Here is a 113544-nt window from a genome sequence, read left to right as displayed (position 1 = left end):
GGCATGGCGCTGCTCCAGCGCGGCGAACTCCTCGAGCGCCAGCGGGTTGACGCGTCCGAGCTGTGCAAGCTTCCGCTCGGCATCGGCCAGACGGCGCTGCTGGATGCGGCGGTCGAAGGGGATCGCCGTGTCGTCGAGTAGCTCGTCTGCGGGGTGCTCGACTCCCGGGTCACGCGGTACGAGCTGATCAGGGCCATATTCCGCGACGAGAATATCTTCGTCGAGGGCCAGCTCAGACGAGACCCGCTCGAGCAGGCTGTTGAGATGGAGCTTCTTCTCGTGGATCTGCAGCTCGAGACCGTGCACGCTCTCGGTCAGACCCGCGAGGCGCTCCCGCAGCGACGTCTCCTGGGCGCGGAGCCCGACGAGCTCCTCGTTCTGCGCCGAACGCGCGGCCTCCGCCTCGGCCAGGGCCAGGCGCGCCTCGGTGACCGAGCGGTCGAGGGAGTCGAGGATCCGCGGCAGCTCCTCCGCGACGCCCGAAGCCGCTTCGCGCTGGGCACGACGGATCACCGCACGCCGCGCCGCTTCGGCCGCGGCATCGCGCTCCTGCTCGCGCTGCCGCTCGAGACTCGTGACCCGCGCCTGGGCCGCGCGCACGCGTTCCCGCAGCGTCTCGATCTCCAGCCGCGCTCGCACCTCGCCCTCACGGGCCATCTCGAGCGTCTCGAGCAGCCCGTCTCGCGCGGAAGCGTCGAGGACCGGACGCGGAGCCGCGATCGCCTCGTCCAGCGCAGCTTTGGCGGCTTCCGCTTTCGCCTCCGCATCGGACACGGCGGCCTGCGCTTGGGCCAGGCCGGTTTCGAGTCGCTCGCATTCGGCGACCGCGGATTCGTGGCGGACGGTGACCCGGTTCACCTGCTCGGCGTGGGTGGCGAGGGCTGCATCATGCTCGCGCAGTGCACGGAGCGCGTCCTTCGCCTGGCGTCTGGTCGTCTCGACTGCTTCGTTCGCGTCCTCGCGCGCTTCGCGGAGCGAGTCCACCACGATCTGAATCTCCGCCAGTCGCTCGGCGGCGGCATCCCGCTCCGCCGCGAGCTCGAGTCGCGATCGTTCGCCTCCGGACCCGGTGCGCAGCGTCTGGGCGGTGATCACGTCGCCCCCGACGGTCACGATGGTGGTCGAGGTGTCCCCGGCTCCGTCGAGCGCCGTGCGCGCGACACGGGCGGCGCCCAGATCGTCTGCGATCAGAACGTGCGACAGGATGCCCAGCACACCGTCGGGTGCCGTCACAGTCTCGACCGCGGGTGTGACGCCCTCGATCGGGGCGGCGACGGGCTCTGGACGAAGCGCGTCGGCGACGACGAAGTCGACGACTCCCCTGCGGTTCTCGGCAGCTTCTGCCGCCTGGGCGAAAGCGTCGGCCGCAGTGTCGATGAGAACGCCTTCTGTGAGCGGACCGAGGACCGCGGCGATCGCCGCTTCGTAGCCGGCACGGACCTGCACGGCGTCTCCGACGAGTCCGCGAATGCCCTTTCCGCCGGCTTTGACGATCTCGGCGGCGCCACCCGACAGGGCCAGAGCACTGCTCAGGGCCGCGGCCTTCGCGGTCAGGGAGTCGACCTCACGCTCGGCCGCATGCAGTCGCTCACGCAGAGTCTCCCGCTCGGCCTCCGCGGCTGTCGCCGCCCGCTGCGCGCTCTCGTACGCGGCCGCATGTTCGACGGCGGTACCCTCGGGCGCTTCGGCATCGTCGATCGCCTCGAGCGCCTCGGCAGCCTCCCGCCTGCGCGCGTTCGCCGCCTCGAGCGCGTTCTCCTGACGAAGCACCGCGCCTCGCACGGCGGCGAGTGCCGAGGCCGCGGCGTCAGCGGTGCCGCGCAGCGCCGAGAGGCGCATGTCGTATTCCGACACCAGCGCACTCTGCTCGGCGATGTCCACATCGAGCGTGTCGAGCTCAGCCCTGGCGTGCACGACGTCACGGCTCGCCGACGCCGCCGCATCCTGCGCGTCGCCGAGACCGGCCGAGATCACGTCGATCTCGTCCTTCGCCTCATCGATAGTGGCCTGGGTCACGGTGACGGCGGTGACGGCAGCGTCGTCGTCTTCGGATCCGAGCAGCGCCAGGCGTTGGTTCGCGAGCGTGTAGAGTCCGCGCATCCGCTCCTGCACCTGCTCCAGACCGAAGGCCACGCTCCGGGCCTGATCGACGGCGACAGAGTTCTGATCCTGTTCCAGCCGAGCGATACTCGCTCGCACCGCTTCGGCCTGGTCCGACAGGACCAGCCGCTCGGTGTGGCGTTCGTGCTCGGTACGGGTGTGGTCGGCGAGAGCCGTACGCAGCGCGACGACGTCGTCCGCGAAGATCCGGGCCTTCGCATCACGCACGACGGCAGCGATCGTCTGCGCCTCGCGCGCGATCTCCGCCTGGCGCCCGAGCGGCTTGAGCTGACGGCGGATCTCCCCCGCCAGGTCGCTGAGACGGGTGAGGTTCGCCTCCATCGCATCGAGCTTGCGGAGGGTCTTCTCCTTGCGGCGGCGATGCTTGAGGATTCCCGCCGCCTCTTCGATGAAGCCCCGCCGGTCCTCGGGAGAGGCCTGCAGTACCGTGTCGAGGCGCCCCTGCCCGACGATCACGTGCATTTCGCGGCCCAGTCCGGAGTCGCTGAGAAGCTCCTGCACATCGAGGAGCCGGCATCCTTCGCCGTTGATCGCGTACTCGCTCGACCCGTTGCGGAACAGCGTGCGGCTGATCGTGACCTCGGCGAACTCGATCGGGAGGGCACCGTCGGCGTTGTCGATCGTGAGCTGCACCTCAGCGCGCCCGAGCGGGCCCCGCGTCGAAGTGCCCGCGAAGATGACGTCCTCCATCTTTCCGCCACGGAGCGTCTTCGCGCCCTGCTCCCCCATCACCCAGGCAAGGGCGTCGACGACGTTCGACTTGCCCGACCCGTTGGGGCCGACGATGCAGGTCACGCCGGGCTCGAAGACGAAGCTCGTCGGCTGCGCGAACGACTTGAACCCTTTGAGCGTCAGGCTCTTCAGATGCATGCGGGCACCGCTCGTCCGGGGAGAATCACGCCGCTACGCTACCGGAATCACGGGCTTCAGCCGTCATCCCGCGCGGGCGTTCGTCGAACCGATGCCGCTCGACGACACGCCGTAGGAGACGGAAACGCTTGACGCTGCCCGCTCGAGTTCGCTACCGTTTCCTCCGGATCGCCACACGAAAGGAGGTTACCGATGATGATGATTCAGCTCAACGCACAGGCCACTGGCCTTGCCGCGCCCGCGCACTCTGCGCTGCGCCCTGCGTTCTCGGTGACCGCCGGCGTCCGCATCAGCGCGCTCTCGTAGCAGCGCACCCCGAGAATCACGGCCTGTAGTGGGCCTCCTCTCTCCGGTCGGTGCATCCGCGCCCCACCCTCTGTTCCGCAACCGGAACATGGATCTCGCCGCCTTCGGCTCCCACACTTCGTGGTCCGAGGAGCCGCCGTCGTCCGCGCCCCTGGCGGCCATGCTCGCCATCGAGGTGCGACGTCTCCTGCACCCGCACGCCCACTTCCCTTTCGAAGGACTCTCTCGTGAATACCACGTTGCGCCGCAACATCACCCACCCGCCCGATACCGAGGACCGCGAGGTCTTCCAGATCCCCCGTGACGATGAGCTCCGCCGTTTGGCGCTCACGGATCGCCTCTCTCTCCGGATCGGCCTCTGGCTGCTCCAACGGTCTCAGCGCCCGCGTCGGCAACGTCGCGCCGTCCACATCGAGTCGGCGGAGCTGCTGATCTCCGAGCAACGTCGCCGCGCCGAACATGAGCTGGGCGTCCTCACCGCCTTCGCCCTGCAGCGCGGTATCCGCTGATTCCCTCGCCCGTGGGACGCCGAGTCCCGCATCCCTCTTGAACCCACACCAGTAAGGACCTGACATGACCATCGCTGAACCGACGATCACGCCGTTGATCGTCCCGACCTCGATCGATGACGACACGGCGGCGGAGTTCCGGGCGTACGGCGAACTCAACCGCCAGATCTGCGACGAGCAGGTCGGACTTCCGGGCCTCGCCCTGGAGGCGGCGCAGGTTCTGCCCGGCTGGCAGGACGACACCGACTCGCTTGACCGCGGCTTCGTCGCCCGTGTCGACGGTGAGATCGTCGGCATGGTGACGATCTCCTTCGCGCAGGAGGAGGAGGCGAACGCCGGCGAGATCGACATGCTCGTGCCGGAGGCGCACTGGGGTCATGGCATCGAGAACGCGCTGCTCGCGCGCGCCGAGGAGGAGGCCAGGTCGCGCGGTCGCACCGTTCTGCAGCTGTGGAGCCTGCACCGGCCGGAAGAGACCGAGCGCATGCTCGTGCCGAGGACCGGGTGGGGCCGCGTGCCTGCCACGCCCCTGAGCGATCTGGCCGAATCCGCCGGCTACACGCTCGAGCAGGTCGAGCGGAACAGCGAGTTCGATCTGCACTCCGACCCGGCGCTCCTGCGCACGGCGCTGGCGGAGGCGAACGCTCATGCCGGTTCGGAGTACCGGATCGTGGAGTGGATGCTGCCGACGCCGCCGGAACTGCGCGCGGCATACGCCGGCATCCTCGCTCGCCTGTCGACAGACGCCCCGAGCGGGGAGATGGACTTCGTCGCCGAGGTGTGGGACGCCGATCGTGTCGCGCGGCGGGATGGGCGAATCGCCGACTCCGGACGTGTCGTCTCGGTCGCCGCCGTGCAGCACGTCCCCACCGGCGACATCGTCGCCTACAACGAGCTGCTGATCGGGACCGATCACACGGGCGTCACCCATCAGTACGGCACCCTGGTGTCGAAGGGCCACCGCGGTCATCGCCTCGGGACGATCGTGAAGTGCGCGAACCTGCTGCGCTGGCAGGCACTGATGCCGGAGTCGCCCGTCGTCTCCACGTTCAACGCGGAGGAGAACCGCCCCATGCTCAGCATCAACGAGAAGATCGGCTTCCGGCCGGTATCGTACGCCGGCGGGTGGCAGAAGAAGCTCTGAGGCACGTGCGGGTCCGATCTCATTCTTCGGGATGAGGTCGGGCCCGCTCCGTCATCCGCCGGATCGACGACATCGGGTGGTCTGCTGACGAGAGTGGAAACATGAACATCCCCGTGATCGAAGCCCATGCCCTGACCAAGACCTTCGGGATGACACGCGCCCTCGCCGGAGTCGATCTCGCGATCCATCGCGGTGAGTCCGTCGCGATCATGGGCGCCTCGGGTTCCGGCAAGACGACCCTGCTTCACGTCCTGGCGGGAATCACCGCACCCGATGCAGGCAGTGTCCTCTTCCGGCCCGCAGAGGGCTCCCCCATCGAGGTCACCGCACTCAACGAGTCCGCACGTTCACGACTGCGTCGCGAGCGGTTCGGCTTCGTCTTCCAGCAGGGGCTGCTCATCCCGGAGCTGACGGCAGTGGAGAACGTCGCGCTGGCGTCGATGATCAACGGCATCCGACGTCAGGATGCCATCCAGCACGCGGCGTCGTGGCTCGCCGCCCTCGGTCTCGCGGGTATGGAGGATCGCCGGATCGGCGAGCTCTCCGGCGGTCAGGCCCAGCGCGTCGCCATCGCGCGTGCGCAGGCCACGGGCGCGGAGCTCGTCTTCGCCGACGAGCCGACCGGTGCTCTCGACTCGCACACGTCGTCCGAGGTCATGGATGCCCTGCTGTGGTCGACCACCGCCCAGGGCCGGACCCTCGTCGTGGTCACCCATGACCCCGAGGTGGCCAGTCGCTGCACCCGCACGGTCGCCGTCCGCGACGGACGAATCGTCTCTTCGGCGGTGGCCGCGTGAACCGGCACGTCCTCGCTCTGCTGCTGCGCCCCGCGCCAGGGCAGAACAGCGTGCTCGCCCTTCCTGTCGTGGCGTTCGGCGTGGTGACCACACTGGTGTTGACCGTGATCGGAGGCGCCCAGTCATTCTGGGGCTGGACGGACCCTGAGGCTCCCATCTATCAGGCGCTCGCCGCCATCGCGCTCGTCCTCCTGGTCGTCCCGCTGATGTCGCTCGGCGGGGCAGCGGCGCGGCTTTCCGCCCGTCGCCGGGACGAGCGCCTCTCGACCCTTCGGCTGCTCGGGGTCTCCCCTGCCGGCGTCACGGTCGCCACCGTCACCGAGTCCGTTCTCGTCGCCGCTGCAGGAGCCCTCGCCGGCGTGGTCGGACACGTCGCATTGAGTCCGCTCATCGGCCTGATCCCGTTCCGCGGCGAAGCTCTCGGGTTCGGTGCGGTCGTGCTGCCTCCGGCGCAGATCGCCCTGGTGCTCGCCGGCGTGCTCTTCCTCGCTTCGGCCAGTGCGGTCGTCGGGCTCCGTCGCGTGGTGATCTCGCCCCTCGGGGTCCGCACCCGTGCCACGACAACCAACGTGCACTGGATCCGCGCATTGATCGCCGCGGGCACCATCGCGATCGCAGTCGTGCTCATCAAAGTCTTCCCGTCCATCGGCGGGCTGGTCACCACCATCCTCGTGCTGGCCGGACTGTTCGGTGCCGCGCTCGCGGTGCTGAACGTCGTGGGCCCGTGGGTCCTCAAGGTGTCGGCATCGCGACAGCTTCGCCGGGCCGAACAGCCGGAGCGGCTGCTCGCCGCGCGCGTGGTCCTGGATTCTCCCAAAGCCGCGTGGCGGCAGGTCGGTGGCATCGCGATGGCGAGCTTCATGGCCGTCTTCGCCGGAACGGGCGTGGCGCTGATGAACGTGATGACCGGATCGGAGGCGGCCGAGGCCGACATCGCCCTGGCCACCGATATCCGCACCGGTCTCGTCATCACCCTGATCGGGTCGTTCCTCATGGTGGCGGCGTCCGTCGGCGTGAACCAGGCGTCCGACGTGCTCGACCAGCGCGAGCTGCACCGCAGCCTCCATCACCTGGGCATGCCGCTGGAGACCGTGGACCGTGCCCGGAGACGCGCGATCATGTCCCCGCTGCTGATCACGGCGATCGGCTCGGCTCTCGTCGCGGCCGTCCTCGTGATCCCGCTGCTCGGCATCGCACTCATCACGGCGCCGCTCTCGCTCCTCACGATCGCGGCGGTGGTCGGTGTGGGGATCGGGATCGTCTGGGCGACCACGTGGGCCACGCGTCCGCTGCTGCGGGGAGCGTTCCAGACCGCATGACCGGCCGCGACGCCGCTAACCTGCTCGTTCCGGTGCAGGTCAGCGGCGTCGCTGGCAGGACGGGCAGAAGTGCGAGCCCCTGTTCATGAAGCTCTCCCGTACGATCGCCGTTCCGCAGCGCGGACACGGCTTGCCCTGCCGACCGTAGGCGTTGAGAGAGTGGGCGAAGTAGCCCGCCTGACCGTTGACGTTGACGTACTGCGCGTCGAAGCTCGTTCCGCCCTCCGCCAGGGCCTTCGCGAGCACGAGCCGCACTTCCACCAGCAGTCGGCGCACAGCCTGCGTGGACAGGTGGTCGGCAGGTGTCTCCGGATGGATGCGCGCAGCCCAGAGAGACTCGTCAGCGTAGATGTTGCCGATCCCGCTCACGACGCCCTGGTCGAGGAGAACACGCTTGATCGCGCTTCCCCGCCGTGCGAGCGCGACACGGAAGGCGCGATCATCGAAGGAGGGATCGAGAGGATCGCGCGCGATGTGCGCGACCTGCGTGGGGATCCGCGATCCGTCGTCATCGAGCAGCGCATCGACGGCGAGCGAGCCGAACGTCCGCTGATCCGCGAACACGATCGCGAGCTCGCCGTGCACGGGATGCTCGATGCCGATGCGGATCCGTTCATGACGCTCCGCGTCGGCATTCGGCGCCCGCAGCAGCATCTGCCCGCTCATACCGAGGTGCGCGATCAGCGCGGAATCCTCGTCGTCGAGAGGGAGCCAGAGGAACTTGCCCCTGCGGGATGCGGCAGTGAAGGTTCGGCCTTCGAGCCTGCCGACGAAATCCGCGGCCCCGGCGACATGCCGCGTGAGCGCACGCTCGTCGAACACGCTCACCGACGTGATGACCGATCCGACCGCAGCCGGTTCGAGACCGGCGCGGACGACCTCGACCTCAGGAAGCTCAGGCACGCTCGCTGAGCGTGCGCCAGGCGCTGAGGGCCGCCGCCATCTCTGCGGTCTTCTTGCTGCTGCCGTGGCCGATCATGCGGACGTCGCCGACCGAAACCGTGGCGGTGAAGCGGCGGTCGTGATCCGGGCCGCTCGCCTCGACCGAATACTGCGGCGGCGTCGCGCCGACACGGGCAGCGAGCTCCTGCAGACTGGTCTTCGGGTCCATGGCCGCGCCGTAACGCTCCGGATCCGCGAGCAGAGGCTCCGTCAGACGAAGCACGAGCGCTGTGGCGGCCTCAGGACCCGCCGACAGGTACGTGGCACCGATCACGGCTTCCATCGTGTCCGCCAGGATCGAGTCCTTGTCGCGACCACCGGTCTGCTCCTCACCGCGCCCCAGCAGCAGATGGCTGCCGAGGTCGATGCCGCGAGCCACTTCCGCAAGAGCGACAGTGGACACGACGCTCGCACGCCGCTTCGCCAGCTCGCCCTCGTCGAGGTCGGGGTGCGTGGTGAAGAGCATCACGGTCACGGCCTGACCCAAGACCGAATCGCCGAGGAACTCCAGGCGCTCGTTGTGCGGGATCCCGCCGTGCTCATACGCGTAAGAGCGGTGAGTGAGGGCCAACTCCAGAAGCTCCGCGTCGATATCGACGCGGAGCTTATCTGGGAGAGGCCTCGTCCCCCCGGGGACCTCCGTCACGGTACGCGACTCAGACGTCGGCGACCTTGCGGCCCTTGTACTCGAGGAAGAGCTCGGTGCCCTGGGAGTCGGTGACGACCTTGGCCTGGTGAGGACGGCTGTAGACGACCTGACCGTTCTCGATGGTCTTCACGAGGGCGACGGGAGCCGCCTTCCACTGCGCGCGACGCGAGCGGGTGTTCGAACGGGAAACCTTGCGCTTCGGGGGGTTACCAGCCATGACTAGCTCTCTTCTTTCTCGGCGGCACGAGATTCTTCCGTGCCGTCTTGGTCTGTGATGTTCTGGAGCGCACTCCACCGAGGATCGATGGGAGCCACCTGCTCCGTTCCGGTGCTCACGGCCAGTCGTTCACCCGTTTTCGGGTCGAGACCCGGGCAATCCGGCTGACACACCGGCTGAAAAGGAAGCGACAATACGGCCGCATCCCTGACGAGAGTTTCAAGATCCACGTGGTCGTCTTGAACCTCGAAGTCAGTTTCTTCCTCACTAGGATACGCGAAAAGCTCCTGGAACTCGACTTCGACGGGCCGAGCGATGTCGATCAGGCATCTGCCGCACACGCCGACGTACTCCGCGTCGGCCGTTCCGGAGACCAGAATGCCCTCGTGGACCGACTCCAGACGCACATCGAGGTCGATGTCCGAGCCCGCTTCGAAGGTGACGATACCCTCCCCCCAGGTCTCTTTGAGAGCCACGGTGAACTCGTGTTCCCGCATCTCTCCCGGACGTCGGACGATGTCACGGACGGGGAGCACGAAAGGGCCGTTCATTCGAGAGCGCACGGTTCCATGCTACTCGGCTGCACCTGCGGCCGGGCTGACCGTCGCCCCGAGGAGGACTCAGATCCCGCGTCCACCGGTGTCGAGGAAGTCTGCCACCGCAGGCGGAACGAACGGTGTCACGTCGCCGCCGAGCGAGGCGACCTGACGTACCAGCGAGCTCGAGACCATCGCGTGCGACGGATCCGGCAGGAGGAACACGGTCTCGATGTCGGCGAGGTGGCGGTTGACGATCGCCATCGGCGACTCGTAGGCGACGTCGATCTGCGAGCGGATGCCCTTCACGAGGACCCCGGCGCCGACATCGCGGGCATAGTCCACGAGCAGTCCCATGCTCCACGAGCCGATCACGATGTTGCCCGGCATGCCGTCTTCGGCGATCGAACGCTCGAGGAGGGAGAGCCGCTGTGCGATCGGGAGCATCGCCTCTTTACCGGGGTTGTGCACCACCAGCACGTGCAGCTCGTCATAGAGGGCTGCTGCCCGGCGGATCACGTCGAGATGACCCAGGGTCGGCGGATCGAAGGAACCCGGGACGACGGCGATCCGGCTGCTCATGCCACCAGCCTAGGGCAGGAACCGAACTCAGTTCTTCGCGAGCGCCGCTCGATCCTCATCGGTCACGCGCCGAGCGATGGCTTCGCGAAGACCGGGGTGCTGCTGGAGCATCGGGTCGTCCGTGAGGATCTTCTCGGCCACCTCGCGGGCACGCGTGATGAGGGCTGCATCCTTGACGACACGCAGCAGCTTGAGCGACGAGCGGACGCCGGCCTGTGCGGCACCGAGCACATCGCCCTCACCCCGCAGCTCGAGATCGACCTCGGCGAGGGCGAAACCGTCGAGCGTCGCTGCCACAGCGTCGACACGGTCCCGAGCGAGGGAGCCGGACTCCGCCTCGGTGACCAGGAGGCAGAGTCCGGGAACGCCACCCCGGCCCACGCGTCCGCGCAGTTGGTGCAGCTGGGAGACACCGAAGCGATCGGCGTCGAGCACGATCATCGTGGAGGCGTTGGGGACGTCCACGCCGACCTCGATCACGGTGGTGGCCAGCAGCAGATCGATCTCGCCGCGGGCAAAGGCCTGCATGACGGCATCCTTCTCATCCGACGGCATCCGACCATGCAGCACGGCGCGACGGATCCCACCGAGAGTGGGATGGGTCGCGAGAGCCTCGTCGAGCTGCACCACGCCCCACCGGGGACCGGACGCGCCCTCGGGGACCAACGCGGAGGGCTCAGCCGCTTCTGCGGTCTTCTTCGTCGTGTCGATCGCCGCGCAGACCGCGAACACCTGCCGCCCCTGGGCGATCTCCTCTGCGGCGCGCTCCCAGACGCGATTGAACCATCCGGGGTGCTCGGCCAGCGGCGCGACGAACGACTCGATGCCCGCGCGTCCAGCCGGCATCGTGCGGATGACGGAGGTATCGAGGTCGCCGAACACCGTCATCGCCACCGTTCGCGGGATGGGCGTCGCCGTGAGCACCAGCGCGTGCGGGCTCGATCCCTTCGCGCGGAGCGCCTCCCGCTGCTCGACCCCGAAGCGGTGCTGCTCGTCGACCACGACGAGACCGAGGTCGGCGAAGGTCGTCTTCTCGCCCAGCAGCGCATGCGTGCCGACGACGATGAGCGCCTGACCCGAGGCGACGCGGAGCGCAGCCTTGCGTCGCTCCGCGGCCGGAAGCTGGCCGGTGAGCAGCGTCGGCATCAGCAGCGGGGCGAGATCGGGACCGAGCATCTTCGCGATCGAGCGCAGATGCTGGCCGGCCAGCACCTCTGTCGGAGCGATCAGCGCCGCCTGCCCGCCGCTCTCGGCCACCTGCAGCATCGCTCGTAGCGCGACCAGCGTCTTGCCGGAACCGACCTCCCCCTGGACGAGCCGGTTCATCGGCCACGATCCGACGAGGTCTGCGGCGATCTGCGCCCCGACCGTCTCCTGATCCGGAGTGAGCGTGTACGGCATCGCCGCGTCGAACCGCTCGAGGAGGCCTCCCGGTCCAGCCGGCCGCGAGGTGGCGGAGAGAGCGCGCACCGCATCCCGCTGCTGCAGCAGCGCGGTCTGCAGCGTGAGCGCCTCATGCATCCGGAGGGTGCGAACGGCCGGATCGATGTCGTTGCGCGTGCGCGGTCGATGGATCCGCTCGAGCGCCTCCCCGGCCGTGAGCAGCTCCTCCTGCTCCCTGATGGCGGTCGTGAGGGGGTCGGGCACCTCGTCCAGATCGTCCAGCACCCGCCCGATGAGGCGAGCGATCTGCCATGTCTGGATCGCCGAGGTCGCCGGGTAGATCGGGATCGGAACCGCCGCACGCGCATCCGCGCTGCGCCGGGCGGAATCCTCATCGTCGAACAGCTCGTACTCGGGATGCGCGAACTGAGTGACGCCGTTGAACTCCCCCACCTTGCCGGAGAACACGCCACGGCGGCCGACCGCGAGGTCTTTGGAACGCCACTCCGCCGCACCGACGTTCTTCGCGAAGAACGTGAGGGACATCCGTCCGATTCCATCGCCGATGACGACGTCGACCATAGCGCCCGGCCGATTGCGCATCCGTCGGAAGCTCGAGGACAGGACCTCGGCGACGATGGTCACCGTCTCGCCGAGAGGAAGGTCGCGGATCGGCGTCAACTCCCCCGGGTCGGCGTAGCGACGCGGATAGTGCGAGAGCAGGTTGCCCACGTTCTGCATGCCGAAAGCTCGTCCGAGCGTCTTGGCAGACGCCGCACCGAGCGCATCCTCCAACGAGGAATCGAGCGTGAGCGACATGCTCCGAGTCTAGGGAACGCGACCGACACCGCCGGCACCCGGGCTGTCGTATCGTGAAGTGGTGACGAGGATCATCGCAGGCGCCGCCAGAGGCGCACGCCTGGAAGTGCCGGGTGTCGGCACGCGACCGACCAGCGACCGGGTGCGGGAATCGCTCTTCGGCGCACTGGAGGCGCTGAGCGCCATCGACGGCGCGCGCGTTCTCGACCTGTATGCCGGTTCCGGCGCCCTGGGCCTCGAGGCGCTGAGCAGGGGCGCCATCAGCGCGGATCTCGTCGAGCGAGGCCGGCAGGCGGCAGCCATCGTCCGCCGCAACGCCGCCGTCGTCGCCAAGGCCGCAGGCCGGTCGGCCGGTCGGGTGCACGAAGGCGCGGTCCATACTTACCTGCAGCGCGCGGCCGGGCCCTTCGACCTGGTCTTCACCGACCCGCCCTACGATCTCGAGGATGCGGCCATGACAGCCGACCTCGTCGCCCTCGCCCCACTGCTCTCTCCGGACGCGGTCGTCGTCGTCGAACGAGCGCGCCGCGCGACTCCTCCCGACTTCGGTGCCGCCGGTCTGGAGCTGTTCCGCGAGAAGTCCTACGGTGACACGACGCTCTGGTGGGCGGAGCCGGCGGCCGACGAGGGTTCGTCAGCGGACGATCAGCCCGAGACCGAGTCCCAGTCCCGATAGGGATCCCATCCGCTGATGTCGACGGGAAGGCCGTCGCACAGCAGGCCGTCGTCGCCGCCCGGGATGACCCGTCCGATCACGCGGAACCCCGGCGGGAGCATTCCTTCGGGGAAAGTGGCGAGCAGCGCGTGGTCTTCTCCCCCGGCGATCGCACGCTCCGGATCCGAGCCCAGCGCGGCGCGGTCGAGAGCGATGGTGACCCCCGACGCTGCGGCCATCCGACGGGCATCGAGAGCGAGCCCGTCGGAGATGTCCATCATCGCGGTCGCACCGGCCGTCGCCGCCACCGCGCCGAGACCGATCGGGGGCGACGGGCGCAGCTGGGCGGCCAGCGCAGCGGACTCGCCGGCCGCCAGCTTCGCGACGTCGACCGGCACGGGCGCATCGCCGTCACGGAAACGTCCGAACAGCACGGCGAGTCCGTGTGCAGCGTTGCCCAGCTCACCGGCGACCGCGACGACGTCCCCGGGACGAGCGCCGTCGCGGGTGACCGGAGCCCGACCCTCGAGATCCCCGAGCGCCGTCACCGCGATGGTCAGCACATCCGACACCGTGAGGTCTCCGCCGACCACGGCACAGCCCGGCGCCAGTGCGTCACACGCGGCACTGAAGCCGTCAGCGAGACGCTCGACGAAGGAGAGACGCAGATCCCGGGGAACAGCCAGTGCGACGAGAAGAGCCGTCGGACGCGCCCCCATCGCCGCGACGTCCGCGAGGTTCACGGCCGCGGCCTTCCAACCGAGGTCGTAACCGCTGGACCACGCGAGACGGAAGTCCGGCCCGTGCACGAGCGTGTCGGTCGTCGCCACCACGCTGCCCGATGGCGTCGCGATCACGGCGGCATCGTCCCCCGGCCCGACGAGGGTATGCGCGGCCGGCGCGGTGCGGGTGAGGATCGCCTGCAGGATGCGTCCTTCGGAGACATCGCCCAGGCGCGGATCATCGGCTTCGGGTCGGGAGGGCATGCTGTCAAAGGTAGCCTGGAAGCATGCTCCGTTCCCGTCGCCTCGCTGCCCTCGCAGGCGCGGCGATCCTCTCCGCCGTCCTCGCCGGATGCTCCACGACCGTGCACCTCGAACCGGCCGACGATGCGAACGATCCGGCGTGCGCCTCGGTCTCGGTGCTGCTGCCGGACAGCGTCGCCGGGTTCGACCGGGTGTGGACGGATGCCCAGGCCACCGGCGCGTGGGGAGAGCCCACCACGGTCGCGCTGCGCTGCGGTGTCGAGCCGCCGGCCCCCTCCGCACTCGTCTGCACCACGCTCGGCGGCGTCGACTGGCTGGTCCTCGAGCAGGAGGAGGAGCGGCAGCGCCTCGTCACCTACGGGCGCGACCCCGCGGTCGAGGTCAACATCCGTCGCGGCGAGCAGATCGACTTCCAATCCATCGTGGACTCGATCTCCACGAGCATCCAGTCAGGACTGGCGCCGGCGACGGCGAAGTGCACCGACCGCGTCGAGTTCCCCGCGAGCTGACCGCAGGAGGCGCGCCGGCGTCAGCGCCGCAGACCCGCCTCGACAAGCTCGGTGATCAGTTCGCCGTAGCTCAGGCCGGACGCCACCCAGCACTTCGGGAACATCGAGATCGGGGTGAAGCCCGGCATCGTGTTGAGTTCATTGACCACGAGGGTGCCCTCGGGGGTCAGGAACATGTCGACGCGGGCGAGCCCCCGGCCGTCGACGGCCTCGAACGCGCGGAGGCCCGCCTCCTGGATCGCCGCCGTCTCCGCTTCGGTCAACTCGGCCGGGCAGATGACGTCGACGCCGTCGCCCCCGAGGTACTTGCCCTCGAAGTCGTAGAATCCTCGCGAGGTGAGGACGACTTCTCCCGGGAGGGAGGCGCGCACCCCTTCCGCGGTCTCGAGCACGGCGACCTCGATCTCACGGCCGCTCACTCCGGTCTCGATGAGCACCTTGTCGTCTTCGGCGAACGCCACAGCCAGCGCAGCGTCGAGTTCGTCGGCGACCTCGACCTTGGACACGCCGACGCTCGAGCCCGCACGAGCAGGCTTCACGAACAGCGGCAGGCCGAGGGCGGCGGCGCGTACGCGGACGTCCGCCGCGTCCCGCTCCCAGTCCGCACGGCGCACGGTCACCCAGGGCGCCACCGAGATGCCGGCGGCCTGCAGAGCGATCTTCATGAAGTGCTTGTCCATGCACAGCGCGGAGTCGAGGACGCCGCCGCCGGCGTAGGGCACCTCGAGGGTGTCGAAGTACCCCTGGATGGTGCCGTCCTCGCCGTGCTGACCGTGCAGGATCGGGAGCACGACGTCGACAGCACCGAGGCCGACGACGGAGCCGTCGACCTGCACGACGCGCAGCGTGCGGTCGCCGCCCGGTTCGGGCCACAGCACGCGCGTGCCGTTGTCGACGACCTGAGGAAGGTGCGCGGCATCCAGCGGGAACTTCGCGGGATCATCGTCCTCCAGGACGAACGCCCCCTCGCGGGTGATCCCCACCGGGATCACCGAGTAGCGGTCGCGATCAATCGCGCCCAGCACGCCCCCCGCCGTTGCGGAACTGATCGAATGCTCGCTGGAGCGCCCGCCGAAGAGCACCACCACCGTCTGCTTGTCCATGATTGGTCCTCTCACCCTGCGGGGTGTCGTCGTCCGTCGTCAGGTGGGGTGCGATGTCTCTCGGATCCATCTTGCCGTCGAGCACCATCTTCACCTGCTCGACGATGGGCATGTCGACCTCGGCCTCGCGTGCAAGCTGCAGGATCGGCGCGACCGATGCCAGCCCCTCCGCCGTCTGCTGCATCTGCTTCACGACGTCCTGGAAGCTGTATCCCTGGCCGAGCAGGCGCCCGGCCGTGTTGTTGCGGCTCAGCGGCGACTGGCAGGTGGCGATCAGGTCTCCGAGGCCGGCGAGTCCCTGCAGCGTCTCCGGGTGTGCACCGTTCGCCACGGCGAAGTCCGTCATCTCGACGAGGCCGCGGGTGATGATCGAGGCCTTGGTATTCTCGCCGTAGCCGACGCCGTCGACGATGCCGATGGCGACCGCGATCAGATTCTTGAGCACGCCACCGAACTCGGTGCCGATCACGTCGGTGTTCACGAACGTGCGGAAGTAGCTGTTGCGCGCGGCGCGCGCGACGGTGTCCGCCGTCTCCTGGCTCCGCGAGGAGATCACGGCAGCGGTCGGCTGCTCACGAGCGATCTCCAACGCGAGGTTCGGACCGGACGCGACCGCGATACGGTCGGGGTCGCAGCGAAGCTCCTGGTGGATCACCTGGCTCATGCGCAAGCCGGTGCCGCGCTCGACGCCCTTCATCAGACTGATGATCTTCGCGTCGCTGTCGGCGAGCAGCGGGCGCAGCGCCTTCAGGTTCTCGCGGAGCGACTGGCTCGGCACCGAGAGGTAGACCTGTTCGACGCCCTCGAGCGACGTCGCGAGCTCGTGAGTGGCCGACATCGTGCGTGGGAGGTTGATGCCGGGCAGATACCGGGAGTTGCGCTTGGCCTCGTTGATCTCCTGCGCGAGCTCGGGTCGTCGGGCCCACATCGTCACCTGGGCGCCGCCGTCGGCGAGGATCTTTCCGAAGGTGGTTCCCCAGCTGCCCGAGCCGATGACCGTGGCCCGGGGGCCTACCGGAGCGGTTCTCTTAGGAGTCAAGGCGTCCGGTCTCCTTCTGGCCGTGGCTCGCGGGGTTCCATCGCTCCGCGGGTGCCTTCTCGTCACGCAGCTCCTCCAGGAGCGCCGTGATCGCGTTCATCAGTCGGTTCGATGCCTCGGTGAGGGCCGCCGGCTCCCCGGCGCGGTCCCGCAGATCGGAGACATCGACGGGATCGCCGATGATCACTCGCACGGGCTTGCGCAGCGGCCAGAGGCTGAGGCCCTTCTGATAGCGCCCCATGATCGCCTGCGTACCCCACTGCGCCATCGGGATCAGGGGGATGCCGTCGGCGAGGGCCAGACGCACCGCGCCGGACTTGCCGCGCATCGGCCACAGGTCGGGATCACGCGTGAGAGTGCCCTCGGGATACACGATCACTCCGCGCCCGTGCTCCACCAGCTCTTCCGACTGCTTCATCGTCTGGCGGGCCGAACTGGCGGACGAGGTGCGCGCGACCGGGATCATCCCGGTGCGATGCAGGAACCACCCGAGGACGGGAACCTTGAACAGGCTCTCCTTGGCCATGAACCGCGGCGCCCGACCCGCGCGCCACACGGCGACCGCGACGATGAGCGGATCGAATTCGGAGTAGTGGTTCGGCGCGAGGATGAACGACCCGTGCTGCGGGAGCTTCTCGGCGCCGCTGACCCGGATCTTCGCGATCAGCGAGACGGGCGGGATCACCAGCGCCGCGAGCGGCCAGAAGATGCTCGGCCGCGTCGTCTCGGATGACCGGGACGTCACCTCGGTCACCGGATGACGTCGAAGTCGGCGCCGAGCGCGTCGAGCTTGGCGAGGAACTTCTCGTAGCCGCGGCTGAGGATATCCACACCCGACACCTGCGACTCGCCCGTGGCGGTCAGCGCCGCGATGATGTGGCTGTATCCGCCGCGGAGGTCGGGAACCACGATGTCCGCGCCATGCAGCGGCGTCGGACCCGTGATGACGGCAGCCTGCTCCAGGTCGCGGCGGGGAACGCGGCGGGGCCCGTCCTGCAGACCGCGGGGGTGCACAACGATGTCGGCACCCATCTTGACCAGCGCGTCCGTGAAGCCCATCCGGTTCTCATACACGGTCTCGTGCACGACGCTACGGCCGTGCGCCTGGGTCAGTGCGACCACGAGGGGCTGCTGCCAGTCGGTCATGAAGCCGGGGTGCACGTCGGTCTCGATGACGACGGGCTTGATGTCACCGTCACGACGGAAGAGGATGCCGTCTTCCTTGATATCGAACCAGCCGCCCGCCTTGCGGAAGATGTTGAGGAACGTGAGCATCTCCTGCTGCTTGGCACCGCCGACGAAGATCTCGCCGTCCGTGGCCAGAGCCGCGGATGCCCAGGAGGCTGCCTCGTTGCGATCGAAGATCGACCGGTGGTCGTAGCCGCGGAGCTTCTCGACGCCCTCGATGACGATGACGCGGTTCGGCTCGTACGAGATGATCGCGCCCATCTTCTGCAGGACCGCGATCAGGTCCATGATCTCGGGCTCGATGGCGGCGTTGCGCAGCTCCGTCACGCCCTCGGCGCGGACGGCGGTGAGCAGCACCTGCTCCGTGGCGCCGACGCTGGGGTACGGGAGGTGGATGTTCGCGCCGTGCAGGCGGCTTCCGCCCGTCGAGAGGCGGATGCCACTGGGGAGCTTCTCGACGATGGCGCCGAACTTGCGGAGCGCATCCAGGTGGAAGTCGATAGGGCGGTCGCCGATACGGCATCCACCGAGGTCGGGGATGAACGCCTGACCGAGACGGTGCAAGAGCGGCCCGCAGAAGAGGATCGGAATGCGGGAGGCGCCGGCATGGGCGTCGATCTCCTCGAAGTGGGCCGACTCGACATCACTCGGGTCGAAGACGAGCGAGCCGGGCTCATCGCCCTCGCTGACGCGCACACCGTGTACCTCGAGCAGCGAGCGCACGACGGCGACATCGCTGATCGCCGGCACATCGCGCAGGGTGCTCACGGTCTCGCCGAGGAGCGAGGCGACCATGGCCTTGGTGGCCAGGTTCTTCGCCCCCTTGACGTCGACGCGACCGCGAAGCGGGCGTCCGCCTCGAATGGCGAGGACGTCTCCGGTGAGTGCAGGGACTCCGTCCGGGAGAGCGTCGCGCACAGGTGTCGTCATTCGGAGCCTCACTTCATTTACGGATTTCGGGGGCGGGTTGCCCCTGGGCTCCCCCGCCCCCACCGTCTACTGAACGGGAAGGGTTCGGGGCCGCCACGACTCGCGACGGGCCTCGAACTGCGCGATCTTGTCTTCGTTGCGCAGCGTGAGCCCGATGTCATCGAGCCCTTCGAGGAGCCGCCATCTAGTGTAATCGTCGATCCCGATCTCGGCCTGGACGTCACCGATCGACGCGCTGCGCGCCTCGAGGTCGACCGTCATCCGGGCCCCCGGATTCCGGTCGATCTCGGCCCAGATCCGCTCAAGATCCTCTTCCGAGATCGTCGCCGCGAGAAGACCCTGCTTGCCCGAGTTCCCCCGGAAGATGTCGGCGAAGCGCGGACTGAGGACCACTTTGAATCCGAAGTCGCGCAATGCCCACACGGCGTGCTCACGGCTGGATCCGGTACCGAAGTCCGAACCGGCGACGAGGACGGACGCTCCCTGGAAGTCCGGCTGGTTGAGCACGAACTCCGGGTCCTGTCGCCAGCCGTGGAACAGAGCATCTTCGAAACCCGTCTTCGTGACGCGCTTCAAGAAGACAGCCGGGATGATCTGGTCGGTGTCGACGTTCGAGCGCTTCAGCGGTGCGGCGATGCCCGTGTGCGTGATGAACTTCTCCATGGGTCAGATCCCTTCCGTCAGGTCGCTCGGGCTGGACAGCGTGCCGCGGATCGCGGTCGCGGCGGCGACGAGCGGCGACACGAGGTGCGTACGCCCTCCCTTGCCCTGCCGTCCTTCGAAGTTACGGTTCGATGTGGAAGCACAGCGCTCGCCCGGTGCGAGCTGGTCCGGGTTCATGCCCAGACACATCGAGCATCCGGCGAAGCGCCATTCCGCTCCGAAGTCCGTGATGACCTTGTCGAGGCCCTCCGCCTCGGCCTCCAGGCGTACTCGCGCCGACCCGGGGACGACCATGACGCGCACACCGTCGGCTTTCTTCTTGCCCTGGATGATCGATGCGAAGGCGCGCAGGTCCTCGATTCGGCTGTTGGTGCACGACCCCATGAACACGGCGTCGACGGGTACCTCCTTGAGAGGCGTCCCCGGCGTGAGGTCCATGTACTCCAGCGCACGCTCGGCGGCGGCCCGCTCGTTCGGATCGACGATCTCGGCGGGATTCGGCACCGAGGACGACAGCGAGCTGCCTTGGCCCGGATTGGTCCCCCACGTCACGAACGGCTCGAGCTCGTCGGCGTCGATGAAGACCTCGGCGTCGAAGGTCGCGCCCTCGTCGGTCGGCAAGGTGCGCCAATAGGCCACGGCCTCTTCCCAGTCCTGGCCCTTGGGCGCGTGCGGACGGCCCTCGAGGTAGGCGAAGGTGGTCTCGTCGGGCGCGACCATGCCGGCCCGGGCTCCGGCCTCGATCGACATGTTGCAGATCGTCATGCGCCCCTCCATGGAGAGGGCGCGGATGGCGCTGCCGCGATACTCGAGCACGTAGCCCTGACCGCCACCCGTGCCGATCTTCGCGATCACGGCGAGGATGATGTCCTTCGCGGTGACGCCGTCACGCAGAGTGCCCTCGACGTTGATCGCCATGGTCTTGAACGGCTTCAGCGGCAGAGTCTGCGTGGCCATGACGTGCTCGACCTCGCTGGTGCCGATGCCGAATGCCATCGCTCCGAACGCGCCGTGCGTCGAGGTGTGGGAATCCCCGCAGACCACCGTGATTCCGGGCATCGTGAGCCCGAGCTGGGGTCCGACGACATGCACGATGCCCTGTTCCGCGTCACCGAGCGAGTGCAGACGCACCCCGAACTCCGCCGCGTTGCGGCGCAGCGTCTCGATCTGCGTGCGGCTGGTCAGATCGGCGATCGGCTTGTGGATCTCCAGCGTCGGGGTGTTGTGGTCCTCGGTCGCGATCGTCAGGTCGAGGCGGCGGAGCGGCCGCCCTTCGCTCCGGAGGCCGTCGAACGCCTGCGGGCTGGTGACCTCGTGCACGAGGTGCAGGTCGATGTAGATGAGGTCGGGTTCGCCGTTCTCGCCCTTGACGACGAGGTGGTCGTCCCAGACCTTCTCGGCGAGGGTCCTGCGGCGTGCGGAATCTGCACCGTTTGCGGGGGTGGTCATTGCGTGTCTCCTGAGGCTGGCGGTACGGCCCACGATGGACTCCGCGACGAGGAGGGGCTCTAGATCGAGGTCTCGTCGCGGCGCGTAAGAAGAAGGAGCACGGTCCGCATGACGTCAGATTACCACCGCTCGGACGCGCTCCGACCCGTCATGACACTCTGTTGAGCACCGAACGACCGAGAGGCACCGCATGACCGTCGACACCGCCCGCTTCGCCACCCGTGCGGTCCACGCGGCGAGAAGCCGTGAGACGGCCGCCTCGCGCGCGACCCCCATCTATCTGACGGCAGGGTTCGAGTTCGACGACTTCGACCATGCGGCCGACCACTTCAGCACCGGGGCGGGCTTCGGATACACGCGCACGGGCAACCCGACGGTTCGAGCCGTGGAGCGTCAGCTCGCGGCTCTGGAGTCCGGCGCGGACGCGGTGCTGGTCGCGAGCGGGCAGGCGGCGGTCGTGACCGCCCTGCTGACCGTCGTGGGTGCCGGCGACCACATCGTCTCCTCCACGCACATCTATGAGGGCACCCGAGGGCTCTTCCTCGACAACCTGGCTCGCCTCGACATCGAGACGACCTTCGTCGACGACATCGCCGATCCGGACGCCTGGCGGGCGGCGATCCGCCCGAACACCCGCGCGGTGTTCGCCGAGTCCGTCGCGAACGCGCGCAACGACGTGCTCGATATCCGCGCCATCAGCGACATCGCCGACGAGTTCGCGATCCCGCTGATCGTAGACAACACCCTGGCCACCCCGGCCCTGCTGCGTCCGATCGAGCACGGCGCGGCGATCGTCGTCCATTCCGCGTCGAAGTTCCTGGCCGGACACGGGTCGGTGCTCGGCGGCGTGATCGTCGACGACGGACGCTTCGACGCCGAGCACGCGGGCCACAATGCGCCGCACCTCGTGCTGCCGGGTCGCGGCGACGCGCCCAGTGTCTTCGCTCGCCACGGCGGCCGCGCACGCATCGCCTACGCGCGGGAGTCGGTGGCACCTCGCTTCGGGGCGTCTCCGTCGCCGCTCAACGCCTTCCTGATCGGCCAGGGCGTGGAGACGCTCGGCCTCCGCGTCGAGAGGCAATCCCGCAACGCCCTCCAGATCGCGCAGTGGCTGGAACGGCACGACGCGGTCGAGAGCGTGGACTACGTCGGACTCCCCTCGCATCCTGACCACGAGATCGGCTCCCGCTACCTCGAAGGCGGATCGGGGTCGATCTTCACCTTCACCCTGCGTGGCGGGTTGCCCGCCGCACGACGGTTCGTCGAGGGCGTGCAGGTCTTCACGCACATGACGCACATCGGTGACGTCCGCTCTCTGGTGCTGCATCCGGCGACGACCAGTCACGCGCAGCGCACGGACGAAGAGCGCGAGGTTCTGGGGGTGCACCCCGGCACGCTGCGGGTGTCGATCGGCATCGAAGACGTCGATGATCTCGTCGCCGACCTCTCCCAGGTGCTGAACGCCGTGCGGGAGACGGTTGCATGAGCCGCCCCCAGCACTTCGGCTGGTTCCTGGCGCGCGGTTTCGGGCCGCAGGGCTGGGGCTATCCGGCTCTCGACTGGGATTACGACTGGACGCGCCCTGAGGTGTACCAGGACGCTGCCCGCACCCTCGAGCAGGCGGGCTTCGACCTGGTCATCATCGAGGACGCGCCGTCGTTGGGGTCGCCGTCGACGATCGATCTACGGGTCCGCCACGCCTTCGGGGGCCCCAAGCACGATCCACTCCTGCTCGCTCCGTATCTCTTCCAGGCGACGAGGCACCTGGGCGTGGTGCCGACGGTCAATCCGGCCGCGTACCTCCCCTACACCGCGGCGCGCCAGTTCGCGACGCTGCAGCATCTGAGCGGGCATAGGCTGGGTCTCAACGTCGTCACCGACACCGGCAGCGCACGACACTTCTCGGACACGCCGCAGCTCGGTCACGACGAGGCGTACGACCGCGCGGAGGAATGGCTCGCCGGAATCCGCGCGCTGTGGCACAGCTGGGACGAGGGCGCACTCGTCGCCGACCGGGAGACCGGCGTCTATGCCGACGGCGTGAAGCTGCAGCCTGTCCGACACCGGGGCGAGCACTTCTCGTTCGACGGCCCGCTCAACGCCCTCCCGTTCACGGACGGGGATCCGGCGATCGTCTCCCCCGGTGGCTCCGGGCGCGGACTCGGATTCGCCGGCGCGAACTCCGATGTGCAGCTCGCGCTGGCTCCGCTGAACGAGAAGTCCGTGCGCGACTACCGTGCCCGGGTGCACGAGGCGGCGATCGCGAAGGGGCGGCAGCCGGAGGACGTCAAGATCCTCTTCGCCATCCAGCCCGTGATCACCACATCGAGCGAGGAGGCGGACCGCATCGTCGCCGCCTCGGCCCATCCCGACGACGCCGCACTGGTGCAGATCGCCCGCAAGCAGTCCAGCGACCTCGAGACCGACCTCACGTCGCTCGACCTCGACAAGGCGCTGGACCTCTCGATCTTCGGCGCCCACGTCTCACGCGGGAGCATCCAGCGCCTGATCGGAGACCGCGGCGAGGACGCCCCGCTGCGCGCACATCTGACGGCGCTCGCCCGCACGGGCCGGATCACGGACCGCTCCGGCTTCGTCGGAACGGCAGAGGAGTTCGCCGACCTGGTCGAAGAGCTCGGCGAGTGGGGCAACGACGGCGTGCTGCTCTGGGGCGACTTCCATCCGGTCACCCTGCACCGCACACTCGATGAGCTCGTGCCCATCCTGCGCCGCCGCGGCATCCTCCGTCGCGAGTATGCGGACGGCGGTCTTCAGGAGAACCTGCGCGCGTTCTGATCGGCGATCCGGGCGACCGTCACCAGCCCAGGGAGCCGGGAACGCCTTTGAAGGGACCGACGACAGACGAGGTGACCCACCCGCCGTAGAACCCACCCGGCTGCGGAACGGCGATCTCTTCCCCGACGGTGCACTCGTCCATCTGCGCCGCATACACGGCGACCCGGTCCATCAGCGCCTCGAAGCCGGGCGCCGGGTGCGGGTAGTTCCAGGCGGCCCCCTGACGCAGGGTTTCTCCACTGCGCACGTCGAAGTAGCGGGCAGCACCCTTGAACTCGCAGAAAGATGCGCCGGGGGCATCGACGAGTGCACCGGGGACGAAGTCGACGATCGGAAGGTAGTACACAGGAGGGTGACTGGTCTCCAGCACGCGCACCGCGCCACGGGTATCGGCGATCAGATGCCCGCCGAGGCGGATCGTGATGCGCTCGGCGACCTGTTCGACGCGCGGCGGCCTCGGGTAGTCCCAGACGGATTCCTGCCCGGGGGCCGGGGTGATCGGGCGAGGTCTGCGCATCTGCGCATCTTACGTCTCTCCGTTCAGATCATCGACCTCACGCGGGACGCCGCACCTCTGCGGTCAGACGAGCGAGACCCCGCTCCCGATCCGTCCATTCCGGCGTGGGCTCACTCGACGGTCGTGGTGGGCCGAGACGCCCGCTTCTCACGCGAGGAGGCGATGAGGCTCGCCACCGTGGCGATGGTCATCGAAGCCAGGATCACGCCGAGCGAGACCATGTTGCTGATGTCGGGCACCCACTCGACGTGCTGACCGCCGTTGATGAACGGCAGCTCGTTGACGTGCAGCGCGTGCAGGATCAGCTTGATGCCGATGAAGCCGAGGATCACCGCGATGCCGTAGTGCAGGTAGCGGAGGCGATCGAGGAGGTCGCCCAGCAGGAAGTAGAGCTGGCGCAGACCCATGAGCGCGAAGATGTTGGCCGCGAAGACGAGGAAGCCGTTCGTGGTGATCTCGAAGATTGCCGGGATCGAGTCGATCGCGAAGATCAGATCGGTGACGCCGATCGTGATGAAGACGATCACCATGGGCGTCCACATGCGCTTGCCGTTCACCGTGGTGCGGATTTTCGATCCGTCGTACTCCTCGCTGATGTCGACGCGACGACGGAGCAGGCGCACGATGAAGTTCTCACGCTTGACCTCGCCCTCATGGTCGCCGTCGGGCATGGCCTGACGGATCGCCGTCCAGATGAGGAATGCGCCGAAGATGTAGAAGATCGGCGAGAAGTTCTCGACGATCGCCACACCGGCGAGGATGAAGAGGCCGCGCAGGATCAGCGCGATGATGATGCCCACCATGAGGACCTGCTGCTGCAGCCGCCGCGGCACGGCGAACTGGGCCATGATCAGGACGAACACGAACAGGTTGTCGATCGACAGGCTGTATTCGAGGGCCCAGCCGGTGATGAAGTCGCCGGCGTTCTGCCAGCCGCCGACGTTGCCCAGCAGAACCGCGAACAGCAGTGCCAGACCCACGTAGAAGACCACCCACAGGGTGGACTCCTTCGTCGAGGGGATGTGCGGCCGCAGCCGGATGAGGAGCAGGTCGGCGATCAGGATGATCGTGAGGACGACCATCGAGGTGATCTCGAACCAGACGGGGATTTCCAAGGGCGCACGGGCCTTTCGCGGAGGGGTCGGGAATCAGTCGAAAGTCTCTCCCCCGCACAGATGTGCGTCGCGCGCCCGGAGCAGCGATGACGGTGCTCGTGATGACGTTACGCGCGGATCCGGGATACTCCCTCTCGCCCGGGCAATGCTACCGGAGCCGCGGCATCGCGGGGAACAGCGATCGAGACGAATGCGGCGACCGGATCTGAGACGATGAGGCAGCGATCGACACTTCCCTGGTGAGAGACACCGAACGGAATCAGGATGCCCGTGCAGACGAGTGATCAGAAATGGGCGGCGCAGGCCGCGGCCGGCGACGAGAGCGCCTTCCGCGAGCTGTATCGCGCACACGTGCGGCCGGTCTACTGGATCGCCCAGGGCATCCTGGCGTCGCCCGCCGACGCGGAGGACGTCACCCAGGAGACGTTCGTCGTCGCCTGGCGCAAGCTCCCCGCCCTCGAGCTCCAGGGTGAGTCGATCCTGCCCTGGCTGGCCACGATCTGCCGCTTCCAGGCCGCGAACCGGCTGCGCCAGCGGCGCCGCGATCAAGCGCACACCGCCGAGGCCGTCGACGAGACCCTGCTGCCCGACACGATCAGCGTCGAGGAGCAGGTCATCACGGCCGAGCTCGCCGCCCGGATCGCCGTCGAGGTCGGGACCCTGAACGAGCTCGACCGTGAGATCTTCCGCCTGTGCGCGTCCGAGGGCTACGCCTATCAGGCCGCAGCCGAGGAATTGGGCATCACGCACGCGGTCGTCCGCAATCGTCTCTCCCGAGTGCGCACCCGGTTGCGCGGCGCCGTGAAAGAAGTGAGAGACGCATGAACGACCAGAACCCCCGTGGCGAACTGCCGGTGCTGTCGGACGACGCCATCGCCCGCATCGAGACCGCCGTGTTCACCGAGATCGCCGCGGAACGCTCCCCCGCGCATCCGAAGTCCGAGCGCGCCAGGAAGCGCCGCCGCCGCTGGCTCACCGGCGGCGGCATCGCCGCGGCCTTCGTCGTCGGCGTCCTCGTGACACCACCGATTCTCGGCGCGGTCGGTGGCGCCGCAACGTCGACGGCCGAAGGGCTGAGCATGCCGGGCGGCGTCTCGATGGATTCCTCGTCGTCATCACCGGATCAGATGTCCGACTCCGCGCCCGAATCGCTCCCCGGGAGCATCTCCGACTCCACCATCGCCGGTGCCGAGAGCAGCGAGGGCGATAGGGAGATCATCGCGACCGCGCAGGCGACGGTTCAGGTGAAGAGCATCGCGGACGCCGCTTCGGCGATCGCGAACCTCGCCGAGGAGCACGACGGCTACGTGGAGAGCACCGAGATCGGGAAGTCCGTCGCCATCGACGGCACGTCCGAACCGGCTCCCGCCGACTCGGCGTACGGCTGGATCAGCATCCGCGTGCCCTCCACGGATCTGCCGGAGGTGATCGCCGCGCTCGGGGAGACCGGTGACGTCCTCTCGTCGTCGACGTCGAAGCAGGACGTGACCTCGGTGTCGATCGATCTTCAGGCGCGCGTCGACTCGACGCGCGCGTCCGTCGAGCGTCTCACCGAGCTGATGGCGCAGTCGGGCAGCGTCTCCGAGCTGATCGAGGCCGAGGTCGCGCTGACCGACCGACAGGCGCAGCTCGAGTCGTATGAGCAGCAGCTCGAGTCCCTGCAGGATCAGGTCGCGATGTCATCGCTTCAGGTACAACTCACCAGAGCGACGACGGCCACCACCGCCGATCCCGCCGGGTTCGCCGACGGCCTGCTCGCCGGATGGAACGGCCTCGTCGTCTCGCTGAACGCCCTCGTGATCGCTCTGGGCTTCGTCCTCCCCTGGCTCGCGGTCGTCGGTGTCGTCGTACTGATCGTGTGGCTGATCCGTCGAGCGCGCCGGAACCGTCGAACCGCACCCTCGACGAGCGCGGAGCAGGCAGGGGCCGACGAGGCCTGAGTTCCGTCCGGCGAATCCAGAAGAGGCCGCTCCCGGGAAACCGGAAGCGGCCTCTTCTGTCCGAAAAGCAAGAAAGCCTCCGGCGAACCGGAGGCTTTCTCATGTTGTGTGACCCCAGCGGGATTCGAACCCGCGTTACCGCCGTGAGAGGGCAGCGTACTAGGCCGCTATACGATGGGGCCGTCTGGCGGACGTTTCCGTCGCGCGACAACCGTTCAAGTATGCCATGGCATTTCTCGGTCCGCCAAATCGACGCCGCCCCGACCTGACTCCCGGGCGTGGCGCGCAGAATCCGTTTGCCGTGCGCCGGATGAAGGAGTTGACTCGTCTCATGCGCGTCACCAAGTTCGAACATGCCGCCCTCCGCCTCGATGCCGGCGGGAAGACCCTGCTGATCGATCCGGGCTCCTTCACCGCACCGCTGGTGGATCTCGACGGTCTGATCGGGATCGTGATAACCCACGAGCACCCCGACCACTGGACCTCCGATCACTTCGACCGCCTCCTGCGCGGGGCACCCGGCACGCCGATCTTCGCGCCGTCCGGGGTGGCTCGTGCGGCGGAGGGATACGACATCACGGTCGTCTCCCCCGGGGACACCATCGAGGTGGGCGACTTCTCGCTCCGATTCTTCGGCGGCACGCACGAGGTCATCCACTCGTCGCTGCCCGTCGTCGAGAACGTCGGCGTACTGGTGAACGATGAGCTCTACTACCCCGGCGATTCCTATGCGGTTCCGGAGGGGATCGACGTCGGCACGCTCGCTGCGCCGCTCGGAGCGCCCTGGCTGAAGATCGGCGAGGCGATGGACTACGTGCTCGCTGTCGCGCCGCGTCGCGCCTTCGGCACCCACGACATGACGCTCTCCGTCATCGGGAAGAACATGCACCGCCAGCGGCTGCAGTGGGCGACCGAGCAGGGCGGCGGCGAGTTCTTCGTCCTGGAGCCCGGCGACGCCCTCGACCTCTGACCATGGCCGACTCCCCCGGCGCCGAGCTCACCCTCGATGAGCACGACGTCCGCGAACTCGTACGCACCGTGGCGCCGGACCTGGCCGCACTTCCGTTGACACGCGTCGCGGAGGGGTGGGACAACGTCACCTGGCGTCTCGGTTCGGACCTCGCGGTGCGCATCCCTCGTCGCGAGCGGGCCGCCCCTCTGATCCGCCATGAACAGCGTGCGCTCCCCCTGATCGCGATGCAGCTGGCAACGGCGAGCATCCGCACGCCGCTGCCGAAGTTCACCGGTTCGCCGACCCAGGACTTCCCGTGGCCCTGGTCGATCGTGCCGTGGCTGCCCGGCAGCCCGGTTCTCGACCGAGCTCGTCGCGACAACACCGCCTGGGCCGCACAGCTCGCGACCGCGCTCGTCACCCTCCACCGCGAAGCACCGGCGGATGCGCCCAGGAACCCGGTCCGCGGCGGCCCTCTGGCGACACGAGACGACAGCATCCGCTTTCGTCTCGCGGACCTTCCGACGGCTATCGCCGAACCGCTCGCACAGCATTGGCGGGACGGGCTCGAGGCCGCTCCCGCCACGGAGTCCGTCTGGATCCACGGCGACCTGCATCCGGGGAACATCCTCGTCGACGGAGATCGGCTGTCCGCACTGATCGACTTCGGTGATGTCACATCCGGCGACCCGTCCTATGACCTCGCCGTCGGCTGGCTCGCCTTCGACAGCGAAGGCCGACATGTCTTCCGTCGAGCCACGGGGCGCCGATATGACGAGGCGACCTGGGTGCGAGCCCGCGCCTGGGCCGCAGCAGTCGCCATCATCCTCTGCCATTCGAGCGACGACCGCACCGACCTGCGCGCGCTCGGCGAGGAGACGACCGTCGAACTGATGAGAGCGACCCGCTCGACCGCAGTCTGAGTCGAGCACTCGGACGGACGGACGGACGGACCGATTCGGTCCCGCCGGGGCCGGCGCGCCTCTTTGTCTGGGGTTCTCGGCGTGTTCTGATTCCTTCTCGGTAACGTGTTACGCATCACATAAGATCGGAGATCACCATGACGTCCAAATTGTCCAGGACGAAGAAGATGCTCAGCGCCGGAATGGTCGGTGCAGCCCTCCTCTGCGGCAGTGTGCTGACGGCTCCCGCTGCGGGAGCGACGACGAACGACAGCACGACGCCACCGGAGCAAGACACCCGAGCTCACGCCCGGATCGTCGGAGGGCAGGGCGTCCCCAACGATGCGTACCCGTTCATCGCTTCGCTCGAAGTGAGCGGGCAGTCGAAATGCGGGGGCTCCCTCCTGGGCCCGACGCTCGTGATCACGGCAGCGCACTGCGTCACCACGACGGACCCCCTCACCGGATTGCCGGTGCTCGATGTCGACGGACTCTCCGTGGTCGTGGGCCGGACGGTGCTCTCGGATGCGACCCAGGGCCAGGAGCGCGGGTTGTCGGACGAACCCGGGATCGCTCCGGTCGCGGTGCACCCGCGCTACCTCGCCGGCGACTCCGCATATGACGTCGCCTTCCTCGCGCTGGACGCGCCCGTGGAGGGCATCGTCCCGGTGAGGCTGCCGACCAAGGGGACGGATGCCCTCCTGCGCCCGGGCCAGAACGCCACGGTCATCGGCTGGGGCAACACCGACCCCACCCTCACCAACTTCCCCGACCGCCTGCGGGAGGTGCAGGTGCCCATGCTCGAGACCACGGAGTGCGAGCTCAGCTACGGCTCCTTCCGGCCCGGAGTCAACATGTGCGCCGGGGTCGTCGGCAAGGACTCCTGTCAGGGCGACAGCGGCGGCCCGCTCTTCCGCCAGCCGCCGGCACGGGAGACCGCCTATCAGATCGGTGTCGTCTCCTACGGCGACGGGTGCGGCGCACAGGGGGCTCCGGGAGTGTACGTCTCGCTGAGTTCCGCCGCCCTGTGGGACACGATGACCGAGAGCGCTTCGGGTAAGGCCGTCAAGACGGCTCTCGGACGCTGAGCCCGACGGGCCGCGCGGGCTCAGGACTGCGCGGCCCTGACCCGGAGATCACGTGCGAGGTGGTCACGCTGCTCGATCACGAGCCGCTGCAGCGCCGCCGGGACACCCGCGTTCGCCGCCAGCCATGCATCGACCGGCTCCAACGATTCGCCGGACGGGAACATCCCGATGACCAGGCGTCGTGCGATCTCGATGCTGCGTTCGCTCCAAACCCGTCCGATCCGCGCGAAGTACTCGTGATCGAGACCCGAGATGAGATCGCGGCGGCCACCGGCGCGGAATCCTTCGATTTCGGCGTCGAGGTGATCGTTGCTCAGCGTGAGGTCGGTCCAGGCGGTCTCCCAGGCCTCGCGCCGCACGGCGGCGTCGGGCCGCGACGCCCGTGCGCGTCGCGCTGCCGTGCGCCCGCTGCCCGTGTCGTCACGCTCCTGCTCGGCGCTGATGTCGGCGAGGTCGGCGTGCCCCGTCGTGACGAGCGCCGTCAGCAACTGCCAGCGCAGATCGGGGTCGACCACGAGCCCCGCGGGTACGTCGCCGTCGAGCAGGGCCCGCACCTGCTCGTGGTGCGCGTCGTCGAATGCGGATGCGGTCGCGAGCGCCCGTGCCCAGGACAGCTGCGCGTCGCTGCCGGCATCGGCGGCCTGCAGCGCACTCCACGCGGCATCCGTCCAACTGCGCTGGGCTGCAGCACGGTCGCCGTCCGCGACGAAGTGCCGGATGGCGTACGCGGCGTTCGCGAGGACACCCGCCAACAGGCCGATGTTGGACTCGACGGGGCCGTGCGTGCGCACGATCGCCACGTACCGCGCCGCATCGAGCTCACCGTCCCTCGTGGCGTTCCACAGCGACGACCACACCAGTGCCCGCGCCAGGGGCTCCTCGATCTCCGACAGCGACTCCTCGACCGTGCGCAGCGACCGCTCGTCGAGCCGCGCCTTGGCATACGTGAGGTCGTCATCGTTCAGGAGCACCAGATCGGCATCGGGCAGATCCAGCGGGGTCCGCTCGCCGATCACGTCGAGTTCCTGCTGCTCGCGCCGGACGACGCGCCCATCCCGACGCTCGTACAGGCCGATGCGCAGTCGGTGCGGACGCGGATCGGTCTGCACGAGGACGCTGCGGCCCTCGTCATCCGTCTCGGTCCACAGCGTCGACACACCGGAGGTCTGCAGCCATGCCGCCGACCAGTCGCTCATGTCGCGGCCGGAGACGGCACTGAGCTGCACCAGGAAGTCGTCGAGCGTCGTGCTCCCGAACGCATTCGCAGCGAAGTAGCGCCGAGCACCCTCGAAGAACGCGTCATCGCCGACGAAGGCGACCAGCTGCTTGAGGACCGCGGCGCCCTTGGCGTAGGTGATCCCGTCGAAGTTCAGCTTCGCCGCCTCGAGATCGGTGATGTCCGCCACGATCGGATGCGTCGTGGGCAGCTGGTCCTGCTGATACGCCCAGGCCTTTCGGCTCGCGGCGAACTTCACCCAGGCGTCCTGGAAACGGGTGGCGACGGCGGAGGCGTGCGCACCCATGTAATCGGCGAACGACTCCTTGAGCCACAGGTCGTCCCACCACGTCATCGTGACGAGGTCGCCGAACCACATGTGGGCCATCTCGTGCAGGATCGTGTTCGCCCGTGCGGCGCGCTGCGCATCCGTCGCCGCGCCGCGGGAGAGATACGACTCCGTGAACGTCACCAGGCCCGGGTTCTCCATCGCACCGAGGTTGTACTCGGGGACGAAGATCTGGTCGTACTTGCCCCACGGGTACGGGTAGGCGAAGGCGTCGGTGAAGAAGTCCAGTCCCTGCCGGGTGACCTCAAGGATCTCGTCGGCGTCCAGGTGGGGCGCCAGCGACCGGCGGACGAAGACGCCGAGGCGGATCTGCTGCTCGTCGCGCCGCCACTCGCCGTCGACACGCGTGTAGGGGCCGGCGGCGACCGCAGTGATGTAGCTCGAAATCGGCAGGGTCGGGGCGAACTCCACCCGCTGTACCCCGACGCCGAGGTCGGTGTGCACCGCGGCCTGGTTGGAGAGCACTTCCCACTCGGAGGGCGAGTCGACGATGAAGGTGTACTCGGCCTTCATGTCGGGTTGCTCGAAGCACGCCATGACACGACGCGAATCCGCGGGTTCGTACTGCGTGTACAGGTACGTCTCGTCGTCGGCCGGGTCGTGGAAGCGGTGCAGTCCCTCGCCGGAGCGGCTGTATGCCCCGACCGCCTCGACGCGGACCACGTTGGCGGCAGCAAGGCCGGCGAGCGTGATCCGTGCTCCGTCCCACACGACATCCTGGTCGACGCCGTTCACCTCGACACGGCGCACCTCTTCGCCGATGAAGTCGAGCCAGGTCGACTCCGCCGTGGCATCGAACTCGAGCGTCGTCACGGTCGAGAACCCGGTGCGCGCCCGCTCGGGCGCCCCCGTCAGATCCAGTTCGACACGGATGCGGTGCAGAGTGACCACTGCGGATCGCGCGGCGGTCTCCTCCCGGGTGAGGTTGGCGGTGTCCATCCCTCCATCCTGGCATCCGGACGGGACGCAGACTGCCCCGCCTTCACTCCTCACCCGCTGCGCAGGCGATGACCGATCTCCGCGTAGAGCTGCGCCGAAGCTGCCGCGAGTGCCTCAGCCGACCCATCATCGCCTCGCAGAGCCGCGATCGACGAGAGGACGGCGTCGCTGCGCGCGACCTCGGCACGATCGCCGGTCGCCTCCGCGATGCTGCGCGCTTCCTCGGCATGCCGCTCCGCATCGTCGACCAGCTGGTGGGCAGCGGTCGCATCGATCGTCGCCGCGCGCACCAGGATCTCCGCCAGCGAGTTCGCCGCCTCGGTCGCGATCAACGGTGAGCCGGCGCGTTCCGCCTCGCGCAGCGTTCGTTCGGCGGTGGTTCGCGCCCTCACGAGGTCGCCGGCGCGGCCATCGAGCCGTGCCTCCAGCAGGTCGAGGTCCGCCGATGTCGCGAACTCCCCCGCTGTCCGCAGGGTCTGTCTCGCGGTCGCGCACAGCTCGCGAGCGAGCACGTCGTCCCCCGTCGCTTCCGCCACCAGGGCCAGCGTCCTGCGCACGAACGGCAGCGAGTCGACGCTCGATTCGTCGAGCAGCCCCTGCAGCTCGGCGGCCGCGTCATCGAGCTGTCCGATCGCCAGGAGGAGCAGGGGCCGATTGCCGCGGACGACCGCGACGTTGAGATCGTCGCCCTCCTCCCCGGCCATCGTCAGGGCCACCGCATAGCGGTCGCGCGCCTCCGGCTACCGGGCGAGGATGCGCAGCGTGTCGGCATGATTGCCGGTCGCACGCCCCTCCACGATCCGAGCCCCCGCGGCCCGTGCATGACCGATCGCGAGCTCGTAGGATCGCAGCGCCTCTTCGAGGTGGCTCATCCATCGTTGGACGTTGCCGATCTGATTCCAGGTGCGCGCGAGTGACGCCCCGGTCGCGATACGTCGCACCCGATGCAGCGTGATCAGCGCCTCGTCCAGACGCCCCAGCTTCTCGGCGCAATGCGCGACGCCCAGGGCGATCTCCGGCACGAGGTCGAGTCCCGCTCCGCGCGCGGCGAGGTCATGCAGGCGCAGCGACTCGTTCCACATCGACCACCGGGAGAGCCCGGGGTGCGCCTCGATGGCGAGCTGTTCGACCGCGGAATCGGCAGCGTGCTCCCGAGCCGCCGCGGCGACGGCGAGCACGGTCACCACTTCCCGCGCCGCATAGTCGGGGTCAGAGCGGATCCGCGCCACCACTGCGGCCGCTGCCCTCAGCACGAAGGCCCGGCGCTCCGACGACGGGCGAAGCGAGCGCGATCGCTCCGCGGCGAATGCGAAGACCGTGGCGTGGATCAGCAGGTGCCCGTCGCGGAGCTCGACGAGATGGCGACCATGAAGGCGATGCAGATCGGCTTCCGCCGACGCACCGCCGACAGCGAGCAGCACCTCGGCGTCGATGTCCCTGTCCAACAGCGCAGCGTCCGCCAGCAGATCGGCCTCACTCTGCGACAACGAGCGGGTCGCGGCTTCGAGCACAGGACGGATCCGCGCATCACGCGGCTCGTGCTCGAACCGCGACGCAAGATCCTGGAACGACCAGCCCTCGTGCTCACGGACGATGCCCGCGAGCATCACGAGGTCGAGCGGAAGACCGCCACCGACGGCCACGATGCGCCGGAGCGCGTCTGCACCGACGTCGATCTCCGAGTGGGGCAGAGGCGCCGCCGTCCCCTCGACCGTGATGAGGTGCGCGAGGAGCCGTTGCGCGTCGGTGTCCGTCATCGGCGGAACGATGACACGAGCGATGGTGAGCGTCTGCGGTCGCACACGCTGCTCCAGATCGGCGAGGTCGACCCGGGAGGTCACGACGTACCGCACCCCGGGGACGATCAGTGCGGCGAGGCGCCGGGCATCACCCGCGTCTTCCACGATCACGGTCGTACCGCGCGCGGTGACCTGCAATGTCTCGCGCAGGCGGGGCAGCTCGTAGGGCAGCGAACGGACTCCGAGCGCGCCCAGCATGCGCCGCAGGACGTCGATGGGGTCGGCGCGTGGGCGGTCCGACTCGGATTCGCGCAGCTGCACCGTGAGCACGGAGTCCCTGCCGACCAGTGCGGAGGCGAAGGTGCTCTTCCCGGCGCCCGGCAGCCCGGCGAGAACCAGGACATCCGCCGCAGGCACCGAGGCCAACAGCGCTTCTCGACCGATCTCCGCGCCGGGAGCGTTCCGCGGAGCATGCGTCACCTCGATGTGCACTCCGGATCGCTCGCCGTTGAGCACGCGCGCCGTCTCGCTCCAGCGTTCCGATTCGGTCTCCTCGCCGCCGAGCGCCCGGACGATGTCTCCGACGAGCCGATCATCCACCCGTCGTCGACCGGGACGGAAGCAGTCGTAGACCGTGACCTTCGCCGGTTCCGCTCCCCCGCGCAACCGTCCGATGCGCCGTGCGATCTCCGCGTACGAGGGGGATCCGGCATCCGCGCGCATCCGCCCCAGCCCGCTGCAGAGCTCGTCGAGGGTGCGCGGGGCGGGCATGAGTCGAGGCTATGGCAGGCTGCGGCGGCGCTTGCCCGGCGGGTCGTTCGGGGTCGTTCGGGGTCCGACGGCGCCCGGTGGCGGGCATCTAGGCTCGCTCGACGGAGAGGCCGCCCGACCTCCCGGACAAGGAGACACTCCCCATGACGACACGCGCAGAGATCGCCGCGAAGCTCGACGACTTCTCGTTCCAGAAGGTGAACTTCGGCGGGTTCCTGATGAACAAGCGTGCGAAGAACTCGCACGCGCTGTGGACCCGCACCTCCGACAAGGGGGTCACGGAACTGACCATCCTCACGACGCGGGACTTCGGTGAGGGCAACGTATACGACGTCGCCGCGTTCACGCTGGAGGGCACGGTGCCCGCCGACGTCGTCGCCGAGCTCCGACAGCAGGCCGAGAGCCTGACCGACCGGATCAACCTCCGCGAGCACGGGTATGTGTACTCGTGCCTCGAGCCGTGGGACGGTGGGGGCGACATCTGGATCTCGAAGAAGCCGGAGTTCCGCGCGCTGAGCCGGATCGATCAGGGCATCTACGTCATCCCGATCCAGCGTCTCAACGGGCTGAACGAACCGCGCTGGCTCGCCTGGGCACGCGACAACGGCCAGCTGAACATCGCCATCGTCTACAAGCCCTGACAGTGCTCGCGCACTCGGAACCGACGCCCGCCCCGCACGCAGGAACCCCCGTGCGGGGCGGTTTCCGACTGATCGCCGCGTCGGCGGCCTATCTGGCGGTCGCCGCCGGCATCGCGTTCTATCTGCTGCCCGTGGGCTTCGGGCTCGAGGGCGCCGCCCTGCTCCTCGCGCAGCTGGTGACCATCCTCGCGGGCGCTGTGCTCGTCGCCACCTCGACCTTCGCAGTCGTGCAGCATCGACGGCGACGCGCGATCCTCGAAGCCATCGCACAGACGCTCGGATGGACGTACCGCGCAGACGTCGGCGACCGGGTCTGGGGCGGATCCATCGACGAGCAGATAGACCGTGGGAGCCGCACCGCACAGGACCACCTCGATGCACTCCACACCAGCCTCCCGTTCGACAGCGTCGAGCGCATCTTCGTCGTCGGCGACCGCGAGGGAGCGACCACGCATACCGTGCGCGCCGTGCGTATCCCCCTCCCGTCGGAAGCGCCGAGGATCACGCTCCGCTCGCGTCGGGGCGGTGGAGCGCTCAGTGTGCTTCCGCGACGACCGACCGGCCGCTCGCAGCTGCGGTTGGAGGGGAACTTCAGCGATGTGTTCGAGGTGTCCGTCCCGCACGGTTACGAGACCGACGCGCTGTATGTGCTCACACCCGATCTGATGGCGATCCTTCTCGATGAGAGCGCCGACCTCGATCTGGAGATCGTCGACAGCACGCTGCACCTGTACCTTCCTGCGGTCGACCTCACCGACGAGAGCGAGCTCCACAGATTCCTCACCGTGATCGCCGCGCTGCACGATCGGTTCGGACGACGGACGCTGCTGTACCGCGACGAGGCAGCGGAACCTCTCGACCCGCAGTCCTATCGCCGCGACGGCGACACGCTCACGGAGCGCGCCCGGAGCGTGGACACCCGCATCCGGTGGTGGCCGGTGATCGTCGCGGTGGCCACACCACTCATCCCGATGCTCATCGCTGTCGTCTGGCTGCAGCTCGCCGGGTGACCTTCTTCGAGATCTCCGGCCCGCCCAGGAGCCGCCGTATGGCCGTCTCCGGCGTCACCGAGAGGTCCAGCGTGCGTCCCCGTGCGTACTGACGGAAGACCCGCGGATCGATGTAGCTGCCGCGCGCGACGGCAGTCGTGTTCCCGAGCGCGGTCGCGGCCGCCTGCACGGCGAGTCGCTCGGCCTGGTCCCGATCCTTGCGCCGGTCGAGTTCGCCGATCCGGGCGAGTGCATCGGCCGCGATGACGGTCCCGTGCAGGGTACGGAAGTCCTTGGCCGTGAAAGACGCCCCCGTCACCTCGCGAAGGTAGGTGTTGACCTCGACCGGAGTGATGCGCACGCGGCGGCGACCGCGGCGATAGGCCAGAAGGAAAGCTCCTGACTTCCCTGCGGCGAAATCGGTCAGCGCGTCGGCGAGCGACTCGTCGGTGATCTCGATCGAGGCGGTGCGGCCGCTCTTCGCGGGGAAGGACAACGCCACGTCGCTGCCGGACACGCGCACGTCGCGCCGACGAAGGGTCGTGAGCCCACGGCTGCCGTGCCGTACGAGGTATCGCTCGGAGCCGATGCGGAGCGCCGCGTCATCGAGCAGGCGGAAGGCGATAGCCAGAGCGCGCTCCTTGGTCTGCCCTTCCTCTTTGAGCGCCCTGGTCACGTGAGCTCTGGCACCGGGGAGCGCGGCCGCAAGGTCGAGCGCCCGCACGAACTTGCGGCGATCACGGCTCACGCGCCACAGCGGGTGGTACAGATACTGCTTGCGTCCCGCACCGTCGATTCCCACGGCCTGGATGTGCGCGAGCGGGTCCGCCGCGATCCACACGTCGTGCCACGCGGGCGGGATGACCAGATCGCTGATGCGTTCGCGATCCGCCTCCGGTGCGGTCTCGCCTGCGGGATCGACGTAGCGGAAACCCGATCCCGAGCGAACCCGTCGGAAGCCCGGATCCTCATCCGGTGCGACTCGAACCAGTCTGGCCATTCGTGCTCCTCCCCCGAAGTCGTCTCCGCAGAGGATGCCGGTCTCCGAAGTGCAGCGATAGGGAGTGGCGTCGCGCGCCCCGCCGTGCTATTCGGCGTCGGCCGGAGGTCGCGCGAAGGTGCGGCGCATGTGATCGCTCGTGAGGAAGTCGGCTATGCCGATCATGATCAGACTGAAGACGATCTGCTCGGACACCATCCAGAGGGGGTACAGGCCGGGGATCGCGGCCATCACGAGCGTGATGACGGGAAAGATCTGGGCGAACAGTCGCAGCCGCTGATAGGCCCATCGCCAGCCGTGCTGCGCGCGCCACGCGAAGTAGAACAATGTCGCGGTCATCGCGAGGACGACCAGAGTTCGCATCCAGACGGCGAACGAGACGGACTCGCCATCGACCGCCAGCACCAGCGCGACGATGACGGCGCCCACACCGATCACAAGTTCGACGACGAGGAGCCAGAGGATCCACGTGAACGCTCGCACGGTTTTGGGGTGCGTGCGGTCGGCCTCGCTGATCGCGACGCCGGCCTGCCGCCCGCCCGCGATCCGGTCGAGACGGAGGAAGAGAGACTCCAGGGCCATGCTCGGAGCCTATTGCGTGCGAACCCCGCCGGCCTCGTCCGTTCGATGGATGTCGGCGTCGACAGGTGCCTGCCGCCAGCCGGAATCAGTACCCGCGGAAACGACGAAACCCCCGCCTGAGCGGGGGTTTTCGTCTTGCTGGGGTACCTGGACTCGAACCAAGAACAACGGAACCAGAAACCGCCGTGTTGCCAATTACACCATACCCCAAGGGCGAAACCGGAGCCTCGCACCGAGATTCAAGCTTACCCGAGCGACGGCGGAACACCAAAACCACCGGTGCGCACCGCCGCTCGGGCGCGTCGCGCTCAGCTCGCGAGGAATGCCGAGAGCGACCGCAGACGACGCAGGGACTCATCCTTGCCGAGCAGCTCCATCGACTCGAACAGCGGCGGCGAGATCCGACGGCCGGTGATGGCGACCCGCGGCGGCCCGTAAGCAATCCGCGGCTTGAGCTCCAGCTTCTCGACGAGCGCCGTGGCCAGCGCTTCCTGGATCTTCTCGGGCACGAAATCCTCCACGGGCTCGAGGGCGCTGACGCACGCGTCGAGGACCTCGGCAGCATTCGCCGGCAGACCCTTGAGCGCGTCTTCGGCGTAGGAGACCTCGTCCTCGAACAGGAACCCGACCATGCCGGGGACCTCGCCCAGCAGCTGTACGCGCTCCTGCACGAGCGGTGCGACCCGGAAGGCCATCACGAGCTGCTCGTGCGTGGGCTCGTCGAAGAGGCCGGCCGCCGCGAGATACGGGATCGTCCGCTCGGCGAAGTCCTTCTCCCCCAGCATCCGGATGTGGTCGCCGTTGATCGATTCGGCCTTCTTCTGGTCGAAGCGTGCCGGGTTCGGATTGACGTTCTCGATGTCGAACGCCGCGGTGAACTCGTCGAGCGAAAACACGTCGCGGTCCGGACCGATCGACCACCCGAGCAGCGCCAGGTAGTTCAACAGCCCCTCGGGGATGAAGCCGCGGTCGCGGTGCAGGAACAGGTCGGCCTGCGGGTCGCGCTTGGAGAGCTTCTTGTTGCCGGTCTCGCCCAGCACGAGCGGCATGTGCGCGAAGCGCGGCACGAAGGTCGTGACACCGGCGTCGATCAGCGCCGCGTACAGCGAGAGCTGGCGCGCGGTGGAGGGCATGAGGTCTTCGCCGCGCAGGACGTGGGTGATGCCCATGAGCGCGTCGTCGACAGGGTTCACGAACGTGTACAGCGGCACGCCGTTCGGCCGCACGACCACGAAGTCGGGGAACGAACCCGCGGGGAACGTGACCTCGCCGCGGATGAGGTCGACGTAGGTGACGTCCTCGTCCGGCACGCGCAGGCGCAGGGCGGGCTGGCGGCCCTCGGCGCGGAACGCCGCCTTCTGCTCGTCGGTGAGGTCGCGGTCGAAGTTGTCGTAGCCGAGCTGCTTGGCGCGGCCTGCGGCCTCGTTGCGCGCGTCGATCTCCTCCGCCGTCGAGTAGCTCTCGTACAGCGCCCCGGTGGCGATGAGCTTGTCGATCACCTCACGGTAGATGTCGTGGCGCTCGGACTGCCGATACGGAGCGTGGGGTCCGCCGACCTCGACACCCTCGTCCCAGTCGATCTTGAGCCAGGTGAGCGCATCGACGAGCTGACGGAAGCTCTCCTCGCTGTCGCGGGCGGCATCGGTGTCCTCGATGCGGAACACCATCTTCCCGCCGTTGTGGCGTGCGTACGCCCAGTTGTAGAGCGCCGTGCGGACCATGCCGACGTGCGGCAGCCCGGTCGGCGATGGGCAGAAGCGGACGCGGACGTCGGCACCACTGACAGTCGTGGTGAGGGGGTGAGGGGTAGCCATAGCCCTTCGATTCTACGGGGACGAGGTCGTCTCCGCTGGCGGGCGGTGGGCGTTCAGGCGTCCGTCGCCACGGCTATCGCCGCCCGGTGCTCGAGGGGCAGAACGCCACCTCTCCGCCGCTGCTCGACGACGAAGTCGAAGGCCGCGCGGAAACGTCGCCGATCGCCCGCATCCAGTCCGGCGTATAGGGCGCCCGCACCGGCGACACCTCCTTCGACCGATGCCCAGAGCGCCTCGGGTCGCGCGTTCCAGGTCCACTCATGCTCCGCGACGCCGACATGGCCCAGGCCCGCCTCCCTCAGCATCCGTGCGAAACCCTCGGGCGTCCGCTCGAAGTCCTCCGCAGCCGGAAGCCTCGCGCCCGCGAACGGCTTCAGCCCGGCACGTCCCGTGATCTCGGCCCAGAGCCAGGAGGGCGACAGCGTCCAGGTGGTCGCGATGACGATGCCGCGACTCACCCGGCGCAGTTCGGCGGCCGATTCGCGTGGCGAGGCGACGTGATTCAGCACGAAGTTCGCGACGACGACGTCGAACGTGCCGTCGGCGAACGGAAGATCGGGCAGTGCACCGTCGACCGGCTCGATCGCAGGATGCCGCCGCCGCGAGACGGCGCGCATCGACGCCTCCGGTTCGCAGGCGGTGACATCCCATCCGCCCACCGACCACGTTTCGGCGAGTGTGCCGTCGCCGGCACCGACATCGAGCAGGTTGCGGTCGCCAGGCGTGCCCAGCGCGTCACGCATCACGGGGAAGGTCCCTGCGCAGAGGTCCGCGTACGAGGCGGCGTATGCCTCCCCGACCCCGGCCCAGTCCTTCATCGGGTGCCGGAGCGAGCCAGCGGAGACAGCGCGACGATCGCGATCACCAGGATGAACGCGGCCACACCGAGCCCCGCGTACTGGAAGTTCGCCAGGACGACCCCGGCCAGTACCGATCCGGCTGCCGCCGAGAGGCTCATCAGCGAGTCACTGCGGCCCTGCCGGCGGGTGCGCAGCTCCGGTGCGGACGCCTCGGTGAGCAGCGCGGCACCGGCGACCGTCGCCGCACTCCAGCCCAGCCCCAGCAGGATGAGCGCGACCATCACGCCCCAGGCCTCCGTGCCCGCGAACACGGCGAACGCCAGCGCACCGGCGAGCAGCACCTGACCCAACAGCACCACGCGCAGACGCCCCCAGCGATCGGCGAGCACGCCGAACACGGGCGACAGAGCGTACATGCCGCCGACGTGCAAAGCGATCGTGATGCCGACGAGCGCGGACACATCGGCCGGAGTGGCTGCCCTGCCCTGCGCGCCATGTGCCATGTGCGAGAGGTGCACGGGCGTCATCGCCATCACGGACGCCATCACCACGTGGGATCCGGCGACCGCGAAGATCGCGTAGCGCGCTACACGAGGGCGGTCGAGCACCACGGCCCCGGTCGTCGCCGCCGCCACCTTCGCGAGACGCTGCGCAGCGAGCAGCGGATCGGGGTGGAGGGCTACGAGGTACAGCACCAGAGCCGCACACTGCGCGACGAACGAGAACAGATAGGAGCCGGTCTGCGGCGGCATGCCGACCGCCTGCCCCACGATCTCTCCGGGACCGAGGAGTAAGGGCCCGGCGACCCCGCCGATGGTCGTCGACCAGACGACGATCGAGAGATCACGGCCGCGATGCTGAGGTGCTGCCAGATCCGTGGCCGCGAACCGGGACTGCAGGTTGCCCGCGTTGCCGGCGCCGATCATCAGGATGCCCGCCAGCAGCAGGGGGAAGACCCGCACAGAGGCGGCGAGGATGACGACAGCGATGCCGACCAGCGCGAACAGGTTGCCGAGGGTGAGTGCCCGACGCCGTCCGACGCGCGCGGCGAGACGCGCGAGCGGAATGGCGCACGCCGCCGCTCCCAACGTGACCGACGCCGTCGCCAGGCCGGAGAGCGCATCGTTCCCCGAGATGTCCGCCGCCAGAAGAGCGCCGAGCGACACCGTGGCGCCGAAGGCGATGCCGCCCAGCACCTGCCCGAAGGACAGCACCAGTACGGTCCGCCGCTGGACGGTCGCCTGCTGCGTCGCCGTCAGGGCGACATCGCTCATGGTGCGGGTACGGCGTCGCGCACGCTGTTGCGCAGGATGCCCAGTCCCGAGATCTCGACCTCGACCACGTCGCCGGCCTCGAACGTGCCGACACCGGCCGGCGTCCCCGTCATGATCACGTCTCCGGGCAGCAGGGTGAACACGGCGGAGGCGTACTCGATGATCGCCGGCACGGAGTGGATCATGTCGGTCAGAGGTGCATGCTGCCGCACCTCTCCGTTCACGCGGGTCTCGATGGTGGCGTTCGCCGGGTCGAAATCGGTCTCGATGACCGGCCCGAGGGGGCAGAACGTGTCGAAGCCCTTCGCACGCGACCACTGGCCGTCCTTGCGCTGCAGGTCACGCGCGGTCACGTCGTTCCCGATCGTGTAGCCCAGCACGTAGTCGAGTGCGTTCTCGGCCTTCACGTTCTTCGCGATCTTGCCGATCACCACGACGAGCTCACCCTCGTACTCGGTGCGCTCGGAGAGGGTCGGACGCACGATCGCGTCGCCGGGGCCGATCACCGAGGTGTTGGGCTTCAGGAAGAGCAGCGGCTCCTCGGGAGCCACTCCCCCCATCTCGGCGGCGTGGTCGTGGTAGTTCTTGCCGACGCAGACGACCTTCGACCGCGGGATCACCGGGGCGAGCAGCGCAGCATCCGCGAGCGGCACACGCGCGCCGGTGGTCTCGTACCCGGTGAACATCGGGTCTCCGGCGAGCACCACGAGCTCGCGCTCGTCGATGATCCCGTACATGATGGCTTCGTCGTGGCTGAACCGGGCGATCTTCATGGATCCAGCCTACCGAGCGCTCCCGCGGCTCAGGCGTCGAGACGCAGGAGCCAGCCGTGCTTGTCTTCGCGGCGACCGTACTGGATGTCGGTGAGCTCCTCACGCAGCGAGAGGGCGAGCTCGCCCAGCGGCTGCGGCTCGTCGAACCCGTCGCCGACCAGCGCACCGATCGGAGTGACGACTGCCGCGGTGCCGCAGGCGAACACCTCGACGATGTCTCCGGAAGCCACGCCTTCACGCCACTCGTCGATCGAGATCGGACGCTTCTCGACCGTGTAGCCGCGGTCCTCCGCGAGCTGCAGCAGCGAGTCGCGCGTGATGCCCTCGAGGATGCTGTCCGACTCCGGTGTCACCACCCGGCCGTCCTTGAAGACGAAGACGACGTTCATGCCGCCGAGCTCTTCGACGTCGCGCTTCTCGTTGAGGAAGACCACCTGGTCGCAGCCCTTCGCGCTGGCCTCGCTCTGTGCGAGCAGGCTGGAGGCATAGTTGCCGCCGGTCTTCGCCTTGCCCGTGCCGCCCTTGCCCGCGCGAGCGTACTCCTCGGAGAGCCAGATGCGCACCGGCTTGACGCCGCCGGTGAAGTAGGCGCCCGCAGGGCTGGCGATCACGTAGTAGGCGACCTTCTGGGCGGCGCGGACGCCGAGGAAGGCCTCCTTGGCGAACATGAAGGGCCGCAGGTAGAGACTCTGGTCCGCCCCGGTCGGCACCCAGCGGCCGTCGACGGCGATGAGCTCGCGCAGCGACTGGATGAAGTACTCGGTCGGCAGCTCCGGCAGCGCGAGTCGGCGGGCGCTGGCCTGCAGGCGCGCGGCGTTGCGGTCGGGACGGAACGTGTGGATCGAGCCGTCGGCGTGACGATAGGCCTTGATGCCCTCGAAGATCTCCTGCGCGTAGTGCAGGACGGATGCGGCGGGGTCCAGCGGAATCGGACCGTACGGCTGCACGCGCGGGCGGTGCCACCCGCCCTTGGCGGACCAGCAGATGTCGACCATGTGATCGGTGAAGACCACGCCGAAGCCCGGATTCTCCAGCGCCTCGGCGAGACGGTCGGGTGACACAGCGTTCAGGTTCTTCATGACGAGGAACTCCAGGGGAGCCACGGTCGCCTCGGCATCGATGGTCGTCATCTCATCATCCATTCCTCGTGGGTGGGCGCATCGTCGCGCCCGTTCAGCCTACGCCTGCAGTCAGAGGCGCGCAGTGATCGCGGAGCCGATCTCCGCCGTCGTTCGTGCCGCCGTGCGTGCGGCGATGTCGGCCTCGACCGCCGCGCTCACGCGTGCGGATTCCCCTGCGAGGCCGAGGTGGTCGAGCAGCAGTGCGATCGAGAGGATCGCCGCGGTCGGATCGGCCTTCTGCTGGCCCGCGATGTCGGGCGCCGAACCGTGCACGGGCTCGAACATCGAGGGGAACGCGCCGTCGGGGTTGATGTTCCCCGACGCCGCGAGTCCGATACCGCCGGTCACGGCTCCCGCGAGGTCGGTGAGGATATCGCCGAACAGGTTGTCGGTGACGATCACGTCGAAGCGCGAGGGGTCGGTGACCAGGAAGATCGTGGCCGCGTCGACGTGCAGATAGTCGACGGTCACGTCGGGGTGCTCGGCGGCGACCTCGTTGACGACACGCTGCCAGATGGCTCCTGCGTGCACGAGCACGTTCGTCTTGTGCACGAGAGTCAGCTTCTTGCGGCGGCGCTCGGCGAGATCGAAGGCGTAGCGCACGACGCGCTCCACACCGAAGGCCGTGTTCACCGAGGTCTCGTTCGCGACCTCCTGCGACGTGCCCTTGCGGATCGCACCGCCGTTGCCGACGTAGGGGCCTTCCGTACCTTCGCGGACCACGACGAAGTCGATCTCACCCGGATCCGCCAGGGGGCCGGGCGCGCCCGCGAAGAGCTTCGACGGACGCAGGTTCACGTAGTGGTCGAGCGTGAAGCGCAGCTTCAGCAGCAGTCCCCGCTCGATGTTCGCATCCTTCAGACGCGGGTCGCCCGGCGTGCCTCCGACCGCACCGAGCAGGATCGCATCGTTCGCGGCGATCGATGCGAGGTCGTCGTCGGTGAGGGTGTCGCCGGTCTCGAGGAAGCGCCCGGCACCCAGCGAGAAACGGGTCTTGTCGAAGACCACATCGCTGGACGCGGTGACGGCGTCGAGCACCTTCTCCGCCTCGGCGATGACCTCGGGACCGATGCCGTCACCGGGGATGACGGCCAGCTTCACGACACGCGACATGAGACTCCTTGCGCACTGCACGGGGATGGACCGGCCGGGCCCGACGGGGTCGAGCGGGCCGGTCCTCCCAGCGTACTGGTCAGTGCGAGGGGGCTTTGCGCAGTGTGACGGCCGCGATGACACCGGCGAGGACCACGAGGGCAGCGCCGATCAGCGACGTCACCATCACACCGGAGCCGAACGCGGCAGCAGCCGCATCCCACAGCGCTGTCCCGAGCTGCTCCGGAAGCGCCTGCGCCGCGGTGTAGGCGCCGGCGAGGGTCTCCCCCGCCGCGTGCGCCACATCGGCCGGCAGCCCTTCGGGCAGCACGAGCGCGCCGCGGTAGAACGCGGTGATGATGCCGCCCAGCACCGCGGTGCCGAGCACGGCGCCGAGTTCGTACGCTGTCTCGGAGACGGCACTCGCCGCGCCGGCCTTCGCCGCGGGGGCACTGGAGAGGATCAGCTCGTTCGAGATCGTCTCCGCCGCCCCGATGCCGATGCCGAGCACGACGAAGGCGATGACGAGGGGAAGCACTCCGTGCGCGTGGGTCGTGAATGCCACGATCAGGTAGCCCGCCACCGAGAACGCGAGTCCGACCGGGATCACGATGTGCGGCGGCACTCGGCGCGAGACGGGCACGACCGAGAGGCCGGCGACGATCATCGCGAGCATGCCGGGGACGAGTGCCAAGCCCGCCATCATCGGCGACAGTCCGAGCACCAGTTGCAGGTGCTGCGACACGAAGTAGAGGAAGCCGACGAGCGCGACGACGCTGAGGAGGTTCACCAGGATCGCCCCGGAGAATGAGCCTCGCCGGAACAGCGCCATATCGAGCATCGGCGACCGGGAGCGCAGCTGGCGACGGACGAACAGGTACCCCATGCCGAAGCCGAGCAGAGCCCATGCGCCGGCCGTGAGGCTCGGTCCGTCGACGGCCAGCGACTTGATCGCGTAGACGACGGGGATCATGGTCGCCATCGAGAGCGCGATGCTGATCAGGTCGATGCGGCCCGGGTTCGGGTCGCGGCTCTCCGGGACGAGCAGCGGTGCCGCGATCAGGAGCGGGATGAGCACGGGGACGGCGATGAGGAACACCGATCCCCAGGCGAAGTGCTCGAGGAGGAATCCGCCCACGATGGGTCCGAGGGCGGAACCGGCGGAGAACGCCGAGGCCCACACCGCGATCGCCATGCGGCGCTGGTCGCGGTTCTGGAAGATCGAGCGCAGCAGCGAGAGGGTCGACGGCATCAGCATGGCGCCGAAGAAACCGAGGAGCGCGCGGGCGGCGATGAGCAGCCCGGCCGTCGGCGCGAAGGCGGCGAGAGCCGACACGGCGGCGAAGCCGGTCGCACCGATCAGCAGCATCTTCCGGCGGCCGAAGCGGTCGCCCAGCGTGCCCATCGTCACCAGGAGCCCGGCGAGCACCAGGGGGTACACGTCGATGATCCACAGCTGCTCGGCCCCGGTGGGGGCGAGCGCGATGGAGATCTCGGGGAGCGCGAAGCTCAGCACCGTGTTGTCCACCGACACCAGCAGCACCGGCAGCATGAGGACGACAAGCGCCGCCCAGCCACGGGCTCCGACGCGGGGAGCATCCGTCTCTGTCGTCGGGATCGACGCAGTACGGGTCATGGAACACCTCTCACAATTACGGCGGCATCGTTAGTGAACCGTCCGGATGGTATAGTAACAGAATTCCCGCCGCTTCCCTGTGCAGAGGATCCACGATGCCCCGACCTCCCCTCGCCCGCGAGAAAGTGCTCGACGCCTTCGAAGCGATCCTCATCGAAGACGGCGAACGTGCGGCGACACTCGACGCGACGGCCAAGGCCGCGGGAGTGTCGAAGGGCGGGCTCCTCTACCACTTCGGCTCGAAGGATGACCTCGAAGCCGGGCTGATGGAGCGCCTCGACAACCTCACGACACTCGACCTGGAACGGATGTCGTCCGCTGAGGAAGGCCCCGTCGCGTACTACGTGCGCACATCGGTGATGGAAGACGACGCACTCGACCGCGCACTCATCGCCGCGACCCGACTCGCGCAGGGCGGATCCGTGCCGGCAGCCGACATGCTCCGCGACACGCGGCGACGGTGGGCCGAGACGATCCGTCCGCACGTGCGCGACACGGCGAGCCTCGACCTCGTGATGCTGGTCAGCGACGGGCTCTACTTCAACAACTCGCTCGACGTGCACGGGCCCGAGCGTCTGGTCCCCCGCAGCGACGAGCTCGCCGAGCTGATCGCGCTGGTGCTGAAGGCGACAGCCTGACCGCAACACCCTACAGAGGAGGGCGGGAGCATCACGCTCCCGCCCTCCTGTCTGCAGCCTTCGATCAGACCTCGGTGATCTCGATCTGACGGAACAGGTCGGCGTCGATCGCGTCGCGCACGTCGTCGAGCAGCTCGTCGGACACCGGGGAGTCCAGCGTCAAAACGCTGAGCGCCTGCGCACCGGCCGCCTCGCGGGCGATCTGCATGCCGGCGATGTTGATGCCCGCCTCGCCGAACTTCTGACCGTAGACCGCGACGATGCCGGGACGGTCGGTGTACAGCATGACGACGTGGTGCTTCTCGATCGGCAGCTCGAGCGCGTGATCGTTGATGCCGATCAGCTTCTCGGCCTGCTTCGGGCCCGTGAGCGTGCCGGACACCGACAGCTGGGACCCGTCCGACAGCGCGCCGGCGAGCGTGATCACGTTGCGATACTCATCGCTCACGTCGTCTTTGAGCAGGCGCACGGCGATGCCGCGCTGGTCGGCGAGGAGCGGCGCGTTGACGTAGGAGACGGTCTCGCTGACGATGTTCGTGAAGACGCCCTTGAGAGCGGCGAGCTTGAGCACGCTCACGTCGTAGTCGTTGAGCTCACCGTGCACCTCGACGTCGAGGCTCGTGAGCGGCGAGGTCGCCAGCGACGCGAAGATCTGACCGAGCTTCTCGACCAGCGAGATGCCGGGGCGCACGTACGGGTCGATGACACCGCCGGCGACGTTGACCGCGTCGGGCACCAGGTCGCCGCCGAGCGCGAGACGCACGGATCGGGCGACCGAGACGCCGGCCTTCTCCTGCGCCTCCTCGGTGCTCGCACCGAGGTGCGGGGTGACGACGACGTTGGGGAGATCGAGCAGCGGACGAGCGGTGCCACCCTCTGCGGGGGGCTCGGAGGTGAAGACGTCGAGGCCTGCACCGGCGATCTCTCCCGCGACGAGGGCGGCGTGCAGCGCCTCCTCGTCGATCAGGCCGCCGCGCGCGACGTTGACGACGAACGCGGTCGGCTTCATGGCCTTGAACTGCTCGGCACCGATCATGCCGGTGGTCTCCGGCGTCTTCGGCATGTGGATCGTGAGGAAGTCGGACTCGGCGACGAGCTCATCGAGCGAGAGGAGCTGCACGCCGAGCTGCTGGGCGCGCGCCGAGGTGACGTAGGGGTCGTAGGCGACGACACGCATGTCGAAAGCGGCAAGGCGCGCGGCGACGAGCGCACCGATGCGACCGAGGCCGACGATGCCGACCGTCTTCTCGAAGAGTTCGGCTCCCGTGAAGGAGCTGCGCTTCCAGGCGCCTGCGGAGAGCGAGGCGTGCGCGGCGGGAATGCGGCGGGCGAGGCTCAGGATGTGGCCGACCGTGAGCTCGGCGGCGGAGACGATGTTGGAGGTCGGCGCATTGACGACCATGACGCCGGCAGCCGTGGCCGCCTTGATGTCGACGTTGTCGAGGCCGACTCCGGCACGGGCGACGACCTTGAGCTTCGGGGCGTGCCCCAGAGCCTCTTCGTCGATGCGGGTCGCCGAGCGGACCAGCACGGCGTCGGCATCCGCGAGTGCCGCGAACAGCGCCTCGCGGTCGGTGCCATCGACATCGCGGACGTCGAAGTCGGGACCGAGAGCGTCGATCGTGGCGGGAGAGAGTACTTCGGCGATGAGCACGACAGGCTTCGGCACAGTGGATCCTTCGGGGCAGCGCGGCAGGCGGGAGTGGCCGATGCGCCGCACACCATGGGGGCGCGATCGCGTCAACTCTACCCGAGCGCTCGAGGCCCTCCGTGCCGTGTGACCGCGTGCGACTCAGGCGCTCGGCATCGTGAGGCTGAGCGCGATGAGGCTCATCCAGAAGACCGCGACGATGCCGAGTCCCGCGAGGAACACCAGGGAGAGCTCTCCGACATTGCGTCGTCGACCGATCACGAACGCGAACGCGAAGACGATGGCGGGAAAGGCGACGCCGAACAGGAGTGTCGCCCATCCCCCTCCGGTCAATCCGGTCTGCGCCATCGTGATCAGGTGGGCGACGGCGTTCCACACCGCGTAGGCGTAGAACAGCCCTGCCAGCCCGATGACGAGTCCGACGAGCCAGCGGGGCGAGCCCGCCGAGACCTGCTGAGGAGCGGAAGACGCACTCACGATCCGATCACCCCCACGGTGACGAAGGGCCAGGGAACGAGGAGGACCACGCCCGCGAGCAGCACGGCGACGCGGATCCACGCGGCCCTCCCCCGGGTCAGGACCCAGGTCGCGAGGAACCACAGCGCGGGCGCGGCGATCGCCAGCACGAACCACGGCAGGAACATGGCGTCGTCGACGAGGAACGAGGCCAGCGGCTTGAGTCGCAGTCCGCCGACGATCCAGCCGATCGTGTAGAGGAGATAGACGCCGCCGACGACCCCGAGGATCAACAGCATCATGGTGCTCATGCCCGCCGGCTCGTCGGTCGCAGCGGGGGTGACGGTGCCGTCATCCTCGACCGTCCCCACCTCTTCGCTGCCCCTGCCCACGGCGTTCCAGCCGTGCGGAAGGGCGCGATCCTGCGGCGCCGCGGCGTCGTCGCCCTCCCAACTGAGGGCGTCGTCGGAATCGGAAGTCATCTCCCCAGAGTAGGACACCCGGTCCACTATGCTCGGGGTTGCCTTGAGCCGGTATGGCGGGCACCGGAAGGAAAAGGGGAGCACCGTGGCCGACAGCGACAACAAGAACGCCGACGTCGAGCGGCCTGCGGCGAGCAGCACGAACACCGAGCCGCCCGCCGGATGGGTCCCCACTCCCGAGGCGAAAGCGAAGGCCACCCGCTTCCGCTGGATCGCCGCCGTGCTCTGGACCGTCGCGATCATCGGCGAAGCCGTCGGCATCTTCTGGCTGCTGCGCCAGCGCGTCTACGTCGGCGAGGACGGACAGCTCCTCCGCAACCCCGACACCGGACTGCTCGAGGAGCACGGCGTCACGGCGACGTTCCCGCAGTGGGCGTTCATCGCACTCCTCGTGCTGCTCGTCGTGATCGCCGCACTCTCGATCACCGGGTCCGTGCTCTGGAAGAAGGCGAATCGCCTCGACCCCGCGCGGAAGTCCGACAAGACACGGTTCTTCGTCCAGAACCAGCTCGGCGCGATCATCGCGATCGTCGCCTTCCTCCCCCTCGTCATCCTGATCTTCCTCAACAAGGACATGGACAAAGGCCAGAAGACGACGGCCGGCATCGTCGGAGTAGCTCTCGCGGCTCTCGCCGTCGTCCTCGGCGTCGACTTCGCTCCGCCGTCGGTCGAGCAGTACACGGCCGATCAGTCCGCCGTGATCCAGCTGCTCGGCAAGGACGAGGTCGTGTGGGTCGAGGGCGGCAAGGTGTACCACGTCTGCGATGAGGTCTCCGCGATCCAGACCGGCAGCGAGATCATCACCGGCACGACGGCACAGGCCGTGGAAGCGGGCAAGAACCGGCTGACGCTGCAGTTCGCCTCCGAGCTGCGTGCATGCGACCTTCCCGTTCCCGAGAACGACGAGGAGATCACCGAGGCGCTGCGAGCGATCCAGGCGGGGCAGGTGGACACCGTCCTCCCCGCGCCGGAATGGGCGGATTCCACGGAAGCGCCCATCGTCGTCGACGAGGCCCCGGCCGAGTGACGGCCGATCGGCTCTAGTCAGCGTCGAGCGCTTCGACGAGCCTCTCCTCGGCCGAAGTGAGATGCGCCTCGAGGAGGGCGGCCGCACGCTCGCCCTCTCCGGACTCGACCGCGTCGAGGATGTCGGCGTGCTGGGCAGCGATCACCGCAGCGTCGAGCAGGCGGCGGCCCTGCACTTGCGCCATGCACAGTCGCACCTCGTCGAGGACGCTGCGGTACATGCGACCGGTCCGCTCGCTCTGGAGCGCGTCGATGAGCGCGGTGTGGAAGCGCAGATCAGGGCCGACAGTCGCCGGGTCGGGGCCGGCCGGCATCGCGAGGATCTCGGCGTTGGCGTCGCGGGCAGCGTCCGGAACGGTCCTGGTCACGGCGAGTTCGCGCAGCGCCGCGCTCTCCAGCCGTGTCCTCGTGCGGTAGACGTCGCGCACGGTCTCGGAGTCGATCCCGACGACGCGGGCGCTTCGATGCGCGGTGCGCACCAGGAGTCCGGTGGCGACGAGCTGTTCGATGGCTGCTTTCGCACTCGGCCTGGCCACCCCGAACGTCTGCGAGACGGCTGACTCCGTGAGCGGCGTGCCGGAGCCGATCTCGCCGCGGAGGATGCGTCCGCGCAGCTGAGCGGTGACGGCGTCGACCACGCCGACGATGCCGAGCGGCGCGTCCGAGCTCATGGTCATCCGGTCAGTCTAACGAAACGCCCCGCCGTCGGTACACTTGTCAGACAATCTTTCGACGGAGCAGAGGAGCACCGTGCCGACCACACTCGCCGAACCGCTGGATCCCGCACTGCTGGGCCCCACGACCGAGGTGCACTCCCGGTCCATCGACCGCTTCGCCCGGGCACACGACGCTTCGCACTACCTGCTCATCCCGGATGCGGTGCTCTCCCCCGCGGATGCCGAGGGCGTCGCCCGTGCGTTCGGCGCCGTGCGCGCGGCGGGACGCACGATGACCTTCCGCTCCGGCGGGACGAGCCTGTCGGGGCAGAGCGTCAGCGGCGACATCCTCGTCGACACGCGCAGCCACTTCCGCGACATCCGCGTGGAGGACGACGGCGCATTCGTCCGCGTCGGTCCCGGAGCCACGGTTCGCCAGGTCAACACCCGGCTGACACGCCACCGCCGCAAGCTCGGGCCCGACCCGGCGAGTGAGATCGCCTGCACGATCGGCGGGGTCGTGGCGAACAACTCCAGCGGCATGGCCTGCGGCATCACCGAGAACTCGTACCAGACCATCGAATCGATGACGATCGTGCTCCCGAGCGGGACGATCCTCGACACCGGACGACCCGACGCGAACGAGCTGCTGCGCGCCGCGGAACCGGCGATCGCCGACGGGCTCCTGGCCCTGCGCGCCCGATTGCTCGCCGCACCGGAGCACGTCGCCTTCCTCCGGCAGCAGTTCTCGATGAAGAACACCATGGGCTACGGCCTCAACGCCCTGCTCGACTTCGACGATCCGGTGCGCATCCTCGAGCACCTCATCATCGGGTCCGAGGGCACCCTCGCGTTCGTCGCCGAGGCACGGTTCCGCACGATCGAGGTTCGTCCGGCGATCGCCACCGGTCTGCTCGTGTTCGAGACGCTGTCGGCCGCCATGACCGCACTCCCCGACCTCACGCGTCTCGGCCTCGCGACGATCGAGCTGATGGATGCCGCATCGCTGCGCGTGGCACAGGGTCTGAGCGATGTCCCGGCGGCGATCGCGGAGATCGACGTCCAGGGGCATGCGGCCCTGCTCGTGGAAGTCCACGCCTCCGATGCTGCGTCCCTCACGGAGTCGAGCGCCGCCGCCCAGGTGCATTTCGAGGCCCTGCCGCTGGCCGTGGCGCCTCGACTCACGACGGACGCCGCCGAGCGGGCCGCGCTGTGGCATGTGCGCAAGGGTCTCTACACGGCGGTGGCGGGTGCGCGCCCCTCCGGCACGACCGCTCTGCTCGAAGACATCGTCGTCCCTGTCCCCCGCCTGCTCGCGACCTGTGAGCGACTGATCGAACTGTTCGCCGAGCACGGCTACGAGGGCTCGGTCATCTTCGGTCATGCGAAGGACGGGAACGTCCATTTCCTGCTCAACGAGCGCTTCGACGACGCCGACAGCGTCGCCCGCTACCGCCGGTTCACGGACGACCTGGTCGACCTCGTGCTGTCCCAGCAGGGTTCGCTGAAGGCCGAGCACGGAACCGGTCGCATCATGGCGCCGTTCGTGCGCCGCCAGTACGGCGACGAGCTGACCGACATGATGTGGGAGATCAAGGGCCTGCTCGATCCCGACGGCATCCTCAACCCCGGCGTCGTCCTCTCCGACGACCCCGATTCGTACCTGCACGACCTCAAACGCGTTCCCACGGTCGAGAACGAGGTCGATCGCTGCGTCGAGTGCGGGTACTGCGAGCCGACGTGTCCGAGCAAGAGCATCACGCTCACCCCGCGCCAGCGCATCGTGATCCGCCGTGACATGGCCTGGGCCGAAGAGCAGGGCGACACCGAGCTGCTGCGGGACCTGCAGAAGGACTACGACTACGACGGCGTGCAGACCTGCGCCGTCGACGGCATGTGCGGTGTGGCGTGCCCGGTCGACATCAACACCGGCGACCTGGTTCGTCGGCTGCGGGCCGAGCAGTCGAACGCGGTCGAGGGTGCCCTCTGGGGCACGGCGGCCAAGCACTGGAGCACGGTCACCCGGGCCGGCGGTATCGCCCTCACGGTCGCCGACGCGCTCCCGGCTCCTCTCGTCCGCGGAGTGACCCGGGTGGGACGCGCCGTTCTGGGTGCCGACACGCTCCCGCTCTACGACGCCGGACTTCCCCGCGGCGGGTCGAAGCCTCCGCTCCCCGCAGCCCCGAGCGATGCGCAGGTCGTGTTCTTCGGCGCGTGCATCGGCACGATGTTCGGCGCGGAGGGCGAAGGCCAGGGATCGAGGGACGCGCTGCGCGAGCTGTTGGAACGCGCCGGCATCCCCATCGTGATCCCTGAGGAGAACGGCGGCCTCTGCTGCGGCACGCCCTGGAAGTCCAAGGGCCACCTCGACGGTTACCGGCTCATGTCCGACCGGGTGCTGGATTCTCTGTGGGAGGCGAGCCGCCAGGGCGAGCTCCCCGTGGTGTGCGACGCCGCATCCTGCACCGAGGGCCTCGATGTGATGCTCGCGCAGTCCGTGGCGAAGAGTCCGAAGTACGCCGGGCTCCGGATCGAGGATGCGACGACGTACGTCGCCCGAGAGGTGCTGCCGCGGTTGACCGTGCCGGCGAAGCTTCCGACCGTGGCCCTACACCCGACGTGCTCGACGACCGCCCTCGGGGCGACGGGCGCTCTGACCGAGATCGCGGCCGCCGTCGCCGACGACGTGTTCATCCCGGAGGGCTGGGGCTGCTGCGCGTTCGCCGGTGACCGCGGGATGCTGCATCCGGAACTCACCGCCAGTGCGACCGCGCAGGAGTCCGCCGAGATCGCTGCCGCAGAGGTCGAACTTGGCGGCTTCGATGCGTTCGTGTCGGCCAACCGGACCTGCGAGATCGGGATGACCAGGGCCACCGGCCGCCCCTACCGGCACGTGATCGAGATCCTCGAGGAACTCACCCGGGCCTGACCCGCCGGGATGAAGACGAAAGAACGGGCGCCCCCGAGGGGGCGCCCGTTCTTCTTGACTCAGGTCAGGCTGGACTCAGGTCAGCGCGCAGCGCTGCCGTCGACGTAGTCCTCGTCCTGCTGCTTCCAGGCGAAGAGCGAACGCAGCTCCTTGCCGGTGACCTCGATGGGGTGCTGCTCCTCCTTGGCGCGCAGGGCGAGGAACTCCTCGGCCCCGTTGTCCTGGTCGTCGATGAAGCGCTTCGCGAAGGCGCCCGACTGGATGTCGGCCAGCACGCCCTGCATGCTCTCCTTGACGCGCTCGTCGATGACGCGCGGGCCCGAGACGTAGTCGCCGAACTCGGCGGTGTCGGAGATCGACCAGCGCTGCTTGGCGATGCCACCCTCCCACATCAGGTCGACGATGAGCTTGAGCTCGTGCAACACCTCGAAGTAGGCGATCTGCGGCTGGTAGCCGGCCTCGGTCAGCGTCTCGAAGCCAGCCTGCACGAGGTGGCTCACGCCACCGCAGAGCACGGCCTGCTCGCCGAACAGGTCGGTCTCGGTCTCTTCGGTGAAGGTCGTCTTGATGACGCCGGCGCGGGTGCCGCCGATGGCCTTCGCATACGAGAGGGCGAGGTCCCAGGCGTGGCCCGATGCGTCGCGCTCGACGGCGATGATGTCGGGGATGCCACGGCCGGCGACGAACTCGCGACGGACAGTGTGGCCCGGAGCCTTCGGAGCGACGAGGATCACGTCGACACCCTCGGGGGCGTCGATGTAGCCGAAGCGGATGTTGAAGCCGTGTGCGAAGGCGAGCGTCTTGCCGGCCGTGAGGTTCGGCGCGATGGACTCGCTGTAGATGATGCGCTGGTGCTGGTCCGGCGCGAGGATCATGATGACGTCGGCCCACTCGGTGGCCTCGGCGACGGTCTTCACGGGGAAGCCGGCCTCTTCGGCCTTCGCGGCGGACTTGGAGCCCTCCTTCAGTGCGATGGCGACCTCGACGCCCGAGTCGCGCAGGTTCTGCGCGTGGGCGTGGCCCTGCGAGCCGTAGCCGACGATCGCGACCTTCTTGCCCTGGATCAGGGACAGGTCTGCGTCGGCGTCGTAGAAGATCTCGGTGCTCACTGTGTGTTTCTCCTTGTTCTTTGCGTTTCGTCGGGATTCGCGCGCTCCAGGAGCGGCGAAGACTGTGTTGCTCGGGATGGTCAGCCGCGCAGGACGCGTTCGGTGATGCTCTTACCGCCGCGCCCGATGGCGAGAAGACCCGACTGCGCGATCTCCTTGATGCCGAAGGGCTCCAGTGCACGGAGCATGGCGTCGACCTTGCCCTTGTCGCCGGTCACCTCGATCACGAGCGCATCCGAGGCGTAATCCACCACCGACGCGCGGAAGAGGTTCACCACCTCGATCACGTTCGAGCGCGTGGCGTTGTCGGTGCGCACCTTCACGAGCATGTGCTCGCGCTGGACCGACGTCGAGAAATCGAGCTCGACGATCTTGATCACGTTGATCAGCTTGTTGAGCTGCTTCGTGACCTGCTCGAGCGGCAGCTCCTCGACGTCGACGACGACCGTGATGCGGGAGATACCGGGCACCTCGGTCACGCCGACGGCGAGGGAGTCGATGTTGAAGCCGCGACGGGCGAACAGCCCGGCGACGCGGGTGAGGAGTCCTGGGGTGTTCTCCACCAGCAGGCTCAGCACGTGAGTCGACATGGATCAGTCCTCCTGGTCGAAGTCGGGCGCGTGCTCGCGGGCGTACTGGACGTAGCTGTTGCTGACGCCCTGCGGGACCATCGGCCACACCATGGAGTCGGCGCTCACGACGAAGTCGATCACCACGGGGCGGTCGTTCGTCTCGAGCGCGAGCTGGATGGCGGCATCCACCTCTTCCTCCTTCTCCACGCGGATCGCCAGGCAGCCGTACGCCTCGGCGAGCTTCACGAAGTCGGGGATTCGGACCGTGCCGTGCCCGGTGTTGAGGTCGGTGTTCGAGTGGCGGCCGTCGTAGAACAGCGTCTGCCACTGGCGCACCATGCCCAGCGAGGAGTTGTTGATGATCGCGACCTTGATCGGGATGTTGTTGATGGTGCAGGTCGCGAGCTCCTGATTGGTCATCTGGAAGCAGCCGTCGCCGTCGATCGCCCAGACGTGACGCTCCGGCTCTGCGACCTTCGCACCCATCGCCGCGGGCACCGAGTAGCCCATGGTGCCGGCACCGCCGGAGTTCAGCCAGGCGTTCGGGCGCTCGTACTTGATGAACTGCGCCGCCCACATCTGATGCTGGCCAACACCCGAGGCGAAGATGCCCTCGGGACCGGTGAGCTCGCCGATGCGCTGGATCACGTACTGCGGAGCGAGGAGGCCGTCGGTCGTCGGCGCGTAGCCGAGCGGGAACTCGGTGCGGAGGCCATCGAGGTACGACCACCACTCCTCGATGTCGGGCTTCGCGCTGGCGGTGGCACCGCGGAACGCGGCATCCAGATCGGTCAGCACGTCGCGGACATCTCCCACGATCGGCACATCCGCGGTGCGGATCTTCGAGATCTCCGCGGGGTCGATGTCGACGTGCACGACCTTGGCGTTCGGCGCGAAGAGCGCCGCCTTGCCCGTCACGCGGTCGTCGAACCGTGCGCCGAGCGAGACGAGGAGGTCGGCCTCCTGGAGCGCCAGCACGGCGGGAACCGTGCCGTGCATGCCCGGCATGCCGAGGTGCTGCGGGTGCGAGTCAGGGAACGCGCCACGGGCCATCAGCGTGGTGACGACCGGCGCTCCGGTGGATTCCGCGAGTTCCAGGAGCTCGGCCGACGCCTTGCCGCGGATCACTCCGCCGCCCACGTACAGCACCGGCTTCTTGGCCTCGGCGAGCAGGGTGGCTGCGGCCTGGATCTGCTTGCCGTGCGCCTTGGTCACCGGGCGGTAGCCGGGGAGATCGATCTTGGGCGGCCACACGAACGGCGCCGTCGCCTGCTGCGCATCCTTCGTGATGTCGACCAGCACGGGACCCGGACGACCGGTGCCGGCGATCTCATACGCCGCGGCGATCGCGCCCGGGATGTCGGCCGCGTCCTTCACCAGGAACGAGTGCTTGGTGATCGGCATCGTGATGCCCACGATGTCTGCTTCCTGGAACGCATCGGTCCCCATCAGGGTCGAGAACACCTGACCGGTGATGGCCAGCATCGGCACCGAGTCCATGTAGGCGTCGGCGATCGCGGTGACGAGGTTCGTCGCACCCGGGCCGGAGGTGGCGATGCACACGCCCACCTTGCCGGACGCGGAGGCGTACCCCTCGGCCGCGTGACCGGCTCCCTGCTCGTGCCGCACCAGGATGTGTCGCAGATCCTTGGCATCCATCAGCGGGTCGTAGACGGGGAGGATCGCTCCGCCGGGCAGGCCGAAGACATCCGTGACACCGAGCAGCTCGAGCGAGCGGACGACGGCCTCGGCGCCGGTGATCTCCGGAGCAGAGGATTGACGGGCGGGCGGCCTCGGCACAGCCGGGGCGGAGTCAGCAGTCATGACTTTCCTTCTGATGATCTGTGGAGGACACCGGATGCCGGAGCGTCCGGGTCAGCCGGTGGTCGCTCCCTCGGCGGCGGACCGCACGAGGCGCGAGTACTTGGCAAGAACGCCTCGGGTGTAGCGCGGGGGAAGCGGCTCCCAGCCAGAACGGCGGGAGGCGAGCTCTGCGTCGTCGACGAGTAGATCGAGAGAGCGAGCTGCGATATCGACCCGTATCAGATCACCATCGCGCACGAAGGCGATGGGACCTGCGTCCACCGCTTCGGGTGCTATGTGGCCGATGCACAGGCCGGTTGTGCCGCCTGAGAATCGTCCGTCCGTCAAGAGTAGTACATCTTTTCCGAGTCCAGCGCCCTTGATGGCCGCGGTGATGGCGAGCATCTCGCGCATACCCGGTCCGCCCTTGGGCCCCTCGTAGCGGATGACGATGACGGTACCGGGCTCGATCTCGCCCTCCGCGACGGCGTCCATGGCGGCGCGCTCGCGCTCGAACACGCGGGCGGGGCCCTCGAACACGGCGGCGTCGAAGCCGGCCGTCTTGACGACGGCACCCTCAGGAGCCAGCGAACCGTGCAGGATCGTGAGTCCGCCGGTCGCGTGGATCGGGTTGTCGAACGTGTGGATGACCTCGCCGTCGATCGGCTGCGGGTCGAGGTCGGCGAGGTTCTCGGCGAGCGTCTTGCCCGTGACCGTGAGTGCGTCACCGTGCAGGAGGCCCTCGTCGAGCATCGCCTTCATGATCACGGGGATGCCGCCGTGACGGTCGACGTCGTTCATGACGTACTTGCCGAACGGCTTCATGTCGGCGACGTGGGGAACCTTGTCGCCGATGCGGTTGAAGTCGTGCAGGCTCAGGTCGACGTCGGCCTCGCGAGCGATCGCCAGCAGGTGGAGCACCACGTTCGTGGAGCCGCCGAGCGCCATCGCCAGGGCGATCGCGTTCTCGAACGCCTCCTTGGTGAGGATGTCGCGCGTCGTGATGCCCTGGCGGAGCAGGTTCACGACGGCCTCGCCCGAGCGGTGGGCGAAGTAGTCGCGCCGACGGTCCGCGGCGGGCGGAGCGGCCGAACCGGGGAGGCTGAGACCGAGCGCCTCGGCGACGGATGCCATCGTGTTGGCGGTGTACATGCCACCGCAGGCCCCCTCACCCGGGGCGATCGCACACTCGATGCGCTTGAGGTCCTCCTCGCTCATGAGACCGGCACGGCAGGCGCCGACCGCCTCGAACGAGTCGATGATCGTGACGTCCTTCTCGGTGCCGTCGGAGAGCTTGACCCACCCCGGCGCGATCGAGCCGGCATAGAGGAAGACGCTCGACAGGTCGAGGCGGGCGCTCGCCATGAGCATGCCCGGGATCGACTTGTCGCAGCCGGCGAGCAGGACGGAGCCGTCGAGGCGTTCGGCCATCATCACGGTCTCGACGGAGTCGGCGATGACCTCACGGGAAACCAACGAGAAGTGCATCCCCTCGTGCCCCATCGAGATGCCGTCCGAGACGGAGATCGTGCCGAACTGCAGCGGGTAGCCGCCCCCGGAGTGCACACCCTCCTTGGCGCCCTGCGCGAGCCGATCGAGGCTCAGGTTGCAGGGAGTGATCTCGTTCCAGCTGGACGCGATGCCGATCTGCGGTTTGTCCCAGTCGGCATCCCCCATCCCGACGGCACGGAGCATGCCTCGGGAGGTCGTGGCCTCGATGCCGTCGGTGACGACGCGGCTGCGGGGCTTGATGTCGATGGGCGCGCTCTGGGAGGGATCATGCGAGGACATGACGGAAGTCTATTGCCGTGCGGAGGTGCGTTCGTCCGCCAGCGCCTCCAGAAGCGCGGCGATCTGTTGTGGAGTGTCCACACGAAGCGCCGCAGCACTCTCCCCCGGACCGACGCGCACGCCGAGGTCGCCCTCGCCGAGCACGCGCATCGCATCCTCGTCGGTCACATCGTCACCGGCGAACAGGATTCCGGTGGCATCGAAGCGCTCACGAAGCGCCGTCATGGCCGCGTCCTTGCCCTCTGCACGCGAGGAGAACTCCAGCACGCGGTGTCCGGCCCGACGTCGCCAGTGCGGGAAGCGCTCGGCAACCAGAGCGTCGATCTCGGCGAAGACGCGCTCCTCGGTCTCGCGGTCCGCGCGGCGGGTGTGCACGCCCATGCCGAAGGTCTTGGGTTCGAACTCGGCACCTTCGAAGCGCTCGATGATCGGCTTCGCAGCTGCCCACAGCGCTTCACGCGAACCGTCCTCGGTGACGTCGCCCGCGATCTCGGCATCTCCCTCACCCGGGAACCAGTACTGCGCGCCGTGGGAACCCGCGAGGGCGATGGCGGAGTCGTCGGTGTGTTCGGTGATGACCCGCAGGTCGTGCATGCTGCGTCCGGAGACGTACGCCACGACGGTGTCGGGAAGCGACGCGAGCCGCTCCACCTGGATCGCGACCTCGGGAAGCGCGCGCGCAGCCATCGGGTCAGGCACGAGAGGCGAGGCGGTGCCGTCGAAGTCGAGGGCAACGACCAGGCGCGGCGTCGCCGCCAGGGCACTCAGGTCGTCATCGGCGGTTCCGGGGATCCAGGGGCGCGTCACAGGTTCTCCAATCACAGGGGGTTCGTTCCCAGTATCGCGGCCCCGCGGGTGCTCAGCGCGCGCGCACCTCGGACAGGGCGGCGAGGAACGAGGAGGACCAGGCGTTCACGTCGTTGTCCAGCACACGACGGCGCAGCGATCTCATACGCCGTCCCTGCTCGGCCGGGGGCATCTCCACCGCGGTCATGATCGCGTCTTTGAGCCCTTCGATGTCGTGCGGGTTGACCCGCACCGCCTGCCGGAGCTCGTCCGCCGCCCCGGTGAACTCGCTGAGCACGAGGACGCCGCGATCGTCCACGCGACTGGCGACGTACTCCTTGGCCACGAGGTTCATGCCGTCGCGCAATGCGGTGACCAGCATCACGTCGGCGGCCAAGTAGAGGGCGACCATCTCCTCGCGCGGATACCCCTGGTGCAGATACCGGATGGCGGAGTGGCCCATCGTGTCGGTGTCGCCGTTGATGCGGCTGACGGCGAGCTCGATCTCATCGCGCAGGTGGACGTACGCGTCGACGCGCTCCCGGCTGGGGCTCGCGACCTGCACGAGCGTGACGTCCTCGACGTTGAGCCGCCCTTCTGCGAGCAACTCCCCGTAGGCCTTGATGCGGTGGCGGATGCCCTTGGTGTAGTCCAGTCGATCGACGCCGAGCAGGATGCGCTTCGGGTTGCCGAGGCTCGCGCGGATCTCGGCGGCGCGTGCACGCACGTCCTCACGGGCCGCGAGCTCGAGATACGGCGTCGTGTCGATGGAGATCGGGAACGCCCGCGCCAGCGCCGTGCGGGTCCCCTCCCCGTCAGGCACCGAGACGTTCGGTCCCTTGACGTCGTAGCGGAGTCTGCGGCGCACGGCCGTGAGGAAGTAGGTGGCGTCCTGAGCGCGCTGGAAGCCGATGACGTCGGCACCGAGCAGCCCGCGCAGCACCTGATCCCGCCACGGCAACTGGGCGTAGAGACCGTGAGCCGGGAACGGGATGTGGTGGAAATAGCCGATCGTCACGTCCGGACGCAGTTCACGAAGCATCTGCGGGACGAGTTGCAGCTGGTAGTCGTGCACCCAGACGGTGCCCTCCTCCGCCACGGCAGCGGCGGCAGCCTCGGCGAACCGACGGTTGACTCTGACATACGCGTCCCACCATTCGCGGTGGTACTGCGGCGGCGCGATCACGTCGTGGTACAGCGGCCAGATCGTGTCGTTGGCGAAGCCCTCGTAGTACTCCGCGACCTCCTGCGCACTCAGTGCGACCGGCACCAGCTCGATACCACCGGCTTCGAACGGCGTGAGCTCGACGTCGGCCTGCCCTGCCCAGCCCACCCAGGCCCCGCGCACGTTGCGCATCATCGGCTCGAGGGCGGCCACGAGCCCACCAGGAGACGTGCGCCAGACTTCCTCGCCGTCAGGTCCCTCCACCCGGTCGACCGGCAGGCGGTTGGCGACGACGACGAAATCTGCGGCGGTCAAGGGGGACTCCTCACATCAGCGGTGAAATCAAACCTACCCAGGATCGCGGAATACCGTCGCCGGAGGTCAGGCCGTCACCGACGAACGTGTACGCCGCTCGCTGCTGAGCGCCCAGTTCGCCACTCCCGCGCCGAAGGCGATGAATGCCGCGATCATCGGGAGCAGGAGCGCGGCGGACGTTCCGACGTTCTCGGCGATCTCGCCGGCCACGGCCGCGCCGATCGACTGCCCGACCACGACGCCGGAGCCCAGCATCGTCATGACCGTCGCCGAGCGACCACGCGGGCTGCGGGCGGCCCCGAAGCTGTACTGCGTGACCAGGGTGGGTCCGATGCCGATTCCCATGATCGCCAGCGCGAGCATCATCGTGCCCGGCGAGTCGACGAATCCGAGCAGGAGCGTTCCGGCGAGCAGGATGCCGGCGAAGACGAGCCACCGCGCGCGCATCGAGAACGACGGAGGAAGCCAGGCGACGCCCAACGCGAGCACCGCCGACCCGACGCCCATCACGCCGTAGAGCAGCCCGGCCTGCTCGGGTGCACCGCGGTCAGCCATGAACGACGTCAGCGAGGTGAGCATCGTCCCGAAGAAGATCCCCACGCCGAGAATGCCGAGGACGACGATGAGCAGCTGCGGCCGGAACAGCTCCGAGACCGCTGACGGGGCTCTGCCATCCGCGTCGCGGTCCTGCGACACGTGACGTCCGCTGGGGTGCAGCGCGAACGCGCCGACGAAGACGACGGTGAGCACAGCGGCGCCCACCAGCGGAGCCCACGGAGCGAACGCGGACGCCAGGATGCCGACCAGGAACGGCCCGAAGACGAACACGGTCTCATCCGCCGCGGACTCGTAGGCCATCGTCCCGGATACGGTCTTCGCGCGACGCGCCTCCGGCATTCGATCGGCGATGATCGTGACCAGACGTGAGCGCGAGAGCGGCGCGACCTGCGGTGCCGTGGCGCCGATCCCGACCGCCGCCAACAGCACGAAGCCGTCTGCGGCTTCCCCGTAGACCACGAAGGTGAAGAGCAGGAGCATCGCGCCGTTGGCCAGCGCGAGCACGACCAGGACCACCCGCTGGCCGAACCGGTCGGCGGCGGCGCCGAGAAGGGGGCCGAAGCACGCCGTTCCCAGACCGACGGCGGCCGAGGTGAGCCCACCCAGCGAGAGCGAGCCGCGGGCCGAGACGACGACGGTCAGGACGCCGACGACCATCATGGCGAACGGAAGTCGCGCGATGAAGGCGATGAGGAAGTAGGGGAATCCGGCGAGACGGAGAAGGCTCGGGCTCGGCTCGGTGATCTGCGGGGGTGCTGATGCGTGTGTCATGGCTCTCGCGCGTCGAAGACGCGATGTCGGGTGCCGCCGCTGTCCGCCGGGGATGCCGACGGCCGGTAGATACACGGTTTGTGCGGCCGCGGGCGAGCCGCGACGACCCCAGAATAGCGGATGGTCCCGGGAAGTGCCCGAGAGATGAGCGTTTCGGGACGGGTCTATCCTTGGCGACACCGCCGCACCGCTGTCCCCGCACTCACTCCTCCGAGGAAGAACCTCCGTTGACCACTGCCCCGCATGCCGCTGCCGCCGCACTCACCCTCCCTCCGCGTTCCCAGCGCGCAGGAAACGCCAAGACCTCGCCGGTGCGCGACCTTCTCGCGCTGACCGAGCGCCCGGAGGTCATCTCGTTCGCCGGCGGTCTCCCCGCGCCCGAGCTGTTCGACGTCGCCGGCATCCGGGCGGCGTTCGACGCGGTCCTCGACTCCCCCTCTGTGCTCCAGTACTCCACGTCCGAGGGAGACGCCCGGCTCCGGGAGGAAGTCGCCCGGCGCTACTCGGCGGACGGATTGCCCACCGCGGCATCCGACCTCATCATCACGACGGGTTCGCAGCAGGGGCTCGGCCTGATCTCGACGACGCTTCTCGACCCCGGCGACACGATCCTGGTCGAGGAACCGTGCTACCTCGCGGCCCTGCAGACCTTCGCGCTGGCCGGGGCGCGGGTCATCGGCGTCCCCTATGACGGCGACGAGCTGGATCTCGAAGCACTGGACAGGCTCGCCGCCGAGCACAGCCCGAAGTTCTTCTACACGGTCCCCACTTTCCAGAATCCCACCGGCCGCACGCACGGGCTCGATGCCCGCCGGCACATCGCCGCCATCGCACAGCGACGGGGATTCCGCATCATCGAGGACGAGCCCTACCGCCAACTGCGGTACTCGGGTGAGGCCCTCCCCTCGCTGGCCGAGCTCGCACCGGCGCACGTGATCAGCCTCGGCAGCTTTTCGAAGGTGATCGCGCCGGGGCTGCGCATCGGATGGATCCGCACGACCCCTGATATCCGCCCCGCCGTGACGATCGCGAAGCAGGCCGCCGACCTCCACACCTCCACCATCGACCAGGCAGCAGCCGCCCATTACCTCCTGTCGGGTCGCGGCGAACCCGCGCTCACGCGCATCCGCGAGGCGTACTCCGCCCGGCGCGACGCGATGCTCGACGCCCTACCCACCGTTCTGCCGACCGGCAGCACCTGGAACCATCCCGACGGCGGCATGTTCGTCTGGGCACAGCTGCCTGAGGGGATGGATGCCGCCGAGTCGCTCGGGCGCGCCCTGGCCCACGATGTCGCCTACGTACCCGGGGTCTCGTTCTACTCCGGAACGCCCGATCGGCGGACGCTCCGCCTGTCGTTCACGACCTACGCCCCTGACAGGATCAGGGAGGGCTTGTCAAGGCTCGGGACGACCTGGGGCACGGGAAGGTAGCGTGGGGGCATGCGCTACCTCTTCAGCACCGGACTCGTCGCTGCGATCTCTGCAGGAGTCTCGCTGCTACGCGGCACCCGCGAGCAGCCGATCACCTGGCGCTCCCTGCTGTCCTGGCTGAGCTGGGGCATCACGATGGCGCTCGCCGTCGGTGCAGTGATCGACATGAACCGCGAACGACGCGGTGTGCTCGTCGATGCCGACTCGCCGCAGTCGGTCAAGAAGGCGAAGAAGGCCCAGCGACTCCAGTTCCGCTCGCAGAAGGCACTCGCCGACACGCAGGATCACGCCAAGGACGCACGGCACTGACACCGCGCGCCCCGAGCGCATCGTTCACCGTGTGAGGATCAACGCCTCGCCCTGACCGCCGCCGCCGCACAGGCCGACCGCGGCGGTTCCGCCACCGCGACGCACGAGCTCGTGCACCGCGTGCACCACGAGTCGGTTGCCGGATGCACCGATCGGGTGTCCGATCGCGATCCCTCCGCCGTGGATGTTCACGATGTCCTCGTCCAGCCCGAGCTCGACCTGTGAGCGGGCCACGACCGCGCCGAATGCTTCGTTGATCTCCACCAGATCGAGATCCGAGGGTGCGATCCCCTGCTTCTCGCACGCACGCTCGATCGCACGCGCCGGCTGCGCCTGCAGGGAATTATCCGGGCCGGCCGTCTGACCGCTGGCGCCGACGGTGGCGAGCACCGACCAGCCCTTGGCCACGGCCGTGCGTCGCGCGGTGACGACCACGGCCGATGCGCCGTCGGAGATCTGAGACGAGTTCCCCGCGGTGATCGATCCGCCCTCCGCGAAGGCCGCCCGCAGCCCACCGAGGGTCTCGACCGTCGTGTCGGGGCGCACACCTTCATCCTTCGTCACGCGAACCGGCTCACCCCGGCGCTGTGGCACGTCGACGGCGACGATCTCGGCCTCGAACACTCCCGTTTCCTGGGCAGCGGCCGCGCGTTGGTGAGAGAGCGCGGCGACACGGTCCTGCGCCTCTCGGGTGAGCTCGTATCGCGCGTTGTGGCGCTCCGTCGACGCGCCCATGCTCTCGCGGTCGTAGGCGTCGGTCAGACCGTCGTAGGCCATGTGATCGAGCACCTCGACGCTGCCGTACGCCCAGCCGTCGCGCGAGCCCATCAGCATGTGCGGTGCCCGCGTCATCGACTCCATCCCGGCGGCGACCACCACCTCGGCGTCGCCGGTGCGGATCATCCGAGCGGCGTCGATGATCGCGGTCAATCCCGACAGGCAGACCTTGTTCACGGAGTGGGCCGGCACGTCCCAGCCGATCCCGGCACCGATCGCCGCCTGCCGAGCGGCGTTCTGACCCGAGCCCGCCGCCAGCACCTGTCCGACGATCACCGCGTGGACGTCACCCGGATCGATGGTGCCCTGCTCCAGCGCGCCTCTGATGGCGAAAGAGCCGAGCTGAGGAGCGGTGAAGGCCGCCAGCTGCCCCTTCAGTCGCCCCTGCGGTGTGCGAGCAGCGGCGACGATGACGATGTCGTTGTCATTCATGATGCGAGGTCCTTTCGTGGAGGAGATCCGGATGGATGGTGAGCGCCGGCTCGGTCGCGGCGATGACCTCGTCCACGCTGACTCCCGGGGCCGTCTCGAGGAGCGTCAGCCCCTCGGGCGTGACGTCGATCACGGCCAGGTCCGTGATGATCCGGTCGACCACTCCGCGACCGGTCAGCGGCAGCGAGCACTCGTCCACGATCTTGGCCGATCCGTCCCTGGCCACGTGCTCCATCAGCACGATCACCCGAGCAGCACCGTGCACGAGATCCATTGCACCGCCGGGGCCCTTCACCATCTTGCCCGGGATCATCCAGTTCGCGAGATCCCCGCTTGTCGAGACCTGCATCGCGCCGAGGATCGCGGCATCGATCTTGCCGCCGCGGATCATCCCGAAGCTGGTGGCCGAGTCGAAGAACGCCGCACCGGGCAGGGTCGTGACCGTCTCTTTACCCGCGTTGATGAGGTCGGGGTCCACGGCGTCTTCGTGCGGGTAGGGCCCAACGCCGAGAATCCCGTTCTCGGATTGGAGCACCACCGTGACGTCGCTCGGCACGTGGTTGGGCACGAGCGTCGGCAACCCGATTCCGAGATTGACGTAGGAACCGTCCTCCAGCTCGGCTGCCGCGCGGGCCGCCATCTGGTCTCGTGTGAGTGCCATCTCAGGCTCCTTCCACGGCGACGGTGCGCCGCTCGATGCGCTTGGGGATGTCCGTGCCCACCTCGACGATGCGATGCACGAAGACGCCGGGAAGGTGGATGCTGTCCGGATCGAGCTCACCCGGCTCCACGAGCTGTTCGACCTGAGCGATGCAGGTGCGTCCGGCCATCGCGGCCAGCGGGTTGAAGTTGCGCGCCGCCTTGTTGAAGACGAGGTTTCCGTGGCGATCGCCGCGGGAAGCGTGCACGAGCGAGAAGTCCGTGGTGATCGCCTCCTCGAGCACGAAGTCCGCCGGCGAGCCATCGACCTCGAATGTTCGGACGTCCTTCACCGGGGAGGCGACGGCGATCGTGCCGTCCGCGTTGTATCGGCGGGGCAGCCCTCCTTCTGCGACCTGGGTGCCGACACCCGTCTGCGTGTAGAAGGCCGCGATCCCCGATCCACCGGCCCGCAGCTTCTCGGCCAGCGTTCCCTGGGGAGTGAGTTCGAGCTCGAGTTCGCCGCTCAGGAATTGGCGCTCGAACTCCTTGTTCTCCCCCACGTACGACGATGTCATCTTGCGGATGCGCTGCGCGGCGAGCAGCACCCCGAGTCCCCAGTCGTCCACGCCGCAGTTGTTGCTCACGACGCTGAGGCCTTTCGTGCCCTGGGCCAGCAAGGCTTCGATGAGCGCGATCGGATTGCCGGAGAGCCCGAACCCGCCGACCGCCAACGAGGCTCCGTCGGGAATGTCGGACACGGCGTGCGCTGCCGAGTCCCATTGCTTGTCGATCACGTCTGCTCCTTCGAATTCGTGGCTCACTCCAGCATCCGCTCTTCGGCCCCCGGCGCAACGATCACGTCTTGCGATGTGGTCGGATACGGAGGTAGCGTCCACGATATGGAATCCACGGCCCGCTCCATCCCTGGCGCGCAGGCCATCGCTCGCGCGGCTCGTTTGCTCCGATTGGTGACCGCCGCCGGCGCGGAGGGCGCCAGCCTCCAGGACCTCGCCCGGGGCGCTGAGCTGTCACGCTCGACCACGCATCGCCTCCTCAGCGCGCTCAAGCTCGAGGGGCTCGTCGACCGCGACGCGGACAGCACCCGGTGGATGCCCGGTCCCGAGCTGTTCCTCATGGGTTCGGTCGCCGCTGCGCGCTACGACGTGACCACCCTGGCGCGGGACATCGTCCGGTCACTGGCGGTCAAGACCGAGGAGAGCGCGTTCTTCTCGGTGCGACGAGCGGACGAGACGGTGTGTCTGCTTCGCGAGGAAGGATCCTTCCCCATCCGCTCCTTCGTCTTGAGCGAGGGCGTGAGGTTCCCCCTCGGCGTCGCGAGCGCGGGTCTCGCGATCCTGGCCTTCCTCCCTGACCATGATGTGGACGCATATCTGGAGCGGCATCCCGACCTCGAGAGCGCATGGGGGCCGACACACCGGCCGCGCGCGCTGCGCACCCGATTGGCAGAGACCAAGGAACGCGGATACGCCGTCAACCCGGGCCTGATCGTCGAGGGCAGCTGGGGAATCGGCGCCGCCGTCTTCGATCGATCCGGGCGCCCGGAGTGGGCCCTCAGTCTGACCGGTGTCGAGTTCCGCTTCGGCCCGGATCGCATGGCGGAACTCGGTCGCACCCTGCTGGCGCACGCCCATCAGCTCTCGGCGAGGATAGCCAACGCCCGGCGCTGATCCTCCATACATACCACCCGATATATACTCTTTGGTATGAATCGCACGGACGTCATCGCTTCGCTGGTGCTCTCCGGCTACGCCCTGGGTCGCATAGCGGCGCAGGACGCCGGCAACGACGCGCCCGCCGCGCAGTGGCGGGTGCTGAGTCTCCTCGAGCAGGAGGGTGCCAGGCGCGTGGGCGAACTGGCCGCCGCTGCGCGCACCACCCAACCCGGCATGACCCGCCTCCTCGGCCTGCTGGAGCGCGAGGGGCTCGTGCTCCGCTCCCCCGACCCGGACGATTCGCGAGCGACCGTCGTCGACATCACCCCTCAGGGCACCGCCGCCGTCGCGGCCTGGCGCGCGGAGTTCCGCGAGATCCTCGCGCCGCGGTTCGCCGCCCTGAAGGACGACGACTGGTCCGCTCTCACCCGCGCGGCGGAGATCCTCGCCGCGCACACCGCCACGGAACGAACAGGAGAATCTCGGTGAACACCACCGCCACCCCCTCGGTGTGGAAGCAGCCGGCGCAGGTCTGGGCCGTCGCCTTCGCCTGCGTCGTCGCCTTCATGGGAATCGGGCTCGTCGATCCGATCCTCCCCGCGATCGCGGAGTCGCTTCAGGCGTCACCGGTGGAGACCGAACTGCTCTTCACCAGCTACCTGCTGGTGACCGGCCTCGCGATGCTGGTGACCAGCTGGATCTCCAGCCGCATCGGCGCCAAGGCAACGCTGCTCATCGGGCTCGCACTCATCGTCGTCTTCGCGCTCTTGTGCGCTCTGAGCGGCAGCGTCGACGCCGTCATCGGCTTCCGTGCCGGCTGGGGTCTCGGCAATGCGCTGTTCATCTCGACAGCCCTCGCGACGATCGTCGGGTCGGCGTCCGGCGGCAGCAGCGCCGCGATCATCCTGTACGAGGCCGCGCTCGGCCTCGGCATCGCGGTCGGACCGCTGCTCGGTGGCATCCTCGGAGAGCAGAGCTGGCGCGGCCCGTTCTTCGGGGTCGTCGCGCTGATGGCGATCGCTTTCGTCGCCGTGCTCGTGCTGTTGCGTGGGCCGGGCGAGAAGCGGGTCCCGGTGCCCTTCTCGGCCCCCTTCACGGCCCTCCGTCGCCCCGCGCTCGCCATCCTCGCGGTCGCCGCTCTGTTCTACAACATCGGCTTCTTCGTGCTGCTGGCGTTCTCGCCGTTCCCCCTGGGCTTCGGCGCGATGGGGATCGGATTCACGTTCTTCGGTTGGGGCGTCGCACTCGCGGTCACGAGCGTCTGGGTGGCACCGGTGCTGATGCGCCGCATGCCACGCACGCGGATCATCCTCGTGGTGCTCCCTCTGCTCGCACTCGACCTCGTCGCCGCCGGGCTCGTCGTCGGGAACGCGGCCGCCCTCGTCACCTGCATCGTCATCGGCGGTCTGCTGCTCGGCGTGATGAACACCGTGTTGACCGAGGCGGTCATGGAGGCCACGGACCTTCCCCGGTCCGTCGCCTCCTCCGCCTACTCCGCGGTGCGCTTCCTCGGTGGCGCGATGGCGCCTCCGATCGCGGCGCTGCTGTGGCACGCGTTCAACGCGACCGTGCCGTACCTGTTCGCGGCGGTGTCCGTCCTCCTCGCGGCCCTGACGGTGCTCCTCGGGCGGCGCGTGCTCGCGCACATCGACGACGAACCTGAGGACGCCACCGCTGAGGATGCCGCGGCGATCCTCGTGGGCGACGCCGCCTGAGTCGCGATGTCGGTGTCGGATCGGTCAGTGACGCCCGACCCGGCACCGACACTCCCCTCCCGATATCGTGGGGCGATGAGCGAAGAGACGCCCCTTCCCGAGCGCAGCAGAGTCGTGCAGCAGCACCTTTCGGCCGCCGGAGTCGACACCACCATCCGCGTACTGCCGGATTCCGCGCGCACGGCGACCGCCGCAGCCGCGGCGATCGGGTGCGACGTCGCCGCGATCGCGAACAGCCTCGTGTTCATCGCTGACGGAGAGCCGGTTCTCGTCATGACCAGCGGTGGCCACCGGGCGGACCTCGCCGTACTCACCGCGAGCATCGGTGCGCGGGATGTGTCGATGGCACCGGCATCCATCGTCCGCGCGGCGACGGGCCAGGCCATCGGCGGCGTCGCACCGGCCGGGCATCCGGCCCCGCTGCGCACCTTCCTCGACGACGCGCTCCAGGAACATGACGAGCTGTGGGCCGCAGCCGGCCACCCGCACACCGTCATGCCGCTCACGTTCGACCAGCTGCGCCTCATCACCGGGGGCACGGTCATCGCCGTGGCTTGAGATTGCCTCGAGCTTCCCGGAGGGCGGTCTCCTGCCGCGTGACTCTCCACGCACGCGGCGGGGTCGAGACCGCGAAGCAGGTGCTCCGACGAACTCGACCCCGATGCAAGGATCAGCCCTGGGGCTCGCGCCGTCGAGCGCGCACGGCAGCCAGAGTGGTGAGCGCGACGCCGAGCAGAAGCGCGGCGCCGGCGCCCCAGAGCATGACCGCCGGCACATCGCCACCGGTCGTGGCGAGGGAATCGCCGGTCAACGGCAGCTCCACCGGAGGCGTCACATCGGTCGGCGGCGTCACGGGAGTCCCCGGCGTGGGAGGCGTGGTCGGCGGGACCACCGGCGGCTTCTCCGTCGCGGTGTTGGTGAGCGTGATCGCGAGCGTCGAACCCCCGTAGACGGTGATCTGTGCCCCGCCGTCCGCGGTCGCGCGCACTCCGGTGCCCGAGAACACCGGCGTGCCCCATTCGATGCCGTCGATGGCCGGCGGGGTGAGCTCCTCGAGCGTGACGACGGTGCCGGCGGGGAGGCGCACAGGAGCGGTCGCCGCTCCCGCGGTCACCACGACGGTCTTCTCCACCACCGGGTCGCCGAAGCTGTAGCTGACCGTGTACTCGGCGTCCGCGGGCACGTCTGTGGCGCCGGAGCCGTCGACGGCTTTGGTCAGGGCGAACGCGCCCGTGGCGCTTCCCTCGCCGGTGCCGCCCCCCGTGAGCTGCCAGACCTCGCGGTCCTGCAGCACCACTCCGTTGACATTGGCGACATTGCTGAATGAGGTCCCGTCCGCCTGAGTGCTCGGTACCGTGAGGTACTTGACGAAGTACGTCCGTGCGGGATCGATCGCACCCGGGATCTCGAGGTGGAACGCCGTGCCGCCCTCGTTCCAGGCACCGGTCCAGTTCGTGATCGTCCGGTAGTCCTGCTGGTCTGCGTCGGTGCTCCAGACCGCGAGCTGGCCGTCTCGGTTGTGATGCTCTGCGACTTCACCGTTCGGCGCGGTCAGCACATCGTCGACGACGATCGACTCGACGCCGGGAAAGCTCGCGCCCGGAAGCTCGAGCTGCCACGCGATGCTGCCGTCGTCCGTCTGCCATGACACCTTCTGAGGCTCCGTGGGCAGAGGCGGAAGAGGCGTGATCCCACCGCCCGGGATGTCGACGCGCGTGGTCTTGCCGTCGACGACGAACTCCACGGTCGTCTCTGAGGTCTGCTCGTCGGCGCTGGCCAGGAACCACAGCGAACCGTTGACGCCCGTGCGCCCGTTCACGTAGTCGGTGAGGGTGCAGGTCACCACCGGTGCCGCGTCGCTGCTGACGGCGCATTCGGCCACGATCTCCGTCGGGTCCTCGGTCGAGGGGACCGAGAATGTCAGGCCGGTTCGGGCGAACTCACGCGGAAGCGTGAACCCGAACGTCTCGCCGCCGAGAGCGCCATCCGGCACCGACCAGTCCGCGTCCACGCGCACCTGATCGAACTGCGCCAGAGTCTCATCCCCGTCCACGGTGGTCACCGTGATCGACGCAGGATCGATGGCCGCGGGATGGTCGTACTCGGCAGCGATGGCTGCGCCGGCGCCCACGCCCGTGACCACAGCGGTGAGTGCCGCCGCAGCGGCGGCGACGAACGTGATGGATGCGCGGCGCGATCGCGCGCGCCGATTACTTCTGTACACGGTGTTCCCCAGTTTCTTGTCGAAGCCTCACCGCCTCGGCCGTGCTGCTGCGCAGCGACGCATCCGATGGCGGTGACGCGGTTGTCCCCGTGTGAGAGACGGCCTCGACGAGAGCCCATTACGCGGTACACCGGCATTCTCTGCAAGCCCTCAGAAACCCGGACTTCGCGGGCCTGTCCGGATCGATAAGCGGACCGCGTGCACAAGAAAGCAGAAAAGCCCCAGAAACTGGCGAGAGTTTCTGAGGCTGTTCCGTGCACCCCCTCGGACTTGAACCGAGAACCCACTGATTAAGAGTCAGTTGCTCTGCCGATTGAGCTAGAGGTGCGTGGCCCGGGATAACCCCGACCGAGGAATTACATTACCAGCCGACCGCCCCCATGCGAAATCGAGGTGGGCCCGGGCGTGCCGGTGCCCGTCGCACTCGGAAACATGGCCGTTCGGCCCTCAGCGCCCGTTGTTCCGCCGACTATCCTGGGAGCGTGACCGCCTCCTCCCCTCACGCCGATGACCTGCGCAGCGATCTCCTCCTCGCGCTCCGCCTCGCCGACGCCGCCGACGCCCAGTCGCTCCCGCGGTTCGATGCGGCCGACCTGGAGATCTCCACCAAGGCCGACAAGTCGCACGTGACCGACGCCGACCTCGCGACGGAGCGGGCGATCCGCACCATCCTCGAGACCGAACGACCCGACGACGGGATCTTCGGCGAGGAGTTCGGCGCGCAGGGCGGGACGCATCGCCAGTGGATCATCGACCCCATCGACGGCACGGCCAACTTCCTCCGCGGCGTTCCCTTGTGGGGCACGATGATCGCTCTCGCGATCGATGGTGTCCCCCAGGTCGGTGTCGTCAGCATGCCGGCACTCGGCAGGCGCTGGTGGGGAGCCGCCGGCGAAGGCTCGTGGACCGCGACCGACGGCGAGCCCCGCCGGCTCCAGGTCTCCACCGTGTCATCGCTCGACGATGCGAGCGTGAGCTTCCAGAGCATCGCGCAGTGGTCCGACGCGGGACGGCTCGACTCTCTCCTCCGAGTCGCGGCACGCGTCTGGCGCGATCGCGCCTACGGCGACGTGTACTCCTACATGCTCCTCGCCGAAGGGCGGATCGACATGGTCGCCGAATTCGATGTCAAGGAATACGACATCGCCGCGGCCGTGCCGATCATCCGGGAGGCCGGCGGGCGGATGACCGCCGCCGACGGCGCTGAGACGATATCAGCGCGCTCCACACTCGCCACCAACGGCACGCTCCACGATGAGTTCCTGAAGCTCATGCACGACTGATCCGAACCACGAGGCACAGGATGACCCTCCGCATCGTCTCCGCCGCCGCAGGCGCCCTGGTGCTTCTCGTCGCTCTGACGGCGTGCGGAGCACCTGCGGAGCCGCAGGCCTCACCCACATCGGATGCGGTCCGCCCGAGCCCGGCTCCGAGCCCCGAGCCGGTGAGCTCCAGCGTCCCGGAGACTCCCGGCGAGCTCACGTGTGAATCCATGATCTCGGCGGGAACGGTTTCCGTGTTCACGGATATGGGATGGACCGCGCAGTCGAAGGAGTTCGTCGTCGGCGGGGTGGCGCTGACCGATGGGCTGCTGTGCTTCTGGGCCGACTACAGCGTCGCGTCCGACCACGGTCAGCTCTATGGCTGGGCATCTCTGAGTTCGGAGGACGCCGCGCAGGCCCAGTCCGGTTTGCTCTCCGAGGGGTGGAAGCGCGAGGACGGCCCGGACGGGGTGTACTTCACGGAAGATCCGCGATACGCGATGGGACTCGATGAAGACGGATACGGGATGACGTATCTGTTCGGCGACGGATGGGTGCGCTTCGCGGACACGCGTCAGGGGCTGATCCTCATCGAGTGGACCGGCTGAGCGCCGCTCGAGCTCGCGACATCGCTACGGCGCCGTACTCCCCATCGAACTCTCCAGGACGGGCCGGAAACCCCGGGCGACCGGTGGTGTCCAGAGCAGGACGACGATGAGGGCGGCGACCACGGCAGTGACGGCTGCTCCCCAGTCCCACCGGTCTCCGAAGACGAGCACGATTGCACTGAGTGCGAGCACGACCCCGAGGAAGAGCGTGAGCAACAGCCGCGAGAGCCCGCTCCCCCGGCGGATACCGGCGGCGACCGCGAACACCAGGAGACCGAACAGCGCGATGGCCGCGCCCGCGAGCGAGAACGCGGAGGCGCTCACGTCCGGGTCGTAGCGCCCGAGGAAGACCAGGATGCCGAAGCCCGTGGCGAGGATTCCGAACACGTACGAGAGCACGGCGACCGTCGTCGTGATGACGGCCGCCAGCCCACGCTCGGTACCGCTGCCCGGCTCAGGCGCCTGTGCACGCGCCGTCGTGGGCTCCTCTCTCAGGACGAGCCGACGATGCACGATGCGCACGACCTCGATCGCCGCGATCATCACGATTGTGATCCCGGTGAGCGCGATCGCGAGGTCTTCCCCCGGATCGACGAGGACGAAGAACTGTCGCGCGAGGGGAAGCGAGAACACGGCGATGAGCAGGATGAACATCGCACCCACCACCAGCACCTTGAAGCGGTTGAGGGGGCGGGCGAGCACGGCCAGCACCCAGATGCCGACGACGGCGAGGATGACGGTCGCTCCGGTGCGCAGCTGCTCCTCGTGCGCCTCGAGCCCGCGCGCGACGAAGGTGAACCACGTGAGACCGAGCGCTACGATGATCCCCGAGGGAATGGCGAAGCTCAACGATCGCCGGAGGAATCCGGGCACATAACGTGCCGCGTTGGGCATCAGCGCGAGGAAGAACGCCGGGATGCCGATGGTGAGACCGTCGGTGATGGAGAGCTGGCGCGGGAGGAACGGGAACTCCAGCACGAACACCCCGAAGATGATCGCGAGAAGTGTGGCGTACACGGTCTTGTTCAGGAAGAGCATCGATACGCGTTCGATGTTCGCGATGACCTGACGCCCTTCCGCGACGACATCGGGCAGGTGCGAGAACTGCCCGTCGAGCAGCACCAATCGCGCCACCGCCTTCGTGGCGGGCGATCCCGTGTTCATGGCGATACCGATGTCGGCGGCCTTGATCGCGAGGGCGTCGTTGACGCCGTCACCGGTCATCGCCACGGTGTGCCCGCGACTCTGCAGGGCCGCGACCATGCGCTTCTTCTGCTCGGGTGAGACGCGTCCGAAAACCAAGTTGGTTTCGAGCACGTCTGCGAGTTCGGCGTCATCATCGGGAAGGCGACGTGCGTCGAAGCCCTCCGCGACGTCCACTCCCACCTCTCGCGCGATCGCCGCGACCGTGCGCGGGTTGTCGCCCGAGATGATCCGGATGCCCACATCCTGCCGCGCGAAGTACTCGAGCGTCTGGGCGGCGTCGGGGCGTACCCGCTCCCGGAAGGTGAGGACGATGGCCGCGACCACACCATCCGGAAGCCGCTCGGAGTCGACATCCACCTCGGACAACGCCGATTCCGCGTAGCCGAGGACCAACGTGCGTCGGCCGGTCTCTGCGAGCGCGGTGACCGTGCGCCCGAGTTCGGTCTCGTCGGATGTCGCTGCATCGCCGAACACCATCTCCGGTGCACCCATCACCCAGGTCCCGGCGACCTGTTCGAAGGAGACTGCGCTCCACTTGCGTGCGGAGGAGAAGGGGATGTAGTCCGCGACCGCGAGCGGAGACTCGGCCGGATACACCGCTCGCATCGATCGCGCCGTGGCATTCGCATCCGGAGAGGCGGCATACCAGCCCAGCGCCGCCGCTGCCGCCTCCGCACGCTCCGACGTGAGCCCGGAGAGTCCGTGCGCTTCGTCGAACCCTATCTCCCCCACGGTGAGGGTGCCGGTCTTGTCGAGACATACGACGTCGACCCGGGCGAGCCCTTCGACCGCGGGCAGCTCATTCACAAGAACCTGCCTGCGTGCCAGTTTCGACGCACCGACGGCGAAGGCGATGCTCGTCATGAGCACCAGCCCGAGCGGGATCATCGCCGTCAGCGCGGCGATCGTGTTCACGACGGCCTGCACCCAGGCGCCGCTGGAGAACACGGTGGCGTACCCGCCCGTGACGATGATCTGCGCGTTCAGGACGAGCAGCCCCACCGGTCCGATCACCCAGCTCACCCACTTCAGGACCCGGTTGACCGACGAGCGGAGCTCGCTGGAGACGAGCGAGAAACGCTTCGCTTCGCCCGCGAAGTGGTTGGCGTACGAGTCGGCGCCCACACGGGTCGCTTGCGCGGTTCCCTCGCCGGCGACGACCACCGCGCCCGAAAGAGCCTCGTCGCCCGGCTGCTTCTCCACCGGGTCGGACTCGCCCGTGAGCATCGACTCATCGATCTGCAGCCCGCGCGCCGTGAGTATTCTGGCGTCGGCCGGCACCTGCTCGCCGGCGCGCAGGACCAGCACGTCGTCGAGGACGACCTCGGTGGGGGCGATCTCCGCCTCCGCAGCTTCCCTGAGCACCAGAGCGCGCGGTGCGTTCATCAGTGCCAGGCGGTCGAGAGCCGACTTCGCTCGGAACTCCTGAACACAGCCGATGATGGCGTTCGCGAAGGCGGCGAGCCCGAAGAGCGCATCCTGCCACCGCCCGACCAGGAAGAGGATGAAGAAACACGCGAAGACGATGCCGTTGAACAGCGTGAAGACGTTCGCCCGCACGATGCTCCACGCGCTGCGGCTCGTGTCCGCCACGAAGGCGTTCGTCTTCCCGTCCGTGACGCGTTCGGCGACCTCCGCTCGAGTGAGACCGGTCGCAAGAGTTTCGGGGGTCGATTCCACAGACCTCAATATAGGTCCCCCGTCGAAACCAGCGGGGGCCTTTCGCGCTTCCTCGTCTGCTTGCCTCTGCTAACCTCTTCCACGCACCGAGGCCTACTGCTGTCGGACCGCTTCATCTCTCCCCGAAGGATGCTCCGTGCCCGACGAACGCCCTCTCCCTGTGCGTCCCACGATCTCTCGCCGCACCGTCATCGGCGCGGCGGCGTGGTCGGTCCCCGTGATCGCGCTCACGGCAGCCACACCGGCCCAAGCGGCGAGCGGAGGCGCGATCGACGCAACCGGCGTGGTCCTCGCCTTCACGGGCCCGCAGTGGAGTTCCGAGTTCACCCTGAGCGGTCAGCTCGCCCTTTCGCCGGCGCCCGCCGCTCCTACACAGGTCACAGCGACCATCTCCTGGCAGGGCACCGGTGCCAACTCCGGCGCACAGGGGCTCTACCTCTACGACGGAGGGTCTCCCTCCCAAGATGGAGGCATCAGCGGGTGGACACTCCTGCAGGGCGCTGCAGACGACCAGCTGTACAGCGTGTTCGTCTTCAGCACCGTCATCGCGGCAGGCACTCTGACGGTGCCGACCGTTTCGACCTATCTCGCCGACCCTGAGGCGGCATTCATGTTCGGCGCGGAGACACCGAACGGAGGGACCTCCTTCTGGGACGGCATCATCACGATCCGGTTCTCGGCAGCGGGATATGCGGATGCTGTGCTGACGGTGCCCTATACGCAGACGGTGGAGTGACACGCCGTTCCCGCACACGAAAAAGCCCCGTGACCTCCTGGAAGGAGAGCACGGGGCTTCTTCTGTGACAACGGCTTGGTGGAGCTGGGGGGAATCGAACCCCCGTCCAACGCTGAGTCTCCACGCCTTCTCCGGGCGCAGTCTGTGAAGACGTTCTACTCGGCTCCGACCTTTGTCACAGACACCTAAGTCGACGAGCCCAGCCTGGGAAGAGTCCCACGTGACGTCCAGACGCCATCACGCAGCAAGATTCCTAAATGACGCCAGGATCCGTATCGGAATCACATACGGCCTGACGGACTATCGGGCTCGCTTATGCAGCGAGGGCGAAGTCGTTGCGCTTGGTTTCGGCAACTATTTTTTTGCAGAGAGCGTTAACGAGATAACTCTGCATCCTCGGCCCGCTTCTCGTGGATTCACAGGCGCTGTCGAAACCGATCAGCCCCGTGATCCTTCTCTCGAAGGAGCCGCTGTCACACTATGGAATTACCATCCCGGGCGACGAACACCCGAGCATCACAGACTACAACGTTCACGGGCCATTCGCCATTCCGCAGGCGCCCGGAGCGCTGGCGTAGAGTCAGCGCATGAGCGAAGTCACCGTCACAGTCCGCGGCGAACACGAGGCGCGTGTCGCGCCGGAGCGCGCCACCATCCGGGTCAGCGTGCGGGCGGAGGGTTCCGAGCGCACGACCGTCGTCGAGCACGTGATGCGTTTGGCCGAGCCCGTACGCGGCAGCATCACGGAGCGGGCAGAGGAGGGCAGCGTCGTCGACTGGACCAGCAAACGACTCTCCGTGCGAGCCGAGCGACCCTGGAACAACGACGGCAAGCGCCTCGCACCCGTCTACTACGCGAGCATCGACTTCACTGCGACATTCGCAGAGGCATCGGAACTCTCGATATGGGTCTCGGACATCTCGCCCTGGGACGGCGTCGAGGTGGGCTGGGTCGATTGGCACCTCACCCGCGTGACACGAACGCAGATCGAGCGGGAGGTGGCCGCCGAGGCCGTCAGCGTCGCCGTCACCCGCGCCAAGGCATATGCGGGGGCTCTCGGTCTCGACGAGGTCACGCCGCTCGAGATCGCCGATGTCGGTCTCATCTCGAGCGGGCAGCCGATGCCGGGTGCCCCCATGATGAAGGCTCGCGGAGGCGTGGCATTCGCCGCAGATGCAGCCCCGGCCATGGAATACGAGCCGGAGGAGATCGTCATCTCCGCGACGGTCGAGGCGCGCTTCCTCGCCCGGTGAGCCGGGTCAGTTGACGACGGTGAAGGGAGCGAGTTCTGCCGCGAGGCGCTCGGACACCCTCGCGTGCACGGCGGTGCCGGCCTCTCGATGCTCCACTTCGAGGAGCATCCCCGTCTCATGGATGGCCGCCACGAGGTCGCCGCGGTCATACGGGATCACCGCGTGAACCTCGATCGCAGGCTTCGGGAGTGCTTCCTCGATGACGGCACGGAGTTCGGCAATTCCCTCACCGGAGCGTGACGACACGAAGTGCGCGTGCGGCTGAAGACCGCGGAGCACCAGGCGTTCGTCGTCGTCGATCAGATCTGCCTTGTTGAAGACGACGATCTCGGGCAGGTCACGCACTCCGACATCGCCGAGGACATCGCGTACCGTCTGCAGCTGACCGGCCGGGTCGGGGTGCGACGCATCGACGACGTGGAGCACCACGTCAGCCTCTCCGACCTCTTCCAGGGTCGAGCGGAAGGCCTCGACGAGCTGATGCGGGAGATTGCGGACAAAGCCGACAGTGTCGGTCAGCGTGTAGACACGGCCGTCTTCGGTCTCAGATCGGCGCACGGTCGCGTCCAGCGTCGCGAAGAGGGCGTTCTCGACCAGGACGCCGGCACTGGTGAGCGCATTGAGCAGACTCGACTTGCCCGCGTTGGTGTAGCCGGCGATCGCCACCGAGGGGATGGTGTTGCGTTTGCGCTCCGCACGCTTCGCTTCACGAGCCGGTCCGAAGTCACGGATCTGCCGACGCAGGAGCGCCATCTTGGTGCGGATCCGCCGCCGATCGAGCTCGATCTTGGTCTCACCGGGACCACGGGATCCCATGCCCGCACCACCGGCGCCGACCTGGCCACCGGCTTGTCGGCTCATGGAGTCGCCCCACCCGCGAAGACGAGGGAGCAGATACTCGAGCTGAGCGAGCTCGACCTGCGCCTTGCCCTCCCTGCTCTTCGCGTGCTGGCTGAAGATGTCGAGGATCACGGTGGTGCGGTCGATGACCTTCACCTTGACGACGTCCTCGAGCGCGCGTCGCTGGCTCGGCGCGAGTTCGGTGTCGGCGATGACCGTGTCGGCCCCGACCGCGGCGACGATGTCCTTGAGCTCCTGCGCCTTGCCGCGCCCGAGATACGTGGCAGCATCCGGGTGCGGGCGACGCTGCAGGACGCCATCGAGCACGACGGCACCCGCGGTCTCGGCCAGTGCGGCGAGCTCACGCAGCGAGTTCTCGGCATCCTCCTGCGCACCCTGCGGGTAGACACCGACGAGGACGACGTTCTCCAGGCGAAGCTGGCGGTACTCGACCTCGGTGACGTCCTCGAGCTCGGTCGAGAGTCCACCGACGCGGCGAAGAGCGTGACGGTCTTCGAGATCCCATTGCGCCCCGTCCGTGCTGGCGTGCGCGGCGGTCGACTCGTCTTGCAGCGCCTGCGCTGCTCCGAACACGTGGACGTCGGAGCGCTTCTCTGCGTTCGCGAGCACGCGATCGACCGTGTCGTCGCCGTTGGAGGGTGTCGTGGTATCCGTCATCCGTTCCTTGTCTCTGGGGGTTTTGTAGCGAGCCTTAACCTTAGCCCGCGCTGTCCGGTACGCTCACCGTATGGGGTCAGACCATTACTTCACTGCGGCCCCGGCAAGCCCCGAGAATCTGCGCAGGATCCGTGTATCACTCGCAGGCCGAGAGCTGGAAGTCACCACCGCCGGTGGCGTCTTCAGCCCGGATCGGCTGGATGCCGGCACTGCAGTGCTTCTCGCCAACATGCCCCCGGTTCCCCCGGGAGGCAATCTTCTCGACCTCGGCAGCGGCTGGGGCCCCGTCAGCATCTCGATGGCCCTCGCCGCTCCGCATGCGACGATCTGGGCCGTCGATGTGAATGAGCGAGCCCTCGATCTGGTGCGCCGCAACGCCGCGTCCCTCGGGCTCACCAATGTCAACGCATCTCTACCCGACGATGTTCCCGAGCACGTCTCGTTCCGCACGATCCGTTCGAATCCGCCCATCCGCGTCGGCAAGAACGAACTGCACGGACTGCTCGAGCGGTGGATACCGAGGCTCGACGAGCGTAGCGATGCCTGGCTCGTGGTCCAGCGCAATCTCGGCGCCGATTCGCTGCAGCGCTGGATCGGCTCGACGTTCCAGCCGGGATACAGCGTCTTCCGCACCGCGACCGGCAAGGGCTATCGCATCCTCAAGGTACGCAAGCACGGGACGCCGCCGACCGAGCCGATCGCGCTGTCCGGACTCTGACCGCGTCGATGCAGAGCGACCACGCCGACCGACGACGGCGTCGTACGGCTTCGGTCAGAGCAGCTCGATCTCTCCGCTGAAGACGAGTTGAGCGGGACCGGACAGGGCGACGTGCTCGCCGTCTTCTGCCGGGAACATCCGCACTCCGAGTGTGCCTCCCGGCACCTCGACCTGCCAATTGTTCGGGGCATTCTCCCCCGCCCAGTACCGCACGGCGAGTGCGGTGGCAGCCACACCGGTACCGCAGCTGAGGGTCTCACCGACGCCGCGCTCGAACACACGCATGCGGACGTGCCCGACTCCATCGCGCACCAACGGCTCACCCGGAACGACGAACTCGACGTTCGCGCCGGCCGGCAGAATGGGATCGAGTTCCGGCGCACGGTGCAGCTCGAGCAAGGCGAGCTCATGTTCGGAGGCGATCGCCACGATCACGTGAGGGTTGCCGACGTCGATTCCGAGACCGGGACGCGTGACCGGGAGGCCGTCGACGCGCACCAGCGGATCGTCGCCGGACAGCTTCCACCGGCCGAGGTCGACCTGGTATCCCGTCGCGCTGCGCGTCACGTCGCGCACACCGGCACGGGTACCGATCGGCAGTGTCGCTCCCGGTTCAATGGTCGCAAGCCCCGCGCGCACGAGATAGTGAGCGAAGACCCGGATGCCGTTGCCGCACATCTCGGCGATCGATCCGTCGGCGTTGCGATAGTCCATGAACCACTCGGCCGCCGGCTCCTCGGCCAGAGCCGCTGCTCCCTCAGCGATCGCCGACGAGCGCACGACGCGGAGGATGCCGTCGGCACCGATTCCGAAGTGGCGGTCGCACAGCACAGCGACCTGCTCGACCGTCAGATCGAGCGCCCCGTCGGGGTCGGCGATGATGATGAAGTCGTTGCCCGTGCCGTGACCCTTGGTGAATGCGACCATGCTCCCCAGTCTAGAGAGCGCAGCCATAGGGCGAAGACGCCGCGCACCTCCTCCGCAGAACGTTCTACGAAGTCACTTCGCGGCTCCGGCCGAGACGACCGAGTATCGACCGCAGAGGAAGTTGCGGTTTCGCGCGACCTCGCGAAGCTCCAGGTCGAGCCGCCGCGGAAGGAGTGGGGCGCCGGAGCCCAGCATCACCGGCGCGTACTGGACCCACACCTCATCAAGAAGACCCGCGTCCGCGAACTGACCCGCGAGATCTCCCCCACCGACGATCCAGATGTCCTGACCCGCGACGGCAGCGAGCATTTCGGCGTGCACACTGCGCACGTCGTCATGCGTCAGCCGCACATCGGCACCCTCCGGGAGCGAGATCTCGCGGTGTGTGAACACCCAGGTGGGCTGCGTGTACCCCCATCGTCCTTCTTCGTGTCGCATCACCCACTCGTACGTCGACGAACCCATCGCCAGCGCGCCGATGTTCTTCTCGAAGGCGTTGTAGCCCATCGGCCCGTCGGGGTCGACGTCTTGGGTCAGCAGCCAGTCGAGCGAATGCTCGTCTGTCGCGATGAATCCGTCGAGGCTGGATGCGGTGAAGAAGTGGGTGGCCATGCACCGAGCCTCGCACCTGCCTCCGACATCGCGACGGTCGATCGCGGCGCGCTGGCTCACTCAGCCAGGAGTGCCCCCACGTCCGCCGGAGCATCCCACCACTCCAGGTCGGGATACCGCTTGAACCACGACACCTGTCGACGGGCGTAGCGGCGTGTGAGCGCCTGCGTCTCGGCGATGGCCTCCGCCGCAGTGAGAGTGCCGTCCAGCTGGCCCAGCGCCTGCGCGTACCCGATCGCTCTGGAGGCAGTGGCACCCCGCTCGAGGCCCTGCTGCCTCAGTGCAGCGACTTCGGTCAGTATCCCGGCCTCCCACATCCGCTCGACGCGATCATCCAGGCGGGAGACCAGCTGGGAGCGTTCGACGTGCAGGCCGATCAGCCTCGTGCGCTGCTGCCACAGCACGGGCTTCTCCGGCAGTGACGCGCCGTGGGTACTGCTCCCCTGCGCGAGCACCTCGAGGGCGCGGATGACCCGTCGGCTGTTGCGCGGGTCGACCTTCGCCGCTGCTGCCGGGTCCGCCGACCGGAGCCGATCGAGGAGAACGTCCAGCCCGTGCGACTCCAGCTCTGCTTCCAGCCCTGCGCGGATCTCGGGGTCTCTCGGTGGAAAGTGGAACTCGTACACGACGCTCGAGACATAGAGGCCCGAACCGCCGACCAGGATCGCATCGCCTCCGCGTCGGTGGATCGCGCCGACCGCCTCTCGCGCTACGGGCTGGTACCAGGCGACGGCCGCGTCCTGATCCACTTCACGAACGTCGAAGAGGTGATGCGGGATTCCGCGTCGGTCGGCGACAGGGAGCTTCGCCGTGCCGATGTCCATCCCACGATAGAGCTGCATGGCGTCGGCGTTCACGATCTCGGCCGGGTTGCCGCGGGCACGGAGAGCCTCCGCCAGATCGAGCGCGAGGTCACTCTTCCCGGTTCCTGTGGCTCCGACTATCGCCCAGAGGCGCGGTTCGCTCACACTCCGACGCGAAGGGTGGGCAGACCGAGGGATACGGCGCGCGGGCCGCCATCGGACGCCGGAGTCGGCACCGCGCACGATTCCGCCTGCGAGCGATCCCAGGCGTCACCCCCGCGCGTTCTACGGATGCGCAGCGGCGCTCCGGTCGGATCGTCGGCAAGCAGGTGGAAGGGGGCCGCATGGGTGACGCTGACCGTGACGATGTCGCCGGGCCGCGGGAGATCCGAGCCGGCGGTGACCTCGAAGTGCACCAGGCGGTTGTCTTCGGCTCGGCCGGTCAGCCGGTGCGTCTCGGCGTCTTTCTTGCCTTCGCCAGTCGAGACGAGAACCTCGACCAGGCGTCCGACCTGCTTCTGGTTCTCCTCCAGCGAGATTCGCTCCTGGAGTGCGATCAGGCGGTTGTACCGTTCCTGGACGATCTCCTTCGGAACCTGATCCGCCATCGTCGCGGCGGGCGTGCCCTCGCGGATCGAGTACTGGAAGGTGAAGGCTCCGGAGAAGCGGGATTGCTCGACGACGCGCATCGTGTCTTCGAAGTCTTCGTCGGTCTCCCCCGGGAAACCGACGATGATGTCGGTCGTGATCGAGGCATTCGGGATCCGCGCACGGACACGATCGAGGATCCCGAGGAAACGCTCACTCCGGTACGACCGCCGCATCGCTTTGAGGATGCGATCGCTGCCGGACTGCAGCGGCATGTGCAACTGCGGCATCACGCTCGGGGTCTCGGCCATGGCGTCGATCACGTCATCGGTGAACGCGGCAGGGTGCGGACTCGTGAAGCGGATGCGCTCCAGTCCCTCGATTTCGCCGGCAGCGCGCAGCAGCTTTCCGAACGCCTGTCGGTCGCCGAACTCGACGCCGTACGAATTCACGTTCTGGCCGAGGAGAGTGACCTCGATGGCACCGTCTTCGACGAGGAGGCGGATCTCGTTGAGGATGTCGCCGGGACGCCGGTCCTTCTCCTTGCCACGCAGACTCGGGACGATGCAGAACGTGCACGTGTTGTTGCAGCCGACCGAGATCGACACCCATCCGCTGTGCGCCGAGTCGCGCTTCGTCGGAAGCGTCGACGGGAACACCTCGAGCGACTCGAGGATCTCCAGCTCCGCATCGCCGTTGTGACGTGCACGCTCCAGCAGCCCGGGCAGCGACCCCATGTTGTGCGTGCCGAACACGACGTCCACCCAGGGCGCCTTGTCGAGAACCGCCTGCTTGTCCATCTGGGCCAGGCAGCCGCCGACCGCGATCTGCATACCTTCTTTACGACGCTTGACGGAGGCGAGATGTCCGAGGGTGCCGTAGAGCTTTCCGGCGGCGTTGTCGCGCACCGCGCAGGTGTTGATGATCACCACGTCAGCCTCGGCGCCGTCGAGTGCACGGACGTAGCCGGCGCTTTCCAGCGATCCGGAGAGCCGTTCGGAGTCGTGCACGTTCATCTGGCACCCGAAAGTACGAACCTCGTACGATCGCTGGCGTCCGTCTTCGTCGACGGCTGCGGACGAGGCGCTGATGATCGTCGGTTCGCTGCGCGGAATAGTCATGATCAAACCATTCTACGAGCCGTGCGGATGCGGTTGCTGCGTCGCTTGCTCAGTCCGAATCGACGAATCGGACGCCCGAGCTCGACGCACTCGGGCCAGTCTCCCGCAGTGCCTGCTTGGCCGCCTTCATCGCGACGGACCCGTTGTAGCCACGGCGAGAGAGCTGCCCCACCAGACGCCGGAGCGCCGTGTCATTGTCGAGTCGGCTCAAGGAACGCGCCTTGGTGCGAGCGAATTCGAGGGCGCGCTCATCGTCGTCATCCGGCAGTTCGTCGAGTGCAGCGTCGACCACGTCTCGAGGAATACCCCGTTGAGCGAGTGCGCGCGACAGAGCGACCCTCCCCTGTCCCTTCCGCTCGACCCCCGATGTCACCAGAACACCGGCAAGAGCGGCATCGTCGAGGTAGCCACGACGGCAGAAGTCGTCGATCACGTCGTCGATCACAGCGTTATCGAGCCCGTGCCCCCTCAGCGCCTGACGCGCTTCGGAGACCGAGAGAGATCGAGTCCGCAGCTTTCTCACGAGGGACTCCTCGGCCGCCGTGCGGATCTCGTCGAGCTCTCCCGGCTCCTCAGCAACTCCCTGCGCGACGGGTGGGATCCCGAGCGCGTGAAGTCTCGGCGCGGTCTTCGATACTCCCGACCCAGCTCGGGCTGACGCCCCACGGGCGGGATGACGGTCGCTGGGGCTGCCGGACTGGGGCCGACTTTCGGCGCGAGAGGTGCGCCCTCGCGCATCCCATGTGGACCGCCACTGGCCTGCGTCACCGGGGCCCGCGGAAGAGTCGTCTGAGAGGTCATCGCCGCCAGGAGCGACAGCAAGCGGCTCGGCCTTCTTCACGGCGTGTCCGAAGAGCGGAATGATGGGGGCGATCCGGTCGGGATCGCCCCCACGAGTGTCACTCATCAGGCCGGACGACGCTCAGCGAGCTCGTCTGCTGCAGCAGGCACGGCGGCTGGTCCGCCGATGCCGAGCTTCTGCTTGATCTGCGTCTCGATCGCCAGCGCGATGTCGGGGTTGTTGAGCAGGAAAGTCCGTGCGTTCTCCTTGCCCTGCCCCAGCTGGTCGCCATCGTAGGTGTACCACGAGCCCGACTTCTTCACGATGGCGTGTTCGACGCCGAAGTCGATCAGGCTGCCCTCGCGAGAGATACCGACACCGTAGAGGATGTCGAACTCCGCCTGCTTGAAGGGCGGGGCCATCTTGTTCTTCACGACCTTGACCCTGGTGCGGTTTCCTACCGCGTCGGTGCCGTCCTTCAGCGTCTCGATACGGCGGATGTCCATGCGGACAGAGGCGTAGAACTTCAGCGCCTTACCACCGGCGGTCGTCTCGGGTGATCCGAAGAAGACACCGATCTTCTCGCGGAGCTGGTTGATGAAGATCATGGTCGTGTTCGTCTGGCTCAGACCACCGGTGAGCTTGCGCAGCGCCTGCGACATGAGACGTGCCTGCAGGCCCACATGCGAGTCACCCATCTCGCCCTCGATCTCCGCACGAGGCACGAGCGCCGCGACGGAGTCGATGACGATGAGGTCGATGGCACCGGAACGCACGAGCATGTCGGCGATCTCGAGCGCCTGCTCGCCGGTGTCGGGCTGAGAGACGAGAAGCGCGTCGATATCGACGCCGAGCTTCGCCGCGTAGTCGGGGTCGAGCGCGTGCTCGGCATCGATGAAGGCTGCGATGCCACCGCCACGCTGCGCGTTCGCGATCGCGTGCAATGTCAGCGTCGTCTTACCCGAGGACTCAGGTCCGTAGATCTCGACGATGCGGCCACGCGGGAGACCTCCGACGCCGAGGGCGACGTCGAGGGCGATGGAGCCGGTAGGGATGACGGCCACGGGGGCGCGCTCATCGCTGCCCAGCCGCATGACCGAGCCCTTTCCGAACTGACGATCGATCTGGGCGAGTGCGGTCTCGAGGGACTTCTCGCGGTCGGCGGGTGATGGCATGGTCTGCTCCTTCTGCGCGCGTGGTGCCGCCTGTAGGCTGTCGCGGCTCTCCCGGTTGGGAGGAACTCTCCGACAAGGCGTAATGGCTCTTCGGCTTGTTTCCACCGTAGGAGAGGCCACCGACATCGACGCCGAGAGCTCGCATACCGTGGAGAACAGATTCCCTGAACCACTTGTGCAGAAGACTACGCCCGCTTCGAACAGATCTTCGACGACACGCCGATCATCACAGGTCGTGTCCCGTAACCTGCGGACACCCTCCAGGGCTCAACGCCCTCGCGGCTCCTGCCGTCCGACGCCGTGCCGACGGTTCTCCGGAACATCCATCTCTGCGCAGAGCGCCAACCAGATCTCCCGCGGCGGCGTGCCGTCTTCCAGAGCTTCGAGCGCCGTACGGCCACGCAAGGCTGAAAGCCCGAGGTCGTTCACCAATGACGAGGCTCGCGCCTGGAACTCGGTGTCGACGGCGCGAAGGAACTCGCTACGACGCATCGCTCACCCGCATGCGAAGCTCAGTGCAGCGAGAGCTGAGGCTCGACCGACGCGACGAGGTCGTCCGGAACGACATCCGGGAAGACCTGAATGCCCTCGAGTACAGAGATACGGTCCCCGACCTCACGCATGATCGTCGAGATGGGCACGTCGAGAGCATCGGCGACGGATGCGAGGATCTCGCTCGACGCCTCCTTCTGGCCCCGCTCGACCTCACTGAGGTAGCCGAGCGCCACCGACGCTTTGCTCGCGACCTGCCGGAGCGTGCGCCCCTTCTGCAGGCGGAAGTCCCTCAGCACATCGCCGATTTCCTGTCGTACAAGAATCATCGGAACCTCCTCCCCATGTGATCGTTCGAGGTCTCCCCCGATGAGACAGCCAGTCTAGTACCCCTGACCTGCCCGAAATCTACCCCTGCACTCTGTGGTTTGAATGTGAGCACATCCGTAATAACCGACATCGGACCGTCACTATTCCTGGACGAACTCGAGCAATGTTTGGAGAGCCGCCACCACCGTCAGAGCGCGGATCGAATCACGGTCACCCTGCAGGTGCAGCGCCTTCGTCGACGAGCCGTCGGGCGTCACGATCCCGACGTGCACCGTTCCCACCGGCTGGCCGTCGGGGGAATCCGGGCCGGCGATGCCGGTCGTCGAGACCCCGACGTCAGCCGGGACTCCGTCTACGTTCACGACGCGGCGCACGCCGTCTGCCATCTGCAAGGCGACCTGCGGGTTGACCGGCCCGTGAGCAGCGAGGAGCTCGGCATCCACACCGAGGACCGTCGCCTTGACCGGGGTCGCATAGGCCACGACACCACCGAGCAAGACCGCGGAAGCCCCCGGAACCGACACGATCTCGGCGCACAGCGCGCCGCCCGTGAGCGACTCGGCGACGCCCAGAGTCCAACCGCGCTGTGTCAGAGCCGACAGCAGTGCGGCGGCGCCCGCGTCGCTCATGCCTGCTTCTGGCGCGATCCGCGTGCCTGCGCGACGATGTAGTCGATCCCGCTCGCCACCGTGAGCACGAGGACGATGACCATCAGGATGAAGGTGATCAGCGTCCAGGCATCGAGGCCGATGAGGACGTGCAGGGGAAGCAACGCCCACCCGAGTGCGACCCCCTGGAACGCCGTCTTGATCTTGCCCATCCAGGCAGCCGCGACCACATGCTCGCTCGCGACCATGAGACGGTGGATCGTGATCCCCCACTCACGGACGAGGATGATCGCGACGATCCACCAGCTGACCTCACCGAGGATGGCGAGGCCGATGAAGCCCGCTCCGGTGAGCATCTTGTCGGCGATCGGGTCCCAGAGTTTGCCGAAGTCACTGACGATGTCGTACTTCCGTGCGAGGTAACCGTCGACCCAGTCGGTGGAGATCCCGACGATGAAGATGATGGCGGCCGCCCAGCGGAGGCCGGGCTCGGGGAGTCCGTAGGTGCCACCGAACAGCAGCAGAACGAAGAAGATGACCGCCAGCGGGATACGCGCGACGGTGATGGCGTTGGGCAGCTGCCGAGGAATCGTCATCAGTCGCGCCCCGTCAGGCCCCAGGCGTCTTCGTCGCCGCCGTCGGCCTCCACCTCGGGGAGTCCTTCATACTGGGCGGCGATCGGATCATGCGGCTGAGGCATCGGCGGAACGGGAGGGGCTGCCGGAGCCGGGGAGGCCGCCGGAGCATCGTCTCCGCGCAGCTTCGCCATCACCTGTGGGAGCTGCTCGGCCGTGGCCAGCACGTCGCGGGCCTTCGACCCCTCGGAGGGTCCGACGATCTCACGGGACTCCAGAAGGTCCATCAGGCGACCCGCCTTGGCGAAGCCGACACGCAGCTTGCGCTGGAGCATCGATGTGGAGCCGAACTGCGATGAGACGATGAGCTCGGCTGCGGCGAGCAGAAGCTCCAGGTCGTCGCCGATGTCTTCGTCGACTTCCTTCTTCTTCGTCGGCTCCATCGCCTCCTGCACATCGGGTCGGTAGTCCGGCCGAGCCTGACGGGTGACGTGCTTGACGACGGCGTCGATCTCCTTCTCATCGACCCACGCACCCTGCAGACGGAACGGCTTCGACGATCCCATCGGCGAGAACAGCGCGTCGCCCTGCCCGATCAGTTTGTCGGCACCGGGGCTGTCCAGGATGACGCGGCTGTCGGTGACGCTCGTGACAGCGAAGGCGAGACGGGACGGCACGTTGGCCTTGATGAGACCGGTGACCACGTCGACGCTGGGGCGCTGCGTGGCGAGGACCAGGTGGATACCCGAAGCTCGCGCGAGCTGCGTGATGCGGACGATCGAGTCCTCCACGTCACGAGGCGCGACCATCATCAGGTCGGCCAGCTCGTCGACCACGACGAGGAGGTACGGGTACGGCTTGAGAACTCGCTCGCTGCCCACAGGGAGTTCGACTTCGCCGGCGCGCACGGCGCGGTTGAAGTCGTCGATGTGACGGAAGCCGAACGACGCGAGGTCATCGTACCGCATGTCCATCTCCTTCACGACCCACTGCAGCGCCTCGGCTGCCTTCTTCGGGTTCGTGATGATGGGCGTGATGAGGTGCGGGACGCCGGCGTAACTCGTCAGCTCCACGCGCTTCGGGTCGATCAGGACCATACGCACGTCCGCGGGGCGAGCCCGCATGAGCAGGCTCGTGATCATGGAGTTCACGAAGCTCGACTTACCGGAACCCGTGGAACCGGCGACCAGGAGGTGCGGCATCTTGGCGAGGTTCGCGATGACGATGTTGCCACCGACATCTTTGCCGACGCCGATGGTCATCGGGTGCGTGCTCTTCTGCGCGGCCGGCGACCGGAGGACGTCGCCGAGCGCGACCATCTCCTTGTCGGCGTTGGGGATCTCGATGCCGATCGCGCTCTTGCCGGGGATCGGCGAGAGGATGCGGACGTCGTTCGATGCCACGGCATAGGCGAAGTTGTTGCTCAGCTGCAGGATCTTCTCGACCTTGACGCCGTGACCGACTTCGACCTCGTACTGCGTGACCGTCGGCCCGCGCGAGAAGCCGGTGACCTTCGCGTCGACCTTGAACTGCGTCAGCACGCTGGTGATCTGCTCGATCACCTTGTCGGTGGCCTCGGAACGAAGAACCGGCGGCGGGCCCTCGACGAGGAGGCCCGGAGAAGGCAGGATGTACGGCGTCACGGGAGCCTGCGGACCCCGGTCGCCCGGACCGTCTGTACCGAAGCCGTCGAGGCCGGGAAGCTCCGGTGCCTCGCCCGTGTCGGAGGAATCGTCGAGGAGCGCCGTGGTCTGCTGCTCGGCGAGCGAATCGGCGACCGAACGAACCTCGGACAGCACCTCGGTGGCGGCGTCGTAGGGATTCTCGACGACGACCGCCTGGTCGTAGGCCGGAGTCGGGTCGGTTGTCGTGAGCAGCGCCGTGATGTCGTCGGAGCCGAGAGTGCCCTCGTCAGGGTCTTCTTCCCGACCCGTCTTGTTGCGTCGCCACCAGGGCAGCACGTCGGGGTCGTCGACCTTGTCAGCCTCATCGATTGCGGCGGCGTCTTTGGCGGGCTTCTCCGGACGCTCGGCGTCGAACATCCAGGCGTAGAGATCGCCGAGGCGCCGACCGATGCGGTTCGGCGGTGTCTTGGTGAGGATCAGGATGCTGAGTGCCGTCAGCAACGCGAGCACGATGTAGGCAGGGATATTCGTGAGGTAAGTCAGCGGCTGCCCCACCAACCACCCGAGCAACCCGCCTCCCGTGTTCAACGCCGTGATGTTCGGCTGGGGCTGTGGTTGTCCACCGGCGACATGGCAGAAACCTGCCAGGGAGATCACGAACAGGCCGAAACCGAAGCCGATGCGTCCGTTGTCGTGAACCGACGCGGGGTGACGGAACAGCCAACCAGCCAGTACCAGCAGAAGCAGGGGCATGATGAACGCCACCCTGCCGACGAGCAGCCCAACCGAGTAGGCACTGATGTTCTCGGCCACCTCGTTGCCGATGAAGACCCACTCGTTCACGGCGCCGAGAGCCGCGAGCAGCACGAGGAGGAACGGGAAGCCGTCGCGGCGGTCGTCCTTCTCCAGCGCCTCAGGCCCGAAGGCGCGGAAGAGTCCGCCGACGCCGTGGGCGAGTCCGATCCATGCCCGGACTGCCACCGGAGGCTTGTCTGCCTCGTCGATGTACTTCTTCGGTGCGGGCTGGGCCTTTGGAGCCGTCTGCCGCTTGGGGCGCGACGGTGCGCTGGTCGACGCGCGCTCTGTCTTCGTGGTACTCCTGGCCATGCTCTCACGTTACGACCAACGGCCGACATCTCCGCGTAATGACGCGGCTTTCCACCGATCCTCGCGACGCTGACTACCGGGTCCGACGCGCCATGGTGTCGCGCGACTCTCCTTCCGCCACGAGGGCGAACCCCTCGGCGCGATACAGATTGCGGGCGAAGTTGTCGCGTTCGACGCTCAGGCTGATCCGCGCATGCCCCTGCGTCCCGGCGAGCTCGATGACACCGCGCAGGAGAGCGCGTCCGACACCGCGTGCACGCCAGAGCGGATGCACGCCGATGATCAGCTCCGGAACGGCGACGCCGACGAAGCCGAACCCCGGCGCATTCTGCGGGAGCACGCGATACCAGGCCGCACCCACGGGCACCTCGTGTGCACCGGTGGCCACCAGCCCGTCATCGGCCATGCGCTTCCACCCCGCGAGATAGCGCCGATGGTCGGCAGAGTTCAACACCTCATGCCGCGGACGCACTCCCCCGGCGCGCCAGTTGGCGGCCTCGACGAGCATGTCACCGAGGAACATCGCATCCGTCTGCGCCGCCCTGCGAAGGGCAAAGCCGCTGTCCATGCCGCGAGCATAGAACCGGGGTGTTACGCCGGGATGACGGCCGACCGTGAATACCGAGCGACCGTCACGCCTCGATGACGAGCGGGACGATCATCGGACGACGGCGGAGTCGCTGGTTGACCCAGCGCCCGATGGTGCGTCGCACGACCTGAGACAGCGAGTGGGTGTCGCGCACCCCGTTGCCGGCCGCCTCCTTGAGCGCCGCGACGATCTTCGGCGCGACGTCATCGAACACGGAATCGTCTTCGGCCACACCACGCGCGTGGATCTCAGGACCGGAGATGATGCGGCCGGTCGCGGCATCCACGACGACGATCACCGAGATGAAGCCCTCCTCGGCGAGGATGCGTCGATCCTTGAGGTCGGCATCGGTGATCGCTCCGACCGAAGAGCCGTCCACGTAGACGAACCCGAGATCCAGCTGGCCGACGACGCTCGCCACGCCGTCCTTGAGATCGATCACGGTGCCGTTCGAGGCGATGATCGTATTCGACTCCGGGACGCCGGTGTCCTGCGCGAGCTTGGCGTTCGCGATGAGATGGCGGTACTCGCCGTGCACCGGAAGGACGTTCTTGGGCTTCAGGATGTTGTAGCAGTAGATCAGCTCGCCGGCGGCGGCATGCCCGGAGACGTGCACCTTCGCGTTGGCCTTGTGCACGACGTTGGCGCCGAGCTTGGTCAGCCCGTCGATCACGCGGTACACCGCGTTCTCGTTGCCCGGGATGAGGCTGGAGGCGAGGATGACGGTGTCGCCCTCGCTGATCTCGATCGCGTGGTCCATGTTCGCCATGCGGCTGAGGACCGCCATCGGCTCGCCCTGGGAACCGGTCGACATGTACACGATCTGCTCGTCCGGGAGATCGCGCGCCTTCTTGAAGTCGATGAGGACCCCGTCCGGCACCTTCAGGTAGCCGAGCTGCTCGGCGATGGTCATGTTCCGCACCATGCTGCGGCCGAGGAAGGCGACGCGGCGTCCGTTGGCGTACGCCGCGTCGATGACCTGCTGCACGCGGTGGACGTGGCTGGAGAAGCTCGCGACGATGACGCGGCGCGGCGCCTTGGCGATGACCTGGTCGAGAACCGGGCCGATGGAGCGCTCGGTGGGAGTGAAGCCGGGGACGTCGGCATTCGTCGAGTCCACGAGGAACAGGTCGACGCCCTCCTCGCCGAGGCGGGCGAACGCACGCAGGTCGGTGATGCGGCCGTCGAGCGGCAGCTGATCCATCTTGAAGTCACCGGTGGCGAGCACCATGCCGGCCGGCGTCCGGATGGCGACGGCCAGCGCGTCAGGGATCGAGTGGTTGACGGCGACGAACTCGAGATCGAAGGGTCCGACACGTTCCTGCTCGCCCTCCTTCACGGTGAGGGTGAAGGCCTTGATGCGATGCTCCTTGAGCTTCGCTTCGACCAGCGCGAGCGTGAGGCCCGAACCGATCAGCGGGATGTCGCTCTTCAGACGCAGCAGATACGGAACGGCACCGATGTGGTCCTCGTGGCCGTGAGTCAGCACGACACCGACGATGTCGTCGAGGCGATCGCGGATCGGCTCGAAGTCGGGCAGGATCAGGTCGACGCCCGGCTGGTGCTCCTCAGGGAAGAGCACGCCGCAGTCGACGATCAGGATCTTGCCGTCGTACTCGAAGGCCGTCATGTTGCGACCGATCTCGCCGAGACCGCCGATCGGGATGACCCGCAACGTCCCTTCAGCGAGAGGGGCCGGTTCTACCAGGGGAATGGACATGCTGTCTCCTCAGTCGGACACTCCGCGCGTCCGTTCGTTCGTGGGGACGCGGCTCAGCGCGTCGTGCCGTGCACCTTCGGCAGGGCACCACCCGCAGCCGCATTGCGGTCGGGGCGGAAGTTCGAGAAGTCGGCTCCGGGAACGTTCTTGACGAGGTCGAGCTCATCCTCGATGAGCGCGGCCTCCCATTCCTCGGGACCGACCAGGGGCAGCCGCACGCGCGGGCTCGAGATGCGTCCGAGCCCGTGCAGGATGTACTTGGCGGCGACGGTTCCAGGGACGTGCGTCATGACAGCGCGCACGAGCGGCTCGAGCCGCTTGTGCTCGGCTGTCGCCGTCGCCAGGTCGCCCGCGTTCACGGCGTCGATGATCGTGCGGTAGGGCGCCGCCGCGACGTTCGCCGTCACGCCGATGAGCCCGGTGGCGCCGATCGCGAGGTGCGGCAGCACGTTCGCATCGTCGCCGGAGAAGTACATCAGATCGGTCTGGTTGAGCACGCGGCTCACCTCGGAGAAGTCGCCCTTGGCGTCCTTCACCGCGAGGATGTTCGGGTGCTTCGCGAGGCGCAGGATCGTCTCGTACTTGATCGGCACTCCGGTACGGCCCGGGATGTCGTAGAGGATCACCGGGAGGTCGGTCGCGTCGGCGACCAGACGGAAGTGTGTGAGGATGCCGGCCTGCGTCGGCTTGTTGTAGTACGGCGTGACGATCATGATGCCGTCGGCGCCGGCCTTCTCGCTGGCCTTGTAGAGCTCGATGGCGTGCGCGGTCTCATTGGACCCACCGCCCGTGATGATCTTGGCGCGACCTGCCGAGACGGACTTGCCGACCTCGACGAGCTTGAGCTTCTCGGGGTCCGTCAGGGTCGAGGTCTCGCCGGTCGTTCCCGTCACGACGATGCCGTCCGCTCCCGCGGTGATCACGTCATCGATGTGCTTCTCGACGGCGGGCCAATCGACTTCGCCGTCGGCCGTCATCGGAGTGACGAGCGCGACGAGAACCTGTCCGAAAGGGTTGCCCGAGTGCGTCATAGACCCAGCGTATCGGTTCGGGTCGCGGTCATGCGGACGCGGTGAGGCTCCTCAGACACGGCCGCGTCGCGCGACGCCCGAGGTCAGCGAACTCGGCAGCACACGCGTCAACGCCACGATCGCCTTGTACCGCAGCGACGGAATGGACACGGACTTGCCACGGGCTGCATCGCGCAATCCCGTGCGGACCACGTCGCGGGCGTTCAACCACATGAAGCCGGGCACGCCCTCCTCGCCCACGGCGAGGCCCATCCGCTCGTGGAACGAGGTGTGCGTGAATCCGGGGCAGAGGGCGGTGACGCTCACCCCGTCGCGCGCATACTCCGCGTTCGCCCATCGACTGAAACCGATCAGCCAGGACTTGCACGCGGAATAGGTGGAGCGCGAGATGAAGCCGGCGACGGAGGCCACGTTGAGGATGCGCCCGCCTCGTCCGCGCATGGACTGCAGAGCGGCGTGCATGAGACGCATAGACGCCTCGACGTGCACCCGGAGGTGTCGGACCTCGTCTTCGATGTCGTTGTCGGCGAAGCGGAGGGGCAGCCCGAATCCGGCGTTGTTCACGAGCAAGTCGACCGGGTCCGCGGTGTCACGCAGCCGTGCGGCGACACTCTCGACCCCCGCAGCATCCGCCAGATCGGCGGGGAGCACCTCGACGGCGACCCCGTACTCACCGCGCAGCTCGGTCGCCAGCTGCTCCAGCGCATCCGCGGAACGCGCGACGAGGATGAGGTCGGCGCGACGGCGGGCGAGCTGGCGGGCGAACTCTGCGCCCAGTCCGGCACTTGCTCCGGTGATCAAAGCGGTGGGCATCAGCGCTCGTATCCGAGGAAGCGGTAGCGGATGCCGGTGCGGGAGGTCTGCCACTCCCCCTCGTCGACGAGTCGCCACCCGGTCTTGGCCGGCGCGTACGCGTCCCCGTCGACATCGAGATCGAGCTCGGTGACTTCGAGCCGGTCGGCGTCGCCGATCACCTGACGGAAGATCTCCGCGCCGCCGATGATCCACACCCGGTCCAGGCCGCGGACGGCTTCAGCGACGGTGGCGGCGCGGCGGGCACCCTCCTCCGACCAGTCCTGCTGGCGGGTCACCACGATGTTGTCACGGCCGGCCAGCGGACGGAATCGTTCAGGGAGCGAGTCCCAGGTCTTGCGCCCCATCACCACCGGCGTCCCGAGCGTGACGTCCTTGAAGTGCGCCAGGTCTTCGGGCACGTGCCAGGGCATGCCACCCTCGGCGCCGATCACGCCGCCGTGGGCTTCGGCCCAGATGAGCCCGACCCAGGTCATACCGCCACCGCCGCGCGGATCGGGGCGTGATGCTGATAGTCCTCGACCACGAAGTCCTCGTAGCGGTAGTCGAGGATCGACTCGGGCTTGCGCGCGAATCGGAGCGTCGGGTATTCGAACGGCTCACGGCTCAGCTGCTCGCGCACCTGCTCGACGTGGTTGTCGTAGACGTGGCAGTCGCCGCCCGTCCATACGAAGTCACCGGGCTCGAGCCCCACCTGCTGCGCGATCATCATCGTGAGCAGGGCGTAGGAGGCGATGTTGAACGGCACCCCGAGGAACATGTCGGCGCTGCGCTGATACAGCTGGCACGAGAGCTTGCCGTCGGCGACGTAGAACTGAAAGAGCGCGTGACAGGGAGCGAGCGCCATGTCGGGGATATCAGCCGGGTTCCACGCCGACACGATGAGCCTGCGCGAATCGGGCGAACGCCGGATCTGCTCGATCACCTCGGAGAGCTGGTCGATGCTGCCGCCGTCAGGCGTCGGCCACGACCGCCACTGCACACCGTAGACCGGCCCGAGGTCGCCGGACTCGTCCGCCCACTCGTCCCAGATCGTGACGCCGTTCTCCCGCAACCATCCGACGTTGGAGTCGCCCTGCAGGAACCACAGCAGCTCGTAGGCGATGGATTTGAAGTGCACGCGCTTCGTGGTGATGAGCGGAAAGCCCTTCGACAGGTCGAAACGGATCTGTCGACCGAAGACACTCGTGGTCCCGGTGCCCGTCCGATCCGACTTGTGCGTGCCGGTCTCCAGGACATCGCGGAGCAGGTCTTCGTAGGGCGTCGGGACGGCTGCACTCATGACAGCCACGATACCTTCCCAGCCCCGGGCACGGGCGGAGCCACCGCGTTGGGGCCGGGGTTCGTCATGCTCGGAAACATCGGCATCGGCACCCCGACGGAGCACGTACTCTCGACACATGTCGCCCGCTCTCGCCCTCGGAGTCGCCGTGGCGCTCCTCGCGCTCGCGACGATCATCGGCATCGTCCTGCGACGTCGAGACGGACGGCGACGCGATGGCGGGACGCTTCGATTCGACCCCGCGGATGTCGTGTCGGCGGAACTCGGCTCGCGCGCCACCCTCGTGCAGTTCAGCACCGAGATGTGCGCGCGGTGCCCGCAGGTCCGTCGCCTGCTGCACGACTACGCGTCCGGTCATGATGGGCTCGCGCACGTCGAGGTGGACCTGACCCATCGCCCCGATCTCTCCGCGCGCTACCGGGTGCTGCAGACGCCGACGACGTTCCTGGTCGACGGTTCCGGCGCGGTCCGCGCACGATTCCACGGGGTTCCCCACCCGCACGCCCTCACAGAAGCCGTCGCCACCGTCTGAGGCGCGAAGACCGGAGCACACATGAGCACTCCCGAAGGCATCGATCCCCGTGGTCCGCGCTTCGCCGCCACGATCACCGCGTTGCTCCTCCTGGTGGCGACGTTCCTGGCATTGATCGGGATATCGACGGAATCCGCGAGTGCGGGCTCATTCGGCTGGTTCGCCTATCAGCCGCTCGCAGATTCCACGTTCGTCCCCGGTGGTTTGGTGATCTCATCATCGACACCCGCCCAACGCGCGCTCGACCCGGGCTTCCTTCTCACGGTCGTCATCGCCCTCCTCTTCCTGTGGGGTGTCGTCTCGCCCCGGACCACGCCGTGGAGCGTCGTCTTCCGCACGCTCGTCCGCCCGCGACTCTCACCGCCGACCGAGCTCGAGGACCCGCGCCCACCCCGGTTCTCCCAGGGCGTGGGGCTGTTCGTCGTCGGCATCGGTCTCGTCCTGCATCTCCTCGGCGTCCCGTGGGCGCTCCCGATCGCCACGGCAGCCGCCTTCATCGCCGCGTTCCTTAATGCCGCCTTCGCTTTCTGCCTCGGTTGCCAGCTCTACCTCCTGCTCCAGCGCGCCGGCATCATCGGGCGCCCCGCCGCCGCCTGACTCCTGTTCCGTCCCGCCGGGCCCCTCGGTAGGCTGGCCGCTACGTGACCCGCACACCGAGCGGGTCCCGAGAAGCGGAGGAATCATGCCCGTCACCAGCGAAGCCGCCAGCACCTGGACCGGATCGCTCATGGAGGGATCGGGCACGGTCGCGTTCTCGTCGTCGAACCTCGGCACCTTCCCGATCAACTGGAAGGCGCGCAGCGAAGGCAGCGACACCACGACCACGCCGGAGGAGCTCATCGCGGCGGCCCACGCTTCGTGCTTCAGCATGGCGCTCTCCCATGCGCTCGCGGAGAACGGCACCCCGCCGGAGCGTGTCAACACGACGGCCTCGGTCACCTTCAAGCCGGGCGTCGGCATCACGGGCAGCCACCTGAACGTGAACGCGACGGTACCGAACCTGACGCCCGAGGCGTTCCAGGAGATCGCGGCGGGCGCGAAGACCGGCTGCCCGGTGTCGCAGGCCCTCGCCGGCATCGAGATCACTCTCGAGGCGACTCTCGCCTGAGGGATGATGCGGGGGTCAGCGCCGCGAGAGGCGGATCGCCTCGCGGATGCTGGCCCTGGCATCCTTCCGGCGCCCGGCGGCGTCCTGCACGACACCCAGTCGGTAGCGCGCACGCCAGTCATCGCCGGCTGCGTCGGCCTCGGCGGCGTATCGCGCGATGAGCGGATCCGCGTCGGCGCGAGCGATGCGACCGCTCGGCGTCAGCTCCGTCTCCACCGGAGGCATCCCGCCTTCCGCATCGAGCAGACGTCCGAGGCGGTCCGCACCGAAGCCGAACATCATCTCCCGAACCAGCGCCCAGGCCCCGATCGGAGCAAGCACCAGCAGTGTGACACCCATGCCGATGGACACCGGAGAGCCGACCGAGATGAACATCACGGCCAGCCAGATCGCGACGGCGAGATAGACGAGCAGCGCCGCGGCCATCAGGCCGACGCCGATCCGCGACATCACGAGCGGATGCCGATGTCGATCATGTTCTCCAGGCCGACGATCACACCGGTGGCCTGAACCGCGAACGGCACGGCGAGCCGGATCCCCGGCGCATAGGCGAGCGCCGAGTCGGTGGTGTCATGTGTGAAGATCAGCGACTCGCCGGGGCCGGACAGGATGACCTCCTGCTTGGCGACGACACCGGGGCGCCGCAACGAGTGGATCGGCACGCTGCCGACCTGCTGACCCCGCGCACGCTGATCCGCATGCGGAGCGCTGACGGGGCCCTGCTCCGCGCGGGCCGCCGCGATCAGCTCGGCGGTGCGCACAGCCGTGCCGCTCGGCGAATCGATCTTGGTCTCGCGGTGCGCTTCGATGATCTCGGCGGAGCCGAAGAACGGGGCAGCGGCCGCAGCCAGTGCCGACCCGAGCACTGAGCCGAGCGAGAAGTTCGGGATGAACACCGCGCCGGTGCCGGCAGCCTCGACGAGCGGACGCACGAGGGCGATCCGTTCCGAAGACCACCCGGAAGTCGCGACGAGGACGTTGATGCCCCGTTCGACGGCGGCGCGGACGACCTCGATGCTGACCTGGGGCGTCGAGGCATCGACGACGAGATCGGCCCCGTCGAGCTCGGAGAGATCACTCGACGAGGTCAACACGCGGCTCACCTCGAAGCCCTCGAGCTCATCGATCACCGCACCGATGATCGTGCCGAGCTTCCCGGTTCCGCCGACGAGGGCTACCTGCGTGGTCATGCGTCCAGTCTATTTCGCGGGACGCGGTCCGTCCGGGGGCGCGCGGGCGGTGCTCCGCCGTTCTGGAAGCGAGAGCTCTCAGACGAGAAGCGCGTCGGGGATTCCCGTTCGCAGCTCCACCGGAAGATGCCCGGTGTCGTTGTGCGTGAGAAGCGTCCACGGCCGCCCCTGCTTCTGCGCGATGACGGTCAGACCGCAGTGGGACTGGTTCAACGTCATCCATCGCCACTCCGGCGCCGCGAGCACTTCGCGCACGAACCACGAGATCACGAAGTTGTGTGTGATCAGCACCTCATGCACCTCCCCGGTCTTGCGCACGAGGAACTCCTCGACCGCATCCGACATCTGCGCGCGCCCCGCTTCGATCTCGGCTTCGGTGACCGAGCCGAAGAACGGCTCGAACACCGCGGGAGTCTCTTCGGTCATCCCGGTGGGGACGCAATCGAAGAGCAGCGCGGTGGGCTCAGGATCGACCGACGGCAGACGAGCAGCGATCGCTCGAGCCGTCTCATTCGCGCGGAGCAACGGCGAATGCCATACCGCGTCGAGCGGAAGCCCGGACAGTCGGTCGGCGATCAGCTCGGCCTGACGCTGCCCTCGGGGAGAAAGGGGTCCGTCGGCGAGACCATGCTCCGCATCCTGATGTTCACCATGTCTGACCAGATATATGTAGTGCGTCACAACTCGCTCGCTTCATCGCCAGCATCCGCCGGGCCTTGATCCCACCCTATGTCACGGGTGGGACGATGCTCAGTTGCCGGCCCGGGTCAGCTCGGCGAGGTGGCTCCGCGACAGCGAGACACCCGCGCCCTGCATGAGTTCATCGACGTGTTCCGTGGCGAACGTGTTCACGATCGGTGCCGCGATCGTGCGCTGAGCGAGCAGCCAGGCGATCGAGACCGCAGCCACGGGGACCGCCAACTCCTCGGCCACCTGGTCGAGTGCGCGCAGGATCTTGATACCCCGCCGGTTCAGGTGCCCGCGCAACTGCTCGCCGCGCACGCCGCGCGAGGTCAGCGCCTTGTTACGGTGGCGCCCCGAGAGGAACCCGTGTTCGAGGGCGTGAGACGGCGTCACCGCGAGGTTCTGCGCGCCGGCCACGAGGCGCAGGTCGCCCTCGAACGGCTGGCGACGGATGAGGTTGTACGGCGCATCGATCACCTGGATGCGCGGGTATCCGGCCGAGGCGAGGATGCGTGCCTCGACCAGTCGCTCCGGTGACAGGCCGAAGGCGCCGACGGCACCGACCTTCCCCGCGTCCGACAGCCATTCGACGGTAGCCAGGGTGTCTTCGAGATTGGTCGTGGCATCGAGCGTCGCGTCGAGGTACAGGACGTCGATGCGCTCGACCCCGAGCCGTGTGAGCGACCCCTCCACCGCACGTACGAGGTTGACCGAGCCCAGCCCCGGATTGTCGGCGTGGGCACCGATGCGCACGCTCAGCACCGCGTGATCACGCCGACCGCGCGACCGCAACCACTGGCCGATGATGTGCTCGCTGCGCCCGCCGGAGAATCCGTCGGCAGTATGGATGGCGTTACCGCCGAACTCCATATAGCGGTCGAGGATTCCGTGGCTCGTCTCGAGATCGACGTTCCAGCCGAACTCGGCGGCGCCGAGCATCAGCGGGAAGGTCTCGTAGCCGGTCTCGCCGAGCGGGACGCGGATGGTCTCCCCTATCCCCGGTCCGACGATGGGGATCGGTGCGGACGGGTGCTCGGCGTGCTGCTGGGCGCGATCGGCCGACGCTCCTGCGCCTACGCTGAACAACCGCATACTCTCTCACCCCCGCGTCGATCGGTGCGTGCCGACCTGCGTACCTGCTGGATCTGCACCCCCCGGTGCGTACTTCGAGGGTAAGCGAATTCATCGAACGCCCTGACCAATCCGGGGAACGGCGCGGAAACGGCCGATAACGATTTGGTCACACCGGATACGACGGAACCCGGGCCCGTCCACGACGGACGGACCCGGGTTCCGGTTCGATCTCTGTGCTTACTCGGCGGCCGCGTCTTCGGCGGGCGCTGCCTCAGCGGCGGCAGCATCGTCGAGAACGGGCTCGAGCGAGAGCTTGCCGCGGTCGTCGATCTTCGTGATCTTGACGAGGATCTTCTGACCGACCGACAGCACGTCGTCGACGTTCTCCACACGCTTGCCACCGGCGAGCTTGCGCACCTCGGTGACGTGCAGCAGGCCGTCCTTGCCCGGGAGCAGCGAGATGAACGCACCGAAGGTGGCGATCTTCACGACGGTGCCGAGGAACTGCTCCCCGATCTCCGGGTTGGTGGGGTTGGCGATCGCGTTGACCTGGGCGCGAGCGGCCTCGGCCGCGGGTCCGTCGGTCGCACCGATGTAGACGGTGCCGTCCTCTTCGATGGAGATCTGCGCGCCGGTCTCGTCCTGGATCGCGTTGATCGTCTTGCCCTTCGGGCCGATCAGCTCACCGATCTTGTCGACCGGGATCTGCACGCTGATGACGCGCGGCGCGGTGGGAGCCATCTCGTCAGGTGCGTCGATCGCAGCGTTCAGGACGTTGAGGATCGTGAGGCGAGCCTCGCGAGCCTGCGTCAGCGCGCCCGTGAGCACCGACGTCGGGATGCCGTCGAGCTTCGTGTCGAGCTGGATCGCCGTGACGAAGTCACTCGTTCCCGCGACCTTGAAGTCCATGTCACCGAGAGCGTCTTCCGCGCCGAGGATGTCGGTCAGCGCCGCGTAGCGGGTCTCACCGTTGACCTCGTCGGAGACGAGACCCATCGCGATACCGGCGACGGGGGCGCGCAACGGCACACCCGCGTTCAGCAGCGACAGGGTCGACGCGCACACGGAGCCCATCGACGTCGAGCCGTTGGAGCTCAGCGCCTCGGACACCTGACGGATCGCGTAGGGGAACTCCTCGCGGCTCGGCAGCACCGGCACGAGCGCGCGCTCAGCGAGGAAGCCGTGCCCGATCTCGCGACGCTTCGGCGAACCGACACGGCCGGTCTCACCGGTCGAGTAGGGCGGGAAGTTGTAGTGGTGCATGTAGCGCTTGCTCGTGACCGGCGACAGCGAGTCGATCTGCTGCTCCATCTTGAGCATGTTCAGCGTGGTGACACCCAGGATCTGAGTCTCGCCGCGCTGGAAGACCGCGGAACCGTGCACGCGCGGGATGACCTGCACCTCGGCGTCGAGCGGGCGGATGTCCGCGAGCCCACGGCCGTCGATGCGAGCGCCCTCGGTGAGGATGCGACCACGGACGATCTTCTTGGTGACCGACTTGTACGCCGCGGAGAACTCGAGCGGAGCCGCAGCCGGGAGCGAACCCGCCTCGGTGGCCTCGATGAGCTCGGCCTTGACGCGGTCCTTGATCGCGTCGTCAGCGGTCTGACGCTCGACCTTGTCGGCGATCTGGTAGACGCCGACGAGCTCGTCGTAGGAGCGGCCGGCGACGAAGTCGTAGACCTCCTGGCTGTACGCCGGGAAGACCGGGTAGACGCCCGGCTCCTTCGATGCGGTCGCAGCGAGCTCGGCCTGAGCCTTGACGAGCTGAGCGATGAAGGGCTTCGAGGCCTCGAGGCCCTGGGCCACGACCTCTTCGTTCGGCTTCGTGGCGCCGGCCTTGATCAGGTTCCAGCTGCCCTCGGTCGCCTCGGCCTCGACCATCATGATGGCGACGTCTTCCGTGCCATCGGCCTTGGTGACGACACGACCGGCGACGATCAGGTCGAACACGGCCTCCGACACCTGCTCGGCGTTCGGGAACGCGACCCACTGGTCGTCGTTCTGGCCGTTGCCCGGGATGAACGCGAGGCGCACACCGGCGACGGGGCCGGAGAACGGGAGACCCGAGATCTGCGTGGACGCCGACGCGGCGTTGATCGCGAGAGCGTCGTAGAACTCGCCCGGAGCGATCGACATGACGGTGATGACGACCTGGACCTCGTTGCGCAGGCCGTCGACGAACGACGGGCGCAGCGGACGGTCGATCAGACGGCAGACGAGGATCGCCTCCGTGGAGGGACGGCCCTCGCGACGGAAGAACGAGCCGGGGATCTTGCCGGCAGCGTAGGAGCGCTCCTCGACGTCGACCGTCAGCGGGAAGAAGTCGAAGCCCTCGCGCGGGTGCTTACCTGCGCTGGTGGCCGAGAGGAGCATGGTCTCGCCGTCGAGGTACGCGGCGACTGCGCCCTGAGCCTGCTGCGCGAGGCGGCCGGTCTCGAAGCGGATGGTGCGGGTGCCGAAGCGGCCGTTGTCGAGAACGGCCTCGGTGGCGGTGATTTCAGGACCTTCCAAGAGGTCTCTCCTTCTTTGTTTAGACTCGCGAGTCCATGTGACGCGCGAGCGTGTTCAAAGGAGCGGAACGGAAGGGTTCGGGCGCGCGGGCATTCCCGCGAATGTCGCCTGCGCTGGCCACCAGTAGAAAGCCACCCGACATGTCCTGCCGAGGAACCCACCACAGGGGACCAGCTTCTCCGCCGCTCGCTCCATGAGTCGATATTCGATTGTGCGGTTGACACACGTCAACCTCATCCACCCTACCAGCGGACTCCGCAAAACCCACGTCGCCGCAGCAGCGCTGAGTGGACAGGCGCCGGCCACGGAACGTTCACCGCGCGGATGCCACACCGTGGCGGGAGTCCATTGTGCTGTCTCCATGCGCATGTCAGTGATCGGCTGCGGGTACCTCGGTGCCGTGCACGCCGCAGCCATGGCCTCGATCGGACACGACGTCATCGGCATCGACGTCGACGAACGGAAGGTGGCCGCACTCGACGCAGGATCCGCACCGTTCTTCGAACCGCAACTGACGGAGCTGCTCGCCGAGGGACGAGCATCCGGTTGGCTCCGGTTCAGCAGTCGGATGGCGGATGCCGCGGGCGCGCAGGTGCACTTCCTCGCAGTGGGCACCCCGCAGATCCCCGGCGGTCACGCGGCCGACCTCCGCTACGTCGATGCGGCGATCGACGAACTGCTCCCCCATCTCCGCGCCGGCGACGTGATCGCGGGGAAATCGACCGTGCCGGTGGGCACCGCCGCACGGCTCGCTGCGCGCGTCATCGACTCGGGCGCGACCGTGGTGTGGAACCCCGAGTTCCTTCGCGAGGGGTGGGCCGTGCACGACACGCTGACACCGGACCGGCTCGTGGTCGGCGCCGAGACGGACTCCGCGGGCACACGCGCCGTGGCGGTGCTGCGCCAGGTCTACGCGGCGGCCGTCGCGGCCGGGACGCCCTTCCTGGTCACCGACCTCGCCACGGCGGAACTGGTGAAGGGCGCCGCGAACGCCTTTCTCGCGACCAAGATCTCGTTCATCAACGCGATGGCGGAGATCGCCGAGGCCTCCGGCGCCGACGTGGCGCTGCTCGCCGACGCTCTCGGCCACGACTCGCGGATCGGTCGGCGCTACCTCGGCGCCGGCATCGGCTTCGGCGGCGGCTGCCTGCCGAAGGACATCCGGGCATTCGCCGCGCGTGCGGAGGAGCTGGGTCGCGGTGAAGCGGTCGGGTTCCTCCACGAGGTGGACGCGATCAACCTCCGGCGCCGCGAACGGGCGGTCCAGCTCGTCGTGGACGCCCTGGGCGGGCTCGTGTTCGGACGTCGGATCGCTGTACTCGGTGCCGCGTTCAAGCCGTTCAGCGACGACATCCGCGACAGCCCCGCCCTCGACGTCGCCGTTCGTCTGCGTGGGCTCGGCGCAGACGTCGTCGTGACCGACCCCGCCGCGATGGACAACGCCGCCGCCGCGCATCCGCAGTTGGGCTATGCGCGACACCGCGACGATGCTCTTCGGGAGGCCGATGCGGTCGTGATCGTGACCGAGTGGGACGAGTACCGTCGCGATCTCTCCCCCACGCACGCCGGCGGTCTGGTCCGCGGACGGATCATCATCGACGGACGCAACTGCCTCGATGCGGCGGCCTGGCGTGCAGCGGGCTGGCAGTATCACGGCATGGGGCGGCGCTGACCGCCTCCGCACGTCGGCGGCGACTCGACGCGTCGACGCGGCGCTGTGCCGAGCGGATCAGCCGATGTTCGCCCACCGCGCCGCGGACGAGCGCCCGAGATAGACGTAGTCCTCATGCTTCGCCGCACGACCATCGCCCGCTGCACGACCGTGCAGGCGGCGCCAGACCCAGGGAAGGGCGTGTCGCCGCCACCACGCGCCCGCACCGATCGGCTCGTGCTCGTGCAGGGCGGCATCGAGGATACCCAGCGCATCCGCATCGGGAACACCCAGAATCTCGGCCGCTCGATACGCCAGGAGGCGATGGCCCCGGCTGCTCAGATGCACCAGATCCTCACCCCAGTTCGGTCGCTCGGCCAGTGCGGGATGCAGGTCCGTGTCGATCAGGATCGCTCCCGTCCGCGCCGCGATCCCCGTCAACGCCGTCGCGAACGCCGCGAATCGCCGCGTGTAGACGGCAGCCGCCCGACGACCCGGGAGGAACGGGGTGACCAACAGCACGTCCGCTCCGATCGCCCGCAGCCGCACGACAGCGTGCTCCACCTCCGCGGCGAGCGCTGCGACGTCGACACGATGCTTCACGAGATCGTTCGCACCGATGAGGATCGAGACGAGGTCAGGATGCAGTTCGAGCGCGCGGTCCACCTGCCGCCCGGACACATCGCGCACGCGTTTCGACCTGATCGCGAGGTTCGCGTAGTGGAGCCCGCCCCGCGCGGCCAGCAGCAGCGCGAGCCGATCGGCCCACCCACGCAGGGCCCCATCCGGGGCGGGATCGCACAGGCCCTCGGTGAGCGAATCCCCCAGGGCGACGAAGCGGCGCCAGCGACGCGCGGTCACCGGCGGCGGGGAATCGGGTCGGGTGACGCGGCGAGCGCGGGAGGCCGCATCCACCCGCTGCAGCAGACGCGCCTCCTCGAAGTGCCCGAGCAGCTGATCGCATACGCTCGTCCAGCTGCGACTCTGCACCGCGTCATGACCGGCTTCTCCGAACGCCCGTCGCTTTCTCGCGTCGCCTGCCAGATCGGCCACTCGCATCCGCAGGTCGCCGAGGTCTCCTGGGCGGTACAGCCAGCCGTCGACACCCATGCGAACGAGATCGAGGGGCCCGCCGCGGCCGGTCGCGATCACCGGGACCCCGCTGGCGTGGGCCTCCTGCAGGGTCTGCCCGAACGTCTCGCTCTCCCCGGGGTGCACGAAGACGTCGAACGACGCCATGGCCGCGGCGAGCGCAGACCCGTCGAGGTGGCCGAGGAACACGGCATCCGGGAGCAGCCCCTCCAACCGTGCTCTGCTGGGTCCGTCTCCGACGATCACCAGGCGCGCACCCGGGAGGTCGCGGAGCGCGGCGAGGTCCTCGACCTGCTTCTCCGGGGCGAGGCGGCCGACGTATCCGATCACGATCTCGGCACCCCACGCGGCGCGCAGTCCGGGATTGCGACGAGACGGTCGGAAGCGTTCCGCGTCGACTCCCCTCCCCCAGTGGCGTACACGATCCACCCCGAGTGCGGCGAGCTGCTGAGCGGAGTCCGCAGACGGAGCGAGCGTCATGGTCGCGCGTCGATGCAGGCGCGCGATGTGCGTCTGGGCGATGCCCGTGGCCGCGGCCACCCGGTAGCGCTCCGTGTAGGCCGCCACGTCGGTCTGGTAGGCGGCGACGCTGGCGACCCCGATCCGCTCGGCGGAGAGCACCCCCCGCCAACCGAGCGCGAACGGCGAGGCGAGGTGCACGACATCCGGCTGGAAACGCCGCAGGGACGCGGCGATGCGCGGAGCGCCCGACGTGCCGACCCTGACGTTGTGGTACCCCGGAAGAGCGAGGCTCGGGATCGCTTCGATCGACACCCCATGCACCTCCCCGGGGATCCCGACTGCGGCGGGGGCGATCACGTGGGCATCGTGGCCGTGTTGCTCGAGGTGACGCAGGATCTGCAGCACCGACCCGGTGACACCGTTCATGTGCGGAAGGAAGGACTCCGTGACGATCGCTACTCTCACAGCCTCAGGATGACCGAGCGTCGCGGGCGCACGCGTCGGAAACGGCCCGCAGCACCGGATGTTCACCGGATGCTGGACGGCGGGTCACCGGCTATGCGCTCTTTGGTTCCCGTTCACTCTCTGCAGGCACAGTGGGCGACGTGACGACGGATCTGCTCGCCGAATCCCTCACCGGGCCGTGGAGCCTGGCGCTGATGGGCCTGCTCGTGCTCGGGGACGCCTTCTTCGTCGTCGTGCCGGGTGAGATCGCGGTGACCGCGCTCGGAGCGCTGGCGGTGACCACCGGAGCCCCGCCGCTCTGGGCGGTCGTCGTCTGCGCCGCGGCAGCCGCGACCGTGGGAGACGCCTGCTGCTATCTGGTCGGCCGGACCGTCGGCGTCGATCGGTGGCGGTGGATGAGGGCGTCTCGGGTGCAGCAGGCATTGGGTTGGGCACGGCACCGGTTGGACACGGGGACGGCCACCGTGCTCTTCACGGCCCGATTCGTGCCCTTCGCCCGACTGGCGATCAACCTCGTGGCCGGGGCGTCGCGCATCCATCCGCCTCGCTACCTCGCTCTGGTCGCACTGGCCGCGACCGGTTGGGCGCTCTACCAGGCGGCAGTGGGCGCCACGATCGCCGCCATCCTGCCGGGCGGGCCGGTGATCGCCGTTCCGGTGTCGATCGTCGTCGCGCTGGGGCTGGGCGTGCTGCTCGATCGCCTCAGTCGGCGCACGGGAGGGTGATCTGCCGCAGCCGGTGCTCTAGGCTCGGGGCATGAGCACCGAAGAAGGCGCCTCCTCCTCTGAGGAGATGAAGCGCAAGTTCAAGGAAGCGCTCGAGAAGAAGAACGCGCACCACCGGCAGGGCGAGGCGCACCTGGATGGCGACTCAGCCGTGCACAGTGCGAACGCCCCGCAGACCCGGCGCGAGTTCCGACGCAAGAGCGGTTGACCGCGCGGATGCGGGAGCCCGTTCATCCGGACTCCCGCATCCCTCACCCGCTCGTCAGCTGCGTTCGGCTCGCGCCCTGGCTCGCTCCTCCTTCGCCGCCATCTCCGTCACTGCTGCCTCCCGCAGTTCCTGCACATCCGCGCCCTGCGGTGCATCCGCATTCCCGTGCGCGTCGACGCCGTCGAGCAGTGACTCGTCGAAGGGGAGTTCGCCGCTCAGCACCCGTCGCACGCGGTCGCGGTCGATCTGCTTCGTCCAGGTGCCGATCAGGAGGGTCGCGACGGCGTTGCCGGTGAAGTTCGTCAGAGCTCGTCCTTCCGACATGAAGCGGTCGATGCCGACGATCACGCCCACCCCGTCGACGAGGTCGGGGCGATACGCCTGCAGACCCCCGGCGAGTGTCGCCAGTCCCGCACCGGTAACTCCGGCAGCCCCCTTGCTGGCGATGATCATGAACACGAGCAGGCCGATCTGTTCGCCGATCGACATCGGCTGCCCCATCCCCGTGGCGATGAACAGCGACGCCATCGTCAGGTAGATCGCCGTTCCGTCGAGGTTGAACGAGTACCCGGTGGGCACCGTGATGCCGACGACGGGCTTGGAGACGCCGACGAACTCCATCTTCGCGATCAGGCGAGGGAGGGCGGATTCCGACGAGGACGTGCCGACGATGAGCAGGTACTCGCGCGCGAGGTACTTCATGAGAGCGAAGATGTTCACCCGCGTCACCGCCCACAGCATCACACCGAGGATCACGACGATGAAGAGGATGCACGTGATGTAGAACGCGACCATCAGCGTCCCGAGACTCCAGATCGCCGCCACACCGGTCTTGCCCACCACCGCGGCGATCGCTCCGAACGCGCCGATCGGTGCGAGCCAGAGAATCATCCCGAGGATGCGGAAGACGAGCTTCTGTAGCTGCTTGACCGCCTCCATGATGGGGGCGCCGCGCTCGCCGAGTCCCTGCAGCGCGAAACCGACGAGCAGTGCGATGAACAGCACCTGCAGCACGCTCTCCCCCGTGAAGGCCGAGAAGAACGTGGTCGGGATGATGCCGAGGATGAACTCCTGCGTCGTCTTGGCCTCTGCCTCGACCACGTCATAGGTCGAAGACGCCATATCGAGGCCCGCGCCCGGGTGGATGATGTTCCCGACGACGAGTCCGATCGCCAGCGCGAACGTCGACATCACCATGAAGTAGAGGAGCGCGAGTCCGCCGATCTTGCCGACCGTGGCCGCTTTGGCGATGGAACCGACGCCCACGACGATCGTGCAGAAGATGATCGGGGCGATCATCATCTTGATCAGGGCGACGAAGCCGGTGCCCAGCGCTTCGAACCCTCGGCCCACCTCCGGCCAGATGAGCCCGACCGCCGCGCCGAGCACGACGGCGATCAGCACGGACACATACAGCCAGGTGTGCCGGTCCCACGCGTGCTTCCCTCGTCGCCAGTTGAACTTCGGCAGTGCGAATCCCGTTGTGAGCGCCACGGCTTCCTCCTCGATCGTCGACGTCCTCGTCCGAATGGCGGCTTCTGCACCGCCGATCGGTTCCCACGGTGATCCACCTCCCGCCGCAGCGCGAGTTGTGGTCGTATTGGTCACGGCACCTGACCATCGACGATCGGAGCAGGCGATGGCGCCCACCTCCCGCGCCCGCAGCACCGCCTCGCGCGTCTTCGTCGTGCTGCTCGTCGCGGCCGTCGTGATCGGCGCTCTCGTGGCGGTCTTCCTCGTCGCCGAGGCGCAGCGATCGATCCGTGCCGAGGCCGAGCGGGTGACGGCGGCCACAGCAGTCGCGTTCGCCTCCTCCCCACTCGTCGTCGACGGTCTGCGTTCGAGCGAACACGCCGCGGCCACCCGGGAGCTCGAGCCCTACTCGTTGGAAGTGATCGCCGGCGCCGGGCTCGACTTCATCACCGTCATGACCCTGGACGGCACGCGGATCACCCACCCCGACGACGACCAGATCGGCGGGATCTACCTCGGCACGATCCCCTCGACATCCCGGACGCTGACGGAGGAGTTCACCGGGACCCTCGGTCCCTCGATCCGGACGATCGCGCCGGTCACGACGCCGGACGGAGACCTGATCGGCTGGGTCGCCGCCGGGGTGACGACCGAGTCCATCACGGACACCCTGATCCGCCGCCTGCCTCTCACTCTCGGCATCACGATCGGGCTCATCGCACTCGGCGTCGGTCTGGCAGTCATCGCCCGGCGTGTGACCCGACGCATCGCCGGCGACCTCCCTCCCGGCCAGCTCCGCGACGCGGTGTCGTCGTACGAGTCGATCCGCACGCTGGGCGAGGCTCTGCGCGCGCAGACGCACGAGCACGGGAACCGGATGCACGCCGCGGTCGCGCTGCTCGAGCTCGGGCGCCGCGACGAGGCGATCGAGATCCTCACGGAGACGTCACGACAGAGCCAGTCGCTCGTGGATCAGGTGACCGCGCGGGGTCACGGCGATCCCGCCGTCGGTGCCCTCCTCCTCGGCAAGGCCTCGCAGGCCAAGGAGCGCGGCATCGACTGGCGGGTGCACATCGAGCCCGATACACCCCGCACGCCACTGTCGCCCGTCGACGCCGTCTCCGTGCTGGGCAACCTCGTGGACAACGCCATGGACGCCGCCGCCGACTCCGACTCCGACTCCGAGGATCGGTGGGTGCGGGTGTCGCTGCATCCGAGTGACGACGGCGGAATCGTGCTCGAGGTGTCGGACAGTGGTCCCGGCATACCGCCACTCCTCCAGGAGCGGATCTTCGATCAGGGCTACTCCACGAAGCCCGCCGATGGGAACGGCCGCGGTATCGGACTGGCGCTCGTGCGCTCCGTGGTCACGAGTGCCGGCGGTTCGGTGACGGTGAGTGACGACCCCACGATGTTCCGCGTCGTCCTCCTCCGCGCTCAGTCTCGGAGGCCGCCGACATGATCCGTACGCTGATCGTCGACGACGATGCCCTGACCCTCGAACTGCACCGGGACTACGTGGCCCGGCTCGATGGATTCACCGTCGCCGGGGAATGCAGCAGTGCCCGCGCAGCGGTGCACGCCGTGCTGAAGAACCCCGGTGCCGACGCGTTCGACCTCGTTCTCCTCGACATCACCATGCCGGACGGCTCCGGGATCGATGTGCTGCGCAGCCTTCGTGCGCGCGCCGCCGCCACGGATGTGATCGCGATCACCGGCGTGCGCGATGCCGAGAGCGTCCGACAGATGGCGGCGCTCGGAGTGCACCAATACCTCGTCAAGCCGTTCCCGTTCTCGGTGTTCCGAGAGCGCATGGAGCAGTATCGCGTTCATCGGGAGCAGGCGCGGTCGACCAGGGGCCAGGCCACGCAGGCGGAGATCGACGCGCTGCTCGGCCGTGCGACCGGAGCGATCCCGCTGCCCAAAGGTCTGTCCGCGAGCTCGCTGAACGACGTTTCGATGGCACTGCGCGCGAACGGACCGCTGTCCGCGCGCGAAGCCGCCGATCGCCTCGGGCTCTCGCGGGTCGCGACCCGGCGCTACCTGGAGCATCTGACCGCCGAGGGGGTCGCGCTCCGCACCGCACGTCGCGGCGCACGAGGTCGCCCCGAAACGGAGTATGCCTGGAGACAGGGAGCGGACGGAGGAGCGGAGCGGGGATGAACGCGCCGCGCGCCCTTCTCGGGCGCGCGGCGCGTTTCGACGGTCAAGGGGAAGCGGATCACTCCCCCGCGAGGCCCCCGAGCATGTGCCCGAAGGAGCGTCCTTCGCCCAGGTACGTCGCCGGGTCGTAGGGGTCCGCGACCGTGGCCGCTTCCTTCCGCGCGATCGTGTCCGCGAGTTCCCGTGCGCCCTTCTCGACGCGCTTCGCGAGCGGGGCGACGTCGTCACCCGAGTCACCCCAGTCGCTCGACGCCGCGAACACGCCCGTCGAGACGGTATCGGCGTGCAGGTAGGCGAACAGCGGACGGATCGCGTAGTCGATCGCCAGCGAGTGCCGCGCGGTTCCCGCGTTCGCGCCGATCAGGACC

The 113544-nt window shown here is 68.2% G+C and carries 106 protein-coding genes, 3 tRNA genes, 1 other RNA gene and 1 pseudogene (2 of these 111 only partly in view); 37 read left to right on the top strand and 74 right to left on the bottom strand.

Annotation, left to right across the window (positions count from 1 at the left end; genetic code table 11):
* A protein-coding gene (smc, locus tag ACIOTO_RS17965; RefSeq protein ID WP_400858792.1) for a chromosome segregation protein SMC crosses the window boundary here: on the bottom strand, window positions 1–2991 show its 5' portion. Its footprint begins 555 nt before the window's first position; only the first 2991 of its 3546 coding nucleotides appear in the window; it begins with the start codon at window positions 2989–2991; the stop codon falls past the left edge of the window.
* Between the two features lie 533 nt (window positions 2992–3524).
* On the opposite strand from smc, the gene ACIOTO_RS17960 reads away from it, so the two are divergent.
* The 4 genes from ACIOTO_RS17960 (at window position 3525) to ACIOTO_RS17945 (ending at window position 7066) form a co-directional block, all read left to right on the top strand.
* Entirely contained in the window at window positions 3525–3806 is a 282-nt protein-coding gene (locus tag ACIOTO_RS17960) for a hypothetical protein (RefSeq protein ID WP_029263529.1), read from the top strand.
* Window positions 3807–3870: 64 nt separating this feature from the next.
* Window positions 3871–4950 (top strand): GNAT family N-acetyltransferase, encoded by a 1080-nt coding sequence (locus ACIOTO_RS17955; protein WP_400858791.1) that lies wholly within the window; start codon window positions 3871–3873, stop codon window positions 4948–4950.
* Between the two features lie 101 nt (window positions 4951–5051).
* Window positions 5052–5747 (top strand): ABC transporter ATP-binding protein, encoded by a 696-nt coding sequence (locus tag ACIOTO_RS17950; protein WP_400858790.1) that lies wholly within the window; start codon window positions 5052–5054, stop codon window positions 5745–5747.
* Complete coding sequence (locus ACIOTO_RS17945; RefSeq protein WP_400858789.1) at window positions 5744–7066, top strand: permease; 1323 nt, start codon at window positions 5744–5746, stop codon at window positions 7064–7066. Before ACIOTO_RS17950 ends, ACIOTO_RS17945 begins: the two co-directional genes overlap by 4 nt.
* 39 nt (window positions 7067–7105) lie before the next feature.
* Here the strand turns inward: ACIOTO_RS17945 and mutM are convergent, their stop codons facing one another.
* From mutM to ACIOTO_RS17915, 6 genes are all read right to left on the bottom strand, one after another.
* Window positions 7106–7969, bottom strand: a complete 864-nt coding sequence (gene mutM / locus ACIOTO_RS17940; RefSeq protein ID WP_400858788.1) for a bifunctional DNA-formamidopyrimidine glycosylase/DNA-(apurinic or apyrimidinic site) lyase — start codon at window positions 7967–7969, stop codon at window positions 7106–7108.
* Window positions 7962–8654, bottom strand: coding sequence for a ribonuclease III (rnc, locus tag ACIOTO_RS17935; RefSeq protein ID WP_029263534.1), 693 nt, complete (start codon window positions 8652–8654; stop codon window positions 7962–7964). The genes mutM and rnc overlap by 8 nt, the downstream gene beginning before the upstream one ends.
* A gap of 10 nt (window positions 8655–8664) precedes the next feature.
* The gene (gene rpmF / locus ACIOTO_RS17930; protein WP_017830754.1) at window positions 8665–8874 is read right to left on the bottom strand and encodes a 50S ribosomal protein L32; all 210 of its coding nucleotides are present in this window, start codon (window positions 8872–8874) and stop codon (window positions 8665–8667) included.
* Between the two features lie 2 nt (window positions 8875–8876).
* Window positions 8877–9425: a YceD family protein gene (locus ACIOTO_RS17925; RefSeq protein ID WP_400858857.1), complete on the bottom strand. Its 549-nt coding sequence runs from the start codon at window positions 9423–9425 to the stop codon at window positions 8877–8879.
* 69 nt (window positions 9426–9494) lie between these two features.
* Window positions 9495–9992 (bottom strand): pantetheine-phosphate adenylyltransferase, encoded by a 498-nt coding sequence (gene coaD, locus ACIOTO_RS17920; RefSeq protein ID WP_029263537.1) that lies wholly within the window; start codon window positions 9990–9992, stop codon window positions 9495–9497.
* Between the two features lie 27 nt (window positions 9993–10019).
* A complete protein-coding gene (locus ACIOTO_RS17915) occupies window positions 10020–12194 on the bottom strand; it encodes an ATP-dependent DNA helicase RecG (RefSeq protein ID WP_400858787.1) in 2175 nt (724 codons plus the stop codon).
* A 61-nt stretch (window positions 12195–12255) separates the two neighbouring features.
* On the opposite strand from ACIOTO_RS17915, the gene rsmD reads away from it, so the two are divergent.
* On the top strand, window positions 12256–12870 hold the full coding sequence (rsmD, locus tag ACIOTO_RS17910; RefSeq protein WP_400858786.1) for a 16S rRNA (guanine(966)-N(2))-methyltransferase RsmD: 615 nt from the start codon (window positions 12256–12258) through the stop codon (window positions 12868–12870).
* Here rsmD and thiL read toward each other — a convergent pair.
* Window positions 12840–13835, bottom strand: coding sequence for a thiamine-phosphate kinase (gene thiL, locus ACIOTO_RS17905; RefSeq protein ID WP_400858785.1), 996 nt, complete (start codon window positions 13833–13835; stop codon window positions 12840–12842). The two genes, rsmD and thiL, sit on opposite strands and share 31 nt — an antisense overlap.
* Window positions 13836–13858: 23 nt before the next feature.
* Between thiL and ACIOTO_RS17900 the strand changes: the two genes are divergently transcribed.
* A complete protein-coding gene (locus ACIOTO_RS17900) occupies window positions 13859–14344 on the top strand; it encodes a DUF3515 domain-containing protein (protein WP_262000855.1) in 486 nt (161 codons plus the stop codon).
* A 20-nt stretch (window positions 14345–14364) separates the two neighbouring features.
* Here the strand turns inward: ACIOTO_RS17900 and ACIOTO_RS17895 are convergent, their stop codons facing one another.
* From ACIOTO_RS17895 to leuC, 6 genes are all read right to left on the bottom strand, one after another.
* Entirely contained in the window at window positions 14365–15447 is a 1083-nt protein-coding gene (locus ACIOTO_RS17895; RefSeq protein ID WP_400858784.1) for a D-alanine--D-alanine ligase family protein, read from the bottom strand.
* Complete coding sequence (locus tag ACIOTO_RS17890; RefSeq protein ID WP_029263543.1) at window positions 15353–16486, bottom strand: NAD(P)H-dependent glycerol-3-phosphate dehydrogenase; 1134 nt, start codon at window positions 16484–16486, stop codon at window positions 15353–15355. Before ACIOTO_RS17890 ends, ACIOTO_RS17895 begins: the two co-directional genes overlap by 95 nt.
* Entirely contained in the window at window positions 16476–17240 is a 765-nt protein-coding gene (locus tag ACIOTO_RS17885) for a lysophospholipid acyltransferase family protein (RefSeq protein ID WP_400858783.1), read from the bottom strand. The genes ACIOTO_RS17890 and ACIOTO_RS17885 overlap by 11 nt, the downstream gene beginning before the upstream one ends.
* The gene (gene murA, locus ACIOTO_RS17880) at window positions 17237–18604 is read right to left on the bottom strand and encodes a UDP-N-acetylglucosamine 1-carboxyvinyltransferase (protein ID WP_400858782.1); all 1368 of its coding nucleotides are present in this window, start codon (window positions 18602–18604) and stop codon (window positions 17237–17239) included. Before murA ends, ACIOTO_RS17885 begins: the two co-directional genes overlap by 4 nt.
* A gap of 66 nt (window positions 18605–18670) precedes the next feature.
* The gene (leuD, locus tag ACIOTO_RS17875) at window positions 18671–19267 is read right to left on the bottom strand and encodes a 3-isopropylmalate dehydratase small subunit (RefSeq protein WP_400858781.1); all 597 of its coding nucleotides are present in this window, start codon (window positions 19265–19267) and stop codon (window positions 18671–18673) included.
* A 3-nt stretch (window positions 19268–19270) separates the two neighbouring features.
* Window positions 19271–20716 carry a 3-isopropylmalate dehydratase large subunit gene (gene leuC, locus ACIOTO_RS17870; RefSeq protein ID WP_091036012.1) on the bottom strand — a complete coding sequence of 482 codons (1446 nt, stop codon included), beginning with the start codon at window positions 20714–20716 and terminating at the stop codon, window positions 19271–19273.
* Window positions 20717–20906: 190 nt separating this feature from the next.
* On the opposite strand from leuC, the gene ACIOTO_RS17865 reads away from it, so the two are divergent.
* Both ACIOTO_RS17865 and ACIOTO_RS17860 read left to right on the top strand, forming a co-directional pair.
* A complete protein-coding gene (locus ACIOTO_RS17865) occupies window positions 20907–22202 on the top strand; it encodes an O-acetylhomoserine aminocarboxypropyltransferase/cysteine synthase family protein (RefSeq protein ID WP_029263548.1) in 1296 nt (431 codons plus the stop codon).
* Window positions 22199–23512 (top strand): LLM class flavin-dependent oxidoreductase, encoded by a 1314-nt coding sequence (locus ACIOTO_RS17860; RefSeq protein WP_400858780.1) that lies wholly within the window; start codon window positions 22199–22201, stop codon window positions 23510–23512. Before ACIOTO_RS17865 ends, ACIOTO_RS17860 begins: the two co-directional genes overlap by 4 nt.
* A gap of 19 nt (window positions 23513–23531) precedes the next feature.
* On the opposite strand, the gene ACIOTO_RS17855 is transcribed toward ACIOTO_RS17860, so the two are convergent.
* Window positions 23532–24029 (bottom strand): DUF427 domain-containing protein, encoded by a 498-nt coding sequence (locus tag ACIOTO_RS17855; RefSeq protein ID WP_400858779.1) that lies wholly within the window; start codon window positions 24027–24029, stop codon window positions 23532–23534.
* Between the two features lie 110 nt (window positions 24030–24139).
* On the bottom strand, window positions 24140–25144 hold the full coding sequence (locus ACIOTO_RS17850) for a TerC/Alx family metal homeostasis membrane protein (protein ID WP_029263551.1): 1005 nt from the start codon (window positions 25142–25144) through the stop codon (window positions 24140–24142).
* Window positions 25145–25408: 264 nt separating this feature from the next.
* On the opposite strand from ACIOTO_RS17850, the gene ACIOTO_RS17845 reads away from it, so the two are divergent.
* Together ACIOTO_RS17845 and ACIOTO_RS17840 are read left to right on the top strand one after the other, a co-directional pair.
* A complete protein-coding gene (locus tag ACIOTO_RS17845) occupies window positions 25409–25969 on the top strand; it encodes an RNA polymerase sigma factor (RefSeq protein ID WP_400858778.1) in 561 nt (186 codons plus the stop codon).
* Complete coding sequence (locus tag ACIOTO_RS17840; protein WP_400858777.1) at window positions 25966–27084, top strand: DUF4349 domain-containing protein; 1119 nt, start codon at window positions 25966–25968, stop codon at window positions 27082–27084. The genes ACIOTO_RS17845 and ACIOTO_RS17840 overlap by 4 nt, the downstream gene beginning before the upstream one ends.
* A gap of 109 nt (window positions 27085–27193) precedes the next feature.
* Here the strand turns inward: ACIOTO_RS17840 and ACIOTO_RS17835 are convergent.
* Window positions 27194–27266 (bottom strand) — tRNA-Glu (locus ACIOTO_RS17835).
* Between the two features lie 149 nt (window positions 27267–27415).
* Here ACIOTO_RS17835 and ACIOTO_RS17830 point away from each other — a divergent pair.
* The 3 genes from ACIOTO_RS17830 (at window position 27416) to ACIOTO_RS17820 (ending at window position 30026) form a co-directional block, all read left to right on the top strand.
* Window positions 27416–28054 carry an MBL fold metallo-hydrolase gene (locus ACIOTO_RS17830; protein ID WP_400858776.1) on the top strand — a complete coding sequence of 213 codons (639 nt, stop codon included), beginning with the start codon at window positions 27416–27418 and terminating at the stop codon, window positions 28052–28054.
* A gap of 2 nt (window positions 28055–28056) precedes the next feature.
* The gene (locus ACIOTO_RS17825) at window positions 28057–28959 is read left to right on the top strand and encodes an aminoglycoside phosphotransferase family protein (protein ID WP_400858775.1); all 903 of its coding nucleotides are present in this window, start codon (window positions 28057–28059) and stop codon (window positions 28957–28959) included.
* A 137-nt stretch (window positions 28960–29096) separates the two neighbouring features.
* Window positions 29097–30026, top strand: coding sequence for a S1 family peptidase (locus tag ACIOTO_RS17820; RefSeq protein WP_400858774.1), 930 nt, complete (start codon window positions 29097–29099; stop codon window positions 30024–30026).
* A 20-nt stretch (window positions 30027–30046) separates the two neighbouring features.
* On the opposite strand, the gene pepN is transcribed toward ACIOTO_RS17820, so the two are convergent.
* From pepN to ACIOTO_RS17805, 3 genes are read right to left on the bottom strand one after another with little or no spacing between them, the layout of a single operon-like run.
* Window positions 30047–32530 carry an aminopeptidase N gene (pepN, locus tag ACIOTO_RS17815; RefSeq protein ID WP_400858773.1) on the bottom strand — a complete coding sequence of 828 codons (2484 nt, stop codon included), beginning with the start codon at window positions 32528–32530 and terminating at the stop codon, window positions 30047–30049.
* 50 nt (window positions 32531–32580) lie between these two features.
* Entirely contained in the window at window positions 32581–33246 is a 666-nt protein-coding gene (locus tag ACIOTO_RS17810) for a hypothetical protein (RefSeq protein ID WP_400858772.1), read from the bottom strand.
* A 24-nt stretch (window positions 33247–33270) separates the two neighbouring features.
* On the bottom strand, window positions 33271–35040 hold the full coding sequence (locus ACIOTO_RS17805) for a hypothetical protein (RefSeq protein WP_400858771.1): 1770 nt from the start codon (window positions 35038–35040) through the stop codon (window positions 33271–33273).
* Between the two features lie 143 nt (window positions 35041–35183).
* Between ACIOTO_RS17805 and ACIOTO_RS17800 the strand changes: the two genes are divergently transcribed.
* Complete coding sequence (locus tag ACIOTO_RS17800; RefSeq protein ID WP_400858769.1) at window positions 35184–35681, top strand: hypothetical protein; 498 nt, start codon at window positions 35184–35186, stop codon at window positions 35679–35681.
* 50 nt (window positions 35682–35731) lie between these two features.
* On the top strand, window positions 35732–36691 hold the full coding sequence (locus ACIOTO_RS17795) for a hypothetical protein (protein ID WP_400858768.1): 960 nt from the start codon (window positions 35732–35734) through the stop codon (window positions 36689–36691).
* Here ACIOTO_RS17795 and ACIOTO_RS17790 read toward each other — a convergent pair.
* The 10 genes from ACIOTO_RS17790 to ACIOTO_RS17745 form a co-directional block, all read right to left on the bottom strand.
* A complete protein-coding gene (locus ACIOTO_RS17790) occupies window positions 36657–37670 on the bottom strand; it encodes a DNA topoisomerase IB (RefSeq protein WP_400858767.1) in 1014 nt (337 codons plus the stop codon). The genes ACIOTO_RS17795 and ACIOTO_RS17790 overlap by 35 nt on opposite strands.
* Window positions 37671–37757: 87 nt before the next feature.
* Window positions 37758–38252 carry a hypothetical protein gene (locus ACIOTO_RS17785; RefSeq protein ID WP_400858766.1) on the bottom strand — a complete coding sequence of 165 codons (495 nt, stop codon included), beginning with the start codon at window positions 38250–38252 and terminating at the stop codon, window positions 37758–37760.
* Window positions 38253–38390: 138 nt separating this feature from the next.
* Window positions 38391–38462 (bottom strand) — tRNA-Gln (locus tag ACIOTO_RS17780).
* A 98-nt stretch (window positions 38463–38560) separates the two neighbouring features.
* A complete protein-coding gene (gltX, locus tag ACIOTO_RS17775; protein ID WP_029263562.1) occupies window positions 38561–40066 on the bottom strand; it encodes a glutamate--tRNA ligase in 1506 nt (501 codons plus the stop codon).
* Window positions 40067–40119: 53 nt separating this feature from the next.
* The gene (locus tag ACIOTO_RS17770; RefSeq protein WP_400858765.1) at window positions 40120–40809 is read right to left on the bottom strand and encodes a class I SAM-dependent methyltransferase; all 690 of its coding nucleotides are present in this window, start codon (window positions 40807–40809) and stop codon (window positions 40120–40122) included.
* 71 nt (window positions 40810–40880) lie between these two features.
* Entirely contained in the window at window positions 40881–42140 is a 1260-nt protein-coding gene (locus ACIOTO_RS17765) for an MFS transporter (RefSeq protein ID WP_400858764.1), read from the bottom strand.
* Entirely contained in the window at window positions 42137–42913 is a 777-nt protein-coding gene (locus ACIOTO_RS17760; protein WP_029263565.1) for a fumarylacetoacetate hydrolase family protein, read from the bottom strand. The genes ACIOTO_RS17765 and ACIOTO_RS17760 overlap by 4 nt, the downstream gene beginning before the upstream one ends.
* Before the next feature lie 29 nt (window positions 42914–42942).
* Window positions 42943–44043 carry a branched-chain amino acid aminotransferase gene (locus tag ACIOTO_RS17755; protein ID WP_029263566.1) on the bottom strand — a complete coding sequence of 367 codons (1101 nt, stop codon included), beginning with the start codon at window positions 44041–44043 and terminating at the stop codon, window positions 42943–42945.
* Window positions 44044–44103: 60 nt separating this feature from the next.
* Window positions 44104–45147, bottom strand: coding sequence for a 3-isopropylmalate dehydrogenase (locus ACIOTO_RS17750; protein ID WP_400858763.1), 1044 nt, complete (start codon window positions 45145–45147; stop codon window positions 44104–44106).
* Between the two features lie 79 nt (window positions 45148–45226).
* Window positions 45227–46762, bottom strand: coding sequence for an MFS transporter (locus ACIOTO_RS17745; protein ID WP_105709822.1), 1536 nt, complete (start codon window positions 46760–46762; stop codon window positions 45227–45229).
* A 95-nt stretch (window positions 46763–46857) separates the two neighbouring features.
* Between ACIOTO_RS17745 and ACIOTO_RS17740 the strand changes: the two genes are divergently transcribed.
* Complete coding sequence (locus ACIOTO_RS17740) at window positions 46858–47400, top strand: TetR/AcrR family transcriptional regulator (protein ID WP_262000838.1); 543 nt, start codon at window positions 46858–46860, stop codon at window positions 47398–47400.
* 64 nt (window positions 47401–47464) lie between these two features.
* On the opposite strand, the gene serA is transcribed toward ACIOTO_RS17740, so the two are convergent.
* The 3 genes from serA to ACIOTO_RS17725 form a co-directional block, all read right to left on the bottom strand.
* Window positions 47465–49069, bottom strand: coding sequence for a phosphoglycerate dehydrogenase (gene serA / locus ACIOTO_RS17735; protein ID WP_400858762.1), 1605 nt, complete (start codon window positions 49067–49069; stop codon window positions 47465–47467).
* A 123-nt stretch (window positions 49070–49192) separates the two neighbouring features.
* Complete coding sequence (locus ACIOTO_RS17730; RefSeq protein ID WP_029263571.1) at window positions 49193–49528, bottom strand: hypothetical protein; 336 nt, start codon at window positions 49526–49528, stop codon at window positions 49193–49195.
* Window positions 49525–49989 (bottom strand): hypothetical protein, encoded by a 465-nt coding sequence (locus tag ACIOTO_RS17725; protein WP_262000836.1) that lies wholly within the window; start codon window positions 49987–49989, stop codon window positions 49525–49527. The genes ACIOTO_RS17730 and ACIOTO_RS17725 overlap by 4 nt, the downstream gene beginning before the upstream one ends.
* A gap of 85 nt (window positions 49990–50074) precedes the next feature.
* On the opposite strand from ACIOTO_RS17725, the gene ACIOTO_RS17720 reads away from it, so the two are divergent.
* Window positions 50075–51016 (top strand): hypothetical protein, encoded by a 942-nt coding sequence (locus ACIOTO_RS17720; RefSeq protein ID WP_400858761.1) that lies wholly within the window; start codon window positions 50075–50077, stop codon window positions 51014–51016.
* A gap of 13 nt (window positions 51017–51029) precedes the next feature.
* On the opposite strand, the gene ACIOTO_RS17715 is transcribed toward ACIOTO_RS17720, so the two are convergent.
* A complete protein-coding gene (locus ACIOTO_RS17715; protein ID WP_400858760.1) occupies window positions 51030–51692 on the bottom strand; it encodes a GntR family transcriptional regulator in 663 nt (220 codons plus the stop codon).
* A 73-nt stretch (window positions 51693–51765) separates the two neighbouring features.
* Between ACIOTO_RS17715 and ACIOTO_RS17710 the strand changes: the two genes are divergently transcribed.
* A complete protein-coding gene (locus ACIOTO_RS17710; RefSeq protein WP_400858759.1) occupies window positions 51766–54600 on the top strand; it encodes an FAD-binding and (Fe-S)-binding domain-containing protein in 2835 nt (944 codons plus the stop codon).
* Window positions 54601–54680: 80 nt separating this feature from the next.
* Here ACIOTO_RS17710 and ilvC read toward each other — a convergent pair whose 3' ends face one another.
* The 7 genes from ilvC to ACIOTO_RS17675 form a co-directional block, all read right to left on the bottom strand.
* Complete coding sequence (ilvC, locus tag ACIOTO_RS17705; RefSeq protein WP_029263576.1) at window positions 54681–55709, bottom strand: ketol-acid reductoisomerase; 1029 nt, start codon at window positions 55707–55709, stop codon at window positions 54681–54683.
* Between the two features lie 80 nt (window positions 55710–55789).
* Window positions 55790–56299 (bottom strand): acetolactate synthase small subunit, encoded by a 510-nt coding sequence (gene ilvN, locus ACIOTO_RS17700; protein WP_029263577.1) that lies wholly within the window; start codon window positions 56297–56299, stop codon window positions 55790–55792.
* A gap of 3 nt (window positions 56300–56302) precedes the next feature.
* A complete protein-coding gene (locus ACIOTO_RS17695; protein WP_029263578.1) occupies window positions 56303–58105 on the bottom strand; it encodes an acetolactate synthase large subunit in 1803 nt (600 codons plus the stop codon).
* A gap of 51 nt (window positions 58106–58156) precedes the next feature.
* Entirely contained in the window at window positions 58157–59875 is a 1719-nt protein-coding gene (gene ilvD, locus ACIOTO_RS17690) for a dihydroxy-acid dehydratase (protein WP_029263579.1), read from the bottom strand.
* Between the two features lie 9 nt (window positions 59876–59884).
* Window positions 59885–60682, bottom strand: coding sequence for a trehalose-phosphatase (gene otsB, locus ACIOTO_RS17685; protein ID WP_400858758.1), 798 nt, complete (start codon window positions 60680–60682; stop codon window positions 59885–59887).
* Between the two features lie 52 nt (window positions 60683–60734).
* Complete coding sequence (locus tag ACIOTO_RS17680) at window positions 60735–62141, bottom strand: trehalose-6-phosphate synthase (protein ID WP_105709816.1); 1407 nt, start codon at window positions 62139–62141, stop codon at window positions 60735–60737.
* 66 nt (window positions 62142–62207) lie between these two features.
* A complete protein-coding gene (locus ACIOTO_RS17675) occupies window positions 62208–63470 on the bottom strand; it encodes an MFS transporter (RefSeq protein ID WP_029263582.1) in 1263 nt (420 codons plus the stop codon).
* 227 nt (window positions 63471–63697) lie between these two features.
* Between ACIOTO_RS17675 and ACIOTO_RS17670 the strand changes: the two genes are divergently transcribed.
* The gene (locus ACIOTO_RS17670) at window positions 63698–64903 is read left to right on the top strand and encodes a PLP-dependent aminotransferase family protein (protein WP_400858757.1); all 1206 of its coding nucleotides are present in this window, start codon (window positions 63698–63700) and stop codon (window positions 64901–64903) included.
* Window positions 64904–64912: 9 nt separating this feature from the next.
* The gene (locus ACIOTO_RS17665; RefSeq protein WP_029263584.1) at window positions 64913–65212 is read left to right on the top strand and encodes a hypothetical protein; all 300 of its coding nucleotides are present in this window, start codon (window positions 64913–64915) and stop codon (window positions 65210–65212) included.
* Window positions 65213–65236: 24 nt separating this feature from the next.
* Here the strand turns inward: ACIOTO_RS17665 and ACIOTO_RS17660 are convergent, their stop codons facing one another.
* From ACIOTO_RS17660 to ACIOTO_RS17650, 3 genes are read right to left on the bottom strand one after another with little or no spacing between them, the layout of a single operon-like run.
* On the bottom strand, window positions 65237–66421 hold the full coding sequence (locus tag ACIOTO_RS17660) for an acetyl-CoA C-acetyltransferase (RefSeq protein WP_400858756.1): 1185 nt from the start codon (window positions 66419–66421) through the stop codon (window positions 65237–65239).
* Window positions 66414–67082, bottom strand: coding sequence for a CoA transferase subunit B (locus ACIOTO_RS17655; RefSeq protein WP_400858755.1), 669 nt, complete (start codon window positions 67080–67082; stop codon window positions 66414–66416). The genes ACIOTO_RS17660 and ACIOTO_RS17655 overlap by 8 nt, the downstream gene beginning before the upstream one ends.
* Window position 67083: 1 nt before the next feature.
* Window positions 67084–67857, bottom strand: a complete 774-nt coding sequence (locus ACIOTO_RS17650; protein ID WP_262000828.1) for a CoA transferase subunit A — start codon at window positions 67855–67857, stop codon at window positions 67084–67086.
* A 105-nt stretch (window positions 67858–67962) separates the two neighbouring features.
* Between ACIOTO_RS17650 and ACIOTO_RS17645 the strand changes: the two genes are divergently transcribed.
* The 4 genes from ACIOTO_RS17645 (at window position 67963) to ACIOTO_RS17630 (ending at window position 71009) form a co-directional block, all read left to right on the top strand.
* Complete coding sequence (locus tag ACIOTO_RS17645; protein ID WP_105709813.1) at window positions 67963–68751, top strand: IclR family transcriptional regulator; 789 nt, start codon at window positions 67963–67965, stop codon at window positions 68749–68751.
* Window positions 68752–68787: 36 nt separating this feature from the next.
* Window positions 68788–69225 carry a MarR family winged helix-turn-helix transcriptional regulator gene (locus ACIOTO_RS17640; protein ID WP_105709812.1) on the top strand — a complete coding sequence of 146 codons (438 nt, stop codon included), beginning with the start codon at window positions 68788–68790 and terminating at the stop codon, window positions 69223–69225.
* Window positions 69222–70451 carry an MFS transporter gene (locus tag ACIOTO_RS17635; RefSeq protein ID WP_400858754.1) on the top strand — a complete coding sequence of 410 codons (1230 nt, stop codon included), beginning with the start codon at window positions 69222–69224 and terminating at the stop codon, window positions 70449–70451. Before ACIOTO_RS17640 ends, ACIOTO_RS17635 begins: the two co-directional genes overlap by 4 nt.
* A 75-nt stretch (window positions 70452–70526) precedes the next feature.
* The gene (locus ACIOTO_RS17630; protein ID WP_400858753.1) at window positions 70527–71009 is read left to right on the top strand and encodes a YbaK/EbsC family protein; all 483 of its coding nucleotides are present in this window, start codon (window positions 70527–70529) and stop codon (window positions 71007–71009) included.
* Between the two features lie 112 nt (window positions 71010–71121).
* Here the strand turns inward: ACIOTO_RS17630 and ACIOTO_RS17625 are convergent, their stop codons facing one another.
* Together ACIOTO_RS17625 and ACIOTO_RS17620 are read right to left on the bottom strand one after the other, a co-directional pair.
* On the bottom strand, window positions 71122–72675 hold the full coding sequence (locus ACIOTO_RS17625; RefSeq protein WP_400858752.1) for an Ig-like domain-containing protein: 1554 nt from the start codon (window positions 72673–72675) through the stop codon (window positions 71122–71124).
* Between the two features lie 255 nt (window positions 72676–72930).
* Window positions 72931–73003, bottom strand: a tRNA-Lys gene (locus ACIOTO_RS17620).
* A gap of 154 nt (window positions 73004–73157) precedes the next feature.
* Here ACIOTO_RS17620 and ACIOTO_RS17615 point away from each other — a divergent pair.
* Together ACIOTO_RS17615 and ACIOTO_RS17610 are read left to right on the top strand one after the other, a co-directional pair.
* The gene (locus ACIOTO_RS17615) at window positions 73158–73958 is read left to right on the top strand and encodes an inositol monophosphatase family protein (RefSeq protein ID WP_400858751.1); all 801 of its coding nucleotides are present in this window, start codon (window positions 73158–73160) and stop codon (window positions 73956–73958) included.
* A gap of 20 nt (window positions 73959–73978) precedes the next feature.
* A complete protein-coding gene (locus ACIOTO_RS17610) occupies window positions 73979–74545 on the top strand; it encodes a hypothetical protein (RefSeq protein WP_400858750.1) in 567 nt (188 codons plus the stop codon).
* A 24-nt stretch (window positions 74546–74569) separates the two neighbouring features.
* Here the strand turns inward: ACIOTO_RS17610 and ACIOTO_RS17605 are convergent, their stop codons facing one another.
* Window positions 74570–77431, bottom strand: coding sequence for an HAD-IC family P-type ATPase (locus ACIOTO_RS17605; RefSeq protein WP_400858749.1), 2862 nt, complete (start codon window positions 77429–77431; stop codon window positions 74570–74572).
* A 136-nt stretch (window positions 77432–77567) separates the two neighbouring features.
* On the opposite strand from ACIOTO_RS17605, the gene ACIOTO_RS17600 reads away from it, so the two are divergent.
* Window positions 77568–78167, top strand: coding sequence for a hypothetical protein (locus ACIOTO_RS17600; protein WP_400858748.1), 600 nt, complete (start codon window positions 77568–77570; stop codon window positions 78165–78167).
* A gap of 76 nt (window positions 78168–78243) precedes the next feature.
* Here the strand turns inward: ACIOTO_RS17600 and ssrA are convergent.
* Window positions 78244–78613: a transfer-messenger RNA gene (ssrA, locus tag ACIOTO_RS17595) on the bottom strand.
* Between the two features lie 141 nt (window positions 78614–78754).
* Between ssrA and ACIOTO_RS17590 the strand changes: the two genes are divergently transcribed.
* Window positions 78755–79420 carry an SIMPL domain-containing protein gene (locus ACIOTO_RS17590; RefSeq protein ID WP_400858747.1) on the top strand — a complete coding sequence of 222 codons (666 nt, stop codon included), beginning with the start codon at window positions 78755–78757 and terminating at the stop codon, window positions 79418–79420.
* A 6-nt stretch (window positions 79421–79426) separates the two neighbouring features.
* On the opposite strand, the pseudogene hflX reads toward ACIOTO_RS17590, so the two are convergent.
* Window positions 79427–80713: pseudogene (gene hflX, locus ACIOTO_RS17585) on the bottom strand (GTPase HflX); the annotation flags it as partial.
* A gap of 295 nt (window positions 80714–81008) precedes the next feature.
* Here hflX and ACIOTO_RS17580 point away from each other — a divergent pair.
* On the top strand, window positions 81009–81656 hold the full coding sequence (locus ACIOTO_RS17580) for a class I SAM-dependent methyltransferase (protein WP_091033475.1): 648 nt from the start codon (window positions 81009–81011) through the stop codon (window positions 81654–81656).
* 54 nt (window positions 81657–81710) lie between these two features.
* Here the strand turns inward: ACIOTO_RS17580 and dapF are convergent, their stop codons facing one another.
* From dapF to ACIOTO_RS17495, 17 genes are all read right to left on the bottom strand, one after another.
* Window positions 81711–82583, bottom strand: a complete 873-nt coding sequence (gene dapF, locus ACIOTO_RS17575) for a diaminopimelate epimerase (protein WP_372466984.1) — start codon at window positions 82581–82583, stop codon at window positions 81711–81713.
* 72 nt (window positions 82584–82655) lie between these two features.
* Window positions 82656–83195 carry a dihydrofolate reductase family protein gene (locus tag ACIOTO_RS17570; RefSeq protein ID WP_400858746.1) on the bottom strand — a complete coding sequence of 180 codons (540 nt, stop codon included), beginning with the start codon at window positions 83193–83195 and terminating at the stop codon, window positions 82656–82658.
* Window positions 83196–83251: 56 nt separating this feature from the next.
* Window positions 83252–84163: a tRNA (adenosine(37)-N6)-dimethylallyltransferase MiaA gene (gene miaA, locus ACIOTO_RS17565; RefSeq protein ID WP_400858744.1), complete on the bottom strand. Its 912-nt coding sequence runs from the start codon at window positions 84161–84163 to the stop codon at window positions 83252–83254.
* On the bottom strand, window positions 84160–85707 hold the full coding sequence (gene miaB, locus ACIOTO_RS17560; protein ID WP_400858742.1) for a tRNA (N6-isopentenyl adenosine(37)-C2)-methylthiotransferase MiaB: 1548 nt from the start codon (window positions 85705–85707) through the stop codon (window positions 84160–84162). Before miaB ends, miaA begins: the two co-directional genes overlap by 4 nt.
* A 49-nt stretch (window positions 85708–85756) precedes the next feature.
* Window positions 85757–86230, bottom strand: a complete 474-nt coding sequence (locus ACIOTO_RS17555; protein ID WP_400858741.1) for a regulatory protein RecX — start codon at window positions 86228–86230, stop codon at window positions 85757–85759.
* A 383-nt stretch (window positions 86231–86613) separates the two neighbouring features.
* A complete protein-coding gene (gene recA / locus ACIOTO_RS17550; protein WP_029263605.1) occupies window positions 86614–87663 on the bottom strand; it encodes a recombinase RecA in 1050 nt (349 codons plus the stop codon).
* A 267-nt stretch (window positions 87664–87930) separates the two neighbouring features.
* Window positions 87931–88155, bottom strand: coding sequence for a DUF3046 domain-containing protein (locus ACIOTO_RS17545; RefSeq protein WP_081859941.1), 225 nt, complete (start codon window positions 88153–88155; stop codon window positions 87931–87933).
* 20 nt (window positions 88156–88175) lie between these two features.
* Entirely contained in the window at window positions 88176–88484 is a 309-nt protein-coding gene (locus ACIOTO_RS17540; RefSeq protein WP_026049981.1) for a helix-turn-helix domain-containing protein, read from the bottom strand.
* A 141-nt stretch (window positions 88485–88625) separates the two neighbouring features.
* Window positions 88626–89114, bottom strand: coding sequence for a CinA family protein (locus ACIOTO_RS17535; RefSeq protein ID WP_400858740.1), 489 nt, complete (start codon window positions 89112–89114; stop codon window positions 88626–88628).
* Window positions 89111–89689 carry a CDP-diacylglycerol--glycerol-3-phosphate 3-phosphatidyltransferase gene (pgsA, locus tag ACIOTO_RS17530; RefSeq protein ID WP_400858739.1) on the bottom strand — a complete coding sequence of 193 codons (579 nt, stop codon included), beginning with the start codon at window positions 89687–89689 and terminating at the stop codon, window positions 89111–89113. The genes ACIOTO_RS17535 and pgsA overlap by 4 nt, the downstream gene beginning before the upstream one ends.
* Complete coding sequence (locus ACIOTO_RS17525) at window positions 89689–92400, bottom strand: DNA translocase FtsK (protein WP_400858738.1); 2712 nt, start codon at window positions 92398–92400, stop codon at window positions 89689–89691. The genes pgsA and ACIOTO_RS17525 overlap by 1 nt, the downstream gene beginning before the upstream one ends.
* Before the next feature lie 73 nt (window positions 92401–92473).
* Window positions 92474–92968, bottom strand: a complete 495-nt coding sequence (locus ACIOTO_RS17520) for a GNAT family N-acetyltransferase (protein ID WP_105709795.1) — start codon at window positions 92966–92968, stop codon at window positions 92474–92476.
* 64 nt (window positions 92969–93032) lie between these two features.
* The gene (locus ACIOTO_RS17515; RefSeq protein WP_105709794.1) at window positions 93033–94709 is read right to left on the bottom strand and encodes a ribonuclease J; all 1677 of its coding nucleotides are present in this window, start codon (window positions 94707–94709) and stop codon (window positions 93033–93035) included.
* A 53-nt stretch (window positions 94710–94762) separates the two neighbouring features.
* Entirely contained in the window at window positions 94763–95740 is a 978-nt protein-coding gene (dapA, locus tag ACIOTO_RS17510; protein WP_029263611.1) for a 4-hydroxy-tetrahydrodipicolinate synthase, read from the bottom strand.
* Window positions 95741–95791: 51 nt separating this feature from the next.
* Window positions 95792–96553: an SDR family NAD(P)-dependent oxidoreductase gene (locus tag ACIOTO_RS17505; RefSeq protein ID WP_400858737.1), complete on the bottom strand. Its 762-nt coding sequence runs from the start codon at window positions 96551–96553 to the stop codon at window positions 95792–95794.
* Window positions 96553–97029 (bottom strand): dihydrofolate reductase, encoded by a 477-nt coding sequence (locus ACIOTO_RS17500; RefSeq protein ID WP_029263613.1) that lies wholly within the window; start codon window positions 97027–97029, stop codon window positions 96553–96555. The genes ACIOTO_RS17505 and ACIOTO_RS17500 overlap by 1 nt, the downstream gene beginning before the upstream one ends.
* Window positions 97026–97835, bottom strand: a complete 810-nt coding sequence (locus tag ACIOTO_RS17495; protein ID WP_029263614.1) for a thymidylate synthase — start codon at window positions 97833–97835, stop codon at window positions 97026–97028. The genes ACIOTO_RS17500 and ACIOTO_RS17495 overlap by 4 nt, the downstream gene beginning before the upstream one ends.
* 118 nt (window positions 97836–97953) lie before the next feature.
* Between ACIOTO_RS17495 and ACIOTO_RS17490 the strand changes: the two genes are divergently transcribed.
* From ACIOTO_RS17490 to ACIOTO_RS17480, 3 genes are all read left to right on the top strand, one after another.
* Window positions 97954–98367: a thioredoxin family protein gene (locus tag ACIOTO_RS17490; protein ID WP_029263615.1), complete on the top strand. Its 414-nt coding sequence runs from the start codon at window positions 97954–97956 to the stop codon at window positions 98365–98367.
* Window positions 98368–98388: 21 nt separating this feature from the next.
* Entirely contained in the window at window positions 98389–98964 is a 576-nt protein-coding gene (locus ACIOTO_RS17485) for a DUF4395 domain-containing protein (RefSeq protein ID WP_029263616.1), read from the top strand.
* A gap of 85 nt (window positions 98965–99049) precedes the next feature.
* Window positions 99050–99475 (top strand): OsmC family peroxiredoxin, encoded by a 426-nt coding sequence (locus tag ACIOTO_RS17480; RefSeq protein WP_029263617.1) that lies wholly within the window; start codon window positions 99050–99052, stop codon window positions 99473–99475.
* 15 nt (window positions 99476–99490) lie between these two features.
* Here ACIOTO_RS17480 and ACIOTO_RS17475 read toward each other — a convergent pair whose 3' ends face one another.
* The 5 genes from ACIOTO_RS17475 to ACIOTO_RS17455 all read right to left on the bottom strand — a co-directional run bounded on the left by ACIOTO_RS17475 (window position 99491) and on the right by ACIOTO_RS17455 (window position 104937).
* Window positions 99491–99925 carry a hypothetical protein gene (locus ACIOTO_RS17475; protein WP_029263618.1) on the bottom strand — a complete coding sequence of 145 codons (435 nt, stop codon included), beginning with the start codon at window positions 99923–99925 and terminating at the stop codon, window positions 99491–99493.
* Entirely contained in the window at window positions 99925–100665 is a 741-nt protein-coding gene (gene dapB / locus ACIOTO_RS17470) for a 4-hydroxy-tetrahydrodipicolinate reductase (protein WP_029263619.1), read from the bottom strand. Before dapB ends, ACIOTO_RS17475 begins: the two co-directional genes overlap by 1 nt.
* 78 nt (window positions 100666–100743) lie before the next feature.
* Window positions 100744–101346, bottom strand: coding sequence for a histidine phosphatase family protein (locus ACIOTO_RS17465; protein ID WP_029263620.1), 603 nt, complete (start codon window positions 101344–101346; stop codon window positions 100744–100746).
* Between the two features lie 69 nt (window positions 101347–101415).
* Window positions 101416–102441, bottom strand: a complete 1026-nt coding sequence (locus tag ACIOTO_RS17460) for an aldo/keto reductase (protein WP_105709785.1) — start codon at window positions 102439–102441, stop codon at window positions 101416–101418.
* A 219-nt stretch (window positions 102442–102660) separates the two neighbouring features.
* Complete coding sequence (locus ACIOTO_RS17455) at window positions 102661–104937, bottom strand: polyribonucleotide nucleotidyltransferase (RefSeq protein WP_215066755.1); 2277 nt, start codon at window positions 104935–104937, stop codon at window positions 102661–102663.
* A gap of 361 nt (window positions 104938–105298) precedes the next feature.
* On the opposite strand from ACIOTO_RS17455, the gene ACIOTO_RS17450 reads away from it, so the two are divergent.
* Window positions 105299–106609: a UDP-glucose dehydrogenase family protein gene (locus ACIOTO_RS17450; protein ID WP_400858736.1), complete on the top strand. Its 1311-nt coding sequence runs from the start codon at window positions 105299–105301 to the stop codon at window positions 106607–106609.
* 57 nt (window positions 106610–106666) lie between these two features.
* Here the strand turns inward: ACIOTO_RS17450 and ACIOTO_RS17445 are convergent, their stop codons facing one another.
* Window positions 106667–108607: a GDSL-type esterase/lipase family protein gene (locus ACIOTO_RS17445; protein WP_400858735.1), complete on the bottom strand. Its 1941-nt coding sequence runs from the start codon at window positions 108605–108607 to the stop codon at window positions 106667–106669.
* A gap of 140 nt (window positions 108608–108747) precedes the next feature.
* Here ACIOTO_RS17445 and ACIOTO_RS17440 point away from each other — a divergent pair, with 140 nt between their 5' ends.
* Both ACIOTO_RS17440 and ACIOTO_RS17435 read left to right on the top strand, forming a co-directional pair.
* Window positions 108748–109332: a DedA family protein gene (locus tag ACIOTO_RS17440; RefSeq protein WP_400858734.1), complete on the top strand. Its 585-nt coding sequence runs from the start codon at window positions 108748–108750 to the stop codon at window positions 109330–109332.
* Window positions 109333–109363: 31 nt separating this feature from the next.
* Window positions 109364–109540 (top strand): DUF5302 domain-containing protein, encoded by a 177-nt coding sequence (locus ACIOTO_RS17435; protein ID WP_017830923.1) that lies wholly within the window; start codon window positions 109364–109366, stop codon window positions 109538–109540.
* A 54-nt stretch (window positions 109541–109594) separates the two neighbouring features.
* Here the strand turns inward: ACIOTO_RS17435 and ACIOTO_RS17430 are convergent, their stop codons facing one another.
* Entirely contained in the window at window positions 109595–111034 is a 1440-nt protein-coding gene (locus ACIOTO_RS17430; protein ID WP_372467004.1) for a cation:dicarboxylate symporter family transporter, read from the bottom strand.
* Between the two features lie 145 nt (window positions 111035–111179).
* On the opposite strand from ACIOTO_RS17430, the gene ACIOTO_RS17425 reads away from it, so the two are divergent.
* Together ACIOTO_RS17425 and ACIOTO_RS17420 are read left to right on the top strand one after the other, a co-directional pair.
* Window positions 111180–112475, top strand: a complete 1296-nt coding sequence (locus tag ACIOTO_RS17425) for an ATP-binding protein (RefSeq protein ID WP_400858733.1) — start codon at window positions 111180–111182, stop codon at window positions 112473–112475.
* Window positions 112472–113176, top strand: a complete 705-nt coding sequence (locus ACIOTO_RS17420; RefSeq protein WP_105709781.1) for a response regulator — start codon at window positions 112472–112474, stop codon at window positions 113174–113176. Before ACIOTO_RS17425 ends, ACIOTO_RS17420 begins: the two co-directional genes overlap by 4 nt.
* A gap of 58 nt (window positions 113177–113234) precedes the next feature.
* Here the strand turns inward: ACIOTO_RS17420 and ACIOTO_RS17415 are convergent, their stop codons facing one another.
* Window positions 113235–113544: the 3' portion of an FMN reductase gene (locus ACIOTO_RS17415; protein WP_029263629.1), read on the bottom strand. It continues 335 nt past the right edge of the window; 310 of the gene's 645 nt are visible here — the last part of the coding sequence; the start codon falls outside the window, past its right edge; the stop codon is at window positions 113235–113237.

Origin of the sequence: Microbacterium sp. NPDC087592, assembly GCF_044743585.1 — a bacterium.
Lineage (GTDB): Bacteria > Actinomycetota > Actinomycetes > Actinomycetales > Microbacteriaceae > Microbacterium.
The sequence above is the reverse complement of the archived record's forward strand: the minus strand, read 5'-3'. Positions and strand labels throughout refer to the sequence as shown.

Excerpts from the sequence above, each read along its gene's own strand:
- dapF (WP_372466984.1), bottom strand. The coding sequence starts at position 82,583 with ATGGTCGCATTCACCAAGGGTCACGGCACGGGCAACGACTTCATCATC.
- ACIOTO_RS17645 (WP_105709813.1), top strand. The coding sequence starts at position 67,963 with ATGGAATCCACGGCCCGCTCCATCCCTGGCGCGCAGGCCATCGCTCGC.
- ACIOTO_RS17535 (WP_400858740.1), bottom strand. The coding sequence starts at position 89,114 with ATGAGCGACGCGGGCGCCGCCGCACTGCTGTCGGCTCTGACACAGCGC.
- pepN (WP_400858773.1), bottom strand. The coding sequence starts at position 32,530 with ATGGACACCGCCAACCTCACCCGGGAGGAGACCGCCGCGCGATCCGCA.
- ACIOTO_RS17770 (WP_400858765.1), bottom strand. The coding sequence starts at position 40,809 with ATGCGTGACGCGCTGGGCACGCCTGGCGACCGCAACCTGCTCGATGTC.
- ACIOTO_RS17865 (WP_029263548.1), top strand. The coding sequence starts at position 20,907 with ATGACCGTCGACACCGCCCGCTTCGCCACCCGTGCGGTCCACGCGGCG.
- recA (WP_029263605.1), bottom strand. The coding sequence starts at position 87,663 with ATGCCATCACCCGCCGACCGCGAGAAGTCCCTCGAGACCGCACTCGCC.
- ACIOTO_RS17570 (WP_400858746.1), bottom strand. The coding sequence starts at position 83,195 with ATGGCCACCCACTTCTTCACCGCATCCAGCCTCGACGGATTCATCGCG.
- ACIOTO_RS17750 (WP_400858763.1), bottom strand. The coding sequence starts at position 45,147 with ATGTCGCGTGTCGTGAAGCTGGCCGTCATCCCCGGTGACGGCATCGGT.
- ACIOTO_RS17675 (WP_029263582.1), bottom strand. The coding sequence starts at position 63,470 with ATGACACACGCATCAGCACCCCCGCAGATCACCGAGCCGAGCCCGAGC.
- ACIOTO_RS17745 (WP_105709822.1), bottom strand. The coding sequence starts at position 46,762 with ATGACCCGTACTGCGTCGATCCCGACGACAGAGACGGATGCTCCCCGC.
- pgsA (WP_400858739.1), bottom strand. The coding sequence starts at position 89,689 with ATGACGATTCCTCGGCAGCTGCCCAACGCCATCACCGTCGCGCGTATC.
- gltX (WP_029263562.1), bottom strand. The coding sequence starts at position 40,066 with ATGGCTACCCCTCACCCCCTCACCACGACTGTCAGTGGTGCCGACGTC.
- ACIOTO_RS17695 (WP_029263578.1), bottom strand. The coding sequence starts at position 58,105 with ATGACTGCTGACTCCGCCCCGGCTGTGCCGAGGCCGCCCGCCCGTCAA.
- ACIOTO_RS17915 (WP_400858787.1), bottom strand. The coding sequence starts at position 12,194 with ATGTCGCTCACGCTCGATTCCTCGTTGGAGGATGCGCTCGGTGCGGCG.
- ACIOTO_RS17450 (WP_400858736.1), top strand. The coding sequence starts at position 105,299 with ATGCGCATGTCAGTGATCGGCTGCGGGTACCTCGGTGCCGTGCACGCC.
- ACIOTO_RS17515 (WP_105709794.1), bottom strand. The coding sequence starts at position 94,709 with ATGTCCATTCCCCTGGTAGAACCGGCCCCTCTCGCTGAAGGGACGTTG.
- ACIOTO_RS17525 (WP_400858738.1), bottom strand. The coding sequence starts at position 92,400 with ATGGCCAGGAGTACCACGAAGACAGAGCGCGCGTCGACCAGCGCACCG.
- ACIOTO_RS17500 (WP_029263613.1), bottom strand. The coding sequence starts at position 97,029 with ATGACCTGGGTCGGGCTCATCTGGGCCGAAGCCCACGGCGGCGTGATC.
- ACIOTO_RS17520 (WP_105709795.1), bottom strand. The coding sequence starts at position 92,968 with ATGGACAGCGGCTTTGCCCTTCGCAGGGCGGCGCAGACGGATGCGATG.
- ACIOTO_RS17825 (WP_400858775.1), top strand. The coding sequence starts at position 28,057 with ATGGCCGACTCCCCCGGCGCCGAGCTCACCCTCGATGAGCACGACGTC.
- ACIOTO_RS17765 (WP_400858764.1), bottom strand. The coding sequence starts at position 42,140 with ATGAGCGATGTCGCCCTGACGGCGACGCAGCAGGCGACCGTCCAGCGG.
- thiL (WP_400858785.1), bottom strand. The coding sequence starts at position 13,835 with ATGCCCTCCCGACCCGAAGCCGATGATCCGCGCCTGGGCGATGTCTCC.
- ACIOTO_RS17925 (WP_400858857.1), bottom strand. The coding sequence starts at position 9,425 with ATGAACGGCCCTTTCGTGCTCCCCGTCCGTGACATCGTCCGACGTCCG.
- ACIOTO_RS17830 (WP_400858776.1), top strand. The coding sequence starts at position 27,416 with ATGCGCGTCACCAAGTTCGAACATGCCGCCCTCCGCCTCGATGCCGGC.
- ACIOTO_RS17495 (WP_029263614.1), bottom strand. The coding sequence starts at position 97,835 with ATGAGTGCAGCCGTCCCGACGCCCTACGAAGACCTGCTCCGCGATGTC.
- leuD (WP_400858781.1), bottom strand. The coding sequence starts at position 19,267 with ATGGAGAAGTTCATCACGCACACGGGCATCGCCGCACCGCTGAAGCGC.
- dapB (WP_029263619.1), bottom strand. The coding sequence starts at position 100,665 with ATGACCACGCAGGTAGCCCTCGTCGGCGGAACCGGGAAGCTCGGCACG.
- ACIOTO_RS17660 (WP_400858756.1), bottom strand. The coding sequence starts at position 66,421 with ATGAATGACAACGACATCGTCATCGTCGCCGCTGCTCGCACACCGCAG.
- ACIOTO_RS17580 (WP_091033475.1), top strand. The coding sequence starts at position 81,009 with ATGGGGTCAGACCATTACTTCACTGCGGCCCCGGCAAGCCCCGAGAAT.
- ACIOTO_RS17420 (WP_105709781.1), top strand. The coding sequence starts at position 112,472 with ATGATCCGTACGCTGATCGTCGACGACGATGCCCTGACCCTCGAACTG.
- ACIOTO_RS17840 (WP_400858777.1), top strand. The coding sequence starts at position 25,966 with ATGAACGACCAGAACCCCCGTGGCGAACTGCCGGTGCTGTCGGACGAC.
- ACIOTO_RS17715 (WP_400858760.1), bottom strand. The coding sequence starts at position 51,692 with ATGACCATGAGCTCGGACGCGCCGCTCGGCATCGTCGGCGTGGTCGAC.
- ilvD (WP_029263579.1), bottom strand. The coding sequence starts at position 59,875 with ATGTCCTCGCATGATCCCTCCCAGAGCGCGCCCATCGACATCAAGCCC.
- ACIOTO_RS17475 (WP_029263618.1), bottom strand. The coding sequence starts at position 99,925 with ATGTCGCGGATCGGCGTCGGCCTGATGGCCGCGGCGCTGCTCGTCTAT.
- ACIOTO_RS17490 (WP_029263615.1), top strand. The coding sequence starts at position 97,954 with ATGTCGCCCGCTCTCGCCCTCGGAGTCGCCGTGGCGCTCCTCGCGCTC.
- ACIOTO_RS17630 (WP_400858753.1), top strand. The coding sequence starts at position 70,527 with ATGAGCGAAGAGACGCCCCTTCCCGAGCGCAGCAGAGTCGTGCAGCAG.
- ACIOTO_RS17665 (WP_029263584.1), top strand. The coding sequence starts at position 64,913 with ATGCGCTACCTCTTCAGCACCGGACTCGTCGCTGCGATCTCTGCAGGA.
- ACIOTO_RS17860 (WP_400858780.1), top strand. The coding sequence starts at position 22,199 with ATGAGCCGCCCCCAGCACTTCGGCTGGTTCCTGGCGCGCGGTTTCGGG.
- ACIOTO_RS17485 (WP_029263616.1), top strand. The coding sequence starts at position 98,389 with ATGAGCACTCCCGAAGGCATCGATCCCCGTGGTCCGCGCTTCGCCGCC.
- ACIOTO_RS17820 (WP_400858774.1), top strand. The coding sequence starts at position 29,097 with ATGACGTCCAAATTGTCCAGGACGAAGAAGATGCTCAGCGCCGGAATG.
- ACIOTO_RS17610 (WP_400858750.1), top strand. The coding sequence starts at position 73,979 with ATGACCCTCCGCATCGTCTCCGCCGCCGCAGGCGCCCTGGTGCTTCTC.
- murA (WP_400858782.1), bottom strand. The coding sequence starts at position 18,604 with ATGACGACACCTGTGCGCGACGCTCTCCCGGACGGAGTCCCTGCACTC.
- ACIOTO_RS17800 (WP_400858769.1), top strand. The coding sequence starts at position 35,184 with ATGACGACACGCGCAGAGATCGCCGCGAAGCTCGACGACTTCTCGTTC.
- ACIOTO_RS17805 (WP_400858771.1), bottom strand. The coding sequence starts at position 35,040 with ATGCCCGCCCCGCGCACCCTCGACGAGCTCTGCAGCGGGCTGGGGCGG.
- ACIOTO_RS17845 (WP_400858778.1), top strand. The coding sequence starts at position 25,409 with ATGCCCGTGCAGACGAGTGATCAGAAATGGGCGGCGCAGGCCGCGGCC.
- ACIOTO_RS17900 (WP_262000855.1), top strand. The coding sequence starts at position 13,859 with ATGCTCCGTTCCCGTCGCCTCGCTGCCCTCGCAGGCGCGGCGATCCTC.
- leuC (WP_091036012.1), bottom strand. The coding sequence starts at position 20,716 with ATGACCACCCCCGCAAACGGTGCAGATTCCGCACGCCGCAGGACCCTC.
- ACIOTO_RS17590 (WP_400858747.1), top strand. The coding sequence starts at position 78,755 with ATGAGCGAAGTCACCGTCACAGTCCGCGGCGAACACGAGGCGCGTGTC.
- miaB (WP_400858742.1), bottom strand. The coding sequence starts at position 85,707 with ATGACTATTCCGCGCAGCGAACCGACGATCATCAGCGCCTCGTCCGCA.
- ACIOTO_RS17950 (WP_400858790.1), top strand. The coding sequence starts at position 5,052 with ATGAACATCCCCGTGATCGAAGCCCATGCCCTGACCAAGACCTTCGGG.
- ACIOTO_RS17505 (WP_400858737.1), bottom strand. The coding sequence starts at position 96,553 with ATGCCCACCGCTTTGATCACCGGAGCAAGTGCCGGACTGGGCGCAGAG.
- ACIOTO_RS17955 (WP_400858791.1), top strand. The coding sequence starts at position 3,871 with ATGACCATCGCTGAACCGACGATCACGCCGTTGATCGTCCCGACCTCG.
- ACIOTO_RS17725 (WP_262000836.1), bottom strand. The coding sequence starts at position 49,989 with ATGACTTCCGATTCCGACGACGCCCTCAGTTGGGAGGGCGACGACGCC.
- ACIOTO_RS17785 (WP_400858766.1), bottom strand. The coding sequence starts at position 38,252 with ATGGCCCTGGAGTCTCTCTTCCTCCGTCTCGACCGGATCGCGGGCGGG.
- ACIOTO_RS17760 (WP_029263565.1), bottom strand. The coding sequence starts at position 42,913 with ATGAAGATCGCCCGGTTCAGCCACGACGAAGCCATCATGTACGGGATC.
- coaD (WP_029263537.1), bottom strand. The coding sequence starts at position 9,992 with ATGAGCAGCCGGATCGCCGTCGTCCCGGGTTCCTTCGATCCGCCGACC.
- ACIOTO_RS17480 (WP_029263617.1), top strand. The coding sequence starts at position 99,050 with ATGCCCGTCACCAGCGAAGCCGCCAGCACCTGGACCGGATCGCTCATG.
- ACIOTO_RS17895 (WP_400858784.1), bottom strand. The coding sequence starts at position 15,447 with ATGGACAAGCAGACGGTGGTGGTGCTCTTCGGCGGGCGCTCCAGCGAG.
- dapA (WP_029263611.1), bottom strand. The coding sequence starts at position 95,740 with ATGACGCACTCGGGCAACCCTTTCGGACAGGTTCTCGTCGCGCTCGTC.
- ACIOTO_RS17460 (WP_105709785.1), bottom strand. The coding sequence starts at position 102,441 with ATGCGGTTGTTCAGCGTAGGCGCAGGAGCGTCGGCCGATCGCGCCCAG.
- rpmF (WP_017830754.1), bottom strand. The coding sequence starts at position 8,874 with ATGGCTGGTAACCCCCCGAAGCGCAAGGTTTCCCGTTCGAACACCCGC.
- ACIOTO_RS17640 (WP_105709812.1), top strand. The coding sequence starts at position 68,788 with ATGAATCGCACGGACGTCATCGCTTCGCTGGTGCTCTCCGGCTACGCC.
- ACIOTO_RS17540 (WP_026049981.1), bottom strand. The coding sequence starts at position 88,484 with ATGATTCTTGTACGACAGGAAATCGGCGATGTGCTGAGGGACTTCCGC.
- ACIOTO_RS17740 (WP_262000838.1), top strand. The coding sequence starts at position 46,858 with ATGCCCCGACCTCCCCTCGCCCGCGAGAAAGTGCTCGACGCCTTCGAA.
- ACIOTO_RS17855 (WP_400858779.1), bottom strand. The coding sequence starts at position 24,029 with ATGCGCAGACCTCGCCCGATCACCCCGGCCCCCGGGCAGGAATCCGTC.
- ACIOTO_RS17655 (WP_400858755.1), bottom strand. The coding sequence starts at position 67,082 with ATGGCACTCACACGAGACCAGATGGCGGCCCGCGCGGCAGCCGAGCTG.
- ACIOTO_RS17790 (WP_400858767.1), bottom strand. The coding sequence starts at position 37,670 with ATGGCCAGACTGGTTCGAGTCGCACCGGATGAGGATCCGGGCTTCCGA.
- ACIOTO_RS17435 (WP_017830923.1), top strand. The coding sequence starts at position 109,364 with ATGAGCACCGAAGAAGGCGCCTCCTCCTCTGAGGAGATGAAGCGCAAG.
- ACIOTO_RS17545 (WP_081859941.1), bottom strand. The coding sequence starts at position 88,155 with ATGCGTCGTAGCGAGTTCCTTCGCGCCGTCGACACCGAGTTCCAGGCG.
- ACIOTO_RS17755 (WP_029263566.1), bottom strand. The coding sequence starts at position 44,043 with ATGACGACCATCGATGCCGAGGCGACCGTGGCTCCCCTGGAGTTCCTC.
- ACIOTO_RS17425 (WP_400858733.1), top strand. The coding sequence starts at position 111,180 with ATGGCGCCCACCTCCCGCGCCCGCAGCACCGCCTCGCGCGTCTTCGTC.
- ilvN (WP_029263577.1), bottom strand. The coding sequence starts at position 56,299 with ATGTCGACTCACGTGCTGAGCCTGCTGGTGGAGAACACCCCAGGACTC.